The sequence below is a fragment of the Planctomycetaceae bacterium genome (assembly GCA_041398825.1).
In the GTDB taxonomy this organism is placed as follows: domain Bacteria; phylum Planctomycetota; class Planctomycetia; order Planctomycetales; family Planctomycetaceae; genus F1-80-MAGs062.
In genome coordinates this window covers 57,672-173,014 of record JAWKTX010000010.1, presented here as the reverse complement: position 1 = coordinate 173,014, position 115,343 = coordinate 57,672, and the positions used below count along the sequence as shown (strand labels likewise).

The 115,343-nt window shown below is 54.0% G+C and carries 102 protein-coding genes and 6 tRNA genes (2 of these 108 cut by a window edge); 73 read left to right on the top strand and 35 right to left on the bottom strand.

The annotated features are described in order from the left end of the window. Positions 1-555, top strand: partial view of a sigma-70 family RNA polymerase sigma factor gene (locus R3C20_18440; protein MEZ6042483.1) — the 3' portion only. 984 nt of this gene lie to the left of the window's left edge; the window shows 555 of its 1,539 coding nt (coding positions 985-1,539); the start codon falls outside the window, past its left edge; its stop codon occupies positions 553-555. Between the two features lie 18 nt (positions 556-573). On the opposite strand, the gene R3C20_18435 is transcribed toward R3C20_18440, so the two are convergent. Beyond that, complete coding sequence (locus R3C20_18435; protein MEZ6042482.1) at positions 574-996, bottom strand: hypothetical protein; 423 nt, start codon at positions 994-996, stop codon at positions 574-576. Between the two features lie 142 nt (positions 997-1,138). Between R3C20_18435 and R3C20_18430 the strand changes: the two genes are divergently transcribed. Genes R3C20_18430 through R3C20_18420 form a run of 3 tightly spaced genes read left to right on the top strand, consistent with a single transcriptional unit; the run spans position 1,139 to position 3,128 of the window. Further along, positions 1,139-1,525 carry a GntR family transcriptional regulator gene (locus tag R3C20_18430; GenBank protein MEZ6042481.1) on the top strand — a complete coding sequence of 129 codons (387 nt, stop codon included), beginning with the start codon at positions 1,139-1,141 and terminating at the stop codon, positions 1,523-1,525. Positions 1,526-1,528: 3 nt separating this feature from the next. Then, positions 1,529-2,461: an ABC transporter ATP-binding protein gene (locus R3C20_18425; GenBank protein ID MEZ6042480.1), complete on the top strand. Its 933-nt coding sequence runs from the start codon at positions 1,529-1,531 to the stop codon at positions 2,459-2,461. Continuing rightward, positions 2,454-3,128, top strand: coding sequence for a hypothetical protein (locus R3C20_18420; protein MEZ6042479.1), 675 nt, complete (start codon positions 2,454-2,456; stop codon positions 3,126-3,128). Before R3C20_18425 ends, R3C20_18420 begins: the two co-directional genes overlap by 8 nt. Positions 3,129-4,626: 1,498 nt before the next feature. On the opposite strand, the gene R3C20_18415 is transcribed toward R3C20_18420, so the two are convergent. After that, entirely contained in the window at positions 4,627-8,088 is a 3,462-nt protein-coding gene (locus tag R3C20_18415) for a VIT domain-containing protein (GenBank protein ID MEZ6042478.1), read from the bottom strand. Between the two features lie 30 nt (positions 8,089-8,118). After that, complete coding sequence (locus tag R3C20_18410; protein ID MEZ6042477.1) at positions 8,119-8,799, bottom strand: MerR family transcriptional regulator; 681 nt, start codon at positions 8,797-8,799, stop codon at positions 8,119-8,121. Positions 8,800-8,948: 149 nt separating this feature from the next. On the opposite strand from R3C20_18410, the gene R3C20_18405 reads away from it, so the two are divergent. After that, positions 8,949-9,422 carry a hypothetical protein gene (locus tag R3C20_18405; protein MEZ6042476.1) on the top strand — a complete coding sequence of 158 codons (474 nt, stop codon included), beginning with the start codon at positions 8,949-8,951 and terminating at the stop codon, positions 9,420-9,422. Positions 9,423-9,877: 455 nt separating this feature from the next. Here R3C20_18405 and R3C20_18400 read toward each other — a convergent pair whose 3' ends face one another. Beyond that, the gene (locus R3C20_18400) at positions 9,878-10,435 is read right to left on the bottom strand and encodes a DUF1579 domain-containing protein (GenBank protein ID MEZ6042475.1); all 558 of its coding nucleotides are present in this window, start codon (positions 10,433-10,435) and stop codon (positions 9,878-9,880) included. A 376-nt stretch (positions 10,436-10,811) separates the two neighbouring features. On the opposite strand from R3C20_18400, the gene R3C20_18395 reads away from it, so the two are divergent. The 3 genes from R3C20_18395 to R3C20_18385 all read left to right on the top strand — a co-directional run bounded on the left by R3C20_18395 (position 10,812) and on the right by R3C20_18385 (position 13,940). Next, positions 10,812-11,177 carry an STAS domain-containing protein gene (locus R3C20_18395; protein MEZ6042474.1) on the top strand — a complete coding sequence of 122 codons (366 nt, stop codon included), beginning with the start codon at positions 10,812-10,814 and terminating at the stop codon, positions 11,175-11,177. 364 nt (positions 11,178-11,541) lie between these two features. Continuing rightward, on the top strand, positions 11,542-12,600 hold the full coding sequence (locus R3C20_18390) for a TIGR00730 family Rossman fold protein (GenBank protein ID MEZ6042473.1): 1,059 nt from the start codon (positions 11,542-11,544) through the stop codon (positions 12,598-12,600). 26 nt (positions 12,601-12,626) lie between these two features. Beyond that, a complete protein-coding gene (locus R3C20_18385; GenBank protein ID MEZ6042472.1) occupies positions 12,627-13,940 on the top strand; it encodes a DUF1080 domain-containing protein in 1,314 nt (437 codons plus the stop codon). Between the two features lie 69 nt (positions 13,941-14,009). On the opposite strand, the gene R3C20_18380 is transcribed toward R3C20_18385, so the two are convergent. Then, the gene (locus R3C20_18380) at positions 14,010-14,909 is read right to left on the bottom strand and encodes an alpha/beta hydrolase (protein ID MEZ6042471.1); all 900 of its coding nucleotides are present in this window, start codon (positions 14,907-14,909) and stop codon (positions 14,010-14,012) included. Positions 14,910-15,334: 425 nt separating this feature from the next. On the opposite strand from R3C20_18380, the gene R3C20_18375 reads away from it, so the two are divergent. After that, positions 15,335-16,813 (top strand): DUF1501 domain-containing protein, encoded by a 1,479-nt coding sequence (locus R3C20_18375; GenBank protein ID MEZ6042470.1) that lies wholly within the window; start codon positions 15,335-15,337, stop codon positions 16,811-16,813. Positions 16,814-16,851: 38 nt separating this feature from the next. Here R3C20_18375 and R3C20_18370 read toward each other — a convergent pair whose 3' ends face one another. Beyond that, a complete protein-coding gene (locus tag R3C20_18370; GenBank protein ID MEZ6042469.1) occupies positions 16,852-17,700 on the bottom strand; it encodes an HAD-IIA family hydrolase in 849 nt (282 codons plus the stop codon). A gap of 144 nt (positions 17,701-17,844) precedes the next feature. Between R3C20_18370 and R3C20_18365 the strand changes: the two genes are divergently transcribed. The 3 genes from R3C20_18365 to ftsY all read left to right on the top strand — a co-directional run bounded on the left by R3C20_18365 (position 17,845) and on the right by ftsY (position 20,850). After that, positions 17,845-18,081 carry a hypothetical protein gene (locus R3C20_18365; GenBank protein ID MEZ6042468.1) on the top strand — a complete coding sequence of 79 codons (237 nt, stop codon included), beginning with the start codon at positions 17,845-17,847 and terminating at the stop codon, positions 18,079-18,081. Positions 18,082-18,331: 250 nt separating this feature from the next. Continuing rightward, the gene (gene rhaB, locus R3C20_18360; GenBank protein MEZ6042467.1) at positions 18,332-19,819 is read left to right on the top strand and encodes a rhamnulokinase; all 1,488 of its coding nucleotides are present in this window, start codon (positions 18,332-18,334) and stop codon (positions 19,817-19,819) included. Between the two features lie 89 nt (positions 19,820-19,908). Then, on the top strand, positions 19,909-20,850 hold the full coding sequence (gene ftsY, locus R3C20_18355) for a signal recognition particle-docking protein FtsY (GenBank protein ID MEZ6042466.1): 942 nt from the start codon (positions 19,909-19,911) through the stop codon (positions 20,848-20,850). Between the two features lie 10 nt (positions 20,851-20,860). Here the strand turns inward: ftsY and R3C20_18350 are convergent, their stop codons facing one another. After that, a complete protein-coding gene (locus R3C20_18350) occupies positions 20,861-21,862 on the bottom strand; it encodes a potassium channel protein (protein ID MEZ6042465.1) in 1,002 nt (333 codons plus the stop codon). Between the two features lie 177 nt (positions 21,863-22,039). Between R3C20_18350 and R3C20_18345 the strand changes: the two genes are divergently transcribed. Both R3C20_18345 and R3C20_18340 read left to right on the top strand, forming a co-directional pair. Further along, positions 22,040-22,831 carry a hypothetical protein gene (locus R3C20_18345; GenBank protein ID MEZ6042464.1) on the top strand — a complete coding sequence of 264 codons (792 nt, stop codon included), beginning with the start codon at positions 22,040-22,042 and terminating at the stop codon, positions 22,829-22,831. A 204-nt stretch (positions 22,832-23,035) separates the two neighbouring features. Continuing rightward, positions 23,036-23,602: a hypothetical protein gene (locus R3C20_18340; protein ID MEZ6042463.1), complete on the top strand. Its 567-nt coding sequence runs from the start codon at positions 23,036-23,038 to the stop codon at positions 23,600-23,602. A 233-nt stretch (positions 23,603-23,835) separates the two neighbouring features. Here the strand turns inward: R3C20_18340 and R3C20_18335 are convergent, their stop codons facing one another. The 3 genes from R3C20_18335 to R3C20_18325 form a co-directional block, all read right to left on the bottom strand. Beyond that, positions 23,836-25,776: a translocase gene (locus R3C20_18335; GenBank protein ID MEZ6042462.1), complete on the bottom strand. Its 1,941-nt coding sequence runs from the start codon at positions 25,774-25,776 to the stop codon at positions 23,836-23,838. Positions 25,777-25,972: 196 nt separating this feature from the next. Beyond that, positions 25,973-27,133, bottom strand: coding sequence for a prenyltransferase/squalene oxidase repeat-containing protein (locus R3C20_18330; GenBank protein MEZ6042461.1), 1,161 nt, complete (start codon positions 27,131-27,133; stop codon positions 25,973-25,975). Positions 27,134-27,224: 91 nt separating this feature from the next. Further along, complete coding sequence (locus tag R3C20_18325; protein MEZ6042460.1) at positions 27,225-27,917, bottom strand: response regulator; 693 nt, start codon at positions 27,915-27,917, stop codon at positions 27,225-27,227. Positions 27,918-28,231: 314 nt separating this feature from the next. Between R3C20_18325 and R3C20_18320 the strand changes: the two genes are divergently transcribed. Together R3C20_18320 and R3C20_18315 are read left to right on the top strand one after the other, a co-directional pair. Then, a complete protein-coding gene (locus tag R3C20_18320) occupies positions 28,232-29,212 on the top strand; it encodes a sigma-70 family RNA polymerase sigma factor (GenBank protein ID MEZ6042459.1) in 981 nt (326 codons plus the stop codon). Between the two features lie 722 nt (positions 29,213-29,934). Further along, positions 29,935-31,845 carry an IGHMBP2 family helicase gene (locus tag R3C20_18315; GenBank protein MEZ6042458.1) on the top strand — a complete coding sequence of 637 codons (1,911 nt, stop codon included), beginning with the start codon at positions 29,935-29,937 and terminating at the stop codon, positions 31,843-31,845. Between the two features lie 17 nt (positions 31,846-31,862). On the opposite strand, the gene argS is transcribed toward R3C20_18315, so the two are convergent. From argS to selB, 3 genes are all read right to left on the bottom strand, one after another. Beyond that, positions 31,863-33,815: an arginine--tRNA ligase gene (gene argS, locus R3C20_18310; GenBank protein ID MEZ6042457.1), complete on the bottom strand. Its 1,953-nt coding sequence runs from the start codon at positions 33,813-33,815 to the stop codon at positions 31,863-31,865. A gap of 304 nt (positions 33,816-34,119) precedes the next feature. Further along, positions 34,120-34,443: a DUF6793 family protein gene (locus R3C20_18305; GenBank protein ID MEZ6042456.1), complete on the bottom strand. Its 324-nt coding sequence runs from the start codon at positions 34,441-34,443 to the stop codon at positions 34,120-34,122. Between the two features lie 257 nt (positions 34,444-34,700). Beyond that, complete coding sequence (gene selB / locus R3C20_18300; protein ID MEZ6042455.1) at positions 34,701-36,701, bottom strand: selenocysteine-specific translation elongation factor; 2,001 nt, start codon at positions 36,699-36,701, stop codon at positions 34,701-34,703. A gap of 273 nt (positions 36,702-36,974) precedes the next feature. Between selB and R3C20_18295 the strand changes: the two genes are divergently transcribed. Beyond that, positions 36,975-37,068: transfer RNA gene (locus R3C20_18295), tRNA-Sec, on the top strand. Between the two features lie 444 nt (positions 37,069-37,512). Here R3C20_18295 and R3C20_18290 read toward each other — a convergent pair. Then, the gene (locus R3C20_18290) at positions 37,513-38,007 is read right to left on the bottom strand and encodes a hypothetical protein (protein MEZ6042454.1); all 495 of its coding nucleotides are present in this window, start codon (positions 38,005-38,007) and stop codon (positions 37,513-37,515) included. Positions 38,008-38,223: 216 nt separating this feature from the next. On the opposite strand from R3C20_18290, the gene R3C20_18285 reads away from it, so the two are divergent. Together R3C20_18285 and R3C20_18280 are read left to right on the top strand one after the other, a co-directional pair. Continuing rightward, complete coding sequence (locus R3C20_18285) at positions 38,224-38,868, top strand: sigma factor (protein MEZ6042453.1); 645 nt, start codon at positions 38,224-38,226, stop codon at positions 38,866-38,868. Further along, a complete protein-coding gene (locus R3C20_18280; protein MEZ6042452.1) occupies positions 38,865-41,351 on the top strand; it encodes a serine/threonine-protein kinase in 2,487 nt (828 codons plus the stop codon). Before R3C20_18285 ends, R3C20_18280 begins: the two co-directional genes overlap by 4 nt. 88 nt (positions 41,352-41,439) lie before the next feature. Here the strand turns inward: R3C20_18280 and R3C20_18275 are convergent, their stop codons facing one another. Next, the gene (locus tag R3C20_18275) at positions 41,440-44,199 is read right to left on the bottom strand and encodes a c-type cytochrome (GenBank protein MEZ6042451.1); all 2,760 of its coding nucleotides are present in this window, start codon (positions 44,197-44,199) and stop codon (positions 41,440-41,442) included. A 318-nt stretch (positions 44,200-44,517) separates the two neighbouring features. Between R3C20_18275 and R3C20_18270 the strand changes: the two genes are divergently transcribed. Together R3C20_18270 and R3C20_18265 are read left to right on the top strand one after the other, a co-directional pair. Next, a complete protein-coding gene (locus tag R3C20_18270) occupies positions 44,518-45,456 on the top strand; it encodes a sialate O-acetylesterase (protein MEZ6042450.1) in 939 nt (312 codons plus the stop codon). Between the two features lie 183 nt (positions 45,457-45,639). After that, complete coding sequence (locus R3C20_18265) at positions 45,640-47,553, top strand: hypothetical protein (GenBank protein MEZ6042449.1); 1,914 nt, start codon at positions 45,640-45,642, stop codon at positions 47,551-47,553. Between the two features lie 18 nt (positions 47,554-47,571). Here the strand turns inward: R3C20_18265 and R3C20_18260 are convergent, their stop codons facing one another. From R3C20_18260 to R3C20_18230, 7 genes are all read right to left on the bottom strand, one after another. Further along, positions 47,572-49,587 (bottom strand): prolyl oligopeptidase family serine peptidase, encoded by a 2,016-nt coding sequence (locus R3C20_18260; protein ID MEZ6042448.1) that lies wholly within the window; start codon positions 49,585-49,587, stop codon positions 47,572-47,574. Positions 49,588-49,731: 144 nt separating this feature from the next. Continuing rightward, positions 49,732-50,874 (bottom strand): prenyltransferase/squalene oxidase repeat-containing protein, encoded by a 1,143-nt coding sequence (locus tag R3C20_18255; GenBank protein MEZ6042447.1) that lies wholly within the window; start codon positions 50,872-50,874, stop codon positions 49,732-49,734. Between the two features lie 137 nt (positions 50,875-51,011). After that, positions 51,012-52,067 (bottom strand): DUF1559 domain-containing protein, encoded by a 1,056-nt coding sequence (locus R3C20_18250; protein MEZ6042446.1) that lies wholly within the window; start codon positions 52,065-52,067, stop codon positions 51,012-51,014. Positions 52,068-52,358: 291 nt separating this feature from the next. Next, a complete protein-coding gene (uvrA, locus tag R3C20_18245) occupies positions 52,359-55,364 on the bottom strand; it encodes an excinuclease ABC subunit UvrA (protein ID MEZ6042445.1) in 3,006 nt (1,001 codons plus the stop codon). After that, positions 55,351-55,704, bottom strand: a complete 354-nt coding sequence (locus R3C20_18240; GenBank protein MEZ6042444.1) for a TfoX/Sxy family protein — start codon at positions 55,702-55,704, stop codon at positions 55,351-55,353. The genes uvrA and R3C20_18240 overlap by 14 nt, the downstream gene beginning before the upstream one ends. A gap of 35 nt (positions 55,705-55,739) precedes the next feature. Further along, entirely contained in the window at positions 55,740-56,855 is a 1,116-nt protein-coding gene (locus R3C20_18235; protein MEZ6042443.1) for a hypothetical protein, read from the bottom strand. A 4-nt stretch (positions 56,856-56,859) separates the two neighbouring features. After that, entirely contained in the window at positions 56,860-57,135 is a 276-nt protein-coding gene (locus tag R3C20_18230; GenBank protein ID MEZ6042442.1) for a MoaD/ThiS family protein, read from the bottom strand. Positions 57,136-57,362: 227 nt separating this feature from the next. Between R3C20_18230 and R3C20_18225 the strand changes: the two genes are divergently transcribed. From R3C20_18225 to R3C20_18210, 4 genes are all read left to right on the top strand, one after another. Continuing rightward, on the top strand, positions 57,363-57,992 hold the full coding sequence (locus tag R3C20_18225; GenBank protein MEZ6042441.1) for a riboflavin synthase: 630 nt from the start codon (positions 57,363-57,365) through the stop codon (positions 57,990-57,992). Then, positions 57,989-59,038 carry a 16S rRNA (adenine(1518)-N(6)/adenine(1519)-N(6))-dimethyltransferase RsmA gene (rsmA, locus tag R3C20_18220; protein ID MEZ6042440.1) on the top strand — a complete coding sequence of 350 codons (1,050 nt, stop codon included), beginning with the start codon at positions 57,989-57,991 and terminating at the stop codon, positions 59,036-59,038. The genes R3C20_18225 and rsmA overlap by 4 nt, the downstream gene beginning before the upstream one ends. A 90-nt stretch (positions 59,039-59,128) precedes the next feature. Further along, on the top strand, positions 59,129-60,610 hold the full coding sequence (guaB, locus tag R3C20_18215) for an IMP dehydrogenase (protein MEZ6042439.1): 1,482 nt from the start codon (positions 59,129-59,131) through the stop codon (positions 60,608-60,610). Further along, a complete protein-coding gene (locus tag R3C20_18210) occupies positions 60,543-61,742 on the top strand; it encodes a hypothetical protein (protein ID MEZ6042438.1) in 1,200 nt (399 codons plus the stop codon). Before guaB ends, R3C20_18210 begins: the two co-directional genes overlap by 68 nt. Positions 61,743-61,833: 91 nt before the next feature. Here the strand turns inward: R3C20_18210 and R3C20_18205 are convergent, their stop codons facing one another. After that, complete coding sequence (locus tag R3C20_18205) at positions 61,834-62,304, bottom strand: hypothetical protein (GenBank protein MEZ6042437.1); 471 nt, start codon at positions 62,302-62,304, stop codon at positions 61,834-61,836. Between the two features lie 434 nt (positions 62,305-62,738). Between R3C20_18205 and R3C20_18200 the strand changes: the two genes are divergently transcribed. The 44 genes from R3C20_18200 to R3C20_17985 all read left to right on the top strand — a co-directional run bounded on the left by R3C20_18200 (position 62,739) and on the right by R3C20_17985 (position 94,982). Beyond that, a complete protein-coding gene (locus R3C20_18200) occupies positions 62,739-64,406 on the top strand; it encodes a sigma-70 family RNA polymerase sigma factor (protein ID MEZ6042436.1) in 1,668 nt (555 codons plus the stop codon). Between the two features lie 228 nt (positions 64,407-64,634). Then, positions 64,635-64,707, top strand: a tRNA-Thr gene (locus R3C20_18195). A 55-nt stretch (positions 64,708-64,762) separates the two neighbouring features. After that, a tRNA-Tyr gene (locus R3C20_18190) sits at positions 64,763-64,844 on the top strand. A 29-nt stretch (positions 64,845-64,873) separates the two neighbouring features. Continuing rightward, positions 64,874-64,944 (top strand) — tRNA-Gly (locus tag R3C20_18185). Positions 64,945-64,972: 28 nt separating this feature from the next. Beyond that, positions 64,973-65,045, top strand: a tRNA-Thr gene (locus R3C20_18180). 112 nt (positions 65,046-65,157) lie between these two features. Continuing rightward, positions 65,158-66,354: an elongation factor Tu gene (tuf, locus tag R3C20_18175; protein ID MEZ6042435.1), complete on the top strand. Its 1,197-nt coding sequence runs from the start codon at positions 65,158-65,160 to the stop codon at positions 66,352-66,354. A 71-nt stretch (positions 66,355-66,425) separates the two neighbouring features. Then, positions 66,426-66,578, top strand: coding sequence for a 50S ribosomal protein L33 (rpmG, locus tag R3C20_18170; protein ID MEZ6042434.1), 153 nt, complete (start codon positions 66,426-66,428; stop codon positions 66,576-66,578). A gap of 9 nt (positions 66,579-66,587) precedes the next feature. Then, a tRNA-Trp gene (locus R3C20_18165) sits at positions 66,588-66,660 on the top strand. Between the two features lie 149 nt (positions 66,661-66,809). Then, complete coding sequence (secE, locus tag R3C20_18160; GenBank protein ID MEZ6042433.1) at positions 66,810-67,163, top strand: preprotein translocase subunit SecE; 354 nt, start codon at positions 66,810-66,812, stop codon at positions 67,161-67,163. Between the two features lie 129 nt (positions 67,164-67,292). After that, the gene (gene nusG, locus R3C20_18155) at positions 67,293-67,859 is read left to right on the top strand and encodes a transcription termination/antitermination protein NusG (GenBank protein ID MEZ6042432.1); all 567 of its coding nucleotides are present in this window, start codon (positions 67,293-67,295) and stop codon (positions 67,857-67,859) included. A gap of 21 nt (positions 67,860-67,880) precedes the next feature. Further along, positions 67,881-68,312, top strand: coding sequence for a 50S ribosomal protein L11 (gene rplK, locus R3C20_18150; GenBank protein ID MEZ6042431.1), 432 nt, complete (start codon positions 67,881-67,883; stop codon positions 68,310-68,312). 48 nt (positions 68,313-68,360) lie between these two features. Beyond that, positions 68,361-69,065: a 50S ribosomal protein L1 gene (rplA, locus tag R3C20_18145; GenBank protein ID MEZ6042430.1), complete on the top strand. Its 705-nt coding sequence runs from the start codon at positions 68,361-68,363 to the stop codon at positions 69,063-69,065. Between the two features lie 47 nt (positions 69,066-69,112). Further along, entirely contained in the window at positions 69,113-69,628 is a 516-nt protein-coding gene (gene rplJ / locus R3C20_18140; GenBank protein MEZ6042429.1) for a 50S ribosomal protein L10, read from the top strand. Between the two features lie 81 nt (positions 69,629-69,709). Beyond that, positions 69,710-70,114 (top strand): 50S ribosomal protein L7/L12, encoded by a 405-nt coding sequence (gene rplL, locus R3C20_18135; GenBank protein ID MEZ6042428.1) that lies wholly within the window; start codon positions 69,710-69,712, stop codon positions 70,112-70,114. Between the two features lie 297 nt (positions 70,115-70,411). Beyond that, positions 70,412-74,134 carry a DNA-directed RNA polymerase subunit beta gene (rpoB, locus tag R3C20_18130; GenBank protein MEZ6042427.1) on the top strand — a complete coding sequence of 1,241 codons (3,723 nt, stop codon included), beginning with the start codon at positions 70,412-70,414 and terminating at the stop codon, positions 74,132-74,134. Between the two features lie 169 nt (positions 74,135-74,303). Further along, on the top strand, positions 74,304-78,617 hold the full coding sequence (gene rpoC, locus R3C20_18125) for a DNA-directed RNA polymerase subunit beta' (protein ID MEZ6042426.1): 4,314 nt from the start codon (positions 74,304-74,306) through the stop codon (positions 78,615-78,617). A gap of 115 nt (positions 78,618-78,732) precedes the next feature. After that, on the top strand, positions 78,733-79,104 hold the full coding sequence (gene rpsL / locus R3C20_18120; GenBank protein ID MEZ6042425.1) for a 30S ribosomal protein S12: 372 nt from the start codon (positions 78,733-78,735) through the stop codon (positions 79,102-79,104). 49 nt (positions 79,105-79,153) lie between these two features. Continuing rightward, positions 79,154-79,627 carry a 30S ribosomal protein S7 gene (gene rpsG / locus R3C20_18115; protein MEZ6042424.1) on the top strand — a complete coding sequence of 158 codons (474 nt, stop codon included), beginning with the start codon at positions 79,154-79,156 and terminating at the stop codon, positions 79,625-79,627. Between the two features lie 86 nt (positions 79,628-79,713). Beyond that, complete coding sequence (gene fusA, locus R3C20_18110) at positions 79,714-81,801, top strand: elongation factor G (protein MEZ6042423.1); 2,088 nt, start codon at positions 79,714-79,716, stop codon at positions 81,799-81,801. Between the two features lie 150 nt (positions 81,802-81,951). After that, positions 81,952-82,281: a 30S ribosomal protein S10 gene (rpsJ, locus tag R3C20_18105; protein ID MEZ6042422.1), complete on the top strand. Its 330-nt coding sequence runs from the start codon at positions 81,952-81,954 to the stop codon at positions 82,279-82,281. Between the two features lie 92 nt (positions 82,282-82,373). Beyond that, a complete protein-coding gene (gene rplC / locus R3C20_18100) occupies positions 82,374-83,066 on the top strand; it encodes a 50S ribosomal protein L3 (protein ID MEZ6042421.1) in 693 nt (230 codons plus the stop codon). A 20-nt stretch (positions 83,067-83,086) separates the two neighbouring features. Beyond that, positions 83,087-83,710: a 50S ribosomal protein L4 gene (rplD, locus tag R3C20_18095; GenBank protein MEZ6042420.1), complete on the top strand. Its 624-nt coding sequence runs from the start codon at positions 83,087-83,089 to the stop codon at positions 83,708-83,710. Positions 83,711-83,746: 36 nt separating this feature from the next. Further along, entirely contained in the window at positions 83,747-84,058 is a 312-nt protein-coding gene (gene rplW / locus R3C20_18090; GenBank protein MEZ6042419.1) for a 50S ribosomal protein L23, read from the top strand. A 43-nt stretch (positions 84,059-84,101) separates the two neighbouring features. Beyond that, the gene (gene rplB / locus R3C20_18085) at positions 84,102-84,959 is read left to right on the top strand and encodes a 50S ribosomal protein L2 (protein ID MEZ6042418.1); all 858 of its coding nucleotides are present in this window, start codon (positions 84,102-84,104) and stop codon (positions 84,957-84,959) included. A gap of 24 nt (positions 84,960-84,983) precedes the next feature. After that, positions 84,984-85,253 carry a 30S ribosomal protein S19 gene (gene rpsS, locus R3C20_18080; protein MEZ6042417.1) on the top strand — a complete coding sequence of 90 codons (270 nt, stop codon included), beginning with the start codon at positions 84,984-84,986 and terminating at the stop codon, positions 85,251-85,253. 2 nt (positions 85,254-85,255) lie between these two features. Continuing rightward, positions 85,256-85,600 carry a 50S ribosomal protein L22 gene (rplV, locus tag R3C20_18075; GenBank protein MEZ6042416.1) on the top strand — a complete coding sequence of 115 codons (345 nt, stop codon included), beginning with the start codon at positions 85,256-85,258 and terminating at the stop codon, positions 85,598-85,600. A 20-nt stretch (positions 85,601-85,620) separates the two neighbouring features. After that, positions 85,621-86,322 (top strand): 30S ribosomal protein S3, encoded by a 702-nt coding sequence (rpsC, locus tag R3C20_18070; GenBank protein MEZ6042415.1) that lies wholly within the window; start codon positions 85,621-85,623, stop codon positions 86,320-86,322. Further along, positions 86,261-86,680 carry a 50S ribosomal protein L16 gene (gene rplP, locus R3C20_18065; GenBank protein ID MEZ6042414.1) on the top strand — a complete coding sequence of 140 codons (420 nt, stop codon included), beginning with the start codon at positions 86,261-86,263 and terminating at the stop codon, positions 86,678-86,680. Before rpsC ends, rplP begins: the two co-directional genes overlap by 62 nt. A 20-nt stretch (positions 86,681-86,700) precedes the next feature. Further along, a complete protein-coding gene (gene rpmC, locus R3C20_18060) occupies positions 86,701-86,901 on the top strand; it encodes a 50S ribosomal protein L29 (GenBank protein ID MEZ6042413.1) in 201 nt (66 codons plus the stop codon). Positions 86,902-86,921: 20 nt separating this feature from the next. Continuing rightward, entirely contained in the window at positions 86,922-87,179 is a 258-nt protein-coding gene (gene rpsQ, locus R3C20_18055) for a 30S ribosomal protein S17 (protein MEZ6042412.1), read from the top strand. A 44-nt stretch (positions 87,180-87,223) separates the two neighbouring features. Further along, the gene (gene rplN, locus R3C20_18050; protein MEZ6042411.1) at positions 87,224-87,592 is read left to right on the top strand and encodes a 50S ribosomal protein L14; all 369 of its coding nucleotides are present in this window, start codon (positions 87,224-87,226) and stop codon (positions 87,590-87,592) included. A gap of 63 nt (positions 87,593-87,655) precedes the next feature. Beyond that, a complete protein-coding gene (gene rplE, locus R3C20_18045; protein ID MEZ6042410.1) occupies positions 87,656-88,210 on the top strand; it encodes a 50S ribosomal protein L5 in 555 nt (184 codons plus the stop codon). Positions 88,211-88,259: 49 nt separating this feature from the next. Continuing rightward, positions 88,260-88,445 (top strand): type Z 30S ribosomal protein S14, encoded by a 186-nt coding sequence (locus tag R3C20_18040; protein MEZ6042409.1) that lies wholly within the window; start codon positions 88,260-88,262, stop codon positions 88,443-88,445. Between the two features lie 40 nt (positions 88,446-88,485). Then, positions 88,486-88,878, top strand: a complete 393-nt coding sequence (rpsH, locus tag R3C20_18035) for a 30S ribosomal protein S8 (protein MEZ6042408.1) — start codon at positions 88,486-88,488, stop codon at positions 88,876-88,878. 42 nt (positions 88,879-88,920) lie between these two features. Then, positions 88,921-89,463 carry a 50S ribosomal protein L6 gene (gene rplF, locus R3C20_18030; GenBank protein MEZ6042407.1) on the top strand — a complete coding sequence of 181 codons (543 nt, stop codon included), beginning with the start codon at positions 88,921-88,923 and terminating at the stop codon, positions 89,461-89,463. 48 nt (positions 89,464-89,511) lie between these two features. After that, on the top strand, positions 89,512-89,883 hold the full coding sequence (gene rplR, locus R3C20_18025) for a 50S ribosomal protein L18 (protein MEZ6042406.1): 372 nt from the start codon (positions 89,512-89,514) through the stop codon (positions 89,881-89,883). A 52-nt stretch (positions 89,884-89,935) separates the two neighbouring features. Further along, positions 89,936-90,418: a 30S ribosomal protein S5 gene (rpsE, locus tag R3C20_18020; GenBank protein ID MEZ6042405.1), complete on the top strand. Its 483-nt coding sequence runs from the start codon at positions 89,936-89,938 to the stop codon at positions 90,416-90,418. Then, positions 90,415-90,864 (top strand): 50S ribosomal protein L15, encoded by a 450-nt coding sequence (rplO, locus tag R3C20_18015; protein ID MEZ6042404.1) that lies wholly within the window; start codon positions 90,415-90,417, stop codon positions 90,862-90,864. Before rpsE ends, rplO begins: the two co-directional genes overlap by 4 nt. Positions 90,865-90,909: 45 nt before the next feature. Then, complete coding sequence (secY, locus tag R3C20_18010; protein ID MEZ6042403.1) at positions 90,910-92,253, top strand: preprotein translocase subunit SecY; 1,344 nt, start codon at positions 90,910-90,912, stop codon at positions 92,251-92,253. Positions 92,254-92,320: 67 nt separating this feature from the next. Then, complete coding sequence (gene rpmJ / locus R3C20_18005) at positions 92,321-92,437, top strand: 50S ribosomal protein L36 (protein ID MEZ6042402.1); 117 nt, start codon at positions 92,321-92,323, stop codon at positions 92,435-92,437. 37 nt (positions 92,438-92,474) lie between these two features. Further along, entirely contained in the window at positions 92,475-92,861 is a 387-nt protein-coding gene (gene rpsM / locus R3C20_18000; protein ID MEZ6042401.1) for a 30S ribosomal protein S13, read from the top strand. A 50-nt stretch (positions 92,862-92,911) separates the two neighbouring features. Then, positions 92,912-93,292 carry a 30S ribosomal protein S11 gene (gene rpsK, locus R3C20_17995; protein MEZ6042400.1) on the top strand — a complete coding sequence of 127 codons (381 nt, stop codon included), beginning with the start codon at positions 92,912-92,914 and terminating at the stop codon, positions 93,290-93,292. Positions 93,293-93,326: 34 nt separating this feature from the next. Continuing rightward, on the top strand, positions 93,327-94,334 hold the full coding sequence (locus tag R3C20_17990; protein MEZ6042399.1) for a DNA-directed RNA polymerase subunit alpha: 1,008 nt from the start codon (positions 93,327-93,329) through the stop codon (positions 94,332-94,334). Between the two features lie 54 nt (positions 94,335-94,388). Continuing rightward, on the top strand, positions 94,389-94,982 hold the full coding sequence (locus tag R3C20_17985; protein MEZ6042398.1) for a L17 family ribosomal protein: 594 nt from the start codon (positions 94,389-94,391) through the stop codon (positions 94,980-94,982). Between the two features lie 362 nt (positions 94,983-95,344). Here the strand turns inward: R3C20_17985 and R3C20_17980 are convergent, their stop codons facing one another. The 5 genes from R3C20_17980 to R3C20_17960 all read right to left on the bottom strand — a co-directional run bounded on the left by R3C20_17980 (position 95,345) and on the right by R3C20_17960 (position 101,348). Next, positions 95,345-96,385: a hypothetical protein gene (locus R3C20_17980; protein MEZ6042397.1), complete on the bottom strand. Its 1,041-nt coding sequence runs from the start codon at positions 96,383-96,385 to the stop codon at positions 95,345-95,347. After that, positions 96,375-96,914, bottom strand: a complete 540-nt coding sequence (locus R3C20_17975; protein ID MEZ6042396.1) for an RNA polymerase sigma factor — start codon at positions 96,912-96,914, stop codon at positions 96,375-96,377. Before R3C20_17975 ends, R3C20_17980 begins: the two co-directional genes overlap by 11 nt. 344 nt (positions 96,915-97,258) lie before the next feature. Further along, positions 97,259-98,497: a lactate racemase domain-containing protein gene (locus R3C20_17970; GenBank protein ID MEZ6042395.1), complete on the bottom strand. Its 1,239-nt coding sequence runs from the start codon at positions 98,495-98,497 to the stop codon at positions 97,259-97,261. Positions 98,498-98,765: 268 nt separating this feature from the next. After that, entirely contained in the window at positions 98,766-100,094 is a 1,329-nt protein-coding gene (gene ahcY / locus R3C20_17965; GenBank protein MEZ6042394.1) for an adenosylhomocysteinase, read from the bottom strand. Between the two features lie 444 nt (positions 100,095-100,538). Continuing rightward, complete coding sequence (locus R3C20_17960) at positions 100,539-101,348, bottom strand: hypothetical protein (GenBank protein MEZ6042393.1); 810 nt, start codon at positions 101,346-101,348, stop codon at positions 100,539-100,541. A 91-nt stretch (positions 101,349-101,439) separates the two neighbouring features. On the opposite strand from R3C20_17960, the gene R3C20_17955 reads away from it, so the two are divergent. After that, positions 101,440-101,610, top strand: a complete 171-nt coding sequence (locus R3C20_17955; GenBank protein MEZ6042392.1) for a hypothetical protein — start codon at positions 101,440-101,442, stop codon at positions 101,608-101,610. Between the two features lie 9 nt (positions 101,611-101,619). Here the strand turns inward: R3C20_17955 and R3C20_17950 are convergent, their stop codons facing one another. The 7 genes from R3C20_17950 to nadB all read right to left on the bottom strand — a co-directional run bounded on the left by R3C20_17950 (position 101,620) and on the right by nadB (position 111,202). Next, positions 101,620-103,113: a TlpA disulfide reductase family protein gene (locus R3C20_17950; GenBank protein MEZ6042391.1), complete on the bottom strand. Its 1,494-nt coding sequence runs from the start codon at positions 103,111-103,113 to the stop codon at positions 101,620-101,622. Further along, positions 103,067-104,182, bottom strand: coding sequence for a hypothetical protein (locus R3C20_17945; protein ID MEZ6042390.1), 1,116 nt, complete (start codon positions 104,180-104,182; stop codon positions 103,067-103,069). The genes R3C20_17950 and R3C20_17945 overlap by 47 nt, the downstream gene beginning before the upstream one ends. Positions 104,183-104,457: 275 nt before the next feature. Further along, entirely contained in the window at positions 104,458-106,224 is a 1,767-nt protein-coding gene (locus R3C20_17940) for a CRTAC1 family protein (protein MEZ6042389.1), read from the bottom strand. After that, positions 106,221-107,588 carry a hypothetical protein gene (locus R3C20_17935; GenBank protein ID MEZ6042388.1) on the bottom strand — a complete coding sequence of 456 codons (1,368 nt, stop codon included), beginning with the start codon at positions 107,586-107,588 and terminating at the stop codon, positions 106,221-106,223. The genes R3C20_17940 and R3C20_17935 overlap by 4 nt, the downstream gene beginning before the upstream one ends. Before the next feature lie 169 nt (positions 107,589-107,757). Further along, positions 107,758-108,063, bottom strand: a complete 306-nt coding sequence (locus R3C20_17930; GenBank protein ID MEZ6042387.1) for a hypothetical protein — start codon at positions 108,061-108,063, stop codon at positions 107,758-107,760. 106 nt (positions 108,064-108,169) lie between these two features. Then, positions 108,170-109,192 carry a DUF1559 domain-containing protein gene (locus R3C20_17925; protein ID MEZ6042386.1) on the bottom strand — a complete coding sequence of 341 codons (1,023 nt, stop codon included), beginning with the start codon at positions 109,190-109,192 and terminating at the stop codon, positions 108,170-108,172. Positions 109,193-109,561: 369 nt separating this feature from the next. Beyond that, complete coding sequence (gene nadB / locus R3C20_17920; GenBank protein MEZ6042385.1) at positions 109,562-111,202, bottom strand: L-aspartate oxidase; 1,641 nt, start codon at positions 111,200-111,202, stop codon at positions 109,562-109,564. Positions 111,203-111,384: 182 nt separating this feature from the next. On the opposite strand from nadB, the gene R3C20_17915 reads away from it, so the two are divergent. The 3 genes in view from R3C20_17915 to R3C20_17905 are tightly spaced (at most 40 nt apart) and all read left to right on the top strand, a layout consistent with a single transcriptional unit that may run on beyond the window. Further along, positions 111,385-112,638, top strand: a complete 1,254-nt coding sequence (locus R3C20_17915) for a GTP-binding protein (protein ID MEZ6042384.1) — start codon at positions 111,385-111,387, stop codon at positions 112,636-112,638. After that, positions 112,604-114,409, top strand: coding sequence for an arylsulfatase (locus tag R3C20_17910; protein ID MEZ6042383.1), 1,806 nt, complete (start codon positions 112,604-112,606; stop codon positions 114,407-114,409). The genes R3C20_17915 and R3C20_17910 overlap by 35 nt, the downstream gene beginning before the upstream one ends. A 40-nt stretch (positions 114,410-114,449) precedes the next feature. Beyond that, on the top strand, positions 114,450-115,343 hold the 5' portion of the coding sequence (locus tag R3C20_17905) for a serine hydrolase domain-containing protein (protein ID MEZ6042382.1). The gene runs 219 nt beyond the window's last position; only the first 894 of its 1,113 coding nucleotides appear in the window; its start codon is at positions 114,450-114,452; its stop codon lies beyond the right edge, outside the window.

Sequence of the window (115,343 nt, the reverse complement as noted above, 5' to 3'; positions counted from 1 at the left end):
ATGATTGGGGGTATTCGCAGGTACAAGCAACTGGGGGAATTGGCTAAGGCGAATGGTGAACCAATGCGGGAGTCGGTTCGGCAGACGATGGATGCCGCAATCGCACAGTCGCGAATTGTTCAGGACGATGGCTCGGTAGTGTATGAAGCGTTCCGCTGGAACGGTGGAGCATGGATTGGAACGTGCGTCGGGTCTTTGGGGTGGATGCTGCCCCTCGCCGTCATCGCCTTTTGGCATGACGCGAGACTGACATCCGGAATTGTTTTTGGCTGCTGTGTTCTGGGCAGTGCCGTCGGGTGGAGAATGTGGTTGGCAAGACACCGTCTTCAGGCGTACGCGGCCTGCCAGATGTGGGTGGGCGTCGTCGGTGTATTGATGATCGTCGTCTTCGCCGCTTTGCAGTTTCTTACGAACGAAGCGACTCAGAAAGCGTGCCAGTGGACTCCGTGGGCGTGGGCTTTGTTGTTCCTGATGCCAGCTGTGTCACTTCAGCTGCGTCTAACCCGACAAAAGTTTCACAGGAATGTGCAGCAGTGGATTCAGGAAACTGAATAGGGAAGATAACGGTTTTGGTTACATTTCAGCTGTCTGAAGTGGTTTTCTTTGGTAGTGAAGCGGGAAGCAGAAAAGGGGTCGGGCCTTTTTGATTGGCCGTGCCCTTGGCCGAGATGTGGTTTCGAGACCAAGGCGAACAGCACTGCTTTTTGTCCATTGACCATCGCCAAACGGCAGGCCGCGGTTCACACTGATGCGAAGTGCGTTCAACTCTGCCTCTGTCTTGACCTTGTTCACCCATGAACGCCAGATTCGCGGCAACGGGGGATCTTCGGGAATCGCCAGCCATCGGCGTTCGTCTGCAGGTCCTCGGCGAGCATGAGCGGAACCCCATTGCCATTCTTCGGCCAGGTCAATGAGGTTGGCTCGCACAGGATTGCGTCCGACGTATCTCATGACCGTCGGCAGGTGCTGGCAGGATGCCAGACGCAACGCAAACAAAGAGACCTGCCCCCTTTGGGTTTCCCCGTTGGTTCCCCCTCGCAGTTTTTCAGATGCGAAGGGAAATTTGGCATTTTCTCTTGTGTAGTTACTGTACTGGTATTACTAATACAGTTGATGTTCAGTCAGAGAGGACAGTGTTGTGGACGTGCAGGTTGATGTTTCCAGTCGAGTCCCGATCTATCGCCAGGTATGCGATCAGATTCGGCTGGCCATCGCGCTGGGGAAATTGGAGCCAAACGACAGGTTACCTTCGGTTCGGGAATTGTCGCGACAGATTGTCGTCAATCCCAATACCGTCGCGCGTGTTTACACTGAGCTTGAACGAGAAGGCGTCCTGAATACGCGGCCGGGGCTTGGCGTGTTTGTTGCCGAAACTCGCAGTGATCTCACAAGAAAAGCGCGGCGCGAAAAGCTGATAGAGCAGCTGAACATATTTCTTTCCGGCGCGGTGCATCTGGGTTTGACTCAGGATGAAGTGCGCAGGGCATTTGAGGAACAGATGAAAAAATTTCAATGGAAAGGGTAGGTGATGTCGCCTTCCGACTATGCAGTTTTCACCGACCATTTGACGCGATCTTACGACGGTCAACGAGTGGTCGACAATCTGAATCTGGCAATTCCGCGAGGCACTGTTTACGGGTTGCTCGGCCGCAATGGTGCCGGTAAATCGACGACGATCAGGATGCTCACAGGGATGGTGCAGCCGGACTCTGGTAATGCGTGGCTGCTTGGTGAAAACGTGGCTGGCATGAAGCCGCAGCACCGGGAAAAGGTGGGTTATATTGCAGAAAACCACCCGCTCTATGGCTGGATGACAGTTCGTGAGTGTGTGGCGTTTGCTCGCAGCTTTCAGACTCGGTGGAATCGCTCACTGGTCGAGATGATTCTGGATCACTTCGAAGTGCCACAGCGAAGAAAACTGAGTCAACTGTCGAATGGTCAGCGGGCACAGGTGTCACTGGCCATTGCTTTGGCTCCGGAGCCTGAATTGCTGATTCTTGATGACCCGACACTCGGGCTTGACACTGTTGTGCGTCGTGATTTTCTGGAATCAATGATTGAGGTGATCCATGAAAGCGGCCGTACGATTGTGCTGAGTTCTCACATTCTCATGGACATTGATCGTATTGCCGATCGAGTTGGAATCATGGTCAAAGGACGGCTGGTCGTCGATTGCCCGACGGATCATTTCCGCAGCAATGTCCAGCGCGTCATGGCCTCGTTCAGCGGTGATACGCCAGACTGCTCAGGTTTACCGGGTGTCATCAATGCGCGTGTGACTCGTGGGCAACTTGAATTGATCGTTGTCGGTTTCAGTGGAGAGCTGGAACAGGCTTTGTTTTCATTGAGCATAAACAATGTCGATGTTCAGGAACTGAACCTGGAAGATGCGTTCATTGAGTTCACTCGTGGTTCACGACGTAGTCTGCCTCCATTTTCGCTGGAGCCTGTCTATGCATAAAAGCTTGATTTACAAAGAACTGCGGCAATGCTGGTTTCTGGGAGCGTTGACTCTTTTGGCCTGCATGGGTTTTACCTGGTGGGAAACATTAACGACGTCTGAATATGACGTACCTCCGCAACCTTTCATCGTCAACGCCAGATTCTGGAGTGTCCAGATGTCTCTGGATGTTCTGTCGGCCAATTTTCTTCTGTGCAGCGGTCTGCTTGCGATTGCTCTGGGGCTTGTGCAGTCTGCCTGGGAGCAGGTTGGCGGTACCTGGTATTTCCTGATGCATCGCCCCATCCGACGCGGATCAGTTCTTACCTCAAAATTGATTGCTGGACTGACGTTGTGGGCAGTCTGTTCATTTATTCCTCTGGCACTTTACATTGCCTGGGCGGCGACCCCCGGCACTCATCCCAGCCCGTTTGCTTGGTGGATGGTTTCTCCTGTTTTGCGGACGTGGTTCAGCATCCCAATGCTATATCTGGCCGCGTTTCAGTCTGGACTGTTGCCGAATCGGTGGCATGGGACGCGGTTATTGCCGTGCGTCGCAATCGGCGGCTTATGCTTTGCAATGCAGTTCCTTCCAGCCTGGTGGCTGACCGGATTTCCAGTGGTGTGTGTTGTTACCGGGATGCAGCTGCAAGCCCTTTATCAAACATTCGCGGTAAAGGATTTTTAGTTCCCGGAGTTCTCAATTGAAGTCCTTGTCCACCCGCTCCGTCGCCGAGAAACCATCCCAATTGATCGAGCTTTTCTGCTGTGAGTTGAACGCGTGAATGTTCGAGCCTCCTCCCGGAAAACGTTAAAGCCAGCGGTGTTTTCATGATGAACTCTCGAAATCTGAAGCAAGAATCTCTGTTGACTTCGCTGTCGATTGCGGCGGGAATCACAGGCGGGTCGATCCTGCTCTGGATTGCCATGAACGACATACTGACGACGACATTCGTTACGTTTTTTCGGCGAGACTATGAATTTCGCAACATGTACTACAGTCTCAGTGAAGATGGCGAAGACTTCTTCATTAGTCGCGCGGGACGCAATGGAAATCTGCCATTCAACGAACGATTTGATCTGAATGGAAACAGGTTGCCCGAGGAAAAGAGTGTCTCCGGGGCTGATGCCCCTCCAGTTCCTGGACGTCATGTCACAATACAGATTCAGGGATCCTCAGAAGCTGCTGGGATGATGCCGGCTTCGCGCACTATAAGAATTGTCGATGATCAATCAGGTCACATGTCCTGGTACGCGGTTCGAGAGCCGGGCTTTGACGATCGGTGCTGGCTGGAATGTTACAATCTCACCGACGGTCGGCGGGCGTTCTGTATTGGCACAAATGGCAAGCAGAGTGCTATTCCTTCTTTGGAGCATCGATTCCAGATTCCCCCGGATCGTTTTTTTCACAAGTGGGGATGGAGTCACTTCGCCAATGACGGAGAAGTCTACAGGCACGACGAATATTCGATGGATCCGTTTCTGTTCATTGCCGACCAGGAGTATGTATATCGCGTGGATGTCGAAACCGCCGACGTCGTTTCACTCTTTAAATCTCCGCGTGAAATCATTTCGCTGACAAATGCGAAAGTCACAGATCATGCAACGGGTGCGACTTTATCAAGTGAGTTTGCGCCAGAGAAGAATCTGATCGTGATCCGAACTCGGGAGAAATTATTCTTCCATGCAGCGAATGGCCAATTGCTGTATTCCATGTCGATGCAATACGTGGAGCCAGCGGCGTTTGTACAGCTCTATGACTTTACGGAAGAGGGAAAGTCACCTCGGCGATATCTGCAGGCATCGACCTATGAACAGATTGCTGACATATCAAACGTCACAACCAGAGTCTGGAAATTGAACGATGACTATGCGTTCGAATCCGATAAGCCACTGTACGATCTTCGTTGGGTGAATCACGGGGTGGGATTGTCATTGAACGAACGCTGTTTGGCCGTTGGACTTGCAATTCCTGCTCCCGTGTTGCTTGTCGGCGCGGCAGTGATTCGGCCAAATGGAGTAATCTCGGCACCCTATCAAACTTCTCCGGCTGCCGCTGGTGTTGCCGCAATACTGACAGTGCTGTCGTGGTTTCTTTTTCGACGACATTCGTCTCGGAATCGAATCTCGCAACGTAACGTGTGGCTGGCGTTTGTGCTGTTGTTTGGGCTGTTTGGGTATCTCGGCTACCGGTGTTGTCGAAAGTGGGGTCTCCGAGAAACTGCCGGTTCATCGCACGCCGGGGGCGATGCAGACGCGGTGCTGATTGCGCGTTTGAGTTCGAAGCTGGTTGTCCCCGCGTCGCTGGGCACGTCTGAATCGCTCGGAACAGCAGTTGACTGAGCTCGAAGGACAATTCGTCCACGTCGGCTGTTTGCGTGACGCGTCCACCATTCGCGCACGCAGTCCGGCATTTCTGACTGACTGGCGGGCGAATTGATTTCAATCAGAACGTCGGGGTAGATCACGTGAGTCGAAAGTTCAATTTCACCATTCGGACCTGCAAACCGGATTGTGCCGCTTTGTCGTTCGTGTTTAATCGAAATGTCCATTCCGGCGAGAATCATGAATCGCGAGATCAGAGCGCTCAGAAGTCGTGCTGGCGGTGCGTCCCGCAGAACCAGTTTCCCGCCGATCACATAGAACACCTGGACGATCGACGGGTTCCCTGAAATCATGACGTGGGACGCCTTCTTCTTCACGGCTTCATTCAACAGAAGTTCGACCAGCCTCACGATCGGAGCTGAACCAATATTGGAAGGCTCCGGCTGTCGCCGAGCACGCCGCGCCAACGGAGTTGCTCGCGATGGCTGTGGGGGAAAAGCGGCTGAAGCGGCAAAGGGAACAGGAGCCTGCTCCATGCAGATTTCCTCACCAGCCAGAAGGTCCTCGGTCTCTTCGAACGGCCCGGCATCGCCGCCCTCAGGATCGAATACCGAGCCAGTGCTGAAATCGATCTGCGTTTCTGTGAACTCACAGATCATCGAATCTACGGACTCGGTTTCAGCCGTTCCGTAGTGTCTGGCCACAGCCGCTTCAATATCGGCGCCTGTTGCGGCAACGAACCTGACATCACAACCCAGAACAAAACGAATCTTGTCCTGGAGATCTAAATCTGTTGGATCTGCAACTGCGACGGTCACCAGACTCGCAGAAGCATCTGTCGGAATCATTCTGTTTTCGCGAGCCAGAGATTCGGGCAATCGCGAAATCACCTCGTTCGCAATCTGAGCCCCTTCAAGATCGACGATGTCTGTGCCACTGATCTCGGCCAGCACATTCATCAGATCCTGGTCACCTGCATAGCCAAGACGATACAGGCTCTGCGACGGAGAAATTCCAAGATGCCCTGCCATTTCAACGGCTTCCAGCATCTGATCGGCGGAAACGATGCCCCGCTGAACACAAACACTTTCAAAGCTTGCCCCAGGATCCGCGGAACGAGCCTTGCGGTATCGAACGGGACGAGAATTCATGGAATCCTCATGCGTACCTCGGGACTCTGATGAACGTGATCTCGAAATCAACTGAGCTGCGGTGATCGATGGCGGAGCTGCCCAGCCTTCCGGAAAGTCCACTGGCTGAATAATTGAGTGAGGCATCGTTCCGTCGGCAACACGTTCCGTTTCATCCACTGCGACGAATGCCGTCAGACGGGACAGGACGCTGCATTCGAGCGAGCGTTTCACGATCTGATCGGCCAGCTCCTGATCTCTGCGCCCGAGGGAGGCAAGTCGATCTTCCAGTTGCTGGATGTTCTCTCGCCCCCAAAGCGGCAGAAGAACGGATCGCGTCGAATCACGGACGACCGTGGTTAGGCTTTGAGTCCACATGGCTCCGTCCGGAAGCCTGCCCGTAACATTCAGAGATAACCTGTCTATTCCGGAAGCGGAGGCATTGGATGGATCAACGCCTGAAATCGGCGTTCGGCCAAACACAGTCAGCGAACGACCAGGATACAGCGTTCGAGACTGGTCCGTGGCGAGCCAGGCTTCGCCACCGTCGGGCCGTTCGATCTGAACGTCGGTCAGCGCTGGAGTGCCGATATCGTTTGCAAAGTCATCGAGAATCTGAGCCATTCGCGACGTCGATTCCGCCAGACTGAACACACCTCCGGTGAACTCGGCCAGTCGCTGCAGAACACCCGCGTTGACCGCCTCATCGATTCCCAGACAAAACAGACGAGGCCGACAGTGCTCCGGAATCGTTCCCAAAACACGAAGCAGCGTATCTTCACCGGTCACCTGTCCGTCTGTCACCAGAACGATGGAATGGCTGCGACCACTATTATCATCGGCATAGTTGGCATCGGCATTGCGGAACGCATCCAGGGCATGCATCAGAGCGGCTCCCAGTTCTGTACCGCCTTGCGAATCCACTGCCTTCAGCCAGCGACACGCCTCAATGCGGTGTGTGTCCGTCGCGTTGATCCAGTTGCCAGAAATCCCGGTGCCAGAGATCCCAGTGCCATTCCGATGAACTCCAAAGTCATCGATGACATGATCAAAAGCCGCCAGCTTAAATCGGTCATCGCAATTCAGCCCTTCAATCAGTCGCTGGATGCCTTCCCGAGCGGCATGCATTTTCCATCCGCCCATACTGCCGCTTCGATCCAGAAGAAACACGATGTCCCTGGGTGCCTGATGCCGGAGATTCGGAGGCACGATGGTCACTGCAAAAGCACTTTCAGATACGGCTGTCGGGGCACCTGATTTCTGACGCGTTGGCACATCAATCCGTTCGGCTGCCAGTGAAGTGCGAATCTGCGAACCATCAATCCGTCCTCGCAGGATGAAATCTCGATTGATTCGTTCGCCCGGCTGCAGCTGAACACGACACCGGCAGTTCCGGAACTCTCCGTGTTCTGTGGTCTCCGCTGCCCCAGCAGCCCGAAGCGTTGAGGCAGGCAAGGATCGATCATGGGTCGAATCTGTCAAAACAACTGAGTGCAGACTGCTTTGCAGCCATTCTTTCCAATTGGCTGGTGAGGCGAGAGTTCCCATATCCAGATCAACTGTCAGACGCAGACTCACGGGGCTCGCAAACCCCGGCAGCCACGTCGGAGGTGAGACGACCGAAGCATCGGGCACCTGATCAGTGTCCGCATGAACTCCGTTTCCCGACTGACCGAAGGGGAGGGGCAGACCGGACGTGTACCGCGGAGCCACAACCAGCGGAAGTCGCAGTGTCCATTCACCATGTTCCACGTCCAGCAATCCAACCGTTTCGATGACGATTTGAACCGGCTCGCCAGGCGGGATGTTGCCGACCTTCATGGAAAATGTCTCTGGCCGATTCTTCTCCACCAATGCCGCTCGATGACCATTCCTAATGGCGCGTTGATAATCAGCGCGAGCCTGTCCGCGTTCTTTCAGGCGTGCTCGGACAATGCGCCCGGCTACGCGCATTTCACAGCCGATCACGGCCTGGCGACCTTCAATCGGAAAGACGTAATTCGCCTCGATGGCTTCATCGAAGGGGTTATAGTACGTCTGCACAATGGTCGTGCGCACGGAGAGCCCCGTCAGTTGCGAATGGTAATGCAACTGGTGAAGCGGCAGGTTCCCGTCGGAAGAAGTCACGGCTCCAAACCCACGCGGGTTCAACTCACCATCAATTGCGGCAAGTCGCTTCAGGGCAATCATCATCGGTCAGACTCCCGGGGAATTCGTTGGGGATCAGGTCTCCATCAGCTTCTGTCGCTGAAGTTCCTTCACCAAAGGTTGAATTGCCAGCTGTAACGCCTCACCGTCGAACGACAGCGATCCTGCCGTTAAAGGCAGTTCAACAGAAATAACAACTCCGTTCGCCAGTGGAACACGAATCAAAGATCCCACCTGGACCACCGAATTTGAGTCGGTGACTCGTGCCGCTTTGCGATCTTTCGACTGGCTGGCAGACTGAAGTTCGAAATCAGGCGAGCGACCAGAATGCCCGCCTGAGGACTCGGGCATCGCTGCAGGGACAAGCCAGAAATCGTCAGCGTTCGCCGCTCGCTCAGTCACTTCCGCCAGATACCGATCGGCTGCTTCCCAGAAATCTGCAGGCAGCCCGGCAATGGTATTCAGCTTCGAAGCAGGCAGCCCGGCGAGTTGATTCTGGATATCTGACAGTGTCAGATTCTGAGCCTGAAGTCGCTTGATGGCCACAACCTGCAGGACGTGCATTTCCTCGTAGAATGCTGTCCGCCCCCGCAGCTCTGACGGCGGACTGATCAGCCCGAGTGTGGTGTAGTAGCGGATCGTTCGAGTATCCGGAACCGCGCGAACTCGGGCCGATTCGGCAGGTGTGTAGTCAATGAACTGCAACGCCCTGGCGATCAGTGTTCGAAGCTCGGAGATCTGAAATCTTCGTTCCATGCGGCGATTATAACACTGTTATATGACAGTGTCAAGATGCATGTGATGCGATATTTTTTTGGAATTCCTCAAAGAAAGTGGGCGCAGTTCCTTTGAGTGTGCGTTCCCTGCGATTGGTCATGGAAAATGATATCAGCAGGATCACACCAATGGTGCCACCGCAGAATACGGGCTCCGCAGTTCGTTGCCGACGAATCACGACAGGTCTGAGTCTCCTAGTCGCGATTGTGACTATTTCGGGTGTGCTGCTGTACCGTCATCGACATGGCGAGATCAGATTCGCAGACGAACTCCAGGCGGCCCGCGACAGGCGGAATGCGGCGTTCCGTGAAGTTCGATTGAGGGGTGAACCCGCATGGTATTCGGATCTCCGCTCCACCGACGACACCGTATTCGAGATGGGAGATCGGGCCCGGGAGATTCTTGCCCAGATGTCCGTTCGAAACGGTGAGTTCAACAAAGCCATGCGAGAATGGCCGGAAATCACATCACAACAATACGCAATTCTGAACGAAGTGCTGTCGACGAAGGCAACGGTTCTGGAGAAGCTGGCTGCCATCGAGCCGGTTGAAGATTGCCGCTTCTGGTATGACTTTGAGACGCCGTGCCCGGCTGCAACTTGATTCGCTCAGCAAGATGGAATCCATAAGGTGCCCTGTTTGCCTAATCCACGGCAAAGAAGATACCAGGGTGCCGTGCAGAATGAGTCAGGAGCTGTACGAAAGGGCCGGGGAATCTGCGACGATTCATTTGGTAGATGGGGCGAACCACGAGATTGCTGCCTGATTGGCAAGGCCGAGTACCGGAAGCAGATCAGGGAGTTTGTATCCAACTGCCTGAACCGAACGGCACAGGATATCTTACCAGTAGAGTCTGGCGCACCGTGAATGGGCGGACTCCCGTCGCTGCCACGTGACGCTGAACAGAATTGTCCGACCTGGAACGAGGTCACAAAGTGGATGCGCCTGATGGGATCATTGGCGGTCGTTTCGAGATCCTGGTCAGCAAGCAACAGTGATGACGAATGCTGGTGGCGGAGTTTTCTGATGCTGCGCAGGGAATCCAGGCTGGATCGTTGCTATTTGATTCGTTTGGCCGAACCCGACATGAATGTGATCCATTTGCCGTCTGGTCCCAGCATCCGTGACGACATCAGAATTTCGTCGGCTGACGTGAATTCATACACGTCCTGAAACTGGGTCAACTTGCCGGCTTCCATAAAATTTGGACCTTCGGCATTCAGGGTCAGGGTTGTGTTCGATGGATCAACAGTTCCCTCGTATTTCCACATGAAAGCGGTCATCGAATCGATCCACGTGCCGACATATTTCTTTTTGTTTTCGTCGTAGCCGATCGTCTGAATGCAGGTCATCGGGGCACCTGACATCTCGCCCGTCATCTCATTGAGAATCCAGAATCCGCCGAGCGATCGTGACGACATCTTCCAGTGACACTCCATCGCCGGCTGGCCCGGAATCATGGTGGCTTTGGATTCGGTGGCCCATTCCCCTGTGAACTTCTGGAGCCAGTTGTGTTGCTGAGCTGGCGTCGGAAATGCTGAAGCTTCCTGACCGATGGCTGCCGTGTGCATGCAGAACAGAGTCAGAATAGATGCTGTCAGGATCATGTTTTTCATTTCCGGATCTCCCAATGAAAAAGTTGCAAATGTCGGTCCCTGCGGGTTATCGCAGAACCCCAGGTCACGGTGTAGGCTGTGTTGGAATTCGTGAGAAGTGCCCCGACTTCCGGAATGCCGGCAGTTTATCTGTCCGTTGAAAAACCGGGACCGGCACGCGGGACGACTGGAAACCATCGTGTTTTACGGTCTCCTGCTCAAGCCAGTTCCGTTCTTTAACAGGCTGTCAGGCTCGGAAAAGAAGAATCCGGCAATCAGCTGATACACAGTTTCGGGCAGGACAGGCCGAATTGCATTTGCTACAACCCGGCGGGTCGGACGTGAACAAGTTGGTGCACAGTAACCGTCGGGGCCTATTCGTGCGAAGGGGACAACAGTGTCGGAAGTGTTAGACAGTTTTCAGATTGAATGGCATGGCAATACCGTTGTGGTGAAACCAGCTTCCAGTGTGGAATCGCTGAACTGGGACCTGGTTGAGCAGGCTGCTGATCTCGTCATGGAGCCACTTGCGACGCAGGAAGCCCCCATGGTGATTGTCGACCTGAGCAGTGTGGGATACTTTGGTTCGGTGTTTCTTGCGTTGCTGCTTCGATGCCACAAATTCGTGAAGAAAAAAGGCGGCGAGTTGGTGCTGTGTGGTGCCAGCCAGATGGCTCTGGAGCTTCTTCGCATTACCGCTCTCGACACCATCTGGGCCATCTACGACACACGCGAAGAAGCCATGCAGGCCTTGTTGTCTTAGTAGCAGCCATCGGCCATGCAGTGCTTTCGCTTAGCAGCTTGTTGAGAAAACGGGACTGGCTTGAGCAGGAGACCATAAAACACGACGGTTTCCAGTCGTCCTGCGTGCCTGTCCTGGTTTTTCGGCGGACAGTTAGGGTGCACACAGGTTGTATGAAACAGACCATGGTTTTCGGGCGTATGTGTTGTTGCGCAGGGGAGCACGAATCAACCTGCGGCTGTCTTTATGACCAGCTTTGCATGTCCTGGCGAAGGCAGTGGGAGACCGGCTGGTATTCCGGGGCCACAACAGAATTGGACGTCATTTCTTCAGGACAGGCATCACCAGTCATCACGAACGGACCAAACGAAAGGATTCCACCGGCATGAAGAGGCGACCTCACATCAGGCATTCTGATGTTTCCGAAGCAAGCGTGATTGAGCATCTGAACGAACCCCGTCAGCACTCAGAACTCATCGAAGAAATCAAAACGACGGCAGACAAGTTGCAGGCCGATGGAGCAACCCGGGGCGACCTGAAAATTCTCAGCCGCGCACTTCGTGAACTGCGATATGCGTTTAAGGTCTTTACCCCCTATCGCAAAAATCGCAAAGTCTCGGTTTTTGGTTCTGCCAGGACGCGACCGGACGACAGAAACTGGAAGCAGGCGGAGGATTTCGGGAGACGTATGGCGAGCGAAGGATGGATGGTGGTCACGGGGGCCGGCGGTGGCATCATGGAAGCCGCTCACCATGGCTGTGGTCGTGAAATGGCCATGGGTCTGAACATCATGCTTCCGTTCGAACAGGAGGCAAACCCGGTTATCGCGGGTGATCCCAAGCTGGTGAATCTGAAGTACTTCTTCACTCGAAAACTCATGTTTGTGAAAGAGGTACACGCCGTTGTGGGATGTCCGGGAGGTTTCGGGACGCAGGATGAAGCGTTCGAAACTCTGACGCTGGTGCAAACGGGCAAACGCGATCTGATGCCGATTGTCCTGCTGGATGAACCGGGGGGAACGTATTGGTCCGGCTGGCTGAACTATGTTCGCGCAGAACTTCTGGACAAAGGTATGATTTCACCGAGCGATCTTTCGCTTTTCAAAGTGACGGACGATGTTGAAGAAGCTGTTGATGAGGTGATTGGTTTCTACAATGTCTACAACAGCATGCGATTTGTCCGTGATCAGTTGGTGCTTCGACTGCACTTTGAGCCGACCGATGAGTTTGTCGTTCGTCTGAATGATGAATTTGCGGATGTTTGCCAATCCGGTCAAATTGAAAAGACAAACGCTCATCCGCATGAATTTGATGATGAGCATCTCGTTGATCTGCCTCGACTGGCGTTAAACTTCGATCGCAAAGCGGTCGGTCGACTGCGGGAAATGATTGATGTGATCAACCGTGAACTGGAATGCAGTTCCGTCCCTGCCGATTCCGAATAGCCCTTCTTTTTGCTCGGAGTGCTTCCATGCGTCCGTTGTCTCTTCTCACTGCCAATCCGGTGTTTCCTCGCATTTCTACGGCCGCATCACTCGCCGTTATCGCTTCGATTTTGTTTGTCGGCTGCGCAAATGAGGAGTCTACTGGCGGTTCCGAGAATGCAGAGTTCACAATTGACGCAGAGTCAGCTGCGCCTGCATCGATGGATGAAGCGTCAGACAGTTTCAAATTTATCGAACCGCCACTGACGAGTGACGAGATCCGGGAGGGATGGATCAGCCTGTTCGATGGCAGCACGCTGTTTGGCTGGGACGTTCCGAACGAATCCAACTGGCATGTGGAAGATTCCGCGATCGTGGCGGACAGTGGCGACAAGAGCCTGCTGATGACTCCGTTTCGGTTTTCTGACTTTGAGCTGCGTTGTGACTTTCATCTGGCGGCGGGCGGGAACAGCGGTATATTCCTTCGCTGTGCCGATTCGGTGACGGACCCCTCTCGCGACACCTACGAATTGAACATTTGCGACACCCATGCCTCGCACAAGACAGGAAGTCTGGTTGGCAGACTCGCGGTGGCAGACGTTCCTGCTGTCGAAGGTGCCTGGCATACGTTTCGGGTTCATTGCGAAGGTGCTCGGATCCAAGTGTGGCTGGATGAGAAAGCCATCGTTGATTTTGTTGATGAATCCGATGCTGTTCGGCTGGGTGGAACCATTGGGCTGCAAATGAATGAAGGGCGAATCGCATTTCGAAATGTCTTTCTGAAGCCCGTCCAATCTCGTGACCTGTTCGATGGTCAGTCGACATCGGGCTGGAACGTTGTTCCAGGATCAAAAAGCAAGTTCGAAATTGTCGATGGATCGATTCATGTGACGGATGGGCCGGGTTTCCTGGAAACCACCGATGCGTTTGACAACTTTCTGCTGCACGTCGAAGCACGGACCAATGGTGATGGATTAAACAGTGGTGTTTTCTTTCGCGCGATGAAGGGGACAGAGGAAGCACCATCGCATGGATACGAAATGCAGATTCAGAATGCCTGTATCGATGGTGACCGCACAAAACCCGCAGACTCCGGGTCCGGGGCGATTTTCCGTCGGGTGGCCGCACGTTATGTTGTGGCTGACGATCATGAGTGGTTCACAGAAACCCTGATCGCTCAGGGAGATCGAATCGCAACCTGGGTCAATGGTTATCAGGTTGTTGACTGGCAGGACACTCGCGATGACGACGATAACCCGCGAAAAGGTCGGAGGCTGGCTGCCGGCCATATCAGCCTGCAGGGGCACGACCCCACAACGGATTTGAATTTCCGAGTTATTCGAATCAGCGAACTTCCTTAGTTGCCCGACATCTTTCTGCTGCGAGGCGCGGCTCTATCCGATGGTATGTGCTTGCTGCGTTCGTCAAAATTACTTTTCTGACATCAGGTGAGCATCGAACCAGTCGGCAAAGGCGATGATGTCCAGTACCATCGTTGGCCATCCATGGCCTTTGCCGGGGCGAATTTCGAAGCGAACGTTGCAATTGTGTTGACTAGCTTCTTTGACAAATCGCTCGGACTGATCAATCGGAACGAGCGTGTCGGCGTCGCCGTGGACGATCATCGTTGGTGGCATCATCGGCGTAATGTGATAGATCGGTGACAGTTCCCGTCCCAGCTTCTTCCAGGAACTCATCTCCTGTGCCAGCGGCCCGAACCCCCGCTTAAAACTCCGTGGTGGTCCTCCGTCGCCCGTGTCTTCTGTTGAGCCCTTCAGATTCAGCAGGTCTGTCGGCGGATAAAAGCATGCAACGCACTGCACCTGGCTGGACTCTCGTTCGACAGGATCGGCGGCCTCTGAATTTCCGGCATCTCCACATGTTCCAATCATGAGTGAAAGATGTCCGCCGGAACTACCACCAATAACGCCCAGTCGGTCTGGGTTAACGTGGTAGTCGGCAGCATGATGACGGATAAATCGAACGGATCGCTGGACATCCGCCACAATATCTCCAATCAGACATTCGGGCTGTGAGAGATGTTGTACGGCAAACACCGTATACCCTCGCCGAACAAACGGGGCGAACATGAAGGGGCGAACAGAATCTGGGCCTGATTTCCAGCCGCCGCTCACCATGAGTATGACACCCGCACCATTGGGCTCCGGTGGCTGAAAGACATTCAGGACGAGATCTTTGGAGTCACGCTGACCGTAGACAATGTCTTCAGACCGAACGCTCTCCGCCTGAAACCACCACCAATAAACACCGAAGGCGATCACTGCGATAACGGTACCCATCAGGGTTCCCCAAAGCACCAGTCGAGTCATCTGCGATTTCTTTCTGTGTTTGCTGCGTGAATTCGGCGGTCGAATCACTCTGCTCAGGAAGCAGAATGACTTCGCCCGGGATGAATCTGTTTCTTCGCGAACAGGGCATCCATTCAGACATCGCTGTTCGCCATAATGCCCAGCCGTTTGCTCTGGTTGTCCAGGGTATCGGTGTCAACAAGGTATCCGTGTCAACAGGGTCAACAAGGTGTTGGTGGTAAATACAGTGACTGGTCATTAAACACCGAATAGACTTATGATCGCCGCTGGAAAGACGTATCATGAGACATTGAAGAGACCTTGAAATTGTCCTGGCATCTTTGCCATCCGGTAGAGCAAACGCAATGCATCCATTCTGGCAGCAACAGCTACTTTTCCAAACCCGTCGTCATTTCCTTCAGGCTTCAGGTCTGGGACTTGGCTCCATGGCACTGAGGTCCATGCTGGGAGCGACGTATGCGGAGGACAGACTGAATTCCGAATCGGGAATATCGAACAGTGGAGCTCCCGAGTCGCCCAAACAGCCGATGATCGAGCCGAAAGCCCGATCGGTCATCTACCTTCATATGGCGGGGTCACCATCACAGCTTGAGCTGTTTGACCATAAACCAGCCCTGCAGAAATTTCATAACAAGGAATGTCCTCAGGAGTACCTTGAAGGTAAGCGATTCGCATTCATCAAGGGCGTGCCCAGGATGCTTGCCGGTCAATTCCGGTTTGACCAGCATGGGCAGGCCGGTCAATGGGTGAGTGAGCTGCTGCCGAAGTTTGCGGCAGTCGCAGATGAAACCTGCATCATTCGCAGCCTCAACACCGATCAATTCAATCACGCACCCGCCCAGTTGCTGCTGCACACCGGACAGCCAAGACTGGGCAATCCAGCGATGGGGAGCTGGGTCACGTATGGTCTGGGCAGCGAGAGTCAGGATCTTCCCGGATTTGTCGTGCTGGCTTCAGGTGGAAAAACGCCCAGCGCTGGTAAATCACTTTGGGGATCGGGATTCCTTCCAACCGTCTATCAGGGCGTCCAGTGCCGTACGACCGGCGACCCGGTACTGTATTTGTCGGACCCGGCGGGAATGAATCGCGCGCTTCGCAGAAAGTCTCTGGATGCAATTCGGGATCTTAACGAAATGCAGTTTGCACAAATTCGTGACAGTGAAACACAGACCCGCATTTCGCAATACGAACTCGCCTATCGCATGCAGGCATCGGTGCCTGAGGTCATGGACATTAGTCGCGAGCCGAAACATATTCTGGAACTTTATGGTGCGATTCCGGGCCATTCTTCTCCCGCCGAATCCGCTGACGACCCCCGGGTACTTTACAAGGGCGATGACCCTACATTTGCTAACAACTGCCTTCTTGCGCGCAGGCTCGTGGAGCAGGGTGTACGATTCGTGCAGTTGTATGATTGGGGCTGGGATCATCACGGCAGTTCTCCCGGAGAATCGATCGATGAAACACTTCCGATCAAAGCTCGGCAAATTGATCGCGCTATGGCTGGTCTGCTCACGGATCTGAAGCAACGGGGACTGCTGGAATCAACGCTCGTCGTCTGGGGTGGAGAATTCGGCCGGACACCGATGATGCAGAACAATGTCCGAGACACGCTGCAGAAAGGATTTATCGGCCGCGATCATCATCCCTACGCCTTCACAATGTGGATGGCTGGCGGAGGAATTAAGCCAGGGACAGCGTTCGGGGCAACCGACGATATTGGCTACTACATCACAGAGAACCCGGTCGGCATTCGTGATCTGCAGGCCACCATTCTGAATCAGCTGGGAATTGATCCGTTCCGATTCAGCTACCCATATCAGGGACTCAACAATCGACTCATCGGGCCAACGAACGATGGGAAAGTGATTCAGGAAATCCTTTCCTCATCGAGCGTTGGTTAACCCGTTCCGTAATGGTCCGGTGAGTTCAGTTTCGAGTGTTACACCACTGCATTGGCCACCATGGATCCCGCCAGGGGCTTGCCCGCACCTTCGTTTTCATCAAACAGCATCTGAAGCAGCAGTTCCGGCGGCATTAATAGTTCAGCAACAGATGGCACAACAATATCGGGACGGTAGGCAAAGTTAGCGAGGTCACTTTGGCTTGTCGTTCCGGAGAGAACAAGCACCGTTCGATATCCCAGCTGCACACCACCAAGGATGTCGGTGTCCATGGTGTCGCCAATCATGACCGTGTCCGAAGCATCCAGCCCCAGTTCCTTTCTTGCAGCCCGCATCATTACCGGACTCGGTTTTCCAACACTGAATGCCGTGACTCCCGTGGCTTTTTCAAGCAGTGCGACAATTGCACCGCACCCCGGTCGCGTTCCGTTCTGCGTGGGGCAATTGGGATCCAGATTCGTTGCGATCAGCTTGGCTCCACCAAGGACAAGCTGAACAGCATGCTCAACCATTTCAGAAGAAAGCGTTCGACCTTCTCCCACCACGACATAGTCCGGATTGGAATCAACAATCGAATATCCGTTTCGGTGCAGAGCGTTCAGTAGCCCTCCCTCTCCAATCACGAAGGCGGTTCCGTTTGCTTTTTGTCGCGCCAGGAATCTTGCCGTTGCCATCGCACAGGTGAAGACGTGTTGTTCACGAATCGGGATCCCCATTCGGTTGAGCCTGGTGGCCACGTCGCGTCGTGTCCGCTGACTGTTGTTTGTCAGGAACAGAAACGGAATGTCATTTTCCAGCAACTGCAGAATGAATTCCTGTGCCCCCGGAATGAGCTGGCTACCTCGATAAATCACACCATCCATGTCAATCAAAAAGCCTGCGGTCATTGTTCCTCAATCTCCTGTGGTTGAATTCGTATCAGCGATGGATTCCCGCCAAACGCTTCGCTGGCGTTACAAGCAACTGTTGTTCCGACGCTTCACAACATCATTTCCTGTGGAAACAAAAAGACCGATGCAGACGTCATAATCGTGTCTCAAACTAATGCCAGCCGTCGGGAAACGGGTCGAGCAGACGTGGTCGGGGGGCGGCCTATGGGAGTGAAACATTCCCGAATGGCTGGTGCTGCGGTCCTCGATTCCGGGAAGCCATCGCAGGAAAAGGGCATCGCGCGATCCCCGACAGGCCTGGAAATGTGGCAACTGCCAACGGTTTGGGCGGGCCAGCCCGGTAACGCGGCCTGGAACGATGGACACCTATGGTCCTGATAGGGAAATCCCGATTCCCGGACGGCTGCTCTTAAACCTTGCGAACCCATGCAGGTGAGCCCACAATTGCCTGCCTGCATTCCTTTCAATCGTCTGAACCTCAATAGAATTGCCATGTTGCATCGATCGGAAAACTGATGCTCCGGCAAGTCTCTCGTGTTGGGCAATGCCGCATTGGCTCTCTCGGAGTTGATCTGAGACGCCATGAACCTGAACAAAACCGTCAAACTTAACCTCGAAGCGTGGCACCATGGCGAACAAGACTTACCTGGCCGTCGATCTGGGCGCTGAAAGTGGCCGAGTCATGGCTGGTCACTTCGATGGATCGACAGTTCGTCTTCAGCAGATCCATCGGTTTCAGAACGGCCCGGTGCGGTTGGGTAATACTCTTCGATGGAATCTGGTTGGCCTCTGGACCGAAATTCAGAACGGTTTGCGAGAGGCTGCCGCCCAGGTTGGCAATTCGGCTGTATCAGTGGGGGTCGATACCTGGGGTGTCGACTATGTCCTGATGAACCGCAACGACGAAATGCTTGGTCAGCCCTGGAATTATCGGGACGCGCGCACAGAAGGCATGTTGCAAAAAGCATTTCAACGTGTGCCCAGAGCAGAGATCTTTGGACAGACGGGTTTGCAGTTCATGCAGATCAATTCGCTGTACCAGTTGCTTGCCATGTGCGAACGGGATCCGGAGCTTCTGGCACTGGCGGAACGATTTCTGATGATTCCCGACTACTTTCACTGGTGCATGTCTGGTAGTCGAGTTGTCGAGTTCACAAATGCAACAACTTCGCAGATGCTGAATGCCACCACGCGCACCTGGGCGGTGGACATGCTCCGCAAGTTTGATTTGCCTGTGTCCATGCTTCCTGAGATTGTCGCGCCGGGTACGCGATTGGGAACCCTTCGGAAGGATATCGCTGATTCAACGGGACTTGGCCGGCTCAACGTCGTTGCGCCAGCCACGCATGACACTGCGTCAGCTGTTGCGGCCATACCGACGGCGAACACGGGTCGACCTGACTGGGCGTATATCTCCAGCGGGACATGGTCCCTAATGGGAGTGGAAGTTCAGAATGCCGTCCTGACGGAAGAAGCGCTGCATTACAACGTCACCAACGAAGGTGGAATCGACGGCACTTACAGATTACTCAAGAACATCATGGGATTGTGGCTGATCCAGCGATGCAAGCTGGCGTTCGAACAACGCGGGCGTCAATTCGATTATGGATCACTCACGCAGTTGGCCATTGATACAACGCCGTTTCGTTCGCTGATTGATCCGGACCGCGCTGAATTCCTCGATCCTACGGACATGACGGATGCGATTTCGGCAGAGTGCCGAAGAACAAATCAGCCAGTGCCCGAGACAGAAGGGCAGTTCATTCGGTGCATCCTGGAAAGCCTCGCGCTGAAGTACCGAATGGTCCTGGGATGGATGGAACAGCTGACGGGAGTTCCGATCTCTGTGATTCATATTGTCGGTGGCGGCACGCAGAATCAACTGTTGAACCAATTTACCGCAGACGCCTGCGGGCGGCCTGTCTTTGCCGGACCTGTGGAAGCCACAGCACTTGGCAACGTCCTTGTTCAGGCGCGTGCGGCGGGAGATCTGGGGTCACTGAGCGAAATACGAGACGTTGTTCGCAGGTCGGAAGCCATCACCGAATATTCGCCAAAACATACGGAATCGTGGAATGAAGCCTGGGAGCGCTTCCGAGTGATTTGCGAAAAGTAAGGTTCTGCCCCGGTCGTGCCGATAGTGACCGGGGAGCGGGTGAATTTGCACGATATCTCTTCTTCGACTGAAACAAAGCAGCAATCGTCATGGGCCTCTTCGACAGACTCAAACGTGGTCTTGAAAAAACCAAGCAAATCCTCCGGACTGATGTTCGCGATTTGTTTCGTGCGGGGGAAATCCTGGACGAAAAGGTACTGGAAGAGTTTGAGGGACGCTTGATTCGCACGGATATGGGGTTTGCTGCTGCCACGCGGATTACTGAACGAATTCGAAACGAACATGGTGGTCGCACCGTTGATGTCGATGCCGTCTGGCAAACTGTGCGAGATGAATTAACGGACCTGCTGAAGGGAAATGAAGCTGTCATCCGGGATCCGAAAGACCCACTCTCTCCGCTTGCAAAAGCCGCGTCCGGGCCAACCGCCATTCTTGTTGCGGGCGTCAATGGAGTTGGGAAGACAACCTCCATCGCAAAGATTACCAACCTGTTGCAAAAAAGCGGCCAGAAAGTCGTTCTTGCTGCCGGAGATACGTTTCGAGCGGCTGCGGTTGAGCAGTTAACGATGTGGAGCGAACGGCTGGGGTGTGAGATTGTCCGGAAAGAAAGTGGATCCGATCCGGCCGCGGTGGCCTACGAAGGCTGTCAGAAAGCCGTCGAAACGGGAGCCGACTACGTCATCATTGACACCGCAGGTCGACTTCAGACGCAGAAGAACCTGATGGATGAACTCGACAAGATTCGCCGGGTGATGCAGAAAGTCATTCCCGAAGCTCCGCACGAGAGCCTGCTTGTCCTCGATGCAACAACAGGACAAAACGGACTCATACAGGCGAAGAGTTTTTCTCAGGCGGTTCGCTGCACTGGTCTGGTGCTCGCAAAACTGGACGGAACGGCTCGGGGTGGTGTGGTTGTTGCGATCCGCCAGGAAATGGGCATTCCAGTGAAGTACATTGGGGTCGGAGAGCAGGTCGACGATCTGGAACTGTTCGATCCGACAAGCTTCGTGGATGCGCTGTTCACAAAATAATCTGCCGTGTTTAGCCGGCATGAATCGCAGCTTCCAGCATTTCTGAAAGTTTGGCGACACCGTCCGAATTACCAAAAGCAAATAGTTTGTCTCCTGGTTCAATCTTCAGGTGCCCGGGTGGCGGAAAGAATTTTTCCCCCGAACTACGACAGACCCCAAGGAGCATGATTCCGGAATCCCGCAGTCCGGTTTCGCTGAGCTTTTGCCCGACCAGTTTGCATGCATCCGGCACGACAACATCGGCAATCTCCCAGTCAACGCCCTGAGACTCTGTGACTTCGACAAAGTTTTCGATGCTTGGTGAAAGCATGAATCGGGCCATGCGGATGGCGCCGGATGAGAACGGATTCATCACGCGGGTTGCACCCGCCTGCAGGATTTTCTGAGCTGCCCGGTCGTCGCTGGCTCTCGCAACGATCGGCAGCCGGGGATTTAACAGTCGAGCGGACAGAACAACGTACATGTTGTCCGCGTCTGTTGGCAGCACGGTTGTGAGTCCCCGGGCTCGACGAATTCCCGCTCGTTCAAGAATTTCGTCCTGCGACGAATCCCCTTTTACAAACAACCACTTGTTTGAGTGGAATTCTTCGTCCAGCACTTCTTCGTCCTGATCAATGACCACGAACGATTGCCTGCGGGAATGCAGGTATTCGCACAGCGTGGATCCCATTCTGCCGTAACCACACACAATGAAATGATTGGCGGTCTTATCAATCAGCGAATCCATGCGGCGCTGCTCCCAGTATCGCTGCAGGTCTGCATTGACCAGCAGCTGCCCAAACTGAAACGCACTGTAAGTGAATAACCCCAGACCAAATCCGAGGTAGCAGATAATGAATAGCTTAACGCTCGGAGTCATTGGGTCTGGTTCGGCATAGCCAACCGTCGTCAGCAGGATGACGGCGTGGTAGAACGAATCCAGCAGATCCATGTCCGTCAGAAGATGGAGGCAAACCGCTCCGATCAGCAACAATGCAAAAATCAGCAACGGTATTTGCATGAGTCTTCGCATTGGAAAACGCCCCTGACACACGCAATCCGGAAGTCTTCAAACTCCCGAAACACTGGAACCACAGATGAAATCGGGCTGGAGTGTGCTGCATTTCTGCCGTTTCTGCCAGTCGACTCCCTCTTTTCTCATCAGGACTTTCACGTTGACCCAATCGGCGGTTTTCGCGAGCATCCGAACATGCGAATTCTGCTTGCCTTCATCCTGATTCAGATCTCGCTGCCGACCGGCATTGCGAATGGTGACGGACGCTGGGTGGTTCAGGAAAAGCGAGACTCAGTCGAATTCTATTCGGAGTTTGCGGTTAATCTTCCCGAAGTCTGGCGACACTTGCAGGACGTTCGCGACGAACTGGACCGTGAATTAGGCGTCCAGCCGGTTGACGCCTCCACTCAGATCATCTTGTTCTCCAGTCGCTCGCGGTTCCTGCAGTACCTTTCGGCAAAAATACCGGAAGCAAGATCCCGCAAGGCGATTTTTTATCGCAATGACGACGTGTTTCAGATCTATGCCTATCGCAGCAACGCCCTGATCACTGATCTCAGACACGAATACACCCACGCAATTCTTCATCAACATCTGCCATTTCTTCCCCTGTGGCTGGATGAAGGACTGGCTGAGTACATGGAAGAACCGGCGAGCCAGCGAGACAAGTCGGCCAGGCTGTCAGCTGTGAAATGGAAATCCAGGGTGGGCTGGTCGCCATCACTTTCAGAACTTGAGGCCATTCCGTCGGCCCCTGCAATGACCGAAGACGACTATCGCGACAGCTGGGCCTGGGTAACGTTTCTTCTGACGGATTCCGAAAACACGCAGAATCTGCTGAAAGAGCACCTCGATGTGATTGCAAGGGGCGGTGCACCACCAGCTTTCTCACACGTTTTGGGACAAAATGATCCCAGTGCACAAAATCGAATAAACTCCTATTTCCGCCGTTTTCGTTTTTCGCTACTTTCGAACAGAGATAGGTAGTCGGGGTGGCCCATCTTTCAACCTGACTTCTGATGCCTATGTCTTTCCTTTCTGAATCACCGGTTCTCCAACCTCTCACCTTCTGGCTGGCCTGTTCCTGTCGTTCCTCGTCCGTGACCCCTGAGGCGTACCGTCTCTGAGGGTTTGCTGGCAGGGTGAACAGGATTCTGTCGGCTCTCGCCTCTTGTTCAAGGACACGAATCAATGACTACCCGAAACAGCTCACTCAGAAAGTTTGCAGCGACACTGCTCACGTTGTCACTTGCTGCTCAATCGACGCTTTCCACCGTCGTGGCATCTGAACCCGCTCCCATCAATCGCGTTCAGGACGTAGAACTGAGTGATGGGGGCGTATTGACCACGCGAGTGGTGAATCTGCAGGGCCAACCAGTTGCTGATGAGAAAGTTGCTGTTGTTTATCAGGGCAAGCAAATCGCAACCGCCGTTTCCGATAAAGACGGGTATGTTGCCGTCAAAGGTCTGCGACCCGGCGCTCATACTCTGGCGACATCGACCTTCACGGCCAGCTGTCGATTCTGGACAAAGAATTCTGCACCACCAGCCGCTGTGCAGGTGCCGGCACTTGTCTCTGATATGGACGTCGTTCGTGGTCAGTTTGGGGCATTCAATCTGCCAATGCTGGTTGTCGTCGGGGCCACGGTTGCATCGGGCATTATTGCCATTGATGCGAATGACGAAGCAAGCAAAGCACGAGATGAAGCAGCAGCCCTTCGTAAGCGTGTCGAAGTCCTCGAATCAGCAAGTCCGTAATCCGAAACAGCCGCAGCAGAGTACATCGCAGTTGATTGCGAGGTCCGCGGCGATGTTCCAGGTCAGACGAAAAAAGGAATGACGAGCGAAACTGCTCTTCATTCCTTTTTTGATGCGCCCCTCGGGCTTGTCTTCTGCATCCACAACTTCAGCAACCGATCTGTCGGCATGATTGAGATCGCCCCGTCGGTGCGGATGCGTGAGCGTTCATTCCGGGACCTTCGCGCAGGCGATCAGGATTCAGTAAGTTCGAGATATGGATCGAGTCCCATATTCTCATACTGCTCCAGACGCATCCGTTCCTGTTTCAACAACATCTTGCGCTGCTTCCGGTGCGTCTTCTCCAGAAATCGTTGCACCTTCCGAAAATACTGCAGCCAGGATCTTCCAAGTTCCTCCGACTTCCCGCCAGCGTTTTTTTGCTTTCGCATGACTTCGCGCGGTTCCCGACATCGCAACAATTCATCTTCCAGCGACAGAAAGAACTGATACGAACCGGGATCTCCCTGTCGCGCAGAGCGGCCCACCAGTTGTCGGTCGATCCGCATGGAACTATGTAACTCGGTGGCGATCACATGGAGGCCCCCGGCTTTGCGGACCTCATCTGACAGGAGAATGTCGGTACCACGCCCGGCCATATTTGTGGCGATAGTGACGCGTCCCGCATGCCCGGCATCTTCAACGATCGCCGCTTCCTGCTCATGAGACCGCGCGTTCAGTATCTGGTGCCTGATGCCGGCCGCTGATAATGACTTTCCAAGCGCCTCGGAGGCTTCCACTGACGGCGTGCCGATCAGAATAGAGCGACCGTCCTGGATCAGCTTTCGGACGTCGGCGATGATCGCTTCACGCTTTGCAGCCTGAGTCCGGAAAATCCGATAGGGTTTTTCACGACGAATACACTTTTTATTCGTCGGGATCTTCGTGACTTTCAATTTGTACGTCTTCTTCAGTTCGCTTGCCGCCGGCAAAGCGGTCCCGGTCATTCCCGACAAGTTTGTGTACTGACGAAAGAAGCTTTGCACCGTGATGCGGGCCGCCTCACCAGTGGCGGCGGTGATGGGCACCAGCTCCTTGGCTTCGATGGCCTGATGCAGACCATCCTGCCACTTGCGTCCATCCATGACGCGGCCGGTCCCTTCGTCGACGATCACAATCTTGTTATCAGCAATGACGTAGTCACGATCCTTTTCAAAGGCATGCTTTGCTGTGAGTGCTTTTTCAACCTGACTGTAAATTCGCTCGGTGTCCATCGAGCTCAGAAGAGAGGGTTTCGACATCAGCACAACTTTGCGACATCCATTGTCCGTCAACCAGGCACTCCGACGTTCGGGTTCGTAGACGTAATCAGCAATCGGTTCCAGCTGAAACGTGGCGCGGTTGCTCCAGCGGAACAGATTGACTGTTGCCGGATCATTGGGCTTGGTCAGACCGATGATCAGCGGCGTTCGCGCTTCATCAATCAGAATACTGTCGGCTTCGTCAATCAAAGCAAAATAGTGGCCCCGCTGGACCGGCGATTCTGCTCCCTCCATGGTGCGGACAAACTTTCTTAATTGCACACCGTCATCAACGCTGGCGCCTTTTCGCAGTCGATCTCGCAGAAAGTCGAACCCCATTTCCTTGGAAGTGCCGTAGGTGATGTCTGCTGCGTAATTCTCCCGACGTTCGTCCGGCTCCATTGCCTCCAGAATTTTGCCAACCGTCAGTCCAAGCTTCACATGCACCGGGCCCATGATTTCCGCATCGCGGTTGGCCAGATAATCATTGACGGTAATGACATGGCAGCCCTGGCCCGGCAGCGCGCGAAGAAAGGCCGGCATCGTTGCCGTCAGCGTCTTTCCTTCGCCGGTCTGCATTTCGGCGATGTGGCCCTCAAAAAGCGCGATGGCACCCATGATCTGCACTTCGAAATGCTGCATGCCAAGTACGCGGCGCGCTGATTCCCGAACAAGCGCATATGCTTCAGGTAACAACTTTTCCAGGGACGTTCCGGCTTTGGCCTCCCAGCGGATTCGACGTCCTGCGGTCATCAATTCTTCATCAGACAATGTGATCAGCGATTCACTGCGGCGAATGATATCCCGGGCCATCGAACGCCATCGCGAACGTCGAGCCGGCGCCGGCAGGAAGCCTGTCTTGGTCAGGTGTAGGATTTTTCCCGGGACACTCATCGAGGGTTGCTCTGTCCAGGCCAGTTGAAGGAAGGCATTGTGAGCTACATCGTTAAGAATTGCTCAACCCATGATAGTCGCGAAACTGATTTGCCAGTAGGCAGAAAGTTACCACCGCGACATCATGCAGGCGGTGCGGAGGTGCTGCAGTTTTTGCCGAACCAACCCGGCAAAACGGCGCAAATCAATATCCGGACTACTTTTGGTAGATCGGAAGATAGTGATACTTCACGGAGAGGCTGAGAACGGACATCGTCGTGCAGTAGACCGTTCCATGATTGCGCTCTTCTCCGTTCTCTGCCGTCCAGGAACCGTCCGCAGCCTGTTTCTCGATCAGCATTGCCTGAACCAGTTCTCTCGCTGTTTCCGCATGCTCCCCGCCACGCTGATACATCCCCTGAGCGTAATAGTAGGTGCCGTAGGAGCAGAAACGTTCTTTCCATTTGGGAGGATGGGTCAGAAGCCAGTCGGCAGCCCCGGCTACCAGCGGAGATTCGTATTCTCCACAAACCTGCATGGCGAGCAGGCCCGCAGCTGTCATCGTAAATGTGGGATGGTTGCGGTGTGGTTCGTAACAGAATCCGCTCGCCTGTTTTGTTGGCAGACCATTCTGATCCAAAGGAGATGCGTAGGATCTCCTGAGGTATTCCACGGCATCTGCAATGGCGGATGCCGGAACATCAAGGCCGTCATTCTTTGCTGATCGCAGTGCCATTAACTGCCAGACTGTCGCGGACAGATCGGAATCGTTTGAGTTGGGATTGTATCGCCAGCCCCCGCGGTAGTGCACCTGCTTACGTTCCTTCTGAGAGCTGAGTATGACATCAATCGCCTTCTGACAACGCCGATGAATCAGGGAATCCTGTTCCTCGTTCGCTCCCATGCCGATCATTTCGGTCAGCATCAGGGTGATGATCCCGTGACCATACATCCGGGAGCCATCTTTGCTGCCAAAATATCCTTTGTCATCAACACGATCGTCCCTCAATATGAAGGCGATGGCCTTTTGCATGGCTTTTCCCTCGGTTGATGAATCAACGGGCTGCACGCCAACACTGGCCATAGCCATGATGGCCAGGGCGGTCATGGTTGAGTCGTGAGCTTTGTCGAGGATCGCTCCATCTTCTCGTTGCTGACTCACAAGATAGCCAATGGCTTTGTCCACGGCCTGGTCAACCTGATCACGACTGAAGTCGTTTGCCGTGTCCTGCACCGACTGGCCAGTGGTGACCTCGACTTCATCGGCTGGTGAAACGGTCTGCGGCAAAGCAGCAATTAAAGAAACAGTGGCTGCAATTTGCTTGAGTCTGAGCCAGTCAAGGCGACAGTGTGATGGAGAATTCGGGAAGGAAAACATGACCCTATGACCGATGCATCAGGAAGCAGAAACAGGCGAATTGCGCCGCAACCAGCCGCCAAATCTCAGTCAGAGGCATTTTAGAAGACAGCTAACCGACGCGTTCGCGATCCATCAGCCGAATCAGGCCGGCAAGGCACGAGACGTTCATCTTACTCATTCCTTTGCCGCGATGCTTCTCTACCGTCTTGATGCTGATTCCCAGTTGAATTCCGATCGATTTATTGGTCGCTCCGTCATAAACCAGCCGAATGACTTCCTTCTCGCGATCTGATAGCCGTGAGTAATAAGTCTCTCCGTTTGGAAGAACTGGCGGAAGTGAATCTGAGGCTGACTCAGCGGATTCCAGCTGGCGGAATCCTTCTTCAACTGCCTGCAGCAATTGCGCTCGGTCGAATGGTTTATCAAGCACCGTAATCGCCCCAGCCTTCATCGCGGCAACCGCCAGGCTTGTGCGGGGAAATGCCGTTACCAGAATGACCCGAAACTGGTTCGTTCGATCCGCCACCTGCTGCTGCAGTTCTGTGCCTTCGACTTGTGGCATTACCTGATCGGTGACAATGACGCCTGGTGGCAATGAATTGACCTGCGCCAGGAAATCAGATGGCGATGTAAAACAAACGACGTCACATCCGGCCTGCTGAAGAATCATTTGAAGCACTTGAAGGACTGCAGCGTCATCATCAACCGCATAGACTCGCCGAATACCGCTCGTCGATCTTGCCAGAGGGTCTGAATTCATCGCCGTCTGGCTTCCTGCTGCGTTTTCTTCAATCATCTGCATGACCCGCTCCGGCACCCAAGGATTGGCTCTTTCCCATGCAAGCAAAACGTCCGTCAAACGGTTAGGTATCGAACTTGCAGCAGGATGCCAATGCCTGGGGGCGATTCGGTGTGTCAATTGAGGACAAGCCATCATGCAACCCATACAAAAGTACAGTTTATTCGTGCCGTTGAAATTGGGTTGAAGTCCCATGACTGAGGAAGGAATTATCGGGATTTCCGGATTTCCCTGTAATCGTGACGGTTAACTGACCGTCATCCTCGCGGCTCGGGTTTGTAGGTATCAGGACGTTGGAGCAGGAACAGGAAATTAACATGCCCGCGAGAAAAACGACCGCTCAGAGATCAACCCGATGTTCTTCGAACCGTGACCAACTTGAACAGCGAGTGCGTGAACATCTGGGTAACGAGATTCGGTTCGTCTACTCATCAGAGTTCGACACGATTGGACGAAGCGAAAAGCCCGTTCAGGAGGCGGAGCTTCTGATGCAGCGATTGCGATCGGACGCTCGTGAGGCGGATGCTCAGAGAGAAGCTCGCTCATTACCCGGCGACGAAGCTGTTCATCACCGCTACTGGACTGCTCCGGACCCTTTGCTGACATTTGAGGATGAGCAGGTCCTGTTTCGTGCGATGAATTTACTTCGTTTTCGAGCAAATCAGCTGCGGGCGAAATTGAGCGTATCGAAGTCCACGGTCCGCCAGCTGAACAAGATTGACTCGCTGCTGGATCATGCCGATCAGATTCGCGGGCAGCTTGTGCGTTCAAATTTGAGACTGGTTGGAAGTGTCGCTCGAAAATTCGCCATGAATGAAGTGGATGTTGATGAATTCAGCAGCGATGGATGCCTGATTCTGATGGGAGCCATTGATCGGTTTGACTACTCCCGCGGGTTTCGGTTTAGCACCTATGCAACCCATTCACTGCAACGTCATTACTACCGGGCGTGTCAGGTACGGTCCCGGCAGCGGCAACGGTTCTCGAATGGAATACTTGAGATTCTAAACGAAGTGCCGCAACTGGAGGTTGAACCGTCTCTGTGCGATGAACCCGACGCAATTGTCGTTGAACTCATGAACCAGGCGGAAGACATTCTTGACGTTCGAGAACACCGAATTCTGATGGATCGTTATGGACTGAATGTGAAGCAGCCCGCCCGAACCCTGCGCGAGATTGCTGAGGATCTGGGCATCTCTAAGGAACGTGTCCGTCAGCTTCAGATGAAAGCTCTGGATAAACTTCGAGGCTTGCTGGACCCGGACCGTCTCAATCTGGAGGTTGTGGCCGCCTGCTGATCCAGCAGACCTGAACTCAGCGAACAAAGGGCCGCCGCCACTGAACACAGTTGAAAGAGCAGACTCCCGTAAAGTTGTGTTTGCTGGGTTGGGTTGAGGCGGGGAGGGCGCGATCATTGCGGGGCCCCACCAGAGCTTACGGCTCACCGTAACCCGTGCGCTGCATCGTTGCTACCCATCTGCGTCTAATGCCCTCCTGGTTTGAGACGGGGACGCTGCTTTTCGTGATGGATCAACACCTGTCTTGCGTCTTTCGGAGCCACCGCCCTGAATCCGGGAAACGGAAACCGGCTACTCGCGCATCAATGTCTCTCGCGAGGGCTCGGATCTGAACGCGACTGCACAACTTCCGCAGAGTTAAGCTGGTCTCCGGCTGGAGATTCGTCGAACCCTTTGCTGCAAGGCTCTGTTCAGCTCCGATTGGCTTCAGCGCGAGACGGCCGGTTCTTCCGGGACGTAGTGAGCTCAGCCGACGGGGTTGCCACACAGTCTACGGCTGTTCACGGGATGGTGGGAGTTCATTCTGGACTGGCTCCGGATACACCCGGATGCACATCCACGGACCGGGAACGTTCGCATTGGTCTCGAGTGACCCGCACATTGACACTCACCGCACGGCGCGGCCACGGTGTCACATTCAGTCGAAACGATTAGACTTCCCTGCCAATCCAGCTCAAATCACATTCGAGTCCCGACATGATCGGGACTGACAGAAAAGAACTATGACATCGGGCTCATCATCGTTCCACGCGGGCAAACATTTTGACAACCTCCAGAGATGGCTGGAAATGGAAGGGGAGGCCGAGCGTGAGCGAATGGCCGAGCGACGGCGCACGCAGTCGTCGGCATCAGCAGAACGATCGGGCGAAACCCTGCTGGACCTTGTCATCCGGAATCACACGACAGGTCTGGGAGGTCGCTATTTATTGACACTTGCCAAACGGCGGTCTCAGGAGCGAATGCCGTGGCATCGATTCAAATCGGGCAGTCCTGTGATTCTGTCAGAATGCGGGAATGGTGACGGCGATTCGGTTCAGGGTGTTGTTAGTTCACGCAGGGGCGACTCGGTGGAAGTCGCCGTCGATGACTGGCCGTCCGGCGATCGATTTCGTCTGGACCTGTCACCCGATGAGATTACTCGTAAGCGACAGTCCAGCTCGCTTGAAGTTGCCAGAAACGCTTCCGGGCGTCTGGCTCAATTGCGGGATTTACTTCTGGGAGAACGCGAACCCACATTCCACCCAAATCCCAAATTGCCGGCTCAGCTTTCAGAACGAATGAACGATTCACAACGCGATGCGATCGTCCACGCACTGGCAGCCAACGACCTGGCCATCATTCACGGGCCGCCGGGAACGGGCAAGACAACGACGGTGATCGAAGTCATTCGTCAACTGATTGCACGAGGGGAAAGAGTATTGGCCTGCGCGCCCAGCAATACTGCGGTCGATAATCTGCTGGAGCGGCTGCTTGCAGCCGGTGAGCCTGCTGTTCGGCTTGGTCATCCTGCCCGCGTTTCGGAAGATCTTCGTGAACATTCGCTTGATGCACTGGTCGAACAGCATGAAGCTATGTCTCTGGTCCGTCAGATGATGAGGGAGGCAGAACAGATAGAAAGGAAGGCGGACCGGTACACTCGTTCCAGGCCAGCACCCGGTCAGCGATGGCAACAGCGACAGGAAGCTCGCGAGCTCCGGCGCCAGGCGAGACTTCTGGAGCGGCAGGCGGTCAGTCATATACTGAAAGATGCCAGGGTCATTTGTGCGACGACAACATTCGATGATTCGATTCTGGATGACATGCGGTTTGATGTGCTGGTGATCGATGAAGCCTGTCAGAGTGTGGAGCCGGGATGCTGGGTTCCCCTGCGAAGGGCCGATCGTATCATTCTGGCTGGGGACCATCTGCAACTTCCTCCCACCATTCTGTCGGAACCCGCGGCGAAACAGGGATTCGCTGTCAGTCTGATGGAGCGGCTGGTCAATCATTTCGGCGACCCCGTCACCCGTCAACTGACCGTCCAGTATCGAATGCATGAGTCCATCATGGGGTTTTCGTCACAGCAGTTTTACGAAAACACATTGATTGCTGATGAGTCTGTTCGTCGGCATGTGCTGTCTGACCTGCCCCGGATACGCAGCGAACTTGTGGATGATACTCCTGTCGTCTTCATTGACACGGCGGGGACAGGCTGGAATGAAGAGCTGGAACCCGAAGGTCTTAGTAAGCTCAATCCACAGGAAGGTGAACTTGTGCTGAAACAGGTGAATGCGCTTTGTGAAGCAGGGTTGCCTGCCGCACAAATCGCTGTGATTGCTCCGTATGCCGCGCAGGTGAGGTGGCTGCGGCAGCACGCGGTGCAGCACCAACTGGAAATCGATACGGTCGATGGATTTCAGGGTCGAGAAAAAGAGGCGGTTGTGATTTCGCTGGTTCGGTCCAACAACATCGGCGAAATTGGTTTCCTGGCCGATGCCCGCCGCATGAATGTCGCGCTGACACGAGCGAGGCGAAAGCTGATTGTGGTTGGTGACAGTGCGACACTGGCGGCCGACGAATTCTTCCAGACGCTGTTGATGTGGTTCGAACAGAACGCACACTACCAGACGGCCTGGGAATTCATTGAGCAATAGTTGACCGGGGGCTCCAACTACATCACTTCAGCTGTTTCAATGCCAAGCAGGCCAAGGCCAATCTGAACACAGCGAGCCATCAGGTCGCACAGTTGCAGTCGGCTGTTTCGAATCTCATCGGATTCGGCGTCCTGAACGGAGCACTTCGCATAGAATTTGCTGAACTTATCGGACAATTCAAATAACCACGCCGTCATCATGTGTGGTCGGTACTCAGACAGCATGCTGTCGATGGCATAGTCGAACTGGAGCATTTGTATCACCAGATCACGCTCTTCCGGGCATGTGATCTGAATCTGACCTTCCATCCTCAGAGCATTACGATCGACGTCCAGTTTTCGAAAAATGCCACAGATGCGTGCATACGCGTACTGCATGTATGCGGCCGTATCTCCCGTCGTCGCCAGCATCTTGCTCCAGTCGAACTTATAGTCGCTGTCCCGATTGTGATGCAGGTCTGCGTACTTAATTCCGCCGATCCCCACGATTCGTGCAACCTCTGCTCGTTGTGCGGCGGTCAGTGGCGATCCTTCCCGCTTGTCATCGTTCTCATCCACAATTCTGCGCGCACGTGTGATTGCTTCTTCGATCAGGCTTTCGAGGCCAACATTGTCGCCAGACCGGGTCTTCAAAGGTTTTCCATCGTCACCAAGAACAGTCCCAAAACTTACGTGCTGGAATCTGGTGGTGGTTCCCATTTGACGGGCAGTCTCGAACAGCAACTGAAAATGCTCAGACTGGCGCTTGTCAACGACATACAGAATTTCATCCGCATGAAGTTCCGTCAGACGGTACTGGATCGTTGCCAGATCAGTGGTCGCGTAGGTGTAGGCACCGTCGGTCTTCTGAACAATAAACGGCGCCTTATTCCCTTCGATAAAGACGCAGGTTGCCCCTTCACTTTCGGATGCCAGGCCCTGTGTCTTCAGAGTTTCAATCACTCCCGGAAGCATGGGATTATAAAAGCTTTCCCCCAGTGTCAGATCGAACTGAATTCCCAGCTGATCGTACACCTGTTGGAGTGCCTGCAGACTGGCGGGAAGAAACTCATCCCAGAGTCGCCGATTATCTGCATCGCCCGCGTGCAGCTTGGCTGTTTCCTCGCGGGCTTTTCGTGCAATATCCGGATGCGAATCCGCCATCTCCTTCAGAACGGGAGAACTTTCGACAGCGTGGATTTTTTCATCGGCAGACTTCAGCGCCTCCGCCGCTGCGTCAAGCTGTTTTCTGAATTGAGCAACCTGCTTTTGCGCTTTCTTGTCATTCGAATCAGCCGCCGATTCGCAAGCCTGTAATTGCTGCTGAACCTGCTGGATGGCCGCCTCAAACTGAGAGCGTTTTGCAACGGTCGCATGATAATCAGACAGCTGATTCACCAGTTTGTACATTCGGGCGAGTTCAGCGACGGGATCGGATCTGTAGGCATCGGGATCTGCAAAGTTACGAAAGCCATAGATGATCATGCCAAACTGAGTGCCCCAGTCGCCAATATGGTTGTCGCTTGTCACTTTGTGCCCGGCGAAACGCAGTGTGCGACAGATGGCGTCGCCGATGACGGTACTTCGCAGGTGGCCGACATGCATTGGCTTGGCGACGTTCGGAGAAGAAAAATCAACAACGATATTCCGCGGTTCAGTTGCAACTTCGACACCCAGTCTTTCGTCTGTGACGACGGCGTTCACCCTTGCGACAAGAAACTCATCCTTCAGTTTCAGGTTGATGAAACCGGGGCCGGCGATTTCCGGTGGGTGACAAACGTCGGATACATCCAGGTGCTCAATGATGGCCGCTGCGATGTCCCGTGGGGGTCGACCGAGCTGCTTGCTGAGCGGCATGGCGCAATTGGCCTGAAAGTCGCCGAATCTTGTATCCTGCGCGACGCGAATCATCTCAAGCAACGAAGCCACGTCACTTGTGAGCGGTTGAAGGGCAGCCTGAAATCGGTCTTTCAGAAGATTCAGCAATGTCATGGATCAAGGCCAGTACACAAACGGACGAGGTCAAATGAGAACAGTTTCAGCAACGTCGCGAAACAGTGTTGCGACAACCATTCGTTTCAGGAGGTTCAGACTGCACTCGAATGACGTCGCTGTTTCTGCGAAGGGACGATTCTAGCGTGATACGGCACTGGTCCCAGCGAGCTGATACTGCGTGCTGGCAAGCTTTTCCCGAACCTGGTCCGTCGTTCTGTCTATTTCGTCCGGAGAGACATCCATCTGGCATCCAAACGCGAAAGCTGGCTGGCCGCCTGAAAATTAAAATTCGACACGTCCGTTACCAGCCGATGGCCATGTTTGCTTCGATCACTCGTTGTGCCTCGTGAAGATCTACGCCCGTGTCGAGCATGTAAAGGCGAATGGCATGCAGCTTGTCGCCGGAGGCACGCGCCAGACAATCCCTTGCGACATCACATGGTCGGACCTTGCCTTCCAGACCCAGCAGCCTTTTTGAAATCACCCAAATATCTCGCGGGCGTTTCGTAATTCGAACCACTTTCTCTTCCGGGTAGTGCTTCATCGCGATGTGTTCGGCCTGCTCAACACTTGAGGCCCAGCCAATCATGATGTGTGCTTCAGTTTCGATTTCGAACAGCGCCATCGCGGATTCCACGTTTTTAAGAGTACTTCGAGCGGAGAGGCAGGGGACAGTATATCAGGAACAACAATTCCACAAGATGTAGTATCCTGTGAGATGAGAAACCCGCTCTTGCAAAGGACGCAGACTTGCCATCAACAGGCTTTCCCCGGCGAACTCAGCTGGACATCCCGAGTTTGCGCGAGCCCCCGGACAGCCAGTGAAAACGGCCCCTCGCCAACACGCTGGAGAATCAAAAAGTCGAATCCGGGGCTTTCCGGTCAGGTGGTGCCTTCACCGGAAAAGTCGCCCCGTGATTGCAGCAGATTCGGTCCGGCGACTCGCAAATCCCCCTCACGTATGGTCATGCCAACGGAATCAAAATACTGTGCCAGCGGTACGGCGTGTTTTCGGGTCATCGTCCACGCGTCCCGCAACTGAGCGATCGTGGCAGGTCCATTCTGTTTCAGGAGCGTCGAGGCAGCAATCCTCGCTTTTTCGATGGCATCCGGAGTGAAGTGCAGCGATTCATCCACACGAATGAGCAATCCATCTTCCACGGCAATATCCAGCATCGCGCTGATCATCGAGAGTGGTTCGTTGAGTGAGTCTGCCAGTTCTTTCCGGGTGGGTGGCACGAGTTCGTGTTTTCGGACCTGTTCCAGAATCTGGTTCAGTGCCATGGACTGCTTTTTTGTGAGCTGGTGTTCGCTGCCAGCGACGGCAAGGTTCGGGCCAAGCGGTACCAACTTCTTATCGTGGATCAGCAATTCAAATACAGACGCAGTTAATTGCTCGTCCAGCAGATCGTGGCAGGCACTTTGGAGGAGTCTGCGAGAACGGGATCGCCCGGGCGGATGGGCCGCGATTTCTTTTCGGACACAGGACAGAATGGTGCGGGAATAGCCTTGCAGTCGTTCTCTGTGGACAAGCAGACCGGGCTCTTTGGAGCCAATTCTTACCAGTCGACCGATCTTCAGCAATTCCTGCAATGCTGACTCAACGTCTGCCAGCGAACAGCCCGATCGAATCGCTGTTTCACGCAGATCATCGGGGACCATCGGCAGAAGCGATATGACAGAAGAAACACGTTCGATCGCCGAAAGATTCTGAAGGCCCGTCGCCAGTCGAATCGCCTCACGGTTTCGCAGTCGTGCTGGACACAAAGGATCCAGAATCAGCCCTCCGCCAATGGTCGCTGCCGGGGCCAACCGCCGAAGAATAAAACGCTGGCCATGGGAAGCGATGACGGCCTGCTGCAACACGATTTGAGAGATCAGTCCGCCAGAAGAACTTTGCGATCGGACGATTTCGTCCTGGTCTGTGTCAGTTGCGGATACGTCATCGGACTTGATCACAATCCGGCAGGGGATTTCTGCCGTGCCAATGTGGATCATCGCGTTGAGCCTGCCCCGCGCGATGAGCGTCTCATTCAATCCATCCAGTTGGGCCAAAAGCCGCTGTGTTGGACGAAACCAGCCGGGCGTTACCAACTCAACACCGCGTGGAACCTGTTCGGGGCGTATCGACGCGAGATTCACAGCCGTTCTCTGTCCGGCTTCGGCAGAATCCGCGGCGCGATGATGGGTTTGGACGCTTCGGACACGAACCTCAAGCTGTTCAGGTTGCAATATCAGTCGATCGCCCGCTTCCACCTGACCGGAAATAGCAGACCCCGTGACGACCGTGCCATGCCCGGCAAGTGAGAACGATCGATCAACCGGTAAACGGAAGACGGGCCATTGCGCCGTACGTTTTGGGAGCTGCCCGGCAGCGCGAACAATTGCAGACCGTAAATTCTCTATCCCATCGCCTGATTCAGAGGAGACACAAACGATTTCGGCATGTTGAAGGAAGGTGTTTCTTGTCAGTTCTGCGACATCCAGCCGGACCAGCTCAATCATGTCTGAATCGACCAGGTCACATTTCGTGATCACAACCAGTCCGCAGGAAATTCCAAGCCACTGCATGATTTGCAGATGTTCGCGGGTCTGTGGCATCACAGAATCGTCAGCCGCTATAACAAGTACGGCAATGTCGATTCCCGTAGCGCCGGCCACCATATTGCGCACGAATCTGCGGTGCCCGGGAACGTCAACTACTCCGAAGACAAAATCATCCGTCTGCCAGTTGGCAAATCCCAGGTCAATCGAAATTCCGCGTCGTTTTTCTTCCGGAAGTCGATGTGTATCAATCCCGGTCAGTGCGGCAACGAGGCGAGTTTTTCCATGATCGATATGACCAGCCGTCCCCAGAATGACGGGCCGCCTTTCACCACTCATCGCTCGGGACTCTCGTATCTGGATTGTGATGGCATGTTGAAATTGTGACGAACACCATTCTGGAACCGCAACCGAGGTTGGCTTCTTCAGATTCTGAAACGATAAGACTCTTCAATCCGACTCCGGATCGTTCGCCGGTTTCTCGCGTTGGGTTCCAGTTACGTTCGAACCCGACTATGGTACTCTGGCAGGTCGGAGCTGACTTTCAAAGTGCCGAAGGAAGTCTGCCACAAGACGGCATGCTCTAACACTTGAAACCACATGTTCGTCTCAGGAAGTGTACGCAGATCTGGTGACTGCCCTGGTCTTCAAAACCAGTGTGGCGGCTGAAAAGTCGCCAGGTGGGTTCGATTCCCATCCACTTCCGTTCGATCACTTTACCGATGTCTGCCCGGTGCATCCCACGAGATGAGGTTGTTGCCTGAAGTGGCGGTGGCTGAAGTGGCGGTGGAGCGAACCGCAGGCTTTGGGAAAGCAGAATCATCGGATTGACGGCAAATACTTTGTGGCTGCACATCAGACACGGGCGGGCGTCTCCGGCAGGTGCCAGTCGCCATCTCGCGAGGAATACGCGCCATCAATCAACAGGTCGTTCGTTGAGGGGAAGTGTCTTGTCCTGGTTTCGGGCAAACTCCAGGGGCAACCCAGAATCAATCCGGATCTGCGCCGCGCCGAATCAGCGAAACAATCTTTTGCAGTTTAGCTGCCCGTTGAAAAATCGGGACGGCATGCTGGAAGGCTGTAAGCCGTTGTGTTTTGAGGTCTCCTGCTCGAGCCAGTCCCGTTTTTCAAGAGGCTGTTTGCGGCGTGACTATTCCTGGACGCGCGAGCAACGCCATTTCCAGTGTCGTCCCTGGCTATCGACGAAACGTCCTGACCATTCGCCCGGGCGGTCCATTGACAGGTAAGCAACACCCGTGATCCGGAGTTCATTTCCGGGGCTGGCCGGTTCGGAGTGTGGGAAGACGCGGAAGTCCTTCAGGACTGTTCGGGTCTTCCTGTCCTTCGGGTAGTTCATGCCCACGCGTTTGCTCATGGCATCATCCGAAGGCGTTTCTTTTTGAAAGACGCGACCATTCGAAATTCTGTAAGTTCCGCGATATCGCTGCGCTTTCCCGGAGCGGTTTTCAATCGAGAACCTCCAGACGGCTCCGTCGAAATTGTTCTGCGGAGTTGGATTTGCCGAGGCAGCGAAGATCACCGTGCAGGCTAAATTGTCGTGCAGCAGCAGCACCGCGAAAATAACCAGCACGATGCAGCGGGCAGACCGGGGAACGGGGCCTGGGTGGCGGTGTTGCGTTGTCATGGGTACACTCCCGGAGGGTTTGGGGTGATATGGCCATGTGGACCGTGAATTGAATCTTTGAATCGGTGGGGGAATTCCGATTTCACAACATTTCAGGATGACCGATTGCCTGAGGTACATTCGCTGAGTAGAGTCGGGGGGTGTGGAAAGCAAAGAGTTTCTACCCCGACAACATTACGACGGGTATCTACACGCACTTGGTTGAGGGGTTCAGGAATGTCTTCACAAGATGGCGCTGCTACCACGTCTGGTCGCTCTCTTGATAATGGCCCCGTTACCAGTGCCACTTTGCTGGAACGATTGAAATCGTGGGAAGACACGGCTGCCTGGAAGACTTTTGTGAGCAGTTACGGCCATTTGCTTGAACGCTGGTCCCGTCGAAAACTCAATAATTCTGCGGATGTCGAAGAGGTGAACCAACAGGTTCTCTGGGAGCTCGCCCGCAGGTTAACTGTTTTTCACTACGATCCACGGATGTCATTTCGCGGCTGGCTGCGAACACTGCATCAGAGCCGGCTGCTGGATTATCTGAAACTGGAGAAACGTCGAACCATACGAGAAGCAGGGCTCGCTCAAATCTATTTGCAAAAGCAAGGCACTCATGAGCGTTCAGTTTCCCTCGATACAACAGATGAAATGCCTGATAAACTATGTGTTTCTGATGAGATGCGAAGTGCCACATTGATATCGGAGCGTGTTCGAGCTCGGGTTAGTCCGCGGACCTGGGCTGTTTTTCATGACATAGCGATTGAGGGGCAATCGATTTCGGAGACTGCTCAACGCCACTCCATGCGATATGCCTCTGCATTCGCGGCATACTCTCGCGTCTGCCGGCAATTGCGTCAGGAAGCGGCAAAATGATGCGAAACGGTTCGCAGCACTGCCCGGACCATTCTGTCCTGCGGAACCTGGGCAACTGCGACTTAGATGACGATGGTTCCCAACGGCCTGATGAGCAACTTGAACAACACATTGAATCCTGCGTTCGATGTCAGGAATTCCTGCAGGACCTGGCGTCAGCGGAACGCGAAACGGTCACCCCACTGCTAAAGGGCGTTGATCGATCGGATGTTGATTTGGACGTAAATCCGCTGCCCGAAATCGAAGGGTTTCGGCTGGAACGTGAACTCGGGCGTGGAGGTGGTTCGGTCGTCTATCTTGCAGAAGACCTGACGACGTCCAGGCTGATTGCTCTCAAACGTATTCACGTTGACGCGAAGAGCAACGAAGCCGAAAGGCTCCGATGGCTGGATGAAGTTCGCATTGCGGCAAAGATGGAACATCACAACGTCGTCCGGCTGTATCGCGTGGAAGAAACGCCGGAGTGTTTTCTTCTGGTTTTCGAGTATGTTGCGGGTGGCACTCTCAGAAGCTGGCTGGATCAACCGGCGACTCCTCTGCAGATCGCTCAGTTTATCAGTGTCATTGCCAGTGCCGTCGATCAGATCCACAAGCGAGGCGTGCTTCACCTTGACCTGAAGCCTTCGAATATCCTGATCGATGTTTCAGCGGGAACGACGTGGGACAGTATCGTTCCCAAGGTAGCGGACTTTGGAATTGCAAGTTCGCGTCAGTCGCAGTCGACAGATGCTGGCAGGGAACGCCAGATTCGAGGCACACCAAGTTACATGGCTCCGGAGCAGGTCCTTGGTGACCCGACTTTGTTATCACCGGCCACTGACGTCTATGGGCTCGGTGGAATCCTGTTTACTTTACTCACGGGGGTTCCTCCATTTTGCGGAGAAACCTCCACCGGTGTTGTCCGGCAGGTGATGGATGCCGAGATTGATTGGGGAACTTCCGGCTTGGACAAGATACCGGAAGGCCTGCGGCAGATGACAGAACGGTGTCTTGCAAAGCATCCTGAAGACCGATACGAATCCTGTGCTCATCTGGCTTTGGAACTGCAGTCGTGGATTGTCAGGCAGCACTCGGCGGGTACTCACGGCATCCGTTTTCTGATTCCCGCCATCCTCCTTGTGTTGGTCCTGGTTCTTGCGTTGAACCGGCCTGGCTCTTCCCCGAACGGGTTGAAATCGTCTGCGGAACCTTCAAACGCAGTGGTGTCGGGAGCTTCGATACCACTGACTATTAACGAATGGGCGGACGAGATTACTCGGGATGCTGCCGCTTTCGGCCCGGACCGTGCGGCGAGACTACTGGAATCAACTCGTTTTCATAATCGTCGTGTGTTGTCTGAATCCCCGGTTTCGTTCGAAGATTGCCTGAGATATGGCACTTTGGAATTGCGAGCGGCCGAACGTTTCACGGAAGGCTTAAATAAGACGATGCACGCGGTTGCAGTGGACTTACTGGATACATCGGTTGAGCTGCTGAAGAAGGCGAACGAACTTCAGCCGGACGATCAGGTCGCACTCACTGAGTTAATTGCTGCGAGATTCATGTATGGCTATCTGCGCGACACCAGTGATGTCATTGTCCCTCAGAGACGCTTCGAACAGTTTCGTCGTAATGGAAGAATTCTTGTCGACACTGCTCCCCTGCTGAATCGACTCAGGGACAACAGATCGAGGGTTTTCTGGGCGGTGTCTTTTATTGACTACTTTCGTTCTCTGACGTGGGATTTTCGCTGGAGCCGTGAATCGACAGAAGCAGCCATGTTCGAGACATACGAACTCGAATTCTGGGACCAGCTTTCCGATGCCAGCGAAAGCCCCGATCTTTGGATTCGTCATGGCCTGTTTCCATCGCGCGTTCAGGACAATGACTGGCCTGAATTGTCTTTGGGAGACTGGGTGCTTGAGGAAAATCAACTCAATCTGGATCAGGAGAAACTGTTCGCATTTATGGGCGATCAGTTTTGGTGCATGGAATCATCTGTCGGCACAGAGCATTCAGGCGGCAAATTTCTGGACGCTTTGTCGGCCTCCAGCAGCCAGATCATCCTGGACAACACATTGCAGTTTATGGAGCAACAACAGATCCGGGATCAGGATCTGCTGCTGGATGTCCTTCACGGCCGGCTGACCAGCTCGATCACAGGGATCAGTACGTACCTCCGTCGGCAGGGATTACTGGACGACGCAGAAGTAATTCAGAAAGCGTACCTGTCTCTTGCCGAAGAGTGTGTCTCTCGATTTCCTCGCAATGAACACAGTTATCTCTGCGTTTGCGAAGCGCATCTGCAGGCATGGAAGAATGCATTACGACGTAATGATGATGAGTCAGCGATTATCGCTCTGAAGGCGTCACTTTCCGCCGCTGAAAAAGCTCTGGAAGTGGCTCCTGATTCTCCCCGGGCGCGATTTCAGGTTGCGGATCGAATTAAGCGGCTGACGCGTTTCCAAAAACAGGATGACCACAGCCAGGCACGAACCAAATGAATTTGGCCTGCGGCTACTGATCCTGTGGCAGGTTGGCTTCAGTCAGAAAGTTTGCGGCGTCAGAGGCTTGAAACGATTTGCGGGATGATTACCAGTGAATTGTGTAGGACGCCTCTGTTGCTGTGTTCGCCTTCAGCGGCAAAAGCAGAAGTAATTCATTTCCCTGGCTCGACTTTCGAGAGATGACCTGTCCATGGATACTTCGGATGCGGATTGCGTTGTCGATGACCCATTCGCCATCGGTTTGTTCGATCAGTTCTCCCGTCGCGATGCGAATGCAGGCGTTTGGAGTGTCAGAAGCGGGCGTCAGTGTGATCGTGCGGGTCAGTTCAGCATCCGGTTCCGCTGACTGTGCTTTGATTTGATCATGCACTGTGATGCCATCGGGAGTTCGGAAGCGAAATGCTGGCACGCCACTCTTGTCCAGGGTATATCCGAGGAACCGGTAACCCATTTCGCGAGCATTGTCGGATGGCCATTTGGAATCGGTCGACGGAAGCACAGCCACTGCGGGGCCGGAGGGAAGCGTCATCATGTGGTCGCCCAGAGGAGCCTGAAAGCCCGGCCCGCGCCCGACCCAGTGCTTTGAGGCGTCGATAAAGGCTCCGTGCCAGATGAGCCGCATGTTCATTTGCTCTGCATCCCACGCAAAGTGAGCCTTTTCGGGAAATGCGACGGCGATGCCGCGAGGAGAGAGTCCTTCGATAAAGTTGCGATAAATCAAAGGCCGTTCTTTTGCGACGAGTTCGATGGCCTGCGTTTGTAATCCCGATGGGATCTTCGCCTGCTTGCCGTCTTCGAGATATTTCCAGATGGCTTCGATCTGAGTGGGAGCTGTTCCATCCAGAATCTTTGGGACGACGGACTTGCCATTGGGCCAGGCTGCCGGCATGCGAGTTCCCGGGCGATAGGCCTGTGGGTTCGACAGATAACGATGGAACCAGTCACGCCGAAGGCGCTTTGTCATGGTGGTCATGTCAATCGATTGAATTCCAGTGGCGGCAAACTTATCGAAGTAGTGGCACTTAATGCACGACAGTGCCTGATCGCCGATCATCAGGCGAGCGTCTGCTTTTACGCGGTGTTCAGCTTCGGCAAATTCAACCGGATCAACCTCGTTTTTTTGGTCGCCCTCCAGCATTGTCAGCAGGGCTCCCACATTGCTCGCACCGAATTTGGGCATACGAGTCGCCATGTACGGTCGATCTTTCGCGCCTTCGTTGAGGACATGTTTCAGCCAGTCCGGGTTGAGTTTGTCACCCACGCCATTCAGATGTGGTGGAATTCTGCCTTCATCGCCCATTTCCGGAATGCTGCCGGTGAACAGTTCGTTGAATTCATTCGGTACGCCGCCAAGTCCGTCCCGCTGGTGACACGTGTAACAGTTCAGAGTTGTCATAATCCGGGTGATGGCCTGTTCCCGGGTTGCTGTCTCGGTGGTTTTGTTCTGATCGGCTTCGATGGCAGATACTATGTCGCTGCGTTGTTGTTCGGTAAGCGCGAAGACAGGAACGTTGCTCCCGGCCGAAGGTGACAAACAACCCTGGGTTGACCTGATGTTCTGGAACGTTGGCGCTGTTTTCGTCCATTGGATCTTCTGGTCACCCTGGCCATGTTGGTGGCAGGCGGCACAACCAAGCGATGCAAAGAGTTGACGCCCTTCTTCGATCAGACTGCTGTCAGTCTCAGGTGTTGCGTCTTCAGGAGCGGCAGGCTGTCGATCGACGGTCATCAGAGCGGCCATCGGTTGGCGAGCGAGGCCGTTTCCGGAGATCTCGACTTTCAATTCTTCCTGTCCATGATACTCAAAATACTCCACGACAACTTCGTGCGGACCTGCATTCATTTGATGGCGAGCCGTCTCGTTGCCGGCCGGATGAATTCCGTCCGCGACAAGGACAGGCTGTCCGTCTATGAGGACGCGGCTGCCATCGTCACTGCTGAGGTGGATACGATATTGTCCCTCTTTCGGAATCTGCAGGAACCCGCTGAACCGTAATGCGAAAGTTTCTCTGCGTGACGAAGCTTCGACAGTGATGTCCGTCGTGAGTCCGGTGGAGACAGGTGTTAGCTGACTGAAGTCAGGCAGCTGTTCCCAGCTTCCATGGTATTCTTCAAAGCGAACATTCGCCTGCACTCTGGACTGGTCGAGATCTCTCAGAAGATAACTGGTGACGTCGCGAAGCTCCTCAGGCGAAAGATTCAGTGATGGCATTCGGCCTGATGGGCGAACAGCATGGGGGTTGCTGAGAAAACTGCTCAGTGAGGTCAGCGAATACTTTTCGGACAGATTTCCAAGTGGCATCGCGAATGCAGGACGATCCACAGCGGCCTGACGCTGGTCACCGTGACAGGCAGCACAGCCAATGGAGCGGAAGAGCTTTTCTCCACGCCGGGCAGAATCGGCACCGATCGCCATGTACCGAAAGGTCGAGTCGCTCGCCAGGAACGCTGCCAATGCTTCTGCGTTTTCGTTGGGCTTGCCATCTTTTGATTGCAGAGCAGCAAAGGCAGGCATCGCCGTTCCGGGTTTGATGTGTTGTGGATCTGCAAGAAATGTTTTCAGGAAATCCACCGAAACGCGATTCCCTGCATTTGTCAGTACGGGGGCTTCGCGGGGAGGCAAGACCTGATCGTTCATCCTGCCATGACACGACTGACAGTTGAGTTCTGAGATCAGTAGTCGCCCCGCTTCCGCCGGTGATAAATGTGCCACTCGAAATCGTTCATAACCAGGCACAATTGCGTGAGAATCGGCCATCGCTTCTGCATCGACGGAGCACGTCAGGATCAGGAAGGTTGATGCGATGCACAGTGACAGCATTTGTCGGTTGGACTGGATATTCATTTGGAACAGGTCTGTATGCAGAGGCTTCGATTGTGTGGGAAGGCGTTCCCAGAGTATCTTTGGACGGGGTGGGGGGTGGCATGAATGATGAACAAAGCCTCACAGCGATGCAATGCTGCCAACGTTACCGTTTCACGAACGGAACCTCATCAATGCAGGAAACACTGTGCAGTTAAGTCGGCGCAATTAAGTCGGCGACTGGACTCCCCGAAAAATTTCCCGGTGGGAGCTTCCGGGATTTCATGAAAGTTGTCACCGACGAACAATGGTCAGCGCTGTGAGGACACGGTCGAGTCTACAAATGAAGGATAATCCAGCATGAAGACGTGGGTGAAGTTTCTTTTTGTGGTCGGGTTGTTTTCGGGCTCTCTGCAGGCCAGAGATTACAAGCTGTATTATCTGGGCGGCCAGTCGAACATGGATGGATTCGGTTATGTCAGGGAATTGCAGGGCCCGAACACGGCACCGGTTTCCGGGGTGATGATTTTTCATGGCAATCAGGGCCTTGATGGTCAGCCTGTTGACGGCCGTGGTGTCTGGTCAGAACTGAAGCCCGGCTACGGAACCGGGTTTAAGTCCGATGGGATCCAGAACACATTGTCGGATCGCTTCGGTGTCGAACTGTCATTTGCACGCCGCCTCCGGGAACTCGACCCGGATTCTAATATTGCCATCGTTAAGTACTCACGCGGGGGCACATCCATCGCTGCGGATGCAGAGGCCGCAAAGATCTTTGGTTGCTGGGAGCCAGACTTTCATGTTGCAGGCGGACGTCATGGTGACATCAATCAGTATGATCATTTCCTGGCCACACTTCGAAATGCGTTTGCGATCAGGGATATCGATGGCGACGGTGAAAGTGACACCCTGATCCCGGCGGGTATTATCTGGATGCAGGGTGAAAGTGACGCAGGAGATGAAGATGTCGCCCGACGTTACGAAGCAAATCTGAAGCGGTTGATGGACCTGATTCGAGCAGCTTTGCGAAAGGATGATCTGCGCGTTGTGATCGGGCGCATTTCGGATTCCGGCAAGGACGACTACGAACAGGCCAGTGCTAATGGCAGAGTTTGGGAGTATGGGGAGCAGGTTCGAAAAGCGCAGTCGGACTTCGTTCAACGCGACGAAAATGCGGCGATCGTGACAACAACCGACGCATACGGGTACTCCGACCCCTGGCACTATGATTCGGCAGGATATCTGGATTTGGGTGCCAGATTTGCTGATGCCGTTGTTCAGGACGCTGAAGAAGACTAAGCCAGGTCGACAGTCGCGCGGGGGTGTTTCTGTGAGAGCGGTTTCTGTGATGAACGGATCAAACGACGGAATCTCATGATTCCGCTTGCATTTCCCAGATTCCACCCGCTGCAATGCTGTGGATGGTTCGCGTGAGTCTGATTTGGTTTTGGCGATTCCTGCCGGGATGTGGGGGCACCCAGGATGGACTACCGATATTCCAGTCGTTCGGGTTCGCTGCAACAGAGCGACTGGTCCGAGGACCAGGTGCTGGATACGCTGAATGAAGCGTCTCCAGGGAATACCTCCACGAACGTAGCCGATATCGCCGGACCTGGCGGCTCTGTTTCCCGGCGGATTCGACCGTCCTTCCCGGATTCCGAAATCAGACGTCGACTCCGGACTGTGCCGAAGTCACTTGTATGTGTGTTACCGGCATCCGTTCTCTGGGAACACCGCGTCGTTCCGATCATTTTCGATCAGATTGAAGATACGTACTACATCGTCGCGCAGGATGCGGATGACATTGCGCTGATGGACAAATTGTCTTTCCTGCTGGCAAAGAACGTCGTTCTGGTTCCGGGGCATGCGGATCATATCGTTCAGACGCTTGTGCGGCTGAATCTCAAATCTGCGTCGGAATCTGCGGACTCGATGTTGAGTGAATTCACCGATACGTCGGTGTCCTCCAGGTCTGCAGACGATGACGAGTTCCTTTCCGATGTCGCGCCGGCTTCGGAACGGGTGCGGCATTCAGCGAAAAGATCGAGGGCGGAATTCAGACGAGGGCCGAATCCCGAGTCGAATGTCCGTGGCTATGATCTTTATTCATCTAATTCCACAGTGAGAAAGACCAGGGGGCGGGGTATGCTTTACTATACGATCGACGATGGTGAACGTGTTCTGCGCACATCTCTCAGCGGAGAACGCGACCTGCTTGTCGGCCCTCGACGAGTCTGGATCGGTCGCAATCGCTTCGAAGCCCTGACACACCATGTGGCCCATCCCGGGCAGTTTCTGATTGTTCGTTTTCTTGATGGATCGCAGCAGCATCTTCCGGGCCCTGCTGAGCTCTGGGAAGACCCCCGAATTCACGAGTCGATCTCGACAGAAGATTGCCTGCAACTGGCGGCGAGGGAAGCGGTCGTTGTCTATTCGCGTAAGTCCGAAATGCCCTCGGAAACGGATCGTCGACTTGTGCATGGACCGGCAATGTTCACACCACAGCCTGGTGAATGGCTGCATAGTTTTTCCTGGCATGCTTCTCCCGGCGGGCATCTTGGGGTTCAGAAGATTCCCAACTCCCTCCGTTTTCAGAAACTGTGGCTGATGCCGGATCAGATGTATCACGACGTACCTGATGTACGAACGTCTGACAACGCCGTGATTGTGATTCGATTGATGGTCTTCTTTGAACTGATTCATATCGAACGAATGCTGGATTCGACGCGGGATCCCATCGGGGATTTTGTGAATGCTGCCACTGCTGACGTTGTTGAGTTCACTGGCAGGCTTTCGTTCGAAGAATTCAAGCAGGCGACTGGTCGTTTGAACGATCCTGGCACTTATCGAACTTTACTCTCCCGGGCTGAGCAGATCGGCTATCGTGTTAACAACGTGGTATATCGGGGATACGGGGCAGCCGAATCCCTGCAGAAGATGCACGATCAGGCGATTGAAGCACGCACTCGGTTGCAGCTGGATCGTGCGACGGAGGAACAAACTCAGGATCTTGAAAACTATCGCCTTCAGAGTCAGCTCAGCCGAGCCAGTATGCGTCGTCAGGAGCAATCCTCCGAGGTACAGCATGCGATTGAAATGGATCAGAAAAAGCGAGTTGCCGATTTGGAGCACGCAGAACGACAACGCGAATTTGAGCGACGACAACGTGAAGCGACCGATCAGCAGAGGGAAGCGGCTATGCAGCGAGTCAACCAGATTCAGCAGCAACATCTTGTCTCGCTGAAGCAAATGGGGGTCGACCTGACAGCTTACCTCACGCAGAACCGTGCGGACCAGGTCATCGAATTGCGTGGTCAGGCCACTTCGCCGCAGCTGCACCTTTCATCCAGAAGCACAGAGCAATCGTCGCCAAATGCAGAGTCAGAGGCCGATTAAAATATCCGATGTCGTCAGTTACTCAGCTTCGTCCAGCAACCAGTTGGAATTGAAGTTTTCTGCCCAGACAATGTCAGTGGAACTCTGGTCGGTACTGTTTCTGTCGTTGGTTGCCGGGACAGGCTGGAGGCGTCGAACCGCGATATCTCCCATTCGGGGAAACAACCAGGCGTTGGATGCCTTAAAGTCAACATCGTGCATCGTGTGCCCGGAGTTGATCACGACATAGCGGTGTGGATTCAGTGGATTCGGATAGATCATGCTCAGCCCATGCGTCGAGGCGTCCCATTCGCGGTGTCCAACACGAATCTTCTGTGTCGTCCATTCAATGGGCAGGTTCTGGACGACGCGGGCGATTAATGCGTTCGACTGCGGATCACCAAACAGTATCAGATTGTTGCCTGCGATATGCTCTTCTGTGACGTCTTTATCATCTACGACCTGCACCTTTCCTCGCAGCCAGAAGTCAAATTCCTGTTCGAATACTTCCAGTTGATGTTTCGCCCATGTGTTGGCGGCGGGGATCAGTGATGGTTGAGTTGGGCGAACGCAGACGAACGCATCCATGAATGCATCGTCGATGGGGCCCTGAAGGCCGTGCCGTTTACTGAGCTCGGGATTCTCAGCGAATTCGCGCGAGGAGTCGTAGTCGAGCACCTGCCAGGCATCTTCGGTGCGCTGATACCAAACGTCGGGCAATAACCCATCGGCAGCAGTCCGGCATGGAAGGAGTGTTCCGTCAATGATGGCATTCGTGGCGATGTCTCGATTCAGCCGGAAGGCCGTAATGTTCGATGTATTCACTTCAACATCACCATCGGAATTGATTCTGGCATCAATGGTCGAAGGAGCGTAAACCGTTTCGACTTCTTCGATGGTCAGCCAGTCACATGTGTTGTACCGAAGAGTGCGCGTCGTGAATCGAATGTGGCGTCGATCGTAAACAGAAGGGCGTCCCGCTTCGGACTTCTCGATATGAAACGCCATGAATTCCTGCTGACTCTTCGGGTCAAACTTATGTCCCATTCCGGGGCCAACAATGACCTTGATTTCAACTTCCTCTTCTCGTGCGGCCTCAGCCATTGTGGTACTCGCCGCCAGCTGAGGATCAATTTCACCTCCGTAGGTACATACCGGTACGTTTGCTGCGTTCAGCGCATAATCGACAGCGTCGTAAATCCCGAGGGTCTGATGCTGCCATGCCGGTAGTCGATCCGACTGATTCTGGTATTTGTAGAAGTCAACAAAACCGGCTCCCGGTCCGACGGACGACCAGAGATGTGGGTAATGCATTCCAAGATGCCATGCTCCGGCTCCGCCCATGGAAAAGCCGTGCAGGGTGATTCGATTCTCGTCGATTCGGAACCGGCGTTTGACATCGGCTATGGCTTCGAAGACGTCTGTCTCACCGGACCATCGGTAAGCGTTACTGCCGCGACCGTAGACGTCGAGCTGAATCCAGTGGACTGGCGTCCTGGGTGTCCGGCCTTCGAACTTCGAGATGAAGTTCACTTCGTTCATTTGATTGGCTCGGCCATGCAGCACGACATGAAGCGGCCATCTTTTTCCATCCCATGGGTTTACGTTTGCTGGCAGCGTGATGGCATACGGCTGAATGGACTGATCCACTTTGCTGACATAGCCGCGAATTGTCGAACCTTCCTGCACGACCCACGGAGCCTTTTCATCAGCCAGGCTTTGTGCGCGGGATATTCCGGTTTCAATTGCCCGTTGGGCCTGTTTGACGTAGTCGGGCTTAAAGAATTCGTCGTGTCGCAGTTGCCATTCGACTGCCTTTGCGAAAACCGCAACGTCGGCGAATAACGCACGTTGGGTGCGATTCTCCATCCGATCGACGGTTCGCAGCGCGTCGATTAGCTGGCTGAGTTTCTTCAACCCATCCTGCAATTGGTCCCGTTCTTCCTGCGTCGGTGCCTTCTGATCCTGCTGTGCCACAGCGAAGTCACGGGGGACAACGAGGCCAGCAAGCAGGAACCCAACGAAAATCAATGAAAACTTCGAAATGCCGAACATCGCATGACTCGCACAAACAGGCCGAAACCACAATCGCAACAAAGGGCGGCCATTGTGACATCGTGCGCGGCAAAACGACAGCGTCCGGGTCGGATTTGAATCGGGCCCTGGATGACTCCGCAAGTGTGCTGATCGCCAAAGCTTTCAGTCGCAGTAGCTAAGCGCAAGCAGGCAGTAGGCTGTCACCAGGTTTGGATCTCCCTCGTACCAGCGATCAGCAGGATTGGTCCAGCTGCCGTTTGGCTGTTGAAGATCCCTGAGGCGGTTGGATAACTCCGTCTTCCAGTCGTGCTTCTGACCTTTTGAATCGACAAAATCCTGATCATTGCTGATGAGGCTCATTGTCCTGCCGAAGGTGTGAAAATAGTAGAACAAACCCTGTTGTCCCATACCGGGGTTTTCGGACAGTGTGTAGTGATTTCGGATCCAATCGGTTGCCGCTTTCACCCTTGGGTCGTCTTTCTTCAGGCCGGCAAAGATCAGGCTTTTCAGGCCAGCGTAGGTGATACTGCCGTAAGATCGCAATCCTCCGTTGTCGTCATTGCCTGCTTTGGATTCGCCGCCTTTGGCTGGTGTGTAGATGAACCCGCCATCATTGATTTTGCCTGCAAAGGGCAGGGTGTTGTGTACGGATTCCAGGTTCTGAGCCCGGGAGACAAAGATCAGCGCTTTCTGCATGGCGGGGTCGTCTTCTTTGACGCCCGCTTTTTTCAACGCTTCCACAAGGAACTGCGTGTTGGACATATCCGGGCGTTGCTTGCTGTCGTAGCCGCCACCACCATAGGCTCCGTCGGAGGACTCGATGCCTTCGCCTTCATCCCACTGCAGCCCTCGCAGAAATGTCTCTGCCTTCTTTATGTGTTGATTGAAACGACCGTCTTTGTTGGCATCAGCCAGGGCCATCAATGCGATACAGGTTTCGTAGTTCTGGTGTCGACTTCCCGCGGCAAAGATGCCACCCTCTGGTTGCTGGTTTTTGACGAGGTAGTTCAGTGCCTTTGCAACAATCGGGTCATCGACGGACTTTCCGGTTTCGATGAGTGATGACGTAACCAAAGCCGTAATTCCAACGGCATCGGATCGCGTCCAGGAACCGTCTTCGTTTTGTGTGACTTCGAGAAACTGCAGAGCTTTCTTCTGCATCGGTGCGATCTCTGTTTCGTCCGCGACCAGGGTCGAACCCGAATACGGTGCGCCGGAAAACGAGGAAGTGAACGGGATCACAAGCAGAGCGAAGAAGCAGTGTTTGAAGAGTGAGTTCCGTGATGGAGAGATTGCCCTGATCATTTTTCGTAACCCTGATTGCAAATTGCGGTTTCGAAATAGCTGAAACCGGTGGATAGTTGTCTGAATGGTTTGAGTACTTATTGTGATTGCTGATTCCGCACGAAGGCCAACGGATGATGTTCTTTTGGAACAGAGAATCAGAATTCCCCGATGACTTCACGCCCGCTGCGAGTTCCCAGCGCTCGCCAGACGCCCAGATCGATATTTTCAGAGATCGTCCGAACAGATCCGTCCACCAGAGCCGAGTTGACAGTTCCCGTATGAAAGCTACGGGAAGTGATGATGGCGTAGGTCGGTGATCCGGATAGGCCATTTCGGCCTTCCTGATTTGAGTTGAAGTCACACTCTAAATAGTTCGTCGACCCGTCAGAACAGTGAGTCTTCGCGTTGGGTTGCATTGTCGTCGTGAAGCCATGGTGGTGAAACCGACCATCCGGCCATTCCGTGTGACCCGTATTCTTGAACTGACCACCGGAGGCGATGATGGTCTCGGCTTCAGCAATTGTCTGGGGGATTGTTGTCGAGGGGGGCCCGCCATTTCTTCGATAAGGAGTCCAGGCTTTCACCTCGGAGGCCATCAGCGTGTAGCTTGTTCCGTCATAGAAGGCTGCAAACTTCAGTTTTGCATTCGGATAGAAGGTACCGTCTCCGCCTTTTCCAGTAGCCGGGTTGAAAACGAACCACGATCCGAAGTTGAATCCGTAGGTTGTGGGATAAAGGGTTGGCAATCCAGGGCCCGCATTTCGAATTTCATCGCTTCGTGGATCGCTGGGACAGGCGAATGCAGGAATCTTCAGTCCGTCAATGGACATTTGACCGTCCCATGCGAGTGAAAGATCGACCTGAGCATAAAGATTTCCCTGTTCCAGATAGGGCAGAATTCGGCCGTGTACTCCCCACGAACCATTGTTCCCGGCGCCACTGGTGGCGGGATTGATACAGGCGCTCGGGGGCAATGCCGAATAGACATCTGCGTAATTATGGACAGCCAGGGCCAGTTGTTTGAGGTTGTTCCTGCATTGAATCCTTCGGGCTGCTTCGCGAGCCTGTTGCACAGCCGGAAGCAGCAGTGCGATCAGGATGGCGATAATCGCAATGACCACCAGAAGTTCAATCAGAGTAAATCCGGGAGATATCATCCTGCGGTGGGCGTTTGAGCCGCTGATCACCTGGGTTCTTGTTGCAGATTGCATCTGGAATGGAAGCCTGCCTGATCGGAATGTCGATTTGAGGAATTGCCGGAGCGTCTGCTCGCCTGCTCCGGACCGGACTGGGCTGGGATCGGACGAAAAGGCAAATTGCGTTCCAACGTGTTTCCGGTGAGGAATATTGCTTCCAGGTCGCGGGATCCCGAGTTTCCCGAGAGATTTTGGTGTGTTTTCGGGAACCGCCGTAGTTCCCTGACCGGCGCTGTCGGCGGATTTTTCGGCGGCAGCGCCAGAAATTCGGCGGTCGGCGTGGTAATCACGGACGGAGGGGGCCGGTCAGATAATTCTGCCGCCGGCACGTCCGGCTCCCGGGCCCATCTGAATGGTATAGTCAACTTTGCTCAGCAGGTAATCGTCGTGCTCGATCAGCACCACAGAGTGACCTGTCTGCACCAGATAATTGAGGCACGTCATCAGCCGATCGATATCGTCCATGTGCAGGCCGGTCGATGGCTCATCCAGAATAAACAACGAGCGTCCTCCATCGCGTCCGCGCTTTTTCTTCCCGTCAGTGGTAGCAGATTCCGTTTCAGACAGGGGCACACCGGCAAGAAGTGAAGCGATGCGAAGCCGCTGTGCTTCTCCTCCGGAAAGTGTCGATAGCGGTTGCCCAAGTCGCAGGTACCCAAGTCCTGCCTGGCGCATAGCGTTAAGTCGCTGTTGAATTCGTTTGTGTCCGTTGAAAAATGCGAACGCTTCGTCTGAAGTCATTTGAAGAATGTCAAAGATCGATCGATCTCGATACCTGACTTCCAGGACATCGGGGCGAAACCGGCGCCCCTGACATTGCTCACATGTTGTCTGAATATCTGCAAGGAACTGCATTTCCACGGTGATGATGCCCAGTCCTTCGCAAACCTCGCACCGCCCACCGCGAGCACTATTGAAGCTGAACGTCCCGGGAGCAAAATTCCGTTTTCTGGCTTCGTGCGTTTCGGCCATGAGTTTGCGAATGTCGTCAAAGGCTCCGATCCAGGTGACCGGGATACTTCGCGTGGATTTCTGCAGCGGGCTTTGGTCCAGTAACACCACGCTGTCGATCTCTTCTGCACCGAGCAATTGTTCGATTGTTCCATCGCTGTCATGGTCGCACGCCTGTCCCAAATGTCGACAAAGTGCCGGGTAGAGGCTATCGACCAGAAGCGAACTTTTTCCACTGCCGCTGACGCCGGTTACGGCCACGATGACCTGCAACGGAATTCGGGCATCGAGGCCGCAGATGTTATGACACTGCACATTGGTCAGCGTGAGCCAGTATTGGGGGATGCGAAGCGTCTGCGCCGGCTGTGGTATTGTCCGGGGCGTTGCGGGAATTCCTGTGCCCGCGTCATGCGTGGCCGCCTCAGTTTCATCGGAGTGCAGGAATTCACGCAGTTTGCAGGCGGTCACGGAATTCGCCATCTCCAGCAGCCGGGCCGGAGCGCCTTCGAAGATCAGGTTGCCGCCATTTTCGCCGGCAGCCGGGCCGATTTCGATGACATGATCGGCCGACATGATAAATTGCGGATCATGCTCCACGACAACGAGCGTGTTTCCCGCAGTTGTGAGTTGGCGAGTTGCCTGGATCACCATTTGCGTATCTGAGCCGTGGAGTCCGGTGGTTGGCTCGTCCAGCACGTAGAGCGTGTTGATCAAACCGGAACCCAACGCTGCGGTCAACACCACGCGTTGAGCTTCTCCCCCTGAGAGGCTTCGCATGGATCGGTCGAGTGCGAGATATCCGAGTCCACATTCCAGGAGGAACGTCAGCCGAGTGGTGAGATGTTCGATGACTGAGCGAAGAGCCCGCCGGATATCTTCGCTCAGCCCCGCGAAAACTTCGTTCAGCCAGTTCATCAGCTCCGAGAGTTCAAGGCAAAGGATATCAGTAAAGCGACGTCCGGCCAGAATCAAAACCGCTGAATCCGCGTTGAGCCGACTTCCCTGACAGGCATGGCATGGTACCCAGCTTCTCCACCGATTCAGAAAAACCCGAACGCCCATCTTGTAACGATGCCGCACAAGCCAGCGGTGGAAACCCCTGAGTCCTCCGAAGTTTCGTTCGGGTACTCCGTCCAGGATGATTTGACGATGGGTGTTGTTCAATTCCCGGAACGGCTTGTCGACCGGAAGCCCGTATTCCTTTGCGAGTGCGATGAGTTCCTGTCGTTCATGTTCGTATGCTGGCGAGTTCCATGGTGCGATGGCTCCCTCCCGAATCGACAACGAATCGTCCGGAACGACTTTTTCTAACGTCATTGTCGAAACGTTGCCGTAACCTTCACAATTTGCACACGCTCCTAGAGGGGAATTGAAATTGAGAGATTCCGGTACCGGCATTGCAAAGGACCGATGGCAGGAATCACATTGAAGCTCGCGGCTGAATCGATGGATCAACCATTCGCTGTTGTCGATGGAAACGGTCCTGTACGGAGTCTGTTTTTCGGAGCCGGAAGAGGCAATAAGCACGATGCATTTTCCGTCTCCCGCTGCAAAGGCCGCTTCAATGCTCTCTTCAATTCGTTGTGGCGACTCGGCATCGATGCGAATGCGGTCCACAACGACACGGAGCGCCTGTTGTGGCTGGTTCGCCTGTTGTGGTGGATTCGCCTGTGAATCTGGCGCAATCAACTCCAGACAGTCTTCAACTCGAAGGATTTTGTCAGCCCGGATGACACGCGTGAACCCACGACTCTGAAGCGATTCGAGCTCAAGCCTGAGGCGTATGACCGAGTCCATCTTCTCATCGGAGCTCGTTGGGGCGTCTGCGAAATCCTGTTCGAATGCGATCATTGCTCTTTGGCCTGGCGCATGTCGAAGCAGCCATTGAGATGCCGATGTCGGCGTGAAGGCGTTCACAGGAACGTCGCAGTCCGGGCAAATGCAATCCGCTGCGCGCGTGAATAACAGTCGAAGGTAGTTCAGGAGCTCAGTCCGTGTTCCTACGGTACTTCGACTGCCTGCGTTGCGCTGATCCTGTCGGATGGCAACTGCGGGTGGAATACCATCGATCCGATCCACGGCTGGCCGTTCGATCCGATCCAGAAACTGTCTGGCGTAGGGAGAGAACGTTTCGATGTATCGCCGCTGGCCTTCTGCATAAAGCGTATCGAAGGCGAGGCTGCTTTTACCGGAACCACTGACACCGCAAATCACCGTGAGCTTGTGGCATGGCACATTCAGGGTCAGATTCCTGAGGTTGTGGACTCGAACTCCTTCCAGATGAATGCTGTTGTGAATGCTGCTGTTCTGAATGTCAGGGTCTCCATCACCAGGCTCAAAGGTGCCGTCAATCGCAGTCATCTGTTTTTTCTTTTGCAGGAAGTGTCCTCACAAACCGCACCGCGCGATCGATCCAGGATTTCAGGTCGTCGTCAGATTCAATCCCCGCTGGCTGAATTCTTGCCCAGCCCTTCATCACACGTCCTGTGATATCCATGGGTTTGACATGAGGTTCTGACTGTGTCTGTTCGTGAAGTTTCTTGTCGAGCCGAACAATCAGCGATCCCTTCCATGGTCCGACACACATGTTGCCATTGATCAGAAAGCAGGTGCTCCCGAACATTTTCTGTTCCGTAACGCCCTTGCGTTTCTTCATGAACAAACGAATTCGTTCGATGAGCGTGGTGTCAGTGCCCGGCATCGCCATTTTCCGTTGATGAAGGATTCAGGGGATCGTCAGATCATTGCCACTTTCACACTGCAGATTGGCGGAAGGGAATCGAAGAGACAGCTCCATTCTTCGCCACCGTCTCGACCCAGCCAAAGCTGTCCGGTTGTTGTTCCAAAGTAAACAGCGGGGGATTTGAATTCGTCAATGGTCATGGCGTCACGCAGCACCGTGATGTAGCTGTTCTTTCCGGGCATCCCTTTCGCCATTTTTTGCCACGACTTTCCACCGTTTTGGCTTCTCCATACAGCAGGCGAGCCGCCGGGGCAGGTGCGCGTCATCGGCTCATGCGGCATGACATAAACGACGTCCGGGTTATGAGGATGTACGACAATCGGAAAGCCAAAATCCGATGGCAGGCCTTTCGCGATGGAGTACCAGGTTTTTCCGTGGTCGTCACTTCTTAGTACACCAATGTTTGGGCGAGGACCTCCGGGGCCATGCCATTCTGACCAGCCACCGTGGTTTTGCATGTAAAGACGCCCGGGAGCGGACGCTGGGGCGACGATCTTGTGAACGCATTGGCCAAATTCCGGGTAGGGATCCGGTACGAACCCTGCTCCAACGCCAGCATTGGCAGCCTCAAAACTCTGCCCCCCGTCTTCGCTCATGTAATGCCCTCCGGTTGAAATACCCAGGTGCATCCGACCGGATTCGCGAACGATGGTGTGCAGGCACAGACCGCCATTTCCTGGCTGCCACTGCCGCGAATGGGGATGGTCGCTGATCCCACGAATCAGATCCCAGGAGTTTCCATTATCTGTGCTGTGGAACAGGGCGGCAGGTTCAACGCCGCACCAGAGTTCTTTTCTGTTGTCTCCCGGTTCCAGCGACCAGATGTTGGCCATTGCGCGGCCGTCTTTGTCCGGGAAGGTCGGTGCGGATTTTGTCTCCTTGAATTTGCCGCCCAGATCCGTGGAAACGAGCAGCTTCATGCCGAAGAAGGGATTACAGCTGGACGCGAAGACTCGCGGAGAGTCAGAACGGGTGTCGATCATCGTCGTGTAAACTGCGACGCCCTGGCCGAATGGTCCTTTCAGCCTGAAACTTCGTCGATTTGAGGCGGATTCCGCGATAAAAACGCCCTTTTTTGTTCCGATGCTGATGAGAAGACGATCCGCCATGGGTTTAGCCTCCGGAAACGGCCTGAAAAACAGAAACGACATCATTCGGTTTGAGTGCCAACGCCAGTGTTTTACGGTCGACAACGATCTCGTTGTTCACAAACAAATTGACGTGCGTCCGAACGGTGTCTGTTTCATCGCAGATGCAGGAGTAAAGGGCAGGGTGTCGATGTTTGATTTCATTTAAAGCGGCGCGCAGCGAGCGGGCTTCGACGGAGAACTGCTCCTGGTCGTTGGTGTATTTCCCCAGAATTCGGGGTATCTGAATCAGGATCGACATGCGTCAGAGTCTAACCAGAGCGTGTAAAGTCGGGCTATCCCAAGCCGATTAGCTAATCCCGGAAATTCATCATGCCTGCGTGCAATCCGTTGGCAGCTTGTTAGACTTCGCATGCAACGAAACGGAGCACGGCCGATTGTGGCGATGGGCTCCATTCTCTTCTCACTGCAGTTGGACTTCTGATACGTTCCAATTGTTTTCGTTGTACTCTACTGAATCTGCGAATCATGTTCACCGGCCTCGTTGAAGGACAGGGCATTGTCAGGCAAATCGCCTCATTGCCAGCCGGATTGCGCTTCACCATTTCTCCTGAGCCGGACAGCTTTTCGACGACTGACATCAGTATTGGTGACAGTATCTCGAACAGTGGCTGCTGCCTGACCGTCGTCCGCATTGACGAAGGCTGCCTCGACTTCGAGGCGGGTGAGGAAACCCTGGCGAAGACCAACCTGGGTGATTTGAAGGTTGGAGATACCGTAAATCTCGAGCGTTCACTCTCTGTGGGAGCGAGACTTGGGGGGCATTTTGTTCAGGGACACGTTGACGGGACCGCGGTGGTCGATCGGATCGAACGCAATGACGAATGGGTGGACATGTATTTTCGGGCCGACACAGCCATCACTCGGTTGATGGTCCCGAAAGGTTCCGTTGCAATCGACGGCGTCAGTCTGACACTCGTTCTCGTTGAGCCCGGTCGATTTTCGGTGGCCCTTATTCCTCACACTCTGCAGATCACCACGCTCGGCTGTCGAAAAACGGGCGATCGAGTGAATATCGAGAATGACATTCTGGGCAAGTATGTGGCCCAGTTGCTTCAGCATCATCCAATGCTCCCCACGGGACAAAACGATTCATGAAAGATGTCCAGCGCCAAACGCGATCCTATCTCATGGCGCTGTTCAAGGCCCACGGTTTTAATCCGCGCGGAGACCTGGGGCAGAATTTCCTGATCGACGTGAACTTGATCGAGTTTGCTGTTCGCAGCGCGAACCTGGGGCCAAAGGATGTCGTGCTCGAAGTCGGCACGGGGACCGGGGGAATGACGACGTTCCTGTCCGCGCAGGCAGGGCATGTCATTGCCGTCGAGATCGATCGAAACATGTTTGCGCTCACGACGTACGCGACGCAGGACTGTACCAACGTGACCCTGATCAATAAGGACATCCTGAAGAATAAGAACAGTTTTGATCCGGAAGTCGTTCAGGTCATTCGGGAAAAGCTGGCAGCAATTCCGGGATCACAACTAAAGCTGGTTGCAAATTTGCCCTACAGCGTCGCCACACCGGTGATGAGCAATCTGGTCGCCTCGGATTTGCCCTGGCAGCGCATGGTCACAACCATTCAATGGGAGCTGGGGGAAAAGATGGCGGCGTCTGAGGGCCGCAACAGTTACGGAGCACTGTCAGTATGGATGCAGTCGCAGACAAGCGTCAAGATTCTCCGCAAATTGAGCCCAAAGGTGTTTTGGCCTCGCCCTGGCGTCGATTCTGCGATCGTCAGCGTCTGGAAAGACGAAGAACTCACCCGCAGGATTGCCGACCGCAGATTCTTTCTGGATTTTCTGCGTCGGCTTTTCCACCATCGAAGAAAGCTTCTTCGGGGCGTGCTGGTACGTATGTACCGCAAGCAGCTGACCAGAGAAGAAATTGATCAGTTGATGCTGGACCTGAACATTCCTCCGGAACGCCGAGCTGAAAAGATGGGGGTGTCTGATCTGGTGGAACTGGCGAACAGGGTGTTTGAGGTGTTCTCCGCCAGGGGTCTGCAGCCGGAGTCTGAAAGTGAGGACACCGAGGTTGAGGACACCGAGGTTGAGGACACCGAGGTTGAGGACACCGAGGTTGAAGATGAGTCCGAGGTATCGGACCCGGTTGACGAGTCGGCCACAGAAGAAACAGACTGATTCCGGCAAGTCGCAAGGCCGGGGCAGACGAGCGAAGCGAATTCATTCGCATTCGAACAGGCGAAATCACTCAGAGTGAGGAGATTGAACATGCACGATCGAATTTCATACCGCGGATTGACATTTGACGACGTCCTGCTGGAACCCGGATACAGCGATGTGGTTCCGTCAGACGTCGATATCAGCTCGTTTCTGACGCGAAACATCCCTCTGAATGTACCGATGATCAGCAGTCCCATGGATACGGTCACCGAAAGCGATATGGCCATCGCGATGGCGCAATTGGGTGGGATCGGCATTATTCACAAGAATATGAGTATCGAGCAACAGGCTCTGCAGGTTGATCGTGTTAAGCGCAGCGAGCACGGGGTGATCGTCGATCCGGTCACACTTCCCCCGGAAACACCGGCCGGCGAAGCCGTTCGACTCATGGATGAGAGAAATATCGGCGGCGTTCCAATCACACAAAATGGTCGACTGGTGGGCATTCTTACACGCCGAGACCTTCGTTTCCTGGACTCGAAGGATCGCCCAGTCTCGGAGGTCATGACCAAAGACAACCTTGTAACTGCATCCGAAGAAACCAGCCTTGAAGAGGCTGAGCGTATCTTGCTGGAGAACAAGGTAGAAAAGCTGCTTCTCGTGGATGCGGACTATCAGCTCAAAGGGCTGATCACAATTAAGGATATTGATAAGAACGTGCAGTATCCGCGTGCATCGAAGGATTCGCGCGGTCGTTTGCGTGTTGGCGCGGCGGTTGGGGTCTACGATCTTGACCGGGCGGCCAAACTTGTCCAAACCGGTGTAGACGTCCTTGTGGTCGATAGTGCACATGGGCACTCTAAGAATGTCATCGAAACCGTGGCGGCGATCAAGAAAACACTGAACATTGATGTCATCGCGGGGAATATTGCGACTGAGGAAGGCGCGAAGGCGCTGGCGGATGCGGGAGCGGACGCGGTGAAAGTGGGAATTGGCCCGGGGTCCATTTGTACGACCCGAATCATCTCAGGAATTGGTGTTCCTCAGCTTTCGGCGATAGCGAATGCGGCGAAAGCACTGAAGTCTGCCGATATACCAGTTATCGCGGATGGAGGAATCCGTTTCAGCGGGGATATTACAAAGGCTCTGGCTGCTGGTGCATGGACCGTCATGATTGGTGGCTTGCTGGCGGGAGTTGATGAAAGCCCGGGTGAAATGATTCTTTTTCAGGGCCGCAGTTTCAAGCGTTACCGCGGTATGGGGTCGCTTGGAGCCATGGTTAAAGGAAGTAGTGAACGTTATCGACAGGGTTCAGCGCCGAACGGCGACCAGTCAAAGCTGGTTCCGGAGGGTGTGGAAGGTCGTGTTGCGTATAAAGGTGCTCTGCAGCCGCTCGTCTACCAGCTTACTGGGGGCCTGCGATCTGGAATGGGCTATGTAGGCGTCAGGACGACGCAGGATCTTCGCGAGAAGGCTCGCTTCATCGAGATTTCCGCGGCTTCGGTTAGGGAGAACCATCCTCATGACATTGCCATCACTCAGGAAGCTCCGAACTACTCTGTGGAGCATACTCCCGGAGATCACAACTAAGTATTCACGTAAAGGCCTGATGCGTCTGCCCAGGCTGGCGGTCGTGGGGGCGGCTGTTTCAACTCTCACGCTGGCTGGATCTGCGGATGGCGGAGAATGGCGAAATCGGTCTCAACCGGACGTTCGTAGCTCGCAGCGGGCTGTGCCGTTAAACGCGCGGGCACCGCAGATAAGACTGGCGGACTACGTCGATTCATCTGATTCCGGAATACGGCAGACAGCATTTCAGCAGGATTTACCGGCGGCTCCGTTGCGAATCGCGCAGGTTCCCCCTGCCATAACACTGCAAGACGAACATTCAGCCGTCGAGCCGGCTCCGATGGTCCTTCCCGGCGTGTTGACAACTGAGTTTGACGCGGCTCCGGCTGCCGATGGCTATCCGTCCGGGCATTTCGGGACGGATCTGGCTCTGAATCCTTCGCATGCTCCGGTCTCCTACTATACATGGAGTCAGCACTACCGCCGACATATGGACGCGGTGCTTTGCCCCGACTATTCCTGCGATGAACCGGTTGGCGCGGTCATTTGGTGGCAGCAGAACGTACAGCCAGTCATCGACGACCATACATTGCCCCCACAAATTGAACCTGATGTCGCGACGTATGACGTGACTCCACGCCTCATTGAATTCGGTCCCGTTCGTCAGGCTTCTGCGCAGGAGACGTCCTCGGAAACGAGCGCACTCGCGCGGTTGACGCGTGATATTTCCAGAATTCAACCAACGCTTGACTACGCTCTTGAGGGTGTCCGAGACAAATTGCCGGAAGACTTTGATGAGAAGATGGACAACGGGGCATACGTTGCCCGCGTTAGCGCGCCGACGGTTTTGCAGTGGGCGCCGACCAATCTTTACCACAATCCCCTCTACTTTGAAGATCCCGCCCTGGAACGATATGGGCATACGTACCACCCTCTGATTCAGCCTTTTGCGTCAACGGGGCGATTTGCGACCCAGCTTGTGAGACTTCCCTACCAAATGACCCTGCATCCGGTTCACGCGAAAGAGTACACTCTTGGCTACTACCGACCGGGTGAATGCGCCCCGAAGAAGCATTATCAGATTCCCTTCAACGAAGAGGCCACATTCATGCAGGTGGCGGCAATGGCTGGTTTGATCCTGATCATTCCGTAACCGAGTCCTGGGGCAGCGCTCCAGGCTCAGGGTGTCTGGTTGAAATAAATTCCTGAAGGAGGTGCGAAGCCACAGCTTCGCACCTCCTTTGCTATTCGGGTGGGGAATTATCGCGGCGATGCTCGTCGCCATGAAAATCCAGCCGTTGCTGCCGGCGAAGTTCTTCGACAGCATCATGCAGGGCCTTATGGGCCTTCTGGTTCCGCCGCAGCGACTGGCTGACATGAACCCGGCTTGCTACGGCGTCACTGAAAGCCAGCAGAACGAGCCAGAATGCCAGTAGTAGCAGTCCAAGCACGTAAAACGTGGCAAATATGGGGGATTCTGCCACCGCTGGCAACGTATCCCAAAGTGATATCAGCGCGCCCAGAGTCACGGTCAGGGCCGACGTCTGCATACGTCGCCTGTACTGATGGTCGAAGAAACGCTGGTCGCTTGCGCTTAATTCCAGATCCTCCTGATGGCGGCGATGCTGCCTGACGTGCCAGCCAACCATGCAAATACCAAAGAAAGCCACGATGCAGCCGAACAGGAGAAACACATGACCGGTATCTGGTCCCATCGATATCTCCTGAATTCAGCAGTGTCGCAAGTTCGCAAGTCTATTGTCATCAATGTGATGCACTGTTGCGATATTGATACGGTTGGCAGGCGGATTCCAGGAGTTTAGCGAAACGTGAAACGGAATGGCGGTGGTTTTGTGGATCGAGGCGAACTCCCTGAACATTTTTTGTAATTCGTGCGTCTCCAATTTACGTATTTACAAGTACCAGTGACTGAGCTGTGGCATTGCAACGCGTTCCTTTGCCGCCGTTGGCGGATTATGCCGGTAATCAGGTGCGTTAAGGCAATGCGGCGGCTCGGGTCTGACCTGGCATGGTGTTTGCGAAGGATTCTTCTGCTCGGAAGCCTGGTTTGGCCAGGCCGAAGCACGACAGAATCCGTTGCATCAAGGATGCCACCTACCGGGTGGTTCAAAAAAAGGAGCAGATGAGAATGCCGCAATATCTGAATTCTCGCCTGAAGACGTTGGCTGATCAGCAGGGCCGTTTCACTCCCAAGTCTGTGCGCTCATCGCAGCTGGACGCCGCAGAAAGGCTGCTGTTGACAGTCGTCCCCAGTCAGACCTACTCCTTTTCCGATGTTTGTGAGCAAATCACCGGCTATCGCCCCAGCAGCAGTGCGGCGTCAGAAGTCATTTCAGGCGAAGAGCTTGCGCACGATTTGCGTTGCATGATCGAGGATCTGTCGGAGAGTCTCCGCCTGTCCCCCGATTCAGTCGATGAGCCCGTGCTGACCGTGGAGCAGGTGAGTGAGCGATTAAGCATTTCGACGAAGACTGTCTCTCGCTGGAGAAATCGAGGTCTCCCAGGCCGCTGGTTCTATGTGAATGGCAGGAAGCGGCTTGGAGTACTGGAATCTTCGTTGCAGGAGTTCATTCGAATGCATCCGGGTGAAGTCGGCCGTGGCGCATCCTTTTCTCAGATGACCGAGCGAGAAAAAGAATCCCTCGTCACAGCGGCACGAGATCTGGCTCGCCAGGGGCTGTGTTTGACAGAGATTTCCAGACAACTGTCCGTTCAGCTCGGCCGTGCGGTAGAGACGATCCGTTATACCCTGCGGGATTACGACAGTCGCTTTCCGGAGAACGCGATTTTTGGACGCCGGGAAACGCCAATGCTCTGGGAGCATAAGGAGATGGCGTTCGAGATGTTTCAAAAGGGGGTAGCGGTTGCCGACCTTGCAAAACGATTTTCCCGCAGTCGCCCTGAGATCCACGGAATACTTTCCGAAGTCCGTGCCATTCGTCTCAAGTCTGTGGCGATGGATTACATGGACAGCGAAGAGTTTCGGTGCGACGATGCGGACTCAACGATCTGCGCAGCTCCCCCTGCGTATGACGGCGGGGCTGGCGTGCAGAAGCCACCTTCCGGATTGCCTCCCTATCTGGCTGATTTGTACAAGGTTCCTTTGCTGAATAAACCTCAGGAGCAGCATTACTTTCGTCTGATGAACTATCTGAAGTTCCGTTTCACGGAGCTTCAGTCCTCTTTGGATGTCAAACGCCCGGCATTAAAGGTAATCGGAGAACTTGAGTCGCTTCAGCAGAGGATCGCGGAGGTGAAAAATCTGTTGATTCGGTCTAATCTCCGGTTAGTGGTTTCAATTGCCAAGCGCCATCTAAAACCAGGAATGAACTTCTTTGAGCTGGTAAGCGACGGAAATATGAGCCTGATTCGGGCGGTTGAAAAATTCGACTATTCACGGGGAAACAAGTTTTCGACTTATGCTTCGTGGGCGATCATGAAGAATTTTGCTCGGTCCGTTCCAGCCGAGCATACTCGCCTGGAAAGATTTCGGACCGGAAATGACGAAGTTTTCCTTCAGTCCGCGGACGACAGATCCGCAGTTTTTGCGGATGAGCGGATGAATCTCGCTCAAAAGGACGCGATTCGCGAACTTATGGGGGAATTGAATGGTCGAGAGCAGAAGGTAATTGCCTGTCGCTTTGGGCTTGAGGCCGGGATGGAGCCGGAGACTTTGGAAGAGATCGGAAGCCGACTTGGAGTCACCAAGGAGCGCGTCCGCCAAATCGAAGTGAAGACTCTGGAAAAACTCAGGAAAATCGCAGAGCGTCGGAAGGTTGACATTCCTGGGATTTGATAGATTCATTTGAGTTTCGGCCGGAGATCGCCGACTGAATGAGGATCGTTTTCGACGCAGTGCGGAGACGCCTGATTCAAGTGGCACGGTTTGTTCGGGGAGAACCCTGACTGAAAGGTCCTGCGAATTCCCGCGAGTGGGTTGTTTGATCGCAGTTGAATCGTTTGGCGGATCTGCCTTGCCTGAAGGAATCGGGTTGCTATACTCCGCGGCTCGCTTCCGGTCTGCGCTAGCGTAGCTCAATTGGCAGAGCTCCGGTTTTGTAAACCGGTGGTTGTGGGTTCAAGTCCCTCCGCTAGCTTCGGGTGCCTCTCGGGTTTGTTTTGCGAGGCATTCTGTGTGGTTGTTTGTTTATAGGGGGAATACCAGAGCGGCCAAATGGGCCAGACTGTAAATCTGGTGGCTTAGCCTTCGCAGGTTCGAATCCTGCTTCCCCCACTGCTGGGTGTCGGTTCTCTGGCATCTGTGCGGGCGTAGTTCAATGGTAGAATTCCAGCCTTCCAAGCTGGCTGTGTGGGTTCGATTCCCATCGCCCGCTCTTCTTTTGTGTTTTGAATGCGGAGATTGCTGCTGTAGCTCAGTTGGTAGAGTGCGTCCTTGGTAAGGACGAGGTCATGGGTTCAAGTCCCATCAGCAGCTTTTGCCGTTGATGTGTTGGTGGCTCGTGTGGGCTACCGTGGATTGTTTGTTTAAGTAGGTTTTGCCGGGCGTTGATTGCGTGTCCTGGCGTAGATGATGTGGAGTTCAGGGGATGGCAAAGGGTACGTTTGAGCGAACAAAGCCGCACGTCAACGTGGGTACAATTGGTCATATTGACCACGGCAAGACGACTACAACTGCGGCGATTCTGGCTGTTCAGTCTGCGAAGGGGCTGGCTGGTGCCAAGAGCTATGCTGATATCGCAAAGGGTGGTACGGTTCGAGACGCAACAAAGACGGTAACGATTGCTGCGAGCCACGTGGAGTATGAAACTCCGAATCGTCACTATGCTCATATCGACTGTCCCGGGCACGCCGACTACATCAAGAACATGATTACCGGTGCCGCTCAGATGGACGGGGCCATTCTGGTTGTTTCGGCTGCTGATGGTCCGATGCCTCAGACCCGAGAGCATATTCTTCTGGCTCGTCAGGTGAATGTGCCGGCTCTGGTTGTGTTCCTCAACAAGTGTGACCTTGTTGACGATGAGGATCTGCTTGAGTTGGTTGAGATGGAAGTCCGGGAGTTGCTGACGAAGTATGGCTTCCCTGGGGATGACATTCCTCTGGTTCGAGGTAATGCTAAGGGAGCTTTGGATAACCCTGCTGACGATACATACAGCCAGTGTATCACGAACCTGATGGAAGCTCTGGATTCCTATATTCCTGAGCCGGCTCGTGAAGCTGACAAGGCGTTCTTGATGGCTGTCGAAGACGTCTTCTCAATCGAAGGTCGTGGTACTGTTGCGACGGGTCGAATTGAGTCTGGTGTTATTAAAGTGGGTGAAAAAGTTCAGATTATCGGTCTGCGTGATACTGCTGAGACGACCGTGACTGGCGTTGAAATGTTCCAGAAGACTTTGAATGAAGGTCAGGCTGGTGACAATGTTGGTCTTCTTCTTCGTGGTCTGAAGAAGGATGACGTTCAGCGTGGTCAGGTTTTGGCTGCTCCGAATTCAATCAAGCCGCACACCAAGTTTGAGGCTGAGGTGTACGTATTGAGCAAGGAAGAGGGTGGTCGACACACTCCATTCTTCAGCGGTTATCGTCCGCAGTTCTACTTCCGAACAACCGACGTGACTGGTACAACCAAGTTGCTGGGTGGTGCAGAAATGTGTATGCCCGGTGATAATGTTAAGGTTGAGGTGGAGTTGGGTAAGCCGATCGCTCTTGTCGATGGCAGCCGTTTCGCGATTCGCGAAGGTGGACGTACTGTCGGTTCGGGTGTTGTGACGAAGATTCTCGAGTAATCTTGTGTGGTCATTGAGGCTGCCTGTTCAGATGGCTGGGCGGGCAGTCTTGTGTTTGGCGGAGTGTCGTGATGCGTGAGTATGTTTGGCTGGAATGTACTGAAACCGGGACGCGGAATTACCGCGTGATCAAGGAAACGCGCGGTACGGAGCGGCTTGAGCTGATGAAGTACTGCCCAAAGCTTCGCCGTCATACGGTGCATAAGGAATCTCGCAAGAAGTAATGCTTGCCTACGGGTGTAGCTCAATTGGCAGAGCAGCGGATTCCAAATCCGCAGGTTGGGGGTTCAAGTCCCTCCGCCCGTGTTTTGAGTTCACTGCTCATTTGTTTCGTTCGTCCGTCGGTGGCTGTCCGGCATTCATGGTCTGGGTTGGGTATGTCAAGCAAAGAAGTCGGGTTCTCAATCTTGCCCGAGCTGTTCCGCTTTAGCGTATACAAGCCGAGCCAGGGTCGAATGGTTCGGCAGTTTACATTCTTCGGTGTGGCGATTTTGGCTGCGTTGGGTTGCATTACGCTGGCGAATGGCCCTCTGGGTTTTGCTGACAAGAGCGTTCAGGTTGGCGTGCCTTTGGCTGTTTGGGCTATATGTACGTGGGTGGCTTTTCGCGGTGTTAACTTTCCGCGATTTGCCGACTTCCTCGTCTCTGTTGAGTCCGAGCTGGATAAGGTTTCATGGCCGGTTCGGCAGGAGGTTATTCAGGCGACGGTTGTCGTCCTGGTGACCATGTTCTCCCTGGGGACGTTCTTGTTTGTGATTGATCTTGTCTGGCAGGGTCTGTTTAAGTTCATTGGGTTTATTCAGTACTGATTGCCTTTTCCTGGCGGCTCTTTCCCAAGTTTGCATTCAGCGGCAGTGACGGGTTGAATTCTGTTGTGGTGATGGTCACGATACGCCGCTTCGAAAAAATCAGGGCTTAGTGAGACGGGGGTTCAGGGCATGGCAGAGGATGAGGTTGGCGGCGGAGCAGCCGGCGAGATGCTCTGGTATGTTCTCAAGGTCCAGACGAACCGTGAGCGTACTATTCGTGACGCGTTGCTGAAGAAGATTAAGCTTGAGGAGCTCGAAGAGTATTTCGGCGAGATTGTTATTCCTTCCGAAAAGGTAAAGGATACCCGGGGTGGAAGTTCACGCGAGCACGATCGGAAGTTGTTTCCTGGGTACATCATGATTCAGATGATTCTGAATGATGAAACCTGGTATCTGGTTCGCGACACGGGTGGTGTTGGTGACTTCGCTGGTGCTGCGGGCAAGCCTTTGCCGATGGAGCAGCATGAAGTTGACCGGATGCTCGGTCGGATGAAGGATGATTCTACAAGCGCACCGAAGGTAAGGATTCCGTTTTCGACGGGTGATCTGGTCAAGATTCGGGAGGGGACGTTTGAGAGCTTCGAGGGAACGATTGAGGCGGTTGATGAGCATAATGGTAAGGTCTCGATTCTGATCGAGATATTTGGTCGTTCCACTCCGGTCGAGTTGGATCATTGGCAGGTTGAGTCGGTCTAAGTTTTGGGACTGGTTAAAAAAATGGGCAAGCAGCGGCAGGTGACTGCACAGATTAAGGTTCAGGTCACTGGTGGGCAGGCAACTCCTGCTCCTCCTGTGGGTACTGCGCTTGGTCCGCATGGCGTGAATATTGGGCAGTTTGTTTCGCAGTTCAATGAGCAGACTCGTGACATGATGGGCGTGACTGTGCCTGTCGTGATCACTGTGTATAACGATCGTTCGTTCGAGTTCATCCTGAAGAGCCCGCCAGCTGCCGTTTTGCTGAAGAAGGCGGCCGGTATTGCGAAGGGTTCCGGGAATCCCCTCAGAAACAAAGTTGGGACGGTTACTGTCGCGCAGCTTGATGATATCGCCCAGAAGAAATTCGCTGACTTGAATGCTTCTTCCGTGGAGCAGGCCCGCAAGATGATTGCCGGGACCGCTCGGAGTATGGGATTGGAAGTTGTTGACTAGTCTGATTTAGTTTTTTGTTGTCTGATTAGATTTGTTTTGGGTGGCATTATGTCTCGACGGTCGAAGCGCGTCAGTGTTCTGGAGAAGAAGGCGTCGGAGATTGGTGTTGTACAGCTGGATGCGGCTGTGGCGGCGCTCAAGACTCTGGAAGATTCTCTGCCGAAGGGGATCAAACGCTGTGGTTTTGACCAGACAGTGGAGATTGCTGTTCGGCTGGGTGTGGATCCACGTCAGGCAGACCAGATCGTTCGTGGTTCAATCGTGCTGCCGCACGGTATCGGTAAGGCGCAGCGTGTCCTTGTGTTCTCACAGGGTGAGAATGTGAAGATCGCCGAAGACGCGGGTGCTGACTTTGTCGGTGGCAAAGAGCTGGCGGACAAGATTAAGGCTGGGTGGCTGGAATTCGATGTTGCGATTGCTACTCCTGATATGATGGGTGTGGTTGGTCCGCTCGGTCGTGTGCTTGGTCCCCGTGGTTTGATGCCCAGTCCGCGGGCTGGTACTGTGACTCAGGACGTCGAGACGGCTGTGCGTGAATACAAGGCTGGTAAGGTCGAGTTCCGCGTGGATTCTGGTTCGAATGTGCATTGCGTCGTCGGAAAACTGTCATTCGACTCGCAGAAGCTGACTGAGAATATTGAGTCCCTGCTGGCCTATATTCGCGGACTGAAGCCGAATAGCTCCAAGGGTGTTTACGTTCGGGGAGTCGTGGTGACTGCGACGATGATGCCGGCGATTTCTGTTGCTGTTTAGAGTTGCCGGGTTGAGTTCAGGGGTTGCAAAAAGGGTAGGGTGGATCGATGAGTCGTCGCATCAAGGATATGTTGATCTCTGATATTCAGTCGCGCGTGGGCGAGGCTAAGGACTTTGTTGTTGTGGACGTGTCGAAACTCGATGCCGTCTCTGCGAACAAGTGGCGTCTGAGTCTGCGGGAAGCCCGACTTTCTGCGTTGACAGTAAAGAATTCCGTTGCTCTCAACGCGCTGAAGCGAAGTGGCGTTGAGGGCCTTGATGGCGTGCTCGCTGGTCCTTCGACCCTTCTTTGGGGTGCTGAGGACATTGTGGCGCTTGCAAAGGCGGCCGCTGGGTATGCAAAGGAATGGAAGAACCTTGAGATCAAGGGCGGCACGACAGAAGGCCAGCCCATCGATGCAAAGGGCGTCGAAGTTCTGAGTAAGAGTGCCGGGCGGTTGGAAACAATTGGTCAGTTGGCTAGTTGTATGCTTGCTCCTGGTGCATTGCTCGCCGGTTGCCTGCAGGGTCCGGGGGGTCAGCTTGCTGGCCAGTTGAAGACGATTTCCGAGAAGGAAGCGTAGTTTAAAGTGCGGATTTGATGTGTCCGCCGGTTCTTGTGTTGATGCGAAAAGCGAGTTACTACAAGGGAAAGGTTCTTAGAGATGTCTACTGATGCTGCCACTGAGTTCGACGCAGCCACAATTGAGCTTGGTGACAAGATTGTTGGGCTGACTTTGCTCGAAGCAAAAAAGGTAGTGGACTACCTGAAGGAGAAGCATGGTATCGAGCCTGCTGGCGGTGGTGCTGTCATGATGGCTGCTCCTGTTGGCGATGCTCCTGCTGCTGCTGCTGAGAAGACAGAGTTCGACGTCGTTCTGACCGGATTTGGCGACAATAAGATCGCTGTGATTAAGGTTGTGCGAGCTGTCACGGGTCTTGGTCTGAAAGAAGCCAAGGACCTTGTAGAAGGCGCTCCAAAGCCGTTGAAGGAAGGTATCGCCAAGGAAGATGCTGAGAAGCTGAAGGCAGAAGTTGAAGCGGCTGGCGGTACTTGCGAGCTGAAATAGTCTGTTGTTTGCGACGGTTGTAGCAGAGCTTTTCGTTAATATCTGATCGGGGTATTTTCCCCGATCAGATGTTCGTTTGCACTGCATTTGTGCGGCATTGCGTTGGTTCTGCAGGTCTATGAAGGCTCGACAATTCGTGTCATTGAGCCGTTGTTCATCAATGCGGTTCGTGGTGATTGAGGCAGCTACTGGTAGTCGGTAGGTGCCTTTCGTCGCGCGCTTTTTCGCGGATGGTCTGTTGCAGATCTGATTTGAAGTTGGTTTTGAACAAGCGATTTTGAGTTTAGGGCAGGTGGTATGGCGATTCCGTCTATTCGTACGATCGACCAGGATACGGTTCGAAACTTCGGGAAAATTCAGGCCGAGTACGAGATTTCTGGACTGACTCAGATTCAAACGGCATTTTACAGCCGTTTTCTGCAGGCTGACCGCCCCGCGCGAGATCGGCTGAATTTCGGTCTGGAAGGCATCTTGCGCGAAGTCTTTCCAATTGAGAGCTATGATGGCCAGTTCCGATTGGATTATGTGAAGTATGAGCTGGGTAAGCCTCGCTATACAGCCGACGAATGTCGTCAGCTCAAACTGACCTACGGAATGCCGTTCCGTATCTGGTTGCGACTGGTCAAAGAGCAACCAGTTGAGGAAGAAGTGTATCTCGGTGATATTCCCATCATGATTGGGGGTGGTGAGTTCATCATCAACGGGGCTGAGCGTGTCGTTGTCTCTCAGTTGCACCGCTCTCCGGGTGTGGACTTTGTGATGGCGGAGGAGACTGCCAGCAGTGATCGCAAGACTCATTCCTGCCGCATTATCCCGGAACGCGGAAGCTGGATTGAGTTGCTGGTGAGCAAGCGCGACGCGATTGGCGTTCGCATCGATCAGAGTGGCAAGTTCTCGGCGTTGACGTTGCTGCGAGCGATGTCGGGTGAGTATTCCAGCGACGCTTCCATCATCCGTTTGTTTTATCCGACGGAAGAGTTGAAGCTGAGTTCGAAGACGACGGTTGCTGAGGTCGAGAACCGCTATTGCGTGGACGATGTTGTTTTCCCGGAAAAGCATGAACGCGCTGGCGAGATCATTTGCGATGCTGGGTCGCAGATCACAGATACCATTGCTGAGGAGTTGATTTCAGCGGGTGTGAAGAGCATTGAGGTTGTGACCGAGGTTCGGGACCCGCTGATTCTGAAGACTCTGGCAGAAGACGGGACGTCAACTCATGAAGAGGCGCTGTTGAAGATCTACCAGCGACTGCGCCCTGGGAATCCTCCAAATCTGGATAAGGCATCGGAGCTGTTCCACGAGAAGTTCTTCGATGTGAATCGCTATCGGCTCGGGCGGGTCGGGCGATTCCGAATCAACCGAAAGTTCCAGCAGGACATCTCTGACGAAGAGATGACTTTGAAGCCTGAGGACTTCATCAACGCAATGCGGTACATCGTTCGTCTGCGCATTGGTGATGAGACCGCGCAGATCGACGACATCGATAACCTGGGTAATCGGCGGTTGCGTACGATTGATGAGCTGGCGTGTGATGAGATCCGAAAGGGTTTCCTGAAGCTTCGCCGCACCGTACAGGAGCGTATGCAGCTGAAGGAGGTGGAGTCGATTTCGCCTCGAACACTTATCAATCCGAAGAGTGTTTCTGCTGCAATCGACTTCTTCTACGGTCGTAGTGAGCTGTCACAGGTCGTGGACCAGACAAATCCACTGTCGATGTTGACGCACGAGCGGCGTTTGAGTGCGCTTGGTCCCGGGGGTTTGAACAGGAAGCGAGCTGGTTTCGAAGTTCGCGACGTGCACATTTCCCACTATGGACGCATCTGTCCGATCGAGACGCCAGAAGGTACCAATATCGGTCTGATTTCGAGTCTCGGGATCTTTTCTCGAGTCGACGATTATGGCTTTCTGATCTCGCCCTACCGTGTTGTTCGGAATGCGAAGATCATGGACGAGGTTGTCTGGTTGCGTGCCGATGAAGAGGCCGCTGCATTTGTGTGTCCTGCTGACACGCCTGTGGTGAACGGAGAGATTGAGCCGGAACGTGTTCTCGCCCGTAACAAGAGTGATGTAGTTTGGGCGAGTCGTGATCAGGTCGAGTTTATCGATGTGGCGCCTTGCCAGATGGTAGGTGTGTCTGCCGGGTTGATCCCGTTTCTTGAACACGACGATGCGAATCGTGCTCTGATGGGCTCGAACATGCAGCGACAGGCTGTTCCGTTGTTAATCGCTGAACGACCCGTAGTCGGAACAGGTATGGAGCAGTACGTTGCCCAGAACTCCGGCATGGTTTGGCGGGCGGAGAAGGCCGGTAAGGTGACTTACGTTGATGCCAACGTGATTGAGGTGGAAGGTAAACGATATCCACTTCGCAAGTACCGCCGTTTGAACGAACGAACGTGTCTGAATCAGAAGCCTATCGTGGCGGTGGGTGACAAGGTTAAGGCTGGTCAGGTACTTTGTGATAGTGCGGCGACACGAAACGGAAGTCTTGCACTTGGTCGCAACGTACTGGTCGCGTTTATGTCATGGGAAGGCTTCAATTTTGAAGACGCCATCATTCTGTCCGAGCGACTGGTGAAGGAAGACGTCTACACGTCGATTCACCTGGATGAGTTTGATGTTGAGATTCGTGAAACCAAGCTTGGGCGCGAAGAGTTCACTCGTGATATCCCTAACGTGAGCGAGAAAGCTCTTCGTCATCTCGATGAAAGCGGAATCGTAAAGATCGGAACTCGAGTTCATCCCGGCGACATTCTGGTGGGCAAGGTTTCGCCGAAGGCGAAATCAGAATTGACGCCGGAAGAGAAACTGTTGCACGCGATTTTTGGTCGCGCTGGCGAAGATGTGAAGAACGAATCACTGGAAGTTCCTTCCGGCGTGGGCGGTATCGTCATTCACACCGAAAAGTTTTCTCGCCGCATGAGCCTGTCTGAGATTGAGCGTAAGCGGTTTGAAGATGATTTGAAGAAGGTAGAGAAGGAAGGCGAAACGGCAATTGCCGCGTCGTTCCAGAAGTTCCTTGTCGAGCTTGAAGCGGTCATCGAACAGCCCGTTGTTGACGAAGATGGCCGGCAGCTTGGCCAGTTGGATGACGTGAAGGCCGTAGCTGAATATGCACGACATTTCCAGAGTCACTTCGAAGACATGGATGTGCGAAGTCCGCAGAAGAAGACGGCGGCTCGCAAAGTGATTCGTGACAGCTGGAGCATTGTTGAAGACGTAATCGATCACGAGGACCACCGTTTGAACAGCATGAAGCGAGGCGATGAGTTGCCGAGTGGTGTGCTGCAGATGGTGAAGGTTTACGTTGCGTCGAAGCGTCAGATCAGCGCGGGCGATAAGATGGCAGGACGCCACGGGAACAAGGGGGTCATTTCGAAAGTCCTTCCGATCGAAGATATGCCATTCCTGGAGGATGGAACTCCTGTGGATATCATTCTGAACCCGCTGGGCGTTCCGAGTCGTATGAATGTGGGGCAGATTCTGGAAACGCATCTCGGGTATGCAGCTGGAAAACTGGGCTACCGGGCGATTTGCCCCGTCTTTGATGGAGCAAGCGAAGATGATGTTCGTGCGGCTCTTGTCGAGGCCGGCCTGCCTGAGGATGGCAAGTCAGTTCTGTTCGACGGTCGCACCGGCGAACGCCTCGAGCAAAAGGTGACGGTCGGTTACATCTACATGTTGAAGCTGCACCACCTGGTGGATGATAAGGTGCATGCTCGCGCGACCGGACCTTACTCACTGATCACTCAACAGCCACTTGGTGGCAAGGCCCGGTTCGGTGGACAGCGCTTCGGGGAGATGGAAGTCTGGGCGCTGGAAGCTTACGGTGCGGCCTACATCCTTCAGGAGTTGTTGACCGTGAAGAGCGACGACGTGGAAGGTCGTACAAAGATCTATGAGAGCATGGTTAAGGGCGAGAATACACTTGAAGCCGGAACACCCGCCAGCTTCGACGTGTTGAACAATGAAATTCGGGGCTTGTGTTTGAATCTGCATCTGGAGAAATCAGGTCATTAATTCGCCTGAATCCCCGTTCTGCGTCGACTGCTGACCTGAGTCAGCAGTCGCCAACTCTGAGTCCCGCGGACTTGCGGGAGCATTGTTCCGTCTGAAATGAATACAAAACTGCAACGGTAGTTCTTTGGAATGCCTTTGCCTTTTGAACGATAGTTTGGGAGAACCGACCGTGAGCGTCAGCGAAGGTACCTTTGATCGCGTTAACGACTACGCTTCGATCAAGATCAGCCTGGCCAGCCCGCACGACATTCGTAGCTGGTCATTCGGGGAAGTGAAGAAGCCCGAGACAATTAACTACCGTACGTATCGCCCCGAACGAGACGGCTTGTTCTGTGAGCGTATCTTCGGTCCTGAAAAGGACTGGGAATGCGCGTGCGGCAAGTACCGTGGAATGAAATACAAAGGAATGATTTGCGACCGCTGCGGCGTGAAGGTCACTCACAGCCGTGTGCGTCGAAAGCGGATGGGGCATATCGAGCTTGCGGCTCCGGTTGTGCACATCTGGTTCTTCAAGTCGATGCCCAGTCGCCTTGGTGCGCTGTTGAACATGAAGACGACGTCACTGGAGAAGGTGATCTACTTCCAGGACTACGTTGTTGTTGACCCGGGCGATACGCCGCTCAAAGCCTGTCAGATGCTGACGGAAGATGAAGCGCGTCAGGCGCGTCGTGACTATGGTGAAGGGGCGTTTGAAATCGGAATGGGTGCGGAAGCAATCAAGAAGCTTCTCTCCCAGATGCGATTGGTTGAACTGTCCGGCGAATTGCGTACTGAGCTTGCAAAGACCGGGAGTCAGCAGAAGATCAAGGATCTGATCAAGCGTCTGAAGATCGTGGAAGCTCTCCGGGACAGCGATAATCGCGCCGAGTGGATGGTGCTGGATGTGATCCCGGTTATTCCACCGGATTTGCGTCCCCTCGTCCTCCTGGATTCGGGCAACTTCGCCACAAGCGACCTGAATGACCTTTACCGGCGAATTATCAATCGAAACAACCGACTGAAGAAGCTGGTGGATTTGAACGCACCGGAAGTCATTGTCCGCAACGAAAAGCGAATGCTGCAGCAGTCGGTCGATGCTTTGTTCGACAACAATCGTTGCAAACGCCCCGTCCTGGGTTCTTCCAATCGTCCGTTGAAATCACTTACCGACATGATCAAAGGTAAGCAGGGGCGATTCCGCGAGAACCTTCTCGGTAAACGCGTGGACTATTCTGCTCGAAGTGTGATCGTGGTTGGCCCGGACCTGAAGCTGCATCAGTGTGGTCTTCCGAAAAAGATCGCGCTGGAACTGTTTCAGCCGTTTGTGATTCGCCGGCTGAAGGATCTGGGTCATGCGGATACCATCAAGAGCGCGAAGCGAATGCTGGAACGCCGCGATGAAGACGTTTGGGACATTCTTGACGAGGTGATTCGCAACCATCCTGTACTTCTGAATCGAGCCCCAACGCTGCACCGAATTGGTATTCAGGCATTTGAGCCGACACTGGTTGAGGGTAACGCGATTCGCCTTCATCCGCTCGTCTGCAAAGGGTTCAACGCAGACTTTGACGGTGACCAGATGGCCGTCCATCTGCCGTTGTCGATCGAAGCTCAGGTGGAAGCGACCACCCTGATGATGTCGACGCACAATATTTTCAGTCCGGCAAACGGGGCTCCGATTATCAGCGCCACGCAGGACATCGTGATGGGCTGCTACTATCTGACCTTGAAGCGAACCTCACGACCTGGTGAGGGAATGATCTTCGCTTCGTCGGAAGAAGTGTTCATGGCCTTCCAGCAGGGCAAAGTGTCGCGGCATGCCACCATCAAAGTGCGTATGCCAAAGGGGAAACGAGTCAAGGGTGACGGAGCAGACAAGTATCGTCCTGGTGGTCTCATAGAGACTTCTCCCGGCCGCGTGATGTTCAATGATATCCTGCCGAAGCGAATGGCTTACTACAACCAGACGATGCGAAGTAAGGACCTGGCGATCGTGATTTCCGATTGCTACCTGGAACTTGGCCGTCGTGAAACGATTGAGTTGCTTGACCGGATGAAGAGCTGTGGTTTCCGCGCGTCGACAGAGAGTGGTCTGTCGTTCGGTGCGAGTGACCTGAAGACGGCTCCGAACAAGGAGAAGGTCATTGGGGAATCGGAGAAGATCGTTCTGAAGCAGCAGAAGCTGTTTGAAAAGGGCGTGATTACCAATCAGGAACGCTACAACAAGGTTCTTGACATCTGGACGCATGCTCGAGAAGAGATTACGAAATCCATGATGGATCAGCTTGAGCACGACGTTCGCGATAATGGTGCTTACGTAAATCCAATTTACCTGATGGCACATTCCGGTGCCCGAGGTGGTGTTGGACAGATTCAGCAGCTGTCCGGTATGCGTGGTTTGATGGCTAAGCCAAGCGGCGAAATCATTGAAACCCCGATCAAATCGAATTTCCGTGAGGGTCTTTCGGTACTGGAGTACTTCAGTTCGACCCACGGAGCTCGAAAGGGACTGGCGGATACCGCTCTGAAAACGGCCGATAGTGGTTATCTGACCCGTAAGCTGGCTGATATTTGTCAGAACATGGTCGTGACAACTCACAACTGTGGCACCACGAAGGGTTTGACTCGCGGTGTTGTGTATCGGGGTGAGAAGGTCGAAGTTGGACTGGCCGATGCGATTCGTGGTCGGGTGAGTCGAACAAATATTGTGAACCCGATTACCGACGAAGTGATTGTTCGTGAAGACGAACTGATTACCGTCGAAAAGGCTCGCAAGATCGAGGAAATGGGTCTGGAGCGAATTCAGGTTCGTAGTCCGATGACCTGCGAATCCCCATTGGGTATGTGTCAGTTGTGCTACGGCATGGACTTGTCGACAGGTGACCTGGTTGAGCAGGGGCTTGCCGTCGGTATTATTGCTGCACAGAGTATTGGAGAGCCTGGTACGCAGTTGACAATGCGAACCTTCCACATCGGTGGGGTTGCTTCTACCGACGTTGAACAGAGCGAGCTTCAGGCAAAACGTAGTGGTCAGGTGAGGTTTACTCGTATTCGAAGCGTAATCAACGCCGAAGGTCGACAGGTCGTCCTGGGGCGAAACGGTGAGATCAGCATCGTTGATGACCGCGGTCGCGAGGTCGAGAAGCAGTCGGTGCCCAATGGTGCCGTACTGGAAGTGGCAGAAAATCAGCAGGTCAACTCCGGCGACGTGTTGTGCACCTGGGACCCACACTCGATTCCCATCATCGCCCAGGTGGGTGGTCGCGTTCGATTGGACGACTGCATCGAAGGTCAGTCGATCCGTACAGAAAAAGAAGCGTCCGGAAATCTTCGTCGAACCATTACCGAGCATAAGGCTGGATTACATCCACAGGTCATCGTCGAAGATGGTACGGGCCGGATTCTGGACTTCTATTACCTGCCGGAAGGGGCAAGTATTGAAACGGCCGAGGGATCGCAGATTTCTGCAGGTACGGTTGTTGCCAAGACGCCACGTGAATCAACCGGTACGAAAGACATCACCGGTGGTCTGCCTCGAGTAACCGAACTGTTTGAAGTTCGAAAGCCCAAGGATCCAGCCGTTGTTGCGGAGATCGATGGCGAAATCGAATTCCTGGCGGAAAAGAAGCGAGGAAAGCGAATCGTCCTTGTCAAGGGAGCAGATGGTACTGAAGTTGAACACGTGATCCCTCACGGTAAGCACCTGCTGGTTCATCCTGGTGACCTTGTGAAGGCGGGGGATGCACTTGTACGAGGGCCGCTTGTTCCACAGGACATTCTTCGTGTGAGTGGTGCTGAGGAAGTCCAGCAGTATCTGCTGCATGAGATTCAAAACGTCTATCGTGCTCAGCGAGTCGAGATCGACGACAAGCATATTGAAATTGTCATCTCTCAAATGCTTCGAAAGGTTCGAATCGACAACGTCGGTGATACTGATTTGCTGCCGGGGTTGTTGATTGACAAGTTTGAATTGAAGCGAGTGAATGATGAACTCGAATCGATGGTAAAGATTACGGACCCTGGTGGTACGGATTACGAGATCGGTGACAAAGTTGCGATTGCGGATGTTGAAGAGGTAAACGCCGAAGTCAGCAAACCAGCGAAGCACACGTCACTTCGAAAGGCGCGAGCCAGTCATCAGCTTCTTGGGATCACCAAAGCAGCTGTTCAGAGCGAAAGCTTTATCTCAGCCGCCAGTTTTCAGGAAACGACCAAGGTTCTCACGGAAGCAGCTCTCGGCGGCAAAGTGGATAATCTCGTTGGTTTGAAAGAAAACGTAATTCTTGGCCACCTGATTCCGGCGGGTACTGGTTTTAGTCTGCACCAGGAGGCGCAGGTTCGGATCCATGACTCTGCGATCCGGGAGCAGGAAGAAGCCAAGGCTCGTATGGCCGCGGCAAGGGCTGGTTTGATGCTGGATGCCGATATGCCGCCTCGACGAATTGATCCGGATCGTCCGTCAGCTCCGTCTCTGGCGGATCTCACACCTGACGATCCTCTGTGAGATCGGCGAATTCCACTGATCGTGAACACGCGAGGTTGACGATCAGGAGAAGCATGGATAGATTGTCGCGTTTTCGGCGCTCGTAAGGTCTTCTGTTTTAAGAATTTGGCGTGTTATGCCCACAATTAATCAGCTGGTTCGCAAGCCGCGTCGTCAGCAATATTCCAAGACCAAGACTCCCCTTCTGGAGGGATGCCCTCAAAAACGCGGGGTTTGTCTCCAGGTAAAGACTGTCACTCCGAAGAAGCCGAATTCGGCTCTCCGAAAAGTGGCTCGTGTACGTCTTTCTAATGGTAAGGAAGTGACGGCTTACATTCCTGGAGAGGGTCACAACCTCCAGGAACACTCGATTGTGCTTGTTCGTGGTGGTCGTGTTCGCGACCTTCCGGGTGTTCGCTACAAGGTGATTCGTGGCGTTCTTGATACCCTGGGTGTTAACGGTCGGCGACAGGCTCGCAGCTGTTATGGTGCCAAGCGGCCTAAGTAGTTTTTGCTCGTCTTGTTTTCTCTGCGTGTGCTAAAGGTAGTGCAGGTTCATGGTTAAGAAGTTTACAGCCAGTCGCGAGCAGCTTACTCCCGATACCCGCTTCAATAGTCTGCTGGTATCGAAGTTCGTGAATTGTTTGATGTATGACGGCAAGAAGAGTGTGGCGACGGCTGCCTTCTATCGTGCGATGGACATTATTCAGAAGCAGCTCCCTGAGGAAGATGCTCTGAAGGTGTTTACTCAGGCTGTTGATAACGTGAAGCCTGCTATCGAGGTTCGTTCCAAGCGAGTTGGCGGGGCCACTTACCAGGTTCCTACGCCCGTAAATCATCGTCGCCAGCAGGCGCTTTCCATTCGCTGGATCCTGGAGGCTGTTCGCGGCCGCAAGGGGCGTCCGGTGGATCGTTCTCTGGCTGATGAGTTGATGGCTGCGTTTCGCCGGGAAGGTGCTGCAATGACAAAGCGTGAGAACGTGCATCGTATGGCTGATGCAAACAAGGCGTTCTCGCACTTTGCGTGGTAATTCTTCGTTGATCAAAATCTGAACAGCGCCAAATGGTCCTCCTTGAGAGCCGTTTGGCGTTTTTTTGTTGGTTCTGGAGTGCCGCTGTGAGTCGAGACATAAACAACATTCGAAACATCGGAATTATTGCCCACATTGATGCAGGCAAGACAACGACGACAGAGCGGATCTTGTTCTACACCGGAACCTCGCACCGCATGGGGAATGTCGACGACGGCAATACCGTCACTGATTTCGATCCGGAGGAGGCTCAGCGCGGCATAACGATCTATTCGGCCGCGGTAACCTGCGAGTGGGGCGGTACGACCATCAACATTATTGATACTCCGGGGCACGTGGATTTTACTGCCGAAGTTGAACGCAGTCTGCGTGTGCTTGACGGTGCGGTGGTCATCTTCAGCGCGGTTGAAGGTGTTGAGGCGCAGAGTGAGACGGTTTGGCGACAGGCGAATCGGTATAACGTCCCGAGGGTATGCCTGATCAACAAGATGGATCGGATCGGTGCAGGTTTTGAACGGATCCTCGAGCAGATTCGGGCGAGGCTGAATGGGAAGCCCCTTCCTTTGCAGATACCGATTGGTATGGGCCCGAATTCAAATGCAGATGGTTTCGTCGGCATCATTGATTTGCTGCAGGCGAAGGCTATCTACTGGGATTCGGAGTCGCGTGGCGCTGAGTTTCGACTCGAAGAAATACCGGACCATCTGAGAGACGATGCTGATCTTTGGCGAGGGGAATTGTTTGATACGCTTTCGCTTCTGGATGAAGAGTTGATGGTTGCCTGTATGGAGATGGATCCGTCGGAGATTCCCATGGACCTTGTTCTTGGGGCTATTCGCCGGGCGACTCTTAATGGCGAAGTTCAGCCGGTTTTTTGCGGGTCATCTCTGGATTATATTGGTGTTCAGCCGGTCCTTGATGCGGTGAGAGATTTCCTGCCCAGTCCCATCGATCGTCCCCCGGTGCAGGGGGTTGTTCCATCCGGAAAACAGGAAGGGCAGGTGGTCAGTCGAAAGCCATCGTCCGACGAATCCGCATGTGTGCTCGTATTCAAGATCCAGGCGGAATCGCATGGTGATTTGTATTTTGCACGAATTTATTCGGGTGCTTTGACGGGTAATTCCAAGTTGCTGAATCCCCGAACGGGGAAAAAGGAGATGATTACCCAGCTTTGGCATATTCAGTCGGACTCTCGGGTCAAAGTCGAACGAGTTGAAGCCGGGGATATTTGCGGAATTATCGGTCCGCGAGATTCCGCCACTGGAGACACGCTTTGCGATCCTGGGGCGCCGATTGTGCTGGAGTCAATCGTCTTTCCGGAGCCTGTGATCTCAGTCGCTGTGGAGCCCGAATCGAGCGGTGATCGAAAGAAGCTGGAAGACACATTGCGAAGGCTGGAGCGACAGGATCCCACTTTTCATGTGAAGATAAACCCGGACACCGGGCAGACTCTGATCAGTGGGATGGGCGAATTGCACCTGGAAGTTATCCGCCATCGCATGGAGCGAGATTTCAATCTGTCGGTTAAATTCCACAAGCCACGCGTCAGCTACCGTGAAAAGCTGATCGGGTCCGTGACAATTCATGAGCAATTCGCCCGTCAGCTGCCATCGGGTCCGGTTTCGTTTGGTCTGACTCTTGTGGCGGAAGAGCTGGAGGATTTGTCTGTTGGCGTTGAGGTTGTTTCCGAAATCAGCCCGGAGTCTATTCCGCGTCCGTTACTGGCGGTCTTGCTGGAATCGATTGAGAAGGAGGCGCAGGCAGGCGGAATCTTCGGTAACCCGTTGATGGGCTTGCGCCTTCGGATTCAGGAGATTACTTTCACAGAGGGCGAGTCTACGGAGGTGGCGATCCGTACGGCAGCGGCAGAAGCGTTCCGGCGCGTTCTTGCCGATGGGAAGCTGGCAATCCTGGAGCCAATTATGTCACTTGAGGTTGTCACACCGGAGGACTTTCTGGGTAATGTCCAGTCTGATTTGAACGCACGACGTGCGACGATCGTCAATTCAGACCGTCAGGGAGATCTTTGCGTTTTACAATGCGAGGCTCCTCTGGTTGAAATGTTTGGCTACTCAAACCAGATTCGCAGTCTTTCTCAAGGCCGAGCATCCTACTCCATGGAGCCCTGCCGCTACGCGATTGCCCCGGCGAATGTTGCAGAACAGATGATGTAGCTGAAGTTTGGATTCTCGTCTGTCGAAGAAGAAGATTTCTCTGCTGTGCTTCATTGACAGATTGTACTGTCAGAACTAGAATCCGCGATTCCCCGTGGCAGGGGTAAGCTCGATCTCTAAACGTAAACTCTTTGCTCAAGGTGACTTGCGGTGGCTGGTGCTGGTGAAGAATGTATCCGGATTCGGATGGAAGCGTATGACCATTCCGTGCTGGATCAGTCGGCAGCGGAAATAGTGGATACTGCAAAGCGCACAGGGGCAATTGTTCATGGGCCTGTGCCGCTACCGACTCGCATTGAGCGGTATACGGTGCTGCGTAGTCCTCATATTGACAAGAAGTCGCGGGAGCAGTTCGAAATTCGGACGCACAAGCGATTGATTGATATTGTTCAGCCAACCGGTAAGACGGTTGATGCTCTGAACAAGTTGTCTCTGCCGGCTGGTGTGGACATTAAGATCAAGGCGACTGCGACGGCTTAGTCTGTTGTGGGCTTTTGGTCTTGGTTGGCCCTTGGTGATGCGGGTCTTTCGGCTCGTTCTTTGGTTTTCATTTGCGCGCGGATCTCTGAGCTATGTCAGTGGGCTTGCTTGGTAAGAAAATTGGTATGACCCAGGTTTACGGGGATGATGGTGTCATCGTTCCTGTGACGGTCATAGAGGCTGGTCCTTGTGTTGTGCTGCAGGTTCGTACTCAGTCCAGGGATGGGTATGATGCTGTGCAGTTGGGCTTCGGTGATGCCCCGCGGGAGAAGGTTTCGCGTTCTGTTCGAGGTCATGTGGCGGCAATTGGTGGGGTTCGTCAGTCGGCGCTGAAGGCTGCTGGTGTGGAAGTGCTGCCCAAGGCGGAGTGTGAGCCAAAGCGGTTTGTGCGGGAGTTTCGGCTGGTGTCGCCGGCTGAGTTGTCAGTGGGGCAGGTTCTTCTGGCAGATTCGCTTTCAGACGTTCAGTGGGTTGATGTAATTGGTGTTTCCAAGGGTCGCGGGACCACGGGTGTGATGAAGAGGCACAACTTTGCCGGGCAGCCGGCGAGTCATGGTGCGAAGCGGGTGCATCGTCATCCTGGTTCGATTGGTCAGAGTGCGGATCCTTCAAAGGTTATGAAGGGTACGAAGATGGCTGGTCGGTTTGGTGGTGAGCGGGTAACAGTGAAGAATCTTAGGGTGGTTCGGGTTGACGCTGAGTCGAATCTGTTGTTGGTGCGCGGTGCCATTCCGGGTCCGCAGGGTTCGTTTGTTGTTGTTCGTCGCTCTGAGAAGAACGCCTAGATATTTCGGTTGGTGGAAGCATGATTTCTGTTTCGATTCGCGATATGTCTGGTGCTGAGTGTGGGACTTACCAGCTCGATCCGGCCTCGCTTGCTGACGGTATTAACAAGCAGCTGCTGCACGATGTTGTTGTGATGTACAACGCCAACAAGCGAGTTGGTGAGGTGCAGACGAAGTCTCGTGGCATGGTGGCTGGTAGTACCCGGAAGTTGTTTAAACAAAAGGGTACTGGCAGGGCTCGTGCTGGTGCGCTTCGTACACCGGTTCGTCGTGGTGGTGGTCATGCCTTCGGTAAGAAGCCGCGGGACTACTACTATCGGCTGCCGCGCAAGGCGGTTCAGAAGGCGACGCGAATGGCGTTGCTGAGTAAGTTTCAGGATGGCCAGGCTGTAGTTCTGAAATCCTGGGATTGTGTGGAGCCTCGGACTCGGGTTGTGGCGGGATTTCTGAAGGCAGTTGGGATTCAGGGGCAGTCGGTTTTGCTGGCGACTGAAGGGCTGAATGCCAATGTTTGGAAGTCGGCGAGGAATATCGAGGGTGTGGTTGTGATGCCTGGCTCTGACCTGAATGCTTACTCGTTGTTGCGGCAGCGTAATCTGGTGATCACTGTTGCTGAAATTGACCGGATTGCTGGCAAGGCGTAGTCGTTAAGGGTTTTTCCAAGATAGTTTTGGTGTCTTATGTCCATCGAAAATGCTGCTGCCGGGATTACCCTGGATGCTACTCAGGTGATTCGTCGTCCCCTTGTTACTGAGAAGGGGACGCACGTCTCAGAGAAGTTTAATGCGTACGCATTTGAGGTTCATCCTCTGGCAAGCAAGACGGATATCAAGAACGCAGTCGAGCAGATGTTTGATGTGCGGGTTGTCGCTGTTCGGACACAGAATCGGTCGGGCAAGCCTCGCCGTTTTAAGATGGCGATGGGGCGTACAAAGAGCTGGAAGAAAGCTATTGTGAAGCTTCACGATGAAGATCGGATTGCGTTCTTTTAGGCGTTGTTTGCTGTCGCCAATTGAAATTCTGGGTGATTGAGTCATGGGAATTCGATTTTACAAACCTACCACGCCGGGGCGTCGAGGGGCTTCTGTCAGCGATTTTGCGGAAATCACTGACAAGAAGAAGCGGCCCGAGAAGTCGCTTACCAAGCGGTACAAGCGAAGTGGTGGTCGGAATAATCAGGGTAAGATTACGTCTCGGCATCGTGGCGGCGGGCACAAACGCCTGTATCGAATCATCGATTTCCGCCGCGATAAAGACGGCGTTGAGGCCAAGGTTACACACATTGAGTACGACCCAAATCGAACGTGTCGTATTGCTCTGCTTCAGTACGCCGATGGAGAGAAGCGCTACATTCTGGCACCTGAGGGCCTGAAGGCGGGCATGACTGTAGAAAGCGGTCTGGGTGTTGAGCCAAATGTCGGCAACTGCATGCCGCTGAGTGCGGTTCCGCTTGGTACGGTGGTTCATAACATTGAAATGCAGCCTGGGCGCGGTGGTCAGATGTGCCGCAGTGCCGGGGTTGGTGCGACTTTGAATGCTCGGGATGGACGCTGGGCTCAGTTGACACTGCCGAGCGGTGAGGTTCGACGTGTTCCCAGTGCCTGCCGCGCAACAATCGGTGTGCTTGGCAACTCTGAGCACAGCAGTATCGTGATTGGTAAGGCTGGTCGTAATCGCTGGAAGGGTATTCGGCCACATGTGCGGGGTACTGCGATGAATCCGGTCGCCCATCCAATGGGCGGTGGTGAAGGTCGTAACTCCGGCGGTCGGCATCCTTGTAGTCCGAGCGGTAAGCTGGCCAAAGGTGGTCGCACCAGGAATCGGAAGAAGTCGTCTACCAAGGCAATCATCCGTCGTCGTCGGTCTGTCCGTTATGGCGAAGTGAAACTCTAGGCGTTGTGAAGTAAGGTTTGTGTTATGGGGCGTTCGCTGAAAAAGGGTCCATTCGTGGACCCGCGGGTGTTGGAGAAGGTTGAGAAACTCAACGCTGCGGGTCGCAAGGAGCCGATCAAGACCTGGTCTCGGTCCTGTACGATATCGCCTGAGTTTGTTGGTCATACGTTTCTGGTGCACAACGGTAAGGTGCATATCAGCGTCTATGTGACTGAGGATATGGTCGGGCACAAACTTGGCGAGTTTTCGTTGAGCCGTACTTTCCGTGGTCATGGTGCAAAAGGTAAGAAGTAATCATGGCTTTAGTTCGCGCTACACATCGTTTTGCCCGGATTTCACCGACGAAAGTGCGTCCGTTTGCTGACATGATTCGCGGCGAGACTGCGGAGAGCGGGCTCAATGCTCTGAAGTATGTCCCGAATCGGGGTGCACGCTTCATCGAGAAGGTGCTGAAGAGTGCCGTCGCCAATGCGGAGGACCGTGGTGTTCGTAACCCGGACCGTTTGCGTATTGTGGAGGCCAGGGTTGATGGCGGCCCGATGTTCAAGCGGGTCCAGCCTCGAGCGAGAGGGATGGCCTTTTTGATTCGTCGCCGTACGGCTCATATTCATGTTGCTGTGGAAGCTCCGGAACTTGGTTGATTGCTGAAGGGTTGTTGGATATGGGACAAAAGGTAAGGCCAACCGGTTTCCGCGTTGGGGTCATGGAGACTTGGCGAAGTCGCTGGTATGCTCCAAAGAAAGAGTTTGGTGACCTGCTTGCTGAGGATCAGAAGATCCGCAAGTTTGTGGCGACCAAGTACGAGTTTGCCGAGATCGCGAAGGTTGAGATCGAGCGTACCCGCGATCAGGTTGTGGTCCATCTTCATTCCGGTCGTCCGGGGGTGATCATCGGCCGCAAGGGGCAGGAAGTTGATAAGCTGAAGGCGGAACTTGAGGACCTTACCGGTCGTCGAATGGACGTCAAGATTGTTGAGATCACGAATCCGAATCGCGATGCCAAGCTGGTTGCGATGAAGATTGCTCAGCAGCTTCGGAAACGCGGCAGTTTCCGTCGTGCGATCAAGAAGACGCTGGATGAGGTGATGAGTTCCGGCGTTCATGGTGTGAAGATTCAGATGTCTGGCCGTTTGGGGGGTGCGGAGATGTCCCGAACGGAGAAAGCGAATCGTGGGTCGATTCCGCTCTCTACGCTCCGTCGGCACATCGACTACGGCTTTGCTGAGTCGTTGACGCCAACCGGCATCATTGGTGTAAAAGTTTGGATTGATTTAGGCGACTATTCGGACGAGGAGACTGCAGATGGCTCTAATGCCAAAGCGGGTCAAGCATCGCAAAAGCCAAAGAGGGCGTATAAGAGGTAAGGCGACCCGTGGTAACACGGTTGTTTTCGGCGAATGGGCGTTGCAGTCTCTGGATGCCGGTCATATTACTGGGCAGACGATTGAGGCTTGCCGTATTGCCGCAACACAGTACGTGCGTGGTCAGGGTCGGGTTTTCATCCGTATCTTCCCACAGAAGTCTGTAACAGCGCGACCTCTTGAAACTCGAATGGGTAAGGGGAAGGGTGAGCCGGATCGCTGGGTTGCCGTTGTCAAACCTGGTACGGTATTGTTTGAATTGACTGGTGTTTCGCAGGACGCAGCTAAGACCTGCTTCCGTCGTGTTGCTCACAAGTTGCCTGTCCGAGTTCGCCTTGTCGGACGTCGGCCTGAGATTTAGGTAAGGTTGAGGTTGAGAAAATGTCTAAGGTGTCTCAGCTCCGTGAGTTGTCGGAAGAACAGTTAACGCATGAAATGCGCGAGGTTCAACAGCAGCTTTTCAAGCTTCGGTTCCAGGCGGCTTCGGAACGGAATGATATTCCTGCAAGCGTCAAGAAATTGCGACGTACTGTCGCTCGTATTAAGACAATTCAGCGTGAGCGGGAATTGGGTAACGCGTAGATCTTTGAAGGTCGGTTGAGATGCGGAAGATTCTGGTAGGTACAGTCAAGTCGGACAAACGCGATAAGACCCTTCGAGTTGAAATCGAACGGCGTATGCGTCACCCGAAATACGGCAAGATCATTCGTCGCAAGACGGTTTGCCAGGTTCATGATGAGGGTAACGTTGCCAGGGTTGGCGACCTGGTGGAGATTGAGGAATGTCCTCCAGTTTCCAGCAGCAAGCGCTGGAAGTTGAACCGGGTGGTTCGGCATGAGGCAGAAGTTTCTGCCCATTAGTATTTTGTTGGTCCCATTGCAATTAGTCGGCGTGCGGTGATTCGATGATTCAGATGCAGACAATGCTTGATGTGGCAGATAATTCGGGTGCAAAGATCGCCCGTTGCATCAAGGTGCTTGGTGGTACGCGTCGTCGTTACGCGAGTCTTGGTGATATCGTCGTGATCGCCGTACAGAAGAGCCTGCCTGGCAGTAATATCAAGGCCGGTTCGGTTGTCAAGGGCGTGGTTGTGCGGTGTCGAAAGGCGAGTCGCCGTCCTGACGGTTCCTATGTCCAGTTCGACCGAAACGCGGTTGTTATTGTGGATAACGATGGTAATCCGCGTGGCACTCGCATTTTCGGCGCCGTTGCCCGTGAGCTTCGGGACAAGAAGTTCATGAAGATTGTTTCGCTTGCAAGTGAAGTGATTTAGCCCGTCGCTTGATGTCTGTGTCTCTGGTGAATTCAGTCCTGATTAGTGTACAAAGTCGGTAACATGACACGCCTCCTGGAAGATTACAATAACCGAATCGTTCCCGAGCTGAAGCAACAGCTTGGTCGTTCGAACGTTCATTGCATTCCCAAGCTGCAGAAGATCGTTGTCAGCATGGGTGTCGGAGAGGCGGTCCAGGACAGAAAGCGTCTGGATAGCGCTGCTGAGCACCTGACGGCTCTTGCCGGGCAAAAGCCGCAGATTTGCCGTGCGAGAAAGTCTGTCGCGGGGTTTCGTCTTCGCGAGGGTCAGCCGATCGGTTGCCGGGTTACGTTGCGTGGTAAGCGGATGTACGAATTCCTCGATCGCCTCATCACCTTGGCCTTGCCGCGAGTCCGCGACTTCCGCGGGATCAATCCAAATGGTTTCGACGGCCGGGGTAATTATAACTACGGTCTGAACGAACAGTTGGTCTTCCCGGAAGTTGATCCGGAAAGTGTGACTCATACGCAGGGTATGAACATCACCTTTGTCACGACTGCCAGGACCAATGACGAGGGGCGTGCGTTACTGAAGCTCTTCGGGATGCCGTTCCGTACCGATGAGAAGAACCAGTAGTCTGCTGCTACCACCACATACCGTCCTTGATTGATCAAGAAGAGATCCGATGGCCAGTAAGTCAAAAATTGAAAAGGCGAAACGAACTCCAAAGTTCAGTAGCCGTATTGAACGACGATGTGCTATTTGCGGGCGTCCCCGTGCTGTGTATCGCAAGTTTAAGCTTTGCCGTATTTGTTTTCGTAATCTGTGCCTCGACGGTTTGATCCCGGGCGCACGGAAGGCGAGTTGGTAGTTGTTGGTTGCCGCATTTTGGCGAGTTGGTGCTGATTATGATGACGGACCCTATTGCAGATCTGTTGACGCGTATTCGCAATGCTGTGCGTGTTGAACGCCCATTTGTTGACGTGCCATACTCCCGGATCAAGCAGAATATTGTCGAAGCCCTGAAGCGAGAGGGGTTCGTTTGGGACCACGAGGTTGTCGAGTCATCGCCGGTGAATGTTCTCCGCGTGACCCTGAAGTACGGCCCCAGTGGTGAGCAGATCATCCAGCACATTGAGCGGGTGAGCAAACCTGGTTGTCGCGTCTATATGGGCGTTGGTGAGTTGAAAGAGATCCGGCAGGGCACTGGTGTGAGTGTGCTGTCGACACCAAAGGGTGTGTTGAGCAGCCGTGAAGCACGGCGAGATGGTGTTGGTGGCGAGGTACTTTGCCAGATTTGGTAGTCTGTCTTGGTCAGGTTGGCCCTCTGTGATCGGTGTGTTGAGATGTCACGAATTGGTAAAAAGCCTGTCGCTATTCCAGCCGGAGTCGACGTTAAACTTACGGATCGCGTCCTTTCTGTTAAAGGGAAGGCTGGCGAGCTGACTCTTCAGATTCACGACAAAATGTCCGTGACCATCGAGAATGATGTACTGACAGTCGTGCGACCAGATGATAAGCGCGAGAGTCGCGCACTTCATGGCCTGACTCGCAGTTTGATTCAGAATATGGTGACGGGTGTTGTGACACCCTTTGAAAAGAAGCTTGAGATCGTGGGTGTTGGCTACAATGCCAGCCTGGCGGGAAACAAGCTGACGCTGCAGGTTGGTTTTGCAAACAAGATTATCCTGGAGGTTCCTTCGGGAGTTGTCTGCGAAGTGCCTGACGCAACTCATATCACAGTGCGTAGCGCAGACAAGCAGGCTGTCGGCCAGTTTGCGGCGGAGATTCGTGGCGTTCGGCCACCGGAGCCCTACAAGGGGAAAGGTGTGCGGTATGCTGGCGAGTTCGTTCGCCGAAAGAGTGGCAAGGCGTTTGGATCGAAATAGTTTTGGTCTGCAGGATTTTCCGGTCGGCATTAAGTTTCGGGTGATGTGATGAAGGTTGAAAAGAGACTTGCAGTTCAGGCGAAGCGCCGTCAGTTTCGAGTTCGAAACCGGGTGATTCGTGATGCTCATGGGCGCCCGCGGCTTTCGGTGTTTCGCAGCAATCGCCACATGTACGCACAGATTATTGATGACGCTGCCGGGAAGACACTTGCTTCGGCAAGCACGGTAGAGGCGGAAGTGGCTGGTGCAGGAAAGTGTGCCGGCAATATCGAGTTCGCTCGCAAAGTTGGGGAGCTGATTGGCAAACGAGCAACCGAACTCGGAATTAGCAAAGTGGTTTTCGATCGAGGGTCGTTCCGATATCATGGTCGAGTTGCTGCGGTTGCGGATGCTGCCCGTGCGGCTGGTTTGGAATTCTAGATTTTCTTTTTGGGCCGAGGCGGGCACCTTGTGTCGCGATTGGAGTTGAGGCGTGTCAACAAACGACGTTCGGAATGATTCAGGCGAAAAAGTGGTAGCGATTCGTCGCTGCGCGTGCGTGGTGAAGGGTGGCCGCCGCTTCAGCTTCGCTGCTCTTGTGGTGACAGGCGACGGAAACGGCAAGGCTGGCTACGGCTATGGCAAAGCTGTCGAAGTGCCTCTGGCTGTAGAGAAGGCAACGAAGCAGGCGAACCGCAGCCAGCTGAGTGTACCGCTTGTTGGCACCACGATACCTCATCAGGTGATCGGTCGCTTCCGTGCATCGCGTGTCTTGTTGCTTCCTGCAAAACCGGGGACCGGGATCATTGCTGGTGACTGTGTTCGCTCCGTTGTTGAGTCTGCAGGGATTAGTGACATCCTGACGAAGGCCTACGGCAGTACAAATCCGTTGAATCTTGTGAAAGCTACGTTCGACGCACTTTCTCAACTACGTACACGTGAACAAATTGAGCGATTGCGAGGGGTGTCACTGTGATTCTTAACGACGTTCATGTTGGTATTCAGAAGTACAAGAAACGCAAACGCATCGGTCGAGGCTCAGGGAGTGGGCACGGTAAAACCTCTGGCCGCGGTCATAAAGGGTTCTACAGTCGGGCCGGTTCATCTCGCCGTACGGGATTTGAAGGCGGTCAGATGCCTTTGTTCCGTCGCGTGGCGAAACGTGGCTTCAACAATGCCGCCTTCGCATCTGAAGTTGTGATCGTGAATGTGGGGCAGTTGGAATCATTGTTCGACGAAGGCACCGCAATCACCCCGGAACTGCTCGTATCTCGCGGAGTTATACCGTCGAAGTTTGATGAGCTGAAGGTTCTGGGTGATGGCGAGCTGACAAAGAAATTCACGGTTGAGGCGCATCGCTTTTCTGCTTCAGCTGAGCAGAAGATCGCCGCTTCTGGTGGTTCATTTTCCGTTCGAGTCTGATTCAGGCTGGACCTTCTCTATTTGATGGCTCTCCGGAGAGACGGAATGCTCTCAAGACTCGCGACAGTTTTCCGTATACCGGAACTGCGACGAAAAATCTTCCTGACGATCATTCTGCTGGCGGTTTACCGTCTTGGCTTCCATATCACGCTGCCGTTTATCAACCACGAAGGTTTTCGTGAGATTGCGGAGAAGGCGACTCAGGGAGCCGGGCTGGGGAATGTGCTGCAGATGGTATCGCTGTTTTCGGCGACCGACCTGCAGAGTGGATCGATCTTCGGACTTGGGATCATGCCGTATATTACGGCTTCGATCGTGTTTCAGCTGCTCGGTACGGTATATCCGCCTCTGGAAGCACTCCAGAAAGAGGGAGAATCCGGTCGTCGGCGTCTGAACGAGTATACAAGATACGCGACAGTGTTTGTGTGCGCGTTACAGAGCTTCTTCCTCATCAGAAACCTGGGGGGAAGCGGAATGATTCTGGACTACTACAACACCTTCTGGTGGCACATTGTTGGCACGTTGGTGATGATTGCCGGCACAGTGTTTTTGATGTGGATTGGTGAACAGATTGACGCCTATGGTGTTGGCAATGGCATCAGTCTGCTGATCATGGCCGGGATTTTGGCCCGTCTGCCGGATATTGTCGTCACATACGTCAACGGTATCGTGCAGAATGGTGTTGGGATTGGCACCCGTTTCGGTGTCGAGCGACTTCTATTATTGGCGGTGCTCTTCGTGGCCGTGATTGTAGTCGTTGTTGCCATCACTCAGGGCCAGCGAAAGATTCCAATTCAGAGTGCAAAACATGTACGTGGTCGCAGAGTGATGGGTGGGAATCGCCAATGGTTGCCCCTAAGGGTTAATCAGGCTGGCGTGATGCCAATCATTTTCGCTTCGAGCTTGCTGCTGATTCCTTACTTTATTTTTAATCAGCTCAGCAAGGCGATGCCGGACAACTCGTTCCTTGCCACCGTTGCAGGTGCTTTTTCTCCGGGACAGGGTTTTGTTTACAGCCTGATGTCGATCTGTCTGATTTACTTTTTCTGCTACTTCTGGACAGCAATCACCTTCAATCCGAAGGAAATGGCTGAGAATCTTAAGGATACGGGAAGCTTTATTCCTGGCTATCGGCCCGGTGGTCGCACGGCTGCCCATCTGGAATCGGTAATGATCAGAATTACTTACGTTGGAGCCGCTTTTTTGGCAGTCATCGCAGTAATTCCTACTGTTATTTCTACGACATTGACTGGCGATTATCAGACCGCGAGTTTCTTCGGTGGTACGGGACTGTTGATTATGGTCTCGGTCGCATTGGATCTGGTGCAGAAGATCGATTCTCACTTAGTAATGCGAAACTATCCCGGGCTGCTGGACAGCGAGTCATAGTTTTGGGACATTGGTTGGTTTTCGTGGCCAGATTCTGGTCACCATTTTGTTTTGGCTGGGTGAAGAGATGAAGGTTCGTTCAAGCGTTAAGAGAATCTGTGAGCATTGTAAGCTCGTGCGACGACGCGGAAAGATCTTCGTGATCTGCTCGTCCAATCCTCGTCACAAGCAGCGACAGGGTTAGTTGCGAACGGAACGCTTTCAAGCGGAGTTGAGTGAAAATGCCTCGTGTTCTCGGTGTAGACATACCTAATAACAAGCCAACCTATATCTCTTTGACGTACTTGTACGGCATTGGACCGGTACTGGCTGTCCAGATCTGCTACGAGCTTGGCGTGGATCCGCACGCTCGGGCCAGTGAGTTGAGTGAGGACGACGTCAGTCGGATCACAAACCATCTGGACAAGAATTACACAGTTGAAGGTCCTCTTCGACGTAAGGTCCAGCAGGATATTGGTCGCCTTCGCGAGATTCAGTGTTATCGCGGAATTCGTCACCGACGAGGGCTGCCGGTTCGTGGTCAGCGGACAAAGACAAACGCCCGGACACGCAAAGGCCGTAAAAAGACTGTTGCGGGCAAGAAGGGTGTGAAGGACATGAAGCACTAGTCTTCTGTCTGGTTTGAGGCTTATCGAATAGTACTTTTGGATGAAATCGCGTGGCAAAGGTTAAGAAGAAGAAGATCCGTCGTAATGTGAATAAGGGTGTTGCCTACATCAAGGCTACCTTTAACAACACAATTGTCACGATGACTGACGCGACCGGTGATGTGATTTGCTGGGCCACGGCGGGCACGGTCGGGTTCAAGGGTTCCAGGAAAAGCACGCCATTTGCGGCGCAGCGAGCTGCGGAGACCGTTGCTGAGCGAGCGGCCAAAGTCGGTGTTCGTGAGATCGAAGTTCGGGTGAAGGGGCCCGGTTCAGGTCGGGAAAGCGCAATCACCGGTTTGCAGTCGTCCGGAATTGCCATTCGCTCGATTGAGGACATCACACCACTGCCGCATAACGGATGTCGGCCACCTAAAAAGCGTCGCGTCTAGAGTTTCGTCGGTTTGATTTTGTTGAGGTTATGCAATGCGTATTCGTTGGCGCGGTTTAGAGCTTCCTAGTCGAGTTCATGTAGATCGCGAATCTCGTACACCCAGCTACGGTAAGTTTGTTGCCGAGCCGTTTGAACGTGGGTTCGGTAGCACTATTGGAAACAGTTTGCGCCGTATCCTGCTTTCAAGTCTGGAAGGTGCTGCAATTACGCGAGCCCGAGTTCAGGGTGTGCAGCATGAATTCACGACGATTCCGGGTGTTGTGGAAGATGTGACCGATATCTGTCTGAATCTGAAGTCGCTGGTTGTAAAGAACCATAGTGCTTCGAGTAAGACTTTGAGGATTGAGAAGAATACACGCGGCGTTGTGACCGGCGCCGATGTGATTTGCGATGATCAGGTGGAGGTTATCAACCGGGATCTCGTCATTGCGACCATGACAGATGATGTGCCTTTTCATGTTGAGATGACTGTTGAGAATGGGCGGGGCTATGTGCCTGCCGCCGAGCAGTATCAGCATGAGCCGGAGGTTGGCGTAATTCCGCTTGATGCTGCGTTTTCGCCTGTCGTGCGAGTTCGTCATCTGATTGAGGATACTCGAGTTGGGCAGCGCACGAACTACGATAAGCTGACACTGGAGATCTGGACCAACGGCACCATTACTCCGGAACTTGCTTTGGTTGAAGCGGCGAAGATTCTGCGAAAGCATCTGAATTGCTTCATTACATTCCGTGAACCGGGTCCGGAAGCCCTTCCTGAGGGTGGTCTTCGCGGTATGGCGGAAGCGACTGGCTACTCGCCAGTTGATATGGAGCTGGAAGAGAAACTGGGTAAGAGCCTGGCAGAATTGAATCTGTCTGTGCGAGCGACAAATTGCCTGGAGTCTGTGGGTATTAACACGGTCCGGGATCTGGTGGTAAAAAGCGAAGACGAACTGTTGCAGGTTCGTAATTTTGGTGAGACGACACTTGATGAGGTCCGAGAGCGGCTTGGCCAGATAGACCTTCGTCTTGGTATGCGTCTTCCAAACCAGACCGTGTGAATGTTTTGAGTTTCAGCCGTGTTTTGAACGGCTCTTATGAGGTAAGTGGTTGTCATGCGACACCGAGTCAGCGGCCGTAAGCTTGGCCGAAATGGTTCACACCGGAAAGCGATGTTCCGGAATATGGCTTGTAGCCTGATCAAGTCCCTTCGTTCTGACGAGGGGGATGTTGGTAAGCCTAAAGTACCTGGTCGAATTGTGACTACGGTGCCCAAGGCCAAAGAGCTCCGGCCAATCGTTGAGAAACTTATCACGATGGCGAAGAAGGCTGCGAAGCTTTCTGCCGCCGCTGACCCGTTTCGGACCGATGCTGAGCGTAACAGCGAAGCGTGGAGTAAATGGCGTGAGTCAGAGCAGGGTAAGCAGTGGGTCAACGCTAACGCTCCGGTACTTGCCTTGCGTCGCCGTGCTTTTTCCGAACTGAGGGATGAGGTCGCCGTTGACATTCTCTTCAACGAGCTGGCTCAACGCTTCGCTGATCGTGACGGCGGTTATACGCGGGTTGTACGACTGGCAGCTGTACGATTGGGTGACTCGGGCCAAAGAGCCATTTTTGAATTCGTCGGCGTACGGGACCGGGTGAAGAAGTCACGTCGTCGCAGTGCTCCGGCAGTGGAATCTGCTGCGGTTGAGTCTGCCTCTGCTTAATGCAACTCGGTTACAGCCAGAAACTGGTTGCTCACGAAAGCCCTCTGTTTCTTGACAGGGGGCTTTTTCGTTTGGCAGTTGGATATTGAGATGCCGTTAGGAGCCTGTTGTATACCGTCGTGTTTTCAGGTCTCCGGCTCCAGCCAGTCCGGTTTTTCGACGGACAGTTAGGTTAGTGACCGGGGGCGATGCGTGTTCTGTTCCCGAGCCTGTTTGTGGTCATTCGCATTTGGATCGTTCTCGGTCGATTGATCCGGGTCTTTCTTTGCATACGGCATGATGTGATCAGTTGAAATGCCTTCAGCAATCTTCTCGGCAATCGCCCCTGCAAATGTTCTGTTGGCCTCCGCGCCGGCAACGAGTCATGGCATGGTTTGCCTCTGAAGCAGGAAGATGGCAACCAACGTCAGAACAGACAACACCGTAAGCACGACAATGACAACAATTGCGGGCGCCTTCAGCCGGACGGTTCCAGCGGCGGGCAGCGGGCTGCCCTGATAGAGTCGTAGGAAGCGATAGCTTACAGCAACGAGGGCGATCAGGAATGGAGGCACCGCTGCAATCACGGAGCGAGGAAAGTCAGGCTCAATGTCAGCGAATGGGAACTGATATCCGAGGTACGCACCGGTCAGAGTCGGTGCAATGATGATGGTGACTTCGCGCCAGGTTGGAATGAACCGATTCCAGTTTTCAGCCGCACTTCCGCCATTGATGCAGCCGCCACAGTTCCCGTCAGTTTCTGACAAAGTGGTTACAATCGCGCGCAATTCGCTCTCTGTGTGTTCGTTTTCCGCGTCTTGCTTTTCCAGGGCGCTGATAAGTCTCTGCAGTTCGATTCGTCGTGGTTCAAGTTCTCTGCGCACCGACAGCTTATTTGTCCGATGCCCCGTCCCGTACACACCGCACAGCAGGACCGCCCAGATAACAGTGACCAGCCCACATCCCCACCACGTGTGAGTGGTTTCCCATGAGACATGACCAAAAAACGCCATCTGCACAACTGCCGCTGGCAGTAAGTTCCACCACAGCAAGTTACGCATCAACCAAATCTGACGCTCGACGTGAGCGAGAGAGACCCTGGCACAGACCAACAATGGTTCACCCGGTTCACCGGGAGGTTGAGTGTAGTACTTCAGATTCAGCAAGTAGACGACAGCGATCCAGGCCAGGACAGGAACAACTAAATAGAAGGTCCACGGTGATGACATGACGAAGCCCGTCACGAACCAGAATGGAATCATCGCAAGCACCAGTCCAGTCTGAACGAGATGCTGGCGAACGACCATCGCTCGAAATGCGTCGCGGGATTGCTGAACTTCCCGAGTCAGCTCTTCAGCATCGAACACCACCTTGTCCTGCGACACTTCGGCGTTCCATGCCTGCTGATATTTATCAAGACTCATTGTTTTGTGCCTCCGCAGGTGCAGAGTCCAGAATTCTGGCGAGGGCCTTCTTCGCGCGGTTGAGCTTCACGCCGACGTTGCTTTCAGAAATTCCCAGTACACTTGCCATTTCGCAGTAACTCATGTCGTCCAGATACAGCAGCACCAGAGCCACGTCACTTTCGGGCAGTTGATGAATCGCCGCGTATAGTTGCTCGACCAGTTCCCGCTGTTCCATCAGCTCGGCCGAATCGGATAATTCCGCCGCCATCGAACGCGTCTCCAACAGGGGTTTCTGACGCATTCGGCGCGGCTTGTCGTTTCGACTCCAGTTCATCGCGGTCTGCAATGCCACGCGATAGAACCATGTCGCCGGGCTCGCCTTGCCCTCAAACCTGGACAGCGATTTCCACGTCTGAAGCAGAATCTCCTGAGCAAGATCCTGGCACTCATCTCGAGTCAACGTATACGCGCGAGCAACCTTGACGACTGATGAGCTATGCTCCTCCAGCCATTTTGTGAACATCGCTTTGTGGTCTTTGTCAGACACTCACGGCCCTTACAACGTGTCGCAACTCTTGCTCTACACAGTATTGGTACCGTTAGCAGGCGACTTCTTACAAATATTGCGTCGCCGAAATTGCAGGCCGGGAGTCCACTTTAGCGTTCCGGGACATTCGAATCCGGAGCGCATGTCTTTCGGCGGGAGAATCATTCTCTGGCTTGAAACGATTCGCTTCCGGGTGAGAGTCCGGCCGACGGGAAGCTTGCAGAGACTGAACGCTGAACACGTTTTCTTTGGGTTCTCGCAACGAACTGTGATTGCCCTTTACCCCGCAATTCTGCTGCGATCCTTCGGTCAACGGGACCTGATTCGGGCTGCAGATGCGCGACTTACGTTGCGACCGTGATGTCGCACCACGCGTGGTTCATCCCTGAGATAATTGCCAGGTCATCATGCCCATTCAGGGCTCGCTGCAGTTCGGCTGCGGAGTTGATTGCAAGGAAGCCCAGTTCTTCTGTTTCATCATCAGTCAATTGACTGAACAGCGCCAGTGTGGCCTTTTGCCCAGCCATGATCAGTTGGAGCACTTCACAGGCGTCTTCTGTCGGTTCGCGACGTAGAGGTTTCAGGAGTTCCTCCGGGTCGGAACAACGACGGAGCATTGTAGCACCCGGTCCTTCGGGCAGTTGCAGATCAGCAACGATGATGATTCTGCCGCCGTGCTCGACAATTCGGCAGGCCGACTCCAGAGCTGCGCCGACTTCTCGCAGCGTGACTTTGCCACTTGGGACGGACACGGTGACCACGACCACATCAAAGATGCGATCAAGACTTATCCGCCAGGCCTGTTCCAGGATAGAGACGCCAAGTTTCTGTACGTCCCCAGGCATGCCACAGAGGATACTTCCAATATATCCCTGTGGATTCGGGATGACCTGGATGGTGAATTGAGTTCCGAGCAGCCAGCCGACTTCGTCGACCACTTCGCGGAGTGGTCTTACGTCGCCTGGTGCGAGTTCGGGATGACCGGGGGCTGCGGCGTCTCGAATGGTGCTGATGTCGGAAAAATGGGGAAACAGCACGCCACTGGTTCCGCTGTAGCCCAACCTGCTGTCGAACCCAATTACGCCGACAGAAATAATCAGATCTGCGTCCAGAAGGTGTTTATTCAGATAGACTCGCACTCCATTGGACGAGCTGGCAAGGTAGCCACATTTCGATTCGTCACGGGGATCGTGAACGACGAGGTTGATTCGACCCTGCATGTGGACAGGGCAGTTTTTCACAAGGTCCTGCCAGTCTTCGGCCTTGGGATTGTCAGGCAGCAGCAGCGTGATGTTCAGGTCTTCGCTGCAGTGGCTCTGCAACTCGTCCAGGACGGTGGTGACGATATCGATCAGTTGTGGTGTCGCTGGATCCACGACAATCACCACTCGATCTCCCGGCACAAGGCAGTCGTGGAGCTTTGGCAAGCCGACAGGATTTGAAAGGGCTTCGGCGATTGGGTTTGTGGAATCTGCAGACGCATTGCGCACTGGAGAAGGACGGTGGACAAATGCGCGGGCAGAGACCGAGACAGAGGCAACGATGTCACCGCTTCGAAGTGTGAGCTGTTGTTTGTCTGACATACTATCCTGCTTTATTCGCTGTTGACCGAACTCGCCGCGAGCGGATTGTGGCGAACGATCGGGTTCCAATGCAAACGGCGAATCCCCATGAGTTGAGGATTCGCCGCAGCGGGTTTCGAAAGTTCAGCGACCGGTCGTAACCTGAGTACTTGGTCGATCAAATTCAGAGTTGGGTCAACTTGGGCGATTCGGGAATCGCTGACCAAACTCTATTCGGGCCCAAACTCCGGATGGATTGTGGAACCCTGAACTTCATTCTGGCAAAGTATTAGTATCGGTAGTGCTCTGGTTTGTACGGCCCACCAACCGGAACTCCAATGTATTCCGCCTGGTCCTGCGAAAGCACCTCCAGTTTGGCACCCAGTTTCGCAAGATGCAGTCGGGCTACTTCTTCGTCAAGTTCCTTCGGAAGCATGTGAACACCGATATCGAACTTCTCGGTCTCGGTCCAGAGTGCAATTTGGGCCATCACCTGATTGGTGAAGCTATTGCTCATAACGAAAGATGGATGGCCTGTTGCACAACCGAGGTTGACGAGGCGTCCTTCGGCCAGAACGATGATCGCGCGGCCGTCCGGATAGACGTATTTGTCAACCGGGCCACCTTCGTCACTGTGTTTCTTGATGTTAATTCGGTTGATATCTTTGCGATTTTTCAGGTAGGCGACCTGAATCTCTGAGTCAAAGTGTCCGATGTTGCACACGATTGCCTGGTGCTTCATCTTGTCCATGTGATGACCACAGATCACGTCTTTGTTGCCGGTCGTCGTCACAAAGATATCCCCCATGGCCGCTGCTTCGTCCATGGTGGTGACCTGAAAACCTTCCATCAGAGCCTGCAGGGCACAGATTGGATCGATTTCGGTGACGACGACGCGGGCACCCAGTCCTCGCATCGCGTCAGCACAGCCCTTGCCAACATCGCCGTATCCGCAGATGACAACGACCTTGCCGGCAACCATCACGTCGGTGGCCCGCTTGATCCCGTCGGCGAGTGATTCGCGGCAGCCGTAGAGATTGTCGAATTTGCTCTTGGTAACTGAGTCGTTGACGTTGATCGCCGGAACGCCGAGTTTACCTTCTTTCAGCATTTGATGGAGGCGGTGGACGCCGGTCGTGGTTTCTTCCGACAGTCCTCGAATGTCCTTCAACAATTCCGGGTATTTGTTGTGGACCATGACCGTCAGATCGCCGCCGTCATCCAGAATCATGTTCAGAGGCTGGCCATCCGGGAATACGAGCGTCTGCTCAATGCACCAGTCAAATTCTTCTTCGGACATGCCCTTCCACGCGTAGACGGGGATACCTGCCGCTGCAATCGCAGCTGCTGCATGGTCCTGCGTGGAGAAAATGTTGCAGCTTGACCATGTCACTTCAGCTCCCAGCGCTTTCAGTGTTTCGATCAGTACAGCGGTCTGGATGGTCATGTGCAGGCAGCCCGCAATTCTCGCCCCTTTCAGCGGTTGAGACGGGCCGTATTTTTCTCGCAGCGCCATCAGTCCGGGCATCTCGACTTCAGCGATCTCAATTTCCTTGCGACCAAGTTCGGCAAGGTTGATGTCAGCGACCTTGTATGGCAAAGAGGATACAGCGACCATGAAACTTCTCACTTCTCAAAACGAAGGCACAAGGGAACTAGTAAAGGGCATCCCAGGCTGTGATGTGCTGCGCTTACGGCGTCAGGCACGAGCTTTCCGAGCAGGCAGAAAGCCACTCACCGAACGCCGGGCAGTCTAAGGGGACCAAGTCTGAAATCATTCCAGCGCTGGTCCGAGCAGTTGGACAGGCCGTACCCCGTGGGACGTTTGGCTGGATAACCCAGAATCTCAGGAAAACTAAGAGAATCCTGCCCCGGAAGCAATATGCATCGAGCCGAACACCGGCAAATTCGCCACAACAAGGCGTTTGTTCTCGACCATTGAATAACTGCTGCAGGCGTGACTGCCAGTCCGTTGAAAAATCGGGACAGGCACGCTGGACGGCGGTAAACCGTCGTGGTTTCAGGTCTGCTGTTCGAGCCAGCCCCGTCTTTCAACAGGCTGTTAGGGCGTAATCAGCTCGCTTTCGGCGTTTTGACGGATGCGTTTCAGCTTCATATCGGTCTGGCGGGTCTGAAGCAGTCGGAATTCAGAGCGTGGCGAGGTGGTTTCCTTGGTTTCAGTGGTAATGGAAACGACCCAGCGGGCCAGACCGAACGGAATCTCGGAGCTGACCCAGTACTCGCCGGTGTTGGTTGAGCGACTTTCAGGTCGTTCCATGACTTGAACGCCTTTCATGTGTTTTGCGGTCACAGAAAGACCCTGTGCCAGAACTTCAGGGACGTCAGCATTTGCAACAACCTCTGGCGAATCGTAGTTCGTTAACAGAGAGATCGTCGGATAGATCACCAGACCGGGAGATCGAATCTCTTTGATTTCATTCTCACCCAGCCGCCGAAACCCCTTGACGATTGGCAGTACATCGTTGGGAATGCCGTCTGAATCCTGACGGTCGGGCATGATCCGGCTTTCGGGAACGAGAACCTTATAGATTCGAGCTCCTACCGGACCGGGATCGATCCCGGCAGCTTCGGATTTTCCGGTAATGACTTTGATTTCAATCCAGCGACACGGCTGTACGGTTCCCTTGTACTCGGCCTCTTCGCGTCCGACAGACTTGATACTCAATTCACTGGTCCAGACCAGTGGATTGTTATCTTCGGGGCCTGCGGACAGGGTGATGTTCCCTTCGTATTCGACGGCCGTCCCGTCGTCTGGCAGATTGAATAGCAATCCCTGCGCATGTGCAGAAGACGGGACAAGGGCTAACGATGCCAGAAACAGGCTGGAAACCCATCGATTCAATAGCTGCATAACTAGAACACCCTCAACTGGGCTGTGCCTACGAGAATCATCAATCCCCGCCACCATTATCTTTGGACAATGGCAACGGAGAATTTGTGTCATGAGATACCCTGATCGACAGGAGGGGCACCCAATGTGCCACAGTTTGTCAGAGAAAACCGGTTTGAAGCAAGTGGAAACGGTGTATACCCGGCAAACCGGGGACATCAATTCGCCGGGAAAGTCGAATTACGCGGGTATTCGGCTCAAAAACAGCGACTGGGGCTCCTGAAGGGCTTCATTATTCGGACTTTTCACGACGACTGGCAAAGTGTTGTTCCAGCAGCCGGGGCAGGGTGGTACCTCGAGCATTAAGTGACAGCACCTTACCGTTTTCGTCCACCAGAACAGCTGTGGGAATGGCGCTGATGCCGTAGAACTCTGCAAGGGAGTCGTCGCCCTCATCCATAATGTTCTCCCAGGAAATGCCTTTTTCTTTGACGCACTTGTCAAAAGCATCACGAGAACGATCGAGGTTGACGCCGACGATCGTGAACCCGTCCTGGCCGTATTCCTCCAGGCATGCTTTCATGTTCGGCAGTTCTGCGAGGCATGGGCCGCACCAACTGGCCCAAAAATCAATCAGCACGGTCTTCCCCCGATACTTCTCCCAGTCGAAGTCGCTGCCATCAGCAAGAACGCCTCGAACCTCCATGAAGTTGCCGGGAAGCCCGGCCATCCGGGCCGCTGCAAAGAAACGATCGGAGAACATTGCGACGGCCGGATTGTCGCTGTCCTGCAATTTTCTTCCCATGAACTCCAGGAGTTTGACTGCCGATTGAGAATCGCCTGAAGCGGAAAGAGATCGGCCGAGTTTGTGTGCCAGGGCCATCACAGCCTGATCAGGTCCGAATCGTTCGACGTACGCGGCCACCTGGTCAATGGCCGCCGCTCGAGAATCCACACCCAGACGCAGCATGTTGCCAGTCGCGTTTTCAAGGCGTGCGAATGCCGGAATGCGAGCGACCGCCGTCCTGGGGTCGGCATCCATGCGAGCTTCCAGTTGTGATTTCTTCTTTTGCATTTCTTCTGAAGCACGTTCGCCCATCGCCTGGAGCGCGCCATAGGCATTCTCCAGGGCGAAGACTTCGTCCGATTCAGAAGGCGACTGTCCCAGAATTCGTTCAGCCGCTTCGACGACTGATCTCAAACGCCGAATGTTGTTGCTCAGTCGCTCATCGACGGACTTGCCGGTAACTCTCATTTGAGCCATTCGGGCAATATGTTTCTTCAATGCAGGGGTATCGCCATCCGGGACCGCATACGGGTCGGGCTCGACTTTCTGCGATGGTGCCGGTTTCTCATCTGGCACCGGCATGGTGACAACGGTTGTGGTGATCCCGGAACTGGTCAACACAGCAGACACCGACTTCAGGGCAATCGTTGGGGGAGAGTTGGAAGCTGCAGCGCTCAAAGAGTCTGTCACAGGTCCAGACGTTGCTGCAACTGCTGCTAACAGGACGAACAGACAATGTGCAGCAGCCTCACGTACAGATCGTGGCTTTGATCGAGGCGTGAAAGCCATGAGAAATGCTCCGCAGGTGATATCGATCCAGTGCGGGATTTGATGGGTCTGTAACTGGCAAGACCACCCGCAACGCGGAGCATAGTTGGCAATCGAAGTTTTCAGAATAGCATACTGGTTCGTCTGGTGTTCGATTCCAACTTCCTCGATCACCAGTCGGGCCTTATTGCCCATTCCCAAAGTCTTCACCGGCAGAATGCCGTTCTTCAACGGATTCGTAGAGTTCTGCAAGCGGGATCATCAGTTGTTCCAGTTGCTCGAAGTAGCTTTCTTCCGAAAGCTCCTTCTTTTTCCCGCGAAGGATCTCGAGCTGCGATTCAAGTGAGTCTCGTTTTTCACGTTCGTCAGCCGTCAGCCGCTTTTCTTCTTCGCTTCGCACCAGGTGCCAGCGAGCGGCCAGTCTTCCATCAGTCAGGTCGGGCTGCTCGACGTCGCCATTCGGGCGAAGGCCTTCGAACAATTCTGAACGGACTCCGCGGGCATCGCCGTTGTCGTCCAGAAGCGAATGTTCCGTGGCCAAACGGCCTTCGGATTCATAGAACGATGCCGTTTGCCGCGACGCAAACAACCATGCTTCCAGGAGAGACGTTTGCCCATCGCGATCGATGTCTGCTTCGAGCCCGACGATTGCCTGCGACATGGCATCACCGAAGTGGCTGAACTGAATCTGACTGGCATCTTTTGTTGCAGAAATGACGACACGGTCATTTCCACTCAACGTGTTCAAGAACGGTGAACTGGACGAAAAACAGTTGATGACAGCAACGGGCCGTTGAGTCGTTTGTAGCCACTCAGACATCTGGCGGTCACTCACATCAGCGCCACGCAGGTTGAACATTGCCGTGCGGGAATCGAATGTTCCGTGCCCAATCAGCACAATCCAAAGTGGCTCAGGTGTCTGCTTCTGTCCCAGTGAAATGATGGTGTTCTTGAGTTTGTCGGCATCCGACGGTTCTTCTTCAGTGGCCACTCTGTCGGTGTCCACTTCACCGATGGCAATGAGACTGGCATCACCGGCAGTGGCAGCCTGCTTCCAGCGATCGGCCCAGCGTCGAAACTGTTCTCCATATTCCGCGGCTCCGTCAGCCCCGATGACGACGATCACATCCTGACTAACTGCTTCCGTCGCTGACTTTTCTTCGTCGGCGGAAGTCAGGGGTGTCAGTATCGCAACGAGCAGCAGGAACCCCAACAGAACGCTGCTGAATCCTTTGGGCTTGCATGAACTCCGGACGAAGTGGTGATTCGTGGATGCAGGAGACAATGGATTGGGTTGCATACAGATTCTCTCACAGCCAGACGTATTCGTTGAGCCAGGCTTATCGCCCTTCGCAGCGTCGTTTGTACATAGGCGCATCCTGTGACGGTAACGCGTTCTGGCTGTGCAACGCAATCCATTGGAGGTCATGACACAGCGAATAGACAATTCCGGGATTTCACGAAGGTCGTCTGAGTGGGTCGACACCACAATCATCAGCGCAGGGCCGCCGCAGGAATGCAATCAATGAAATTCACGTCTGCCCGACGGCCTGCAATCGATGGTAAACGCATTTTTTAATGCGGTATCAGGTACTGGATCGGTTGACCCTGCACCACAATGATCGAGGTGTCCGCTGTTGAAGGCTGGGTTTGTTGTTTTGTTCCATCGGGCCATTGAATTTCGGCGACAAGATCTGTGTCGTCGGCAGGAACCGAAAACTCACACTCCATTTCAGAAGTCGACAGGTAAGAACCGCCGCCAATGATGTAAGTACTTTGTGTTTCCCGAGAAGTCTTTAGGGTCACATGTGCGCCAATGGCATCACGGTTACATCGCCTGCCACGCAGGCGAATTCGGATGGGCTTCCTCGCAACAGGTGTCTTGTTCAGAAGGATCTGTGCGGGCTGGTTTAACTGACTGAAGACAAGGTCCATTCGACCGTCGCGATCGAGGTCCGCGGCGGCCAGCCCACGTGACACATAGGCTTTTGAAAAGAATGAATTGTCACTGGTTGTGACGCGCTGGAAGCTGGTGTGGTTGATGTTTTCGAGCAATACAGACTGCTGCGCGAAGGGGGCCTTGTTTGGGTAGTAGATGACATGTCCATTCGCGACGGCGATATCATGATCGCCATCACTGTCGAAATCCCGAGCTACTGTGCCGAAGCCGACGAACAGACCACCCAATGATGTGATCCCCGTGTTTCGGCTGACGTGCAGAAAATTACCATGGCCAACATTGTGGTACAGGCCGAAGGATTCCTGTTCGAAGTTTGTTACCCAAAGGTCTCCCTTTTGATCATGGTCGAAATCAAAGAAATCAAGGCCCATGCTCCCGTTGGGTCTGCCCTCGGAATCGACCGCTCCACCGCTCAGCAGTCCGCTTTCCTGCAGGTGTCCGTCACCATCGTTCAGATACAGGAAATTATTGGTGGTGTCGTTGGCAACATAAACATCCAGATCCCGGTCGCTATCGAAGTCGGCGAGCAGCACTCCCAGTCCTTTTCCCTCGGGCTTTAGCCCCCACGCTTCTGTGGTATCGGCAAACAAGTCGTTTGCCTGGCTTTGATAGACGACGTCATTGAGTCCATCAAATCGTCTCGGGGGACAGACGTCTTTTTCATGCTCAACAGAAGCACTGGGGCAGTCCGGATTATTTTCCAGTGACCAGTCGGTGTAATGTGCAATGTACAGGTCGAGAGATCCGTCACGATCCAGATCTCCCCAGCCAGCACTGGAACTCCATGCGGTGTCGCGAAGGCCGTTGTTCGAAGTCTGGAGCAGAAATGTTCCGTCGCCGGTGTTCATCCACAAGTCAACTCCTCCAAATCCGGTAACCAGGAAGTCCTGGAATCCATCATTGTTGAAGTCCGCGGCCGAAATGCCATGCGAATATCGTCTGGACAGATCCATCGCGGCTGGCCCTGTGACGTCACGCATTTTTCCACCACGCTCATTTCGCCAGCAATTCAGCGGCAGCCCGTGGATGGAAGCGTTGGGAGTGGCTGTCAGAATCCCGCCGCCGGGGAAAACGATGTCCGGCCAGTCATCTGCATCGATGTCCACGATGCCCACGCCACCACCCAGTGATTCTACAATTGCATACAGCCCCGCCTCACGGCCATTTTGGTAGACCGAATCGACTGCCATCGCTTCGGTCGCATTTTCGAACGCAATCGGGCTGGCAGAAACCTTGTCGCCGAGTGTTGGTGCAGTGTTCGATTCTTCTTTGCAACCTGCCAGAACCGAAGCGAGCAGTAACAAGAGGGTGATTTGCCAAAGTGATGTCCGGGTCGCGCCGAGAATGTCACTGCCGGCCGTATCTTCAGAGAGCGGCTTCATTGCTGAGCCTCGTCGGTTTTTTTTCCGGACTCGATCGTGTCACTGGAGTCGGGTGCCAGGGATTGTAATTGCCTGCGATAGTTGGACGCCTGTTGCTCCCGAAACTCCGGGTTGAGTTCTTCCCAGTCGGTGTACAGCCTGATCAGGAGTTCCAGCGCTCGTGGGTTTTCATGATCATGCGACAGCGCGCTCAGGAGCCAGAATTCGGAGGTCTTGAATGAACCGTGGTTGAGATAGATCTCTCCGATCTGGATTCGTTCGGGTACCTGCGGCCTGGTCGGATCAATGGAATCCACAATGCGATCGGCTCGGGTGAGCTCTTCCCGTGCCGCACTCACGCTGGCAATTTCTGCGAGGCCTTCTTCTACCCGACCTGTTTCACGAAGAGCAATTCCACGTGAATAGCGAACGTCCAGATCGCGGGGATTCGCATCCAGAGCCATGGTCAAGTAGTTGATGGCTTCCTCCGCCTCACCGGTACTGACCAGAAGGCTGCCCAGCTCTGCACAATCGGGGCGTCCTTCGATCGTTTCCGACACCCGTTCGTAGGCTGTTCGCAGCTCTTCGAGTGGTAATGAGACCACGTTGTCGAGGATCTGCTTTGCCTGATCGATCTCGCCCAGTTGGCGCAGGCACTTCGCTTCACCGATCCGAGCTGCGGCACGGTGTTTCATGGGAAGACAGATGCGGAAACAATCGAGCGCTTCTGCAGGATGGTTGTTCTCCAGCAGCAGGCGACCCAGGGCAAATGCAGAGGGGTAATGATCAGGCACGCGATCCAGGGCCAGCCGGTACTCCTGTTCGGCAACAGCCTGATTACTCAAGTGGTCCTGAACCCGGCCATTGGCATAGTGGGGACGGGGATCTTCCGGAAAGCTTTGTTTCCACTCGTGAATCAGAACAAAGGCCTGCTGGAGATCGTTCGCCACCAGGAAGCCGTTCGCGAACGCACAGCAAACTTCGTCGGTGTCAATATCCTGTGCAATCAGTAAATCGGCAAGTTGCCCCATGAGTGCCGGAGATTGTCCCGCAGCCGCGGCGGCCAGAATGTTCTCTTTTTCCGCTCGGTCAGGCGATCCACCCTGATCGATAAACGATCGCAGGTAATCCGTGAACAATTCGGCATCGCCTTTTTTCCTGGCGATTCTGGCCCGCAGCAGACTTGTACGTGGATTCTGGTCCAGACACATTTCGGACAGATCCAGCCACCATTCTGCATCGTCAAGATGATCGATTTTCAGGCATCGATCGGCTTTTCGATTGGGGTATGCAGATAACGCGTCCTGGTACCAGGCTGTTGCAATCGCTGCCAGCAAAACCCCACAGGCAATGCGTCGACGGCGTTGCCAGAACCAACGCGGCACTGTGCACCTCCAAATACGACTCCGGGTGAGCTGGATTGCACCATCGATCAGTTTCGCTTCATGAATGAACGCGATCAGGAGCAACTGCCTATGGGCAAGCTGCTCCTGTCTGTGATCGCAATGCAATGACTGGTCATGATGAGAGATGACCAGATGGTTTCATTCAGAATCAAAGCCCGTTGATCAGTTCCTGAGCCTTTGCCTTGATCTTGGCAGGATCACTCATGCCAGCCAGTTCATCCAGCCCTTTTTGCAGTGCCTCTTTCTTCGCTGCGTCTTCCAGTTTCCCGGATGCTGTACGAAGGTCTTCGACACTGCTGGAAACCTGACCGGATGACGCAATTTCCTGAAGGCCAGCTTTAATGTCATCGGCGGCAGACTTGGTCTGCACCGGAACGGACTCCACTGATGGTCCGCAGCCGACAGCTACGGGAAGGAGCAGAGCAGCAATCATCGCAAATCGAGAAAAGAACATGTTTGATTCCTGAGTGATTTTGTTGGGATCGATTCCCGGGATCCTATGAAAAAGTCCGTCAGGCCAAACAGCCTGACGGACCCTGTGGTGCAATCAATGGAAAGAATCAGAATTCGCCCAAAGTTTCTCCACCGTTTGAGCTACCCAGACCCTGGAACAGGTTGAAGTCGATGTTTTCGGAGATGAATCGAACGGATCCATCTGCCAGGCACACCTGAGTTCCGCCGGTGTGGTAGCTTCGAGACGCCCAAACGCCCCGTGCATCACCTTCGCCGCATCCGCTGCACTCATGGCAGTTTGGATACTTCCAGTTTGGTGGGACGATGGTGTTGACACCGGTGTCATCCATCATGGGTGAAGACCATGACCAGCCCGAAGTGCTTCGATGGTCACCGGTTCCACCAAGGCAGGTGTTTCCGTAGGTTTCCATTTGGGCAACCGTTGGCTTGACAGGATTCAACGCGGCCACAGATTGATTTCGGACGTAATCACCCTTCTTCAGGGTGAATACACCGTTGTCGCCATCACCCTTCACGATTTCTGCGAATGCGATGGTGTTTGATGTACCGTCTTTGATGTCTCGCATCGCCATTGAATAGCGGCGATGAACAAATCCCACAGCTCGGGCCAGATTTGCTTCCCAACCCAGATTCGGACCTGTGCTGACGCCGTAGTTATTGCCACCGTCGCCGTTGGTAATAATGCCTGGGTCAGAAGGGCAAAGGAAGGCGGGGATCTTGGTCTTGCCAAGGTCGCGATTGATATTTCCGCCCTGATTCGCGTCCCAGAAACGATTCAGATCGTACTGGTTGTAGATGTTTGCCTGCTCAATGAATGGCAGCAACATCGTGTGAACGCTGTTCCCACGCCATTCAGAACCCCAGTTTCCTGCGGCACCGGTAGATTCGGTACCAAAGGTCAGCTGTGGGAACTTGTTGTGCGTGTCATGATAGTTGTGAATGGCCAATCCCATTTGTTTGAGATTGTTTTTGCACTGAGTTCTTCGTGCTGCTTCGCGTGCCTGCTGAACAGCAGGAAGAAGAAGTGCGATCAGAATCGCGATGATAGCAATGACGACCAGCAGCTCGATGAGCGTGAACCCAGCCTTCGACAAACGTGTTTTCTTCATTTGAACTCCTTGAGAAAAACGAGAACAAGAACGACAAAGGGAAGTCCCGGAAACGGTTCATCGGACTTCCCATACACAGTATTTACATTTCTTCACATTCAAGTCAATTGTCGCGTGTCACATCGGGGTCCGTATTCACAGGAAACCAAATAATCCCCGGTCCTACCCGCATTGCGTGTGATCGACTGTTTAGTGTGCGACCCCGTGCACTTCCGCCGGAGTCCTGAACAATGCGGGTTAATGTGTGCAATTGCTTCGAGGCATTTCGACTACAGACGTCAGCGCACTTGAAATCCAACCATCAGATCGCCGGATCAGCGGTCGACCGGAGATTCGCCCAAGCGAATGGGCGTCCCTGGTGGTGTATTTTTAAACACTTATTTCTTTGTAATCCAGGCAAATGTGGCCGCGTTGCTTTTCGTCCGCCGAGGGGTAATCACTGCGGGCATGGACGCCGCGGCTTTCTCTTCGTTCCAGTGCGGCAGCCGCCATAATACGGCCGACAAGCATCATGTTTTGAAGTTCCCAGCCGGCGGGTTCATTCAGGTCCCGGCGGCAAACGTAGTTTGCCCAGAAATCCAGTTGCTGTCGGGCAGAGATCAGATCCTGTTCGTTGCGGCTGATTCCTACGCTTCTCCACATCAGACTTCGCAATGCGTTTCGCAGGTCGGTCAGGTCAAGTTGTTCATCATCAACCGGGCGTGGCGGATGTTCCTCGCGTTCAATGCGGGGGGCTGTGAACTGGTCGGGTTGCTGGAGAGCGGCGATTCCGGCGTTCTGACCACATCGAAGTCCGAAAACGACACCTTCCAGCAGGCTGTTACTTGCCAGGCGATTGGCGCCATGCAGACCTGTTGACGTGACTTCGCCCGCGGCCCAAAGTCCCGGGAGTGTGGTTTGACCATCTTCGTCGGTGGTTACGCCGCCAACCATGTAATGTGCCCCCGGGCGAACAGGGACGCGGTCGGTTGTGAGGTCCAGACCGAAATCTGCGCATACCTTTCGAATATGGGGGAATCGCTTTCGCACGTGATCGGCATCAATGTGAGACAGATCCAGATAGACGCATGGATGAGATGTCTTTGCCATTTGTCTTGTAATCGACTGGCTGACGACGTCGCGTGGCGCGAGTTCAGCTGCTTCGTCGTAATCCGGCATAAAGCGGTGGCCGTTACAATCGACAAGGTGCGCTCCTTCGCCTCGAACGGCCTCCGTAATCAGGTGTCGTGAGCTTCCAGCGATATAAAGCACGGTTGGGTGGAATTGCATGAATTCCATATCGCGCAGTTCGCATCCCGCGCGGTATGCCAGTGCATGTCCGTCGGCGGTGGCGATCTGTGGATTGGTTGTTTCACGGTAGATCGCGCCAGCTCCACCGGTACACAGAATAGTCTGTTTGGCCCAGACGAATGTACGGCCATGGTTGGCATTCCATACCAGCGCGCCGCGGCAGATTCCTTCAGAGGTAAGTAGGTCAATTGTGAATGTTTGTGGCCAGAGGTCGATGTGATCCGCTTCGCCGGCCGTTCTCAGCATCGCCCGCATCACCTCCATGCCAGTTGCATCGCCTAATGCATGTGCGACACGAGGATGACTATGGCCACCTTCGAGCGTCAGAGCCAGCTGCCCGTCCACCTTGTCGAATGCGGCTCCGTAGGAAATCAGTTCTCGAATGCGTTGTGGTGCTTCCCGAATGACAAGTTCGACAACATCCTGATGGCACAGTCCTTTGCCGGCATTCATGGTGTCGTTGACGTGTGCGGCAAAATCGTCCAGTGGATCCAGAACCCCTGCAATTCCTCCCTGAGCATAAGTGCTGTTGGAATGCTGCAAAGTATCTTTGGTGACGACGACGGTTCTCAACGAAGGATCCACAGCCAGCGCGGCACGAATGCCCGCGATGCCACCACCAATGACAAGCACGTCCGTGAACAGGTGCGGCACTCGCTTGAGGTCGAATGGCACAAGATAGCGTCGAATGGTAGGGACGTGGATCCGCGATGATTTCATCGAAAAGGCCCTTGGTGTCTTCGGAGGTCCATACAGAACCGGAAAACGCGAGATTGTGGCGACAAATCGTCGCAAAACAAACGCCACCGCCCACGGGCTGCTGGAGAACATGAGATTCGAGGATAGACTGGCCATTCAAGAAACTTAACCACGCTGTAGATTTCCCCGTTGGCGAAAAACTTATGACTCCACTACCCGTTACCATCCTGTCCGGCTTCGTTGGAGCTGGACGAACAACAGTTCTGAATCATCTGCTGGCGAGTCAGCCTGACCTGAAGATTGCCATCATCGTTAACAGCGCGGTGGGGGAAGAACAGTCCGCAGCCACTGAATCTCATATCAATGTCTCGGAAGCTCAGGAACATCTGGTCGAGCTTTCCAGCGGCTGCATCTGCTGTACGCTGCGTGAAGATCTTCTGCAGGAGATTGTGACGATTGCTCAGGATGGCTCGTGGGACTATCTGCTGATTGAGTCGAGTGGCGTTTCTGAACCCATTCCGATTGCGGAAACCTTTGCGTTTGTCGATGACGCTGGCGACGCCCTCAGCGAGATTGTTCGACTCGATACCCTGGTCACTGTTGTCGATGCGCAGAAGTTCATGGAAGACTACATGTCGACAGAAGAACTGGCCGATCGAAACCTTGGCGCCGGAGAAGATTCTGATGATCGCGATATCTCTCTTCTGCTGGCGGATCAGGTGGAGTTTGCCAACGTTGTTGTCATCAATAAATGCGATCTGGTCGCAGCCGATCAGCTTGCTGCCCTGAAGTCGCTTGTGCAGCGAATGAACCCCGAAGCACTTGTCATTGAGTCCCGCTTTGGGCATGTGGACCCTTCTCTGGTCATGAATACCAATCGATACAGTCTCGAATGGGCAGGGCAGGCTGTTGAAGGTTCCGGCTCTGCTCTGGAAGGTGAAGCGGCGGCGACACCGGAGAATGGGATCAGTGGTTTCGTGTTTGAAGCGCGTCGCCCCTTTCACCCTCAACGCTTCTTCGATTTCTGGATGAACGACGAATGCGTGAACGCCATCCTCAGATCTCGCGGTTATTTCTGGCTCGCAACTCGCAATTCTCTCGCCGGTTACTGGTCGCAGGCCGGACAGGTGTTGAGTGCTGAGCCCGGTGGAGAATGGTGGGCCGAAGCGCCGAAAGAAGAATGGCCCACCGACGAACCGGAAATGATCTCGCAGATCGAATCCGTCTGGCAGGAGCCCTATGGCGATCGCCGGCAGGAACTGGTCTTCATCGGCCAGGAGATGGAGATCAATTCCGTCCGAGCTGCCCTGGAGGCATGTCTGCTCACGGATGAAGAGTACGGTCAGGGACCGGATGGCTGGGCCGATTACGAAGATCCTTTTGAATCGTGGGATCAGGATTTTGAAGACCACGAGCACGATCATGATCATGATTGTGATCACGACCACGATCACTAACGGCATTCGCTCACAGCCTGTTGAAATCCCGGACCGGCTCGAGCAGGAGACCTTAAAACACCACGGTTTTCAGTCGTCTCGCGTGCCTGTCCCGGTTTTTCAACGGACAGCGAACGCCATGTCCGGGACATCGTGTCGAAGACGATCGGCAGATGGGTGCCTGCCGGAATGCCAGCAGGATCTATTCCGGATGCACGTCCGGGAGTGGTTCCGGTTGAATCAATGGACGTCGTTGTTTGTATTTGTCGGGAGAATTGATGTGGGGATGTCCGTGTGTCGATTTGCGGCCGTCGCGGCCGCTGCATTCATGGTTTCGCTGGCGGCGACTGCGGAAGAATTGAGACGACCAAATATTGTCATTCTGTACGCAGACGACATGGGTTGGGGCGACCTGGGAATTCAGAATCCGGACTCAAAGATACCCACGCCGCATCTGGACCAGCTGGCTCGCGAAGGCACCCGCTGGACCGATGCTCACAGCTCATCCGGCATCTGCACACCCAGCCGGTATGCATTGCTGCATGGACGCTACCACTGGAGGAAGTTTCACGGAATTGTGAACTCTTTCGACCAGTCGGTGATGGATGCCGATCGTCTGACAATGGCAGAGGTCCTGAAGGGCAAAGGCTACCAAACCGCCTGCATTGGTAAGTGGCATCCGGGCTGGAACTGGGAAGCCTTGCGAGACCCTCAGGCCAGGCCGATCACTGTCGACAAACGGAAAACGGCGTGGATGGCCGACGCCTTCGACTGGACCCGTCCAATTCCTGACGGGCCGCTGGATCACGGGTTCGATTATTACTTTGGCGATGACGTTCCCAATTTTCCTCCGTACGCCTGGATTGAAAATGATCGAATTATCACGCCGCCGACAGTGCAGCTGGAAACGACGGCCGCAACCGCAGAAGGCAGCTGGGAAGCGCGACCCGGGCCGTCCGTGAAGGACTGGGACTTCTGGGCCGTGATGCCTGCTCTGACAACCAAAGCGGTCGACTGGATTCATCAGCAGTCTGCCGATCAGCCGTTCTTTCTGTATTTTCCTTTCACTTCTCCGCATGCACCCATCGTTCCGACAAAGGACTTCGAAGGTAAGTCCCGGGCGAATGGATATGGCGACTTCATGGTTCAGACGGACGACACGGTGGGGCAGGTTCTGGCGGCTTTGAAAGACAAAGGCTTCGATCAGAACACTTTGGTGATCTTCACCGCAGACAACGGACCGGAACGCTATGCCTATGATCGCGTCAGAAATTATCAGCACCGCAGCATGGGACCGCTGCGAGGTTTGAAACGGGATCTGTGGGAAGGCGGCCATCGCGTTCCCTTCATCGTTCGCTGGCCCGGCATGGTGAAGCCGGGGACCGTGAGCGATGGATTGATTAGTCAGATTGATCTTCACGCGACCATTGCTGCGATCGTGGGGGCGACGCTTCCACCGGGAACTGCTGAGGACAGCTACAACCAACTGGAGCTTCTGAAAGGCGGGCCCAGCCAGCGACAAACAATTGTGCACAACACCAATGCCAACGGCTACGCGCTCAGGCATGAGAACTGGGTGCTGATTCAGGCCAGGAGCGGCGGCATTTCTGCTGTTCCCGCCTGGTTCGATATGGCCAACGGCTACACCAGGGAAGCAGGCCCGGCAGCATTGTATGATCTGTCGGCTGACCTGTCCCAAAAGCATGACTTATCCGCACGCCACCCGGAGAAAGTGACTGAACTGCAACAGATGCTGAAGACGCTGCAGAGCAACAGTCAGGTCCGGCGTTAGTCTGAAATATTCGCATGAACTTTGTTTTCCGGATCCACCGATGAGCCGATTCACTTCGACACTGCTGATGGTGTTTGCCTCCTGCGTCAGCCTCGTCATTCCGGCAATCGCAGAAGAAATCATCTCGGTCTCTGATTCCGTCGCAAATCGAATCGATCGGTCTGTCCACGCGCAGATGGAACAGCAAAAGCTGGTTGGTGTTTGCGTTGGTGTTATTCGCAATGGTCGCGTTGTGCTGACTCGGGGCTATGGTTTTGAAGATCGCGAAACCAGCATTCCCATGACGACAGACAGCATGATCCGCTGGGCGTCCATTTCAAAGACTCTGACGGCGGTCGTTGTCGGACAACTGGCAGCCGAAGGGAAACTGAACCTGAACGAAGATGTTCGCAGACTGGTGCCAGAGTTCCCTGATCACGGCGCCGTCATCACGGCTCGCGATCTGTTGTGCCATCAGGGGGGCATTGTTCATTATTCAAACGGGCCTGTTGTCCGCACACCGCGTCAATATGACACTGCTCATCCTTTTATGGATGTTGTACTTGCTCTGGATACTTTCAAGGATTCCCCGCTGGTCAATCGGCCGCGAGAGAAATACTCGTATTCAACCCATGCCTACATCCTGCTGAGCGCTGTCGCTCAGCGGGCTGAATCAAAGCCATTTGCCGATCTTGTCCGCCAGCGGATCTGCAGGCCTTTAAAGTTGACATCGCTGCGTCCTGACTATCAGTGGGAGAACATTCCGCATCGCGCTGTCGGATATCGACTGAATGGTGGTCGGATTGAACGATCGAGCGATACGGATGTCAGCTGGAAGCTTGGCGGTGGTGGGTACATTTCCAATATCAATGACCTGGCCGGATTCGCGGCAGGGCTCATAGACGAGAGCGTTCTTTCGAATCGGTCGAAGTCTGTGATGTGGAAACCACAGGAG

What these genes read in the sequence shown, in the direction of transcription:
- uvrA (MEZ6042445.1), bottom strand. Translation starts at nt 55,364, where the DNA reads ATGACTGCGATTGACGGCACCTTTGAGCCTGGTGATGGAGACCCTGAC.
- rplK (MEZ6042431.1), top strand. Translation starts at nt 67,881, where the DNA reads ATGGGCAAGCAGCGGCAGGTGACTGCACAGATTAAGGTTCAGGTCACT.
- R3C20_18350 (MEZ6042465.1), bottom strand. Translation starts at nt 21,862, where the DNA reads ATGCGAAGACTCATGCAAATACCGTTGCTGATTTTTGCATTGTTGCTG.
- R3C20_18370 (MEZ6042469.1), bottom strand. Translation starts at nt 17,700, where the DNA reads ATGACCGCAGGCTTTTTGATTGACATGGATGGTGTGATTTATCGAGGT.
- rpsM (MEZ6042401.1), top strand. Translation starts at nt 92,475, where the DNA reads ATGCCTCGTGTTCTCGGTGTAGACATACCTAATAACAAGCCAACCTAT.
- tuf (MEZ6042435.1), top strand. Translation starts at nt 65,158, where the DNA reads ATGGCAAAGGGTACGTTTGAGCGAACAAAGCCGCACGTCAACGTGGGT.
- guaB (MEZ6042439.1), top strand. Translation starts at nt 59,129, where the DNA reads ATGCACGATCGAATTTCATACCGCGGATTGACATTTGACGACGTCCTG.
- R3C20_18335 (MEZ6042462.1), bottom strand. Translation starts at nt 25,776, where the DNA reads ATGAGTGTCCCGGGAAAAATCCTACACCTGACCAAGACAGGCTTCCTG.
- R3C20_17955 (MEZ6042392.1), top strand. Translation starts at nt 101,440, where the DNA reads ATGAGATACCCTGATCGACAGGAGGGGCACCCAATGTGCCACAGTTTG.
- rplJ (MEZ6042429.1), top strand. Translation starts at nt 69,113, where the DNA reads ATGAGTCGTCGCATCAAGGATATGTTGATCTCTGATATTCAGTCGCGC.
- R3C20_18250 (MEZ6042446.1), bottom strand. Translation starts at nt 52,067, where the DNA reads ATGCAATCTGCAACAAGAACCCAGGTGATCAGCGGCTCAAACGCCCAC.
- rpsS (MEZ6042417.1), top strand. Translation starts at nt 84,984, where the DNA reads ATGGGGCGTTCGCTGAAAAAGGGTCCATTCGTGGACCCGCGGGTGTTG.
- rplL (MEZ6042428.1), top strand. Translation starts at nt 69,710, where the DNA reads ATGTCTACTGATGCTGCCACTGAGTTCGACGCAGCCACAATTGAGCTT.
- rpsL (MEZ6042425.1), top strand. Translation starts at nt 78,733, where the DNA reads ATGCCCACAATTAATCAGCTGGTTCGCAAGCCGCGTCGTCAGCAATAT.
- R3C20_18260 (MEZ6042448.1), bottom strand. Translation starts at nt 49,587, where the DNA reads ATGTTCGGCATTTCGAAGTTTTCATTGATTTTCGTTGGGTTCCTGCTT.
- R3C20_17945 (MEZ6042390.1), bottom strand. Translation starts at nt 104,182, where the DNA reads ATGCAACCCAATCCATTGTCTCCTGCATCCACGAATCACCACTTCGTC.
- R3C20_17985 (MEZ6042398.1), top strand. Translation starts at nt 94,389, where the DNA reads ATGCGACACCGAGTCAGCGGCCGTAAGCTTGGCCGAAATGGTTCACAC.
- R3C20_18400 (MEZ6042475.1), bottom strand. Translation starts at nt 10,435, where the DNA reads ATGAAAAACATGATCCTGACAGCATCTATTCTGACTCTGTTCTGCATG.
- rpsQ (MEZ6042412.1), top strand. Translation starts at nt 86,922, where the DNA reads ATGCGGAAGATTCTGGTAGGTACAGTCAAGTCGGACAAACGCGATAAG.
- rplW (MEZ6042419.1), top strand. Translation starts at nt 83,747, where the DNA reads ATGTCCATCGAAAATGCTGCTGCCGGGATTACCCTGGATGCTACTCAG.
- R3C20_18205 (MEZ6042437.1), bottom strand. Translation starts at nt 62,304, where the DNA reads ATGGGACCAGATACCGGTCATGTGTTTCTCCTGTTCGGCTGCATCGTG.
- R3C20_18285 (MEZ6042453.1), top strand. Translation starts at nt 38,224, where the DNA reads ATGTCTTCACAAGATGGCGCTGCTACCACGTCTGGTCGCTCTCTTGAT.
- rpsH (MEZ6042408.1), top strand. Translation starts at nt 88,486, where the DNA reads ATGACGGACCCTATTGCAGATCTGTTGACGCGTATTCGCAATGCTGTG.
- R3C20_18255 (MEZ6042447.1), bottom strand. Translation starts at nt 50,874, where the DNA reads ATGATCAGGGCAATCTCTCCATCACGGAACTCACTCTTCAAACACTGC.
- R3C20_18420 (MEZ6042479.1), top strand. Translation starts at nt 2,454, where the DNA reads ATGCATAAAAGCTTGATTTACAAAGAACTGCGGCAATGCTGGTTTCTG.
- rsmA (MEZ6042440.1), top strand. Translation starts at nt 57,989, where the DNA reads ATGAAAGATGTCCAGCGCCAAACGCGATCCTATCTCATGGCGCTGTTC.
- R3C20_18225 (MEZ6042441.1), top strand. Translation starts at nt 57,363, where the DNA reads ATGTTCACCGGCCTCGTTGAAGGACAGGGCATTGTCAGGCAAATCGCC.
- rplC (MEZ6042421.1), top strand. Translation starts at nt 82,374, where the DNA reads ATGTCAGTGGGCTTGCTTGGTAAGAAAATTGGTATGACCCAGGTTTAC.
- R3C20_18275 (MEZ6042451.1), bottom strand. Translation starts at nt 44,199, where the DNA reads ATGAATATCCAGTCCAACCGACAAATGCTGTCACTGTGCATCGCATCA.
- R3C20_17970 (MEZ6042395.1), bottom strand. Translation starts at nt 98,497, where the DNA reads ATGTCAGACAAACAACAGCTCACACTTCGAAGCGGTGACATCGTTGCC.
- R3C20_18265 (MEZ6042449.1), top strand. Translation starts at nt 45,640, where the DNA reads ATGGACTACCGATATTCCAGTCGTTCGGGTTCGCTGCAACAGAGCGAC.
- ftsY (MEZ6042466.1), top strand. Translation starts at nt 19,909, where the DNA reads ATGGGCCTCTTCGACAGACTCAAACGTGGTCTTGAAAAAACCAAGCAA.
- rplA (MEZ6042430.1), top strand. Translation starts at nt 68,361, where the DNA reads ATGTCTCGACGGTCGAAGCGCGTCAGTGTTCTGGAGAAGAAGGCGTCG.
- rplD (MEZ6042420.1), top strand. Translation starts at nt 83,087, where the DNA reads ATGATTTCTGTTTCGATTCGCGATATGTCTGGTGCTGAGTGTGGGACT.
- rplE (MEZ6042410.1), top strand. Translation starts at nt 87,656, where the DNA reads ATGACACGCCTCCTGGAAGATTACAATAACCGAATCGTTCCCGAGCTG.
- R3C20_18385 (MEZ6042472.1), top strand. Translation starts at nt 12,627, where the DNA reads ATGCGTCCGTTGTCTCTTCTCACTGCCAATCCGGTGTTTCCTCGCATT.
- R3C20_18040 (MEZ6042409.1), top strand. Translation starts at nt 88,260, where the DNA reads ATGGCCAGTAAGTCAAAAATTGAAAAGGCGAAACGAACTCCAAAGTTC.
- rpmC (MEZ6042413.1), top strand. Translation starts at nt 86,701, where the DNA reads ATGTCTAAGGTGTCTCAGCTCCGTGAGTTGTCGGAAGAACAGTTAACG.
- secE (MEZ6042433.1), top strand. Translation starts at nt 66,810, where the DNA reads ATGGTTCGGCAGTTTACATTCTTCGGTGTGGCGATTTTGGCTGCGTTG.
- nusG (MEZ6042432.1), top strand. Translation starts at nt 67,293, where the DNA reads ATGGCAGAGGATGAGGTTGGCGGCGGAGCAGCCGGCGAGATGCTCTGG.
- R3C20_18230 (MEZ6042442.1), bottom strand. Translation starts at nt 57,135, where the DNA reads ATGTCGATCCTGATTCAGATACCCCGAATTCTGGGGAAATACACCAAC.
- selB (MEZ6042455.1), bottom strand. Translation starts at nt 36,701, where the DNA reads ATGAGTGGTGAAAGGCGGCCCGTCATTCTGGGGACGGCTGGTCATATC.
- rplR (MEZ6042406.1), top strand. Translation starts at nt 89,512, where the DNA reads ATGAAGGTTGAAAAGAGACTTGCAGTTCAGGCGAAGCGCCGTCAGTTT.
- R3C20_17915 (MEZ6042384.1), top strand. Translation starts at nt 111,385, where the DNA reads ATGACTCCACTACCCGTTACCATCCTGTCCGGCTTCGTTGGAGCTGGA.
- R3C20_17940 (MEZ6042389.1), bottom strand. Translation starts at nt 106,224, where the DNA reads ATGAAGCCGCTCTCTGAAGATACGGCCGGCAGTGACATTCTCGGCGCG.
- rplP (MEZ6042414.1), top strand. Translation starts at nt 86,261, where the DNA reads ATGGCTCTAATGCCAAAGCGGGTCAAGCATCGCAAAAGCCAAAGAGGG.
- rpmG (MEZ6042434.1), top strand. Translation starts at nt 66,426, where the DNA reads ATGCGTGAGTATGTTTGGCTGGAATGTACTGAAACCGGGACGCGGAAT.
- R3C20_18235 (MEZ6042443.1), bottom strand. Translation starts at nt 56,855, where the DNA reads ATGGCGGATCGTCTTCTCATCAGCATCGGAACAAAAAAGGGCGTTTTT.
- rpsC (MEZ6042415.1), top strand. Translation starts at nt 85,621, where the DNA reads ATGGGACAAAAGGTAAGGCCAACCGGTTTCCGCGTTGGGGTCATGGAG.
- R3C20_18375 (MEZ6042470.1), top strand. Translation starts at nt 15,335, where the DNA reads ATGGCACTGAGGTCCATGCTGGGAGCGACGTATGCGGAGGACAGACTG.
- R3C20_18315 (MEZ6042458.1), top strand. Translation starts at nt 29,935, where the DNA reads ATGACATCGGGCTCATCATCGTTCCACGCGGGCAAACATTTTGACAAC.
- R3C20_17910 (MEZ6042383.1), top strand. Translation starts at nt 112,604, where the DNA reads ATGATCATGATTGTGATCACGACCACGATCACTAACGGCATTCGCTCA.
- R3C20_18330 (MEZ6042461.1), bottom strand. Translation starts at nt 27,133, where the DNA reads ATGTTTTCCTTCCCGAATTCTCCATCACACTGTCGCCTTGACTGGCTC.
- nadB (MEZ6042385.1), bottom strand. Translation starts at nt 111,202, where the DNA reads ATGAAATCATCGCGGATCCACGTCCCTACCATTCGACGCTATCTTGTG.
- R3C20_18240 (MEZ6042444.1), bottom strand. Translation starts at nt 55,704, where the DNA reads ATGCCGGGCACTGACACCACGCTCATCGAACGAATTCGTTTGTTCATG.
- rplV (MEZ6042416.1), top strand. Translation starts at nt 85,256, where the DNA reads ATGGCTTTAGTTCGCGCTACACATCGTTTTGCCCGGATTTCACCGACG.
- R3C20_18290 (MEZ6042454.1), bottom strand. Translation starts at nt 38,007, where the DNA reads ATGACAACGCAACACCGCCACCCAGGCCCCGTTCCCCGGTCTGCCCGC.
- R3C20_18345 (MEZ6042464.1), top strand. Translation starts at nt 22,040, where the DNA reads ATGCGAATTCTGCTTGCCTTCATCCTGATTCAGATCTCGCTGCCGACC.
- rhaB (MEZ6042467.1), top strand. Translation starts at nt 18,332, where the DNA reads ATGGCGAACAAGACTTACCTGGCCGTCGATCTGGGCGCTGAAAGTGGC.
- rplF (MEZ6042407.1), top strand. Translation starts at nt 88,921, where the DNA reads ATGTCACGAATTGGTAAAAAGCCTGTCGCTATTCCAGCCGGAGTCGAC.
- R3C20_18415 (MEZ6042478.1), bottom strand. Translation starts at nt 8,088, where the DNA reads ATGATGATTGCCCTGAAGCGACTTGCCGCAATTGATGGTGAGTTGAAC.
- R3C20_17930 (MEZ6042387.1), bottom strand. Translation starts at nt 108,063, where the DNA reads ATGTTCTTTTCTCGATTTGCGATGATTGCTGCTCTGCTCCTTCCCGTA.
- argS (MEZ6042457.1), bottom strand. Translation starts at nt 33,815, where the DNA reads ATGACATTGCTGAATCTTCTGAAAGACCGATTTCAGGCTGCCCTTCAA.
- R3C20_18425 (MEZ6042480.1), top strand. Translation starts at nt 1,529, where the DNA reads ATGTCGCCTTCCGACTATGCAGTTTTCACCGACCATTTGACGCGATCT.
- R3C20_18270 (MEZ6042450.1), top strand. Translation starts at nt 44,518, where the DNA reads ATGAAGACGTGGGTGAAGTTTCTTTTTGTGGTCGGGTTGTTTTCGGGC.
- R3C20_18210 (MEZ6042438.1), top strand. Translation starts at nt 60,543, where the DNA reads ATGACATTGCCATCACTCAGGAAGCTCCGAACTACTCTGTGGAGCATA.
- R3C20_17980 (MEZ6042397.1), bottom strand. Translation starts at nt 96,385, where the DNA reads ATGAGTCTTGATAAATATCAGCAGGCATGGAACGCCGAAGTGTCGCAG.
- R3C20_18390 (MEZ6042473.1), top strand. Translation starts at nt 11,542, where the DNA reads ATGAAGAGGCGACCTCACATCAGGCATTCTGATGTTTCCGAAGCAAGC.
- secY (MEZ6042403.1), top strand. Translation starts at nt 90,910, where the DNA reads ATGCTCTCAAGACTCGCGACAGTTTTCCGTATACCGGAACTGCGACGA.
- R3C20_18325 (MEZ6042460.1), bottom strand. Translation starts at nt 27,917, where the DNA reads ATGCAGATGATTGAAGAAAACGCAGCAGGAAGCCAGACGGCGATGAAT.
- ahcY (MEZ6042394.1), bottom strand. Translation starts at nt 100,094, where the DNA reads ATGGTCGCTGTATCCTCTTTGCCATACAAGGTCGCTGACATCAACCTT.
- R3C20_17925 (MEZ6042386.1), bottom strand. Translation starts at nt 109,192, where the DNA reads ATGAAGAAAACACGTTTGTCGAAGGCTGGGTTCACGCTCATCGAGCTG.
- R3C20_18410 (MEZ6042477.1), bottom strand. Translation starts at nt 8,799, where the DNA reads ATGGAACGAAGATTTCAGATCTCCGAGCTTCGAACACTGATCGCCAGG.
- rpmJ (MEZ6042402.1), top strand. Translation starts at nt 92,321, where the DNA reads ATGAAGGTTCGTTCAAGCGTTAAGAGAATCTGTGAGCATTGTAAGCTC.
- R3C20_17990 (MEZ6042399.1), top strand. Translation starts at nt 93,327, where the DNA reads ATGCGTATTCGTTGGCGCGGTTTAGAGCTTCCTAGTCGAGTTCATGTA.
- rplN (MEZ6042411.1), top strand. Translation starts at nt 87,224, where the DNA reads ATGATTCAGATGCAGACAATGCTTGATGTGGCAGATAATTCGGGTGCA.
- R3C20_17960 (MEZ6042393.1), bottom strand. Translation starts at nt 101,348, where the DNA reads ATGCAGCTATTGAATCGATGGGTTTCCAGCCTGTTTCTGGCATCGTTA.
- R3C20_18340 (MEZ6042463.1), top strand. Translation starts at nt 23,036, where the DNA reads ATGACTACCCGAAACAGCTCACTCAGAAAGTTTGCAGCGACACTGCTC.
- rplB (MEZ6042418.1), top strand. Translation starts at nt 84,102, where the DNA reads ATGGGAATTCGATTTTACAAACCTACCACGCCGGGGCGTCGAGGGGCT.
- R3C20_18380 (MEZ6042471.1), bottom strand. Translation starts at nt 14,909, where the DNA reads ATGACTCGACTGGTGCTTTGGGGAACCCTGATGGGTACCGTTATCGCA.
- R3C20_18200 (MEZ6042436.1), top strand. Translation starts at nt 62,739, where the DNA reads ATGCCGCAATATCTGAATTCTCGCCTGAAGACGTTGGCTGATCAGCAG.
- R3C20_18280 (MEZ6042452.1), top strand. Translation starts at nt 38,865, where the DNA reads ATGATGCGAAACGGTTCGCAGCACTGCCCGGACCATTCTGTCCTGCGG.
- rpsG (MEZ6042424.1), top strand. Translation starts at nt 79,154, where the DNA reads ATGGTTAAGAAGTTTACAGCCAGTCGCGAGCAGCTTACTCCCGATACC.
- rpoB (MEZ6042427.1), top strand. Translation starts at nt 70,412, where the DNA reads ATGGCGATTCCGTCTATTCGTACGATCGACCAGGATACGGTTCGAAAC.
- R3C20_18320 (MEZ6042459.1), top strand. Translation starts at nt 28,232, where the DNA reads ATGCCCGCGAGAAAAACGACCGCTCAGAGATCAACCCGATGTTCTTCG.
- R3C20_18405 (MEZ6042476.1), top strand. Translation starts at nt 8,949, where the DNA reads ATGGTGCCACCGCAGAATACGGGCTCCGCAGTTCGTTGCCGACGAATC.
- R3C20_18305 (MEZ6042456.1), bottom strand. Translation starts at nt 34,443, where the DNA reads ATGGCGCTGTTCGAAATCGAAACTGAAGCACACATCATGATTGGCTGG.